Source organism: Brevibacillus brevis (genome assembly GCF_031583145.1).
Lineage (GTDB): Bacteria > Bacillota > Bacilli > Brevibacillales > Brevibacillaceae > Brevibacillus > Brevibacillus brevis_E.
Genome location: NZ_CP134050.1, coordinates 1,020,001 through 1,131,781 on the forward strand (window position 1 = coordinate 1,020,001; position 111,781 = coordinate 1,131,781).

The following is a 111,781-nucleotide window of genomic DNA, read 5'->3' on the forward strand; positions in this document are numbered from 1 at the left end:
TGGACAACAGGTTGATATTCCTGTACCACCTCTGTTCCGCTTGAGCAATGGCGTGACGCAGGAGGATAGGGTGAGCGGCCTACTGGATGGCCGTCCAAGCAGTGAGCCTGGTGTGTAGGCAAATCCGCACATCGTAAGGGCAAGCTGTGATGGCGAGGGAAATTTTAGTACCGAAGTCCCTGATTTCACACTGCCAAGAAAAGCGTCTAGCGAGGAACAAGGTGCCCGTACCGCAAACCGACACAGGTAGGCGAGGAGAGAATCCTAAGGTGCGCGGGATAACTCTTGCTAAGGAACTCGGCAAAATGGCCCCGTAACTTCGGGAGAAGGGGCGCCCCGGTAGGGTTTATAGCCCGAGGGGGCCGCAGTGAAAAGGCCCAAGCGACTGTTTAGCAAAAACACAGGTCTCTGCGAAGCCGCAAGGCGAAGTATAGGGGCTGACGCCTGCCCGGTGCTGGAAGGTTAAGGGGATGAGTTAGCGCAAGCGAAGCTTTGAACCGAAGCCCCAGTAAACGGCGGCCGTAACTATAACGGTCCTAAGGTAGCGAAATTCCTTGTCGGGTAAGTTCCGACCCGCACGAAAGGCGTAACGACTTGGGCGCTGTCTCGGCAAGAGACCCGGTGAAATCATAATACCTGTGAAGATGCAGGTTACCCGCGACAAGACGGAAAGACCCCATGGAGCTTTACTGTAGCCTGGTATTGGAACTTTGTGCATCATGTACAGGATAGGTGGGAAGCTGAGAAGCAGGGGCGCCAGCCTCTGTGGAGCTGTCGGTGGGATACCACCCTTGATGTACGGAGTTTCTAACTCGTCGCCCTGATCGGGCGAGAGGACCATGCCAGGTGGGCAGTTTGACTGGGGCGGTCGCCTCCCAAAAGGTAACGGAGGCGCCCAAAGGTTCCCTCAGAATGGTCGGAAATCATTCGTAGAGTGTAAAGGCAGAAGGGAGCTTGACTGCGAGACCTACAAGTCGAGCAGGGACGAAAGTCGGGCTTAGTGATCCGGTGGTTCCGCATGGAAGGGCCATCGCTCAACGGATAAAAGCTACCCTGGGGATAACAGGCTTATCTCCCCCAAGAGTCCACATCGACGGGGAGGTTTGGCACCTCGATGTCGGCTCATCGCATCCTGGGGCTGAAGTAGGTCCCAAGGGTTGGGCTGTTCGCCCATTAAAGCGGTACGCGAGCTGGGTTCAGAACGTCGTGAGACAGTTCGGTCCCTATCTGTCGCGGGCGCAGGAAGTTTGAGGAGAGCTGTCCTTAGTACGAGAGGACCGGGATGGACGCACCGCTGGTGCACCAGTTGTCACGCCAGTGGCACAGCTGGGTAGCTATGTGCGGACGGGATAAGCGCTGAAAGCATCTAAGCGTGAAGCCCCCTCCAAGATGAGACTTCCCACAGCGTTAAGCTGGTAAGACCCCTCATAGACGATGAGGTTGATAGGTTCGGTGTGGAAGCGCGGCAACGCGTGGAGCTGACGAATACTAATCGGTCGAGGGCTTATCCACACAATCTTGGCAATCATGCAGATCCAGTTTTGAAGGTGCGAACGTAAAGCAAAAGGACCAGATGATACGATCATCTGGTCCTTTTGCTTATGCAAATATCGGGAGGAATACCCCTTATCCTCCTTTTTTGATTTCACCGACTTTTCACTGCTCCCTTGGGACATTTACTTCCGTTTGCAAATAAAAAAAACCTTGTCAAAACAAGGTTCTCCGGGTGTTCTTATGGTGATTCGGACTGGGTTCGAACCAGCGACCCCCGCCCTGTCAAGACGGTGCTCTCCCAGCTGAGCTACCGAATCACGATTGTCTTTTTACTATAACCCGAAACAGTGGACAAGTCAATTGGTTTGTGCTAAAAACACAGAATTTGTTTAGAGTCACTGAAAATAGAGACGTCGAAGGGGCAGGATGGCTACCTGCATGGTTTCTGCAGGCGAAGAAGGGATGGAAGCGTGCAAAAGCGAGAAAAGTAATCCTATCCGAAAGTCACAACAGTGTTGAAGGAGAGGATGTAACTATGCTGCTTATTCATGCCCATCTGCAAGTAAAGCCTGATCAGGAACAGCCATTCCTGGAAGCGGCCAAGGTACTGGTCTCTGCGAGCCGCGCCGAGGCAGGCAATACAGGGTACACCCTGTTGAAAAGCACGGAGCAGGAGTATTCGTACACCATGGTGGAGGTGTGGAAAGATCAGGCTGCGATCGACGCGCACAATGCCAGCCCCCATTTCCAGGAGTTCGTCCGGCAAGCCGCTGCCTTCAGCGCAGCGCCGATGAAACTGGAGGTATTTGCGGGAGAGCCCGTTGAGCTTTAGTCCCCAAACCCAGGCATTGATCATCGACAGAAAAGGAAACCATCCAAAGGAATCCGAAAAGCAGAACCAGATAGCCGGTCAAAAGGGATGAGCAGCAAAGTATCCTTGACAATCCCCTAGATTCAAGCGATAATACCAATAACAAAGTAAACTACTCGGATTACTTAAAATAAATGGATGTGAGTTCAATGGAACGGAATTTACAAATTCCAAGCGGAAACAGTACGTTGGCGGCCACGCTGCATACGCCAGAGCAGACGGGTAGCCTTCACAACGAAGCATGTCCACTCCTCATCATCTGCCATGGTTTTATCGGCAGCCGAATCGGCGTCGACCGCTTGTTTGTCAAAGCCGCCAGAGATTTGACTGAAAGCGGCTTTGCCGTCTTGCGCTTCGACTACGGAGGATGCGGGGAAAGCGCCGGTGAATACGGCGAAGGCGGACTCGACGTCCTGTTGTCACAGACCCGCGATGTGATCGATTACGCCAGCGGACTGACGGGTATCGATCCAGCGCGGATCAGTCTCATCGGACACAGCCTTGGCGGGGCTGTCAGTATGCTCACCGCCAGTGCGGATGCACGCATCCAGTCGCTCGTTCTGTGGGCGGCGGTCGCCCGTCCCTATGATGACATCGTCCGCATCGTCGGCGAAGAGGAATACCAGGAAGCTCTGCTCACCGGAAAAACGGACCACCGGGGCTACTTGCTTTCGGACCGCTTTTTCCGATCCTTGAACAGTGCACTTCCTTTGCGCCAGGCCAAGCAATTTGAAGGAGACGTCCTCCTCCTGCATGGAAACAGAGACGACGTCATCTCCGTCGACTCCATGTTCCATTACGAACGCGAGCTTCGCTTGCGCAGGCGGGGACGCTGCGAGGCGGAAGTCATCGTCGGCGGCGACCACACCTTCTCGACGGCAGCGAGCTACCAGCGGCTGATCGGGAGCACCATTCACTGGCTCAAGGGTCAGTCAGCCAGGGAAGACGTAGCCGTATGAGAGTAAGCGGAAAAGCAAAAGGGATAGCCCGTCAAACGGCTATCCCTTTTTGGTTTGGATGTGCCTGAGAAGTCCTCTGCAGCCGTCCTCCACGAGGTCGTAGACATAGCTGAAACGTCCGGTGTAGTAAGGGTCCTCCACATTCTGCTCGCTTGTAAGGGAGGCGAAGTCAAGCAGGCGGTGCACCTTTTTGCCGGGGGGAGCCATCCGCTCCAGGGCAGACAGGTTTTCTTCATCCATGCAGACAATGTAATCGTAATCGGCAAAATCGTCAGGGGTGATCTGACGGGCGCGCAAAGTGTCGTGGGCGATGCCCTTTTCGTTCAACACCTTTTGCGTTCCGGCATGTGGGCGTTCTCCCGCATGCCAGCCGCCGATTCCCGCCGAATCGATGGCGATCTCGCCGGACAAGCCCTCCTCTGCGACCAGATGACGGAACACCGCCTCCGCCATCGGCGAACGGCAAATGTTTCCGAGACAAACAAACAGGACATGGGTCATGGGAATACTCCTTTTCCTTAGGCAAAATAAGCCGGTCTTGTATGATAGAATAACACAAGAGAGGGTAAGGAAGGGCGAGGAATGCACATTGAAAGCGTACATCTACCGAATACGTCTGATCGCCTCCGTGGTGGCTGTGACCATCCTGCCGATTCTGATCACGGGAATGGTTCTTCTGAATGCCGCCGAGCAGGCATTACTGGAGGAAAAAAAGCAGAAGCTGCTCGCCATCACGCAGCAGCTCGATTTCGCCCTGTCCAAAAATTACGACGAGCTCATCGGCGAAATCGGGGCACAAAAGGCGACCCGCCAGCAAAAAATCGCATACTTAAACCGGCTGTTGCAACCGCTTACAGACCGTATAGCCGCCGAGCATCCCGGCATCGGGGTCGGGTATTATGCGGCGGATCTGGATGCCATCGTGACGTACGGGCCAAGTACGGAGATGAAATGGCATGTGGGGGAATCGATTTCTCCCTCGCATCTCGGACGTCTCGTCATGGAAACGGGCAAGCCTCAGATTGCCATCGGGGAGCAGGTCAGGGGCAATATTATGAACGCGATGTACCCGCTTGAGCGGGACGGCCGGATGATTGGCTATACGTGGGCGAACGAATTGATGAGCAGCATCGATGTGCAGCTGGCAGGGATGCGCGGAAGCATTATCGCCATTTCCGGTATCGGCTGCCTGATAGCGGCGGCAGCCAGCGGCTTGATGGTGCACAGGCTGGAGGCCGTCCTGGAAGAGATCAAGGCCGGACTGAAAAGGCTTAGCTTCGATCTGTCGTTCCGCATGCGGCGGCTGGCCGGGGAACCAGGAGAAATCTCGGAGGCGATCAACAAAATGGCGGACGACCTCCAAGCCAGCCGGACCCATACAGAGACGATCATGCAGAGCATGGACAGCGGTGTCATTGCGCTGGACGGAAACGGCATCATCACATCATGGAACGAGGCGGCGGCCAGGATCACGGGCCGGTGCGCAGACCAGGTGATGGGGAAAAGCTACACCGACGTGTTCGCCGAAAGTGAAGCGTTCGTGGAGCTGTTGGCACAGACGTTGGAACAGGGCAGTACGATCCGGGATGCGGAGTGGGAATACGAGCATCCGGAGTGGGGGCACCGGTACGTGAAGGTGGCGACATCCACATGGGTCAGTCCGACCGAGCAAACGCTGGGCATGATCGTCGTTCTGGATGAACGCACGCAATGGAAGCAGATGGAGATGCGGCTGGCGCAGGCAGAGCGATTGGCAGTGATCGGGGAATGGGCGGCCAGCATTGCCCACGAGGTGAGGAACCCGCTCACCTCCATCAAGGCATTTGCCCAAATCATCGAGGAGGATTTGCCGAAGGAACACGTCAGCCGGGAGTACACGGGTATCATTGTGGAAGAAGTGGAGAGGCTGAATCGTTTTGCCGACGAGCTGCTGCTCTTTACCCGCCCGGATGAAGAAGCCAACGTCCCTACCCGCGTGGAGGATGTGCTTGGACAAACCGTGCTGTTGATTGAGCGGAGCGCTGCAAGCAAGGGCGTTCGGGTGGAAAAGCGGTTCGGGCAGGACGTGCCGCTGGTTCTGGCTTCTCCCGATTTATTGAAGCAGGTATTCCTGAATATTTTGATCAATGCGCTGCAAGCGATGCCGGGCGGGGGAGTCGTACAGATCCTGACGGAAAAGGCGGGCGGGCAGGCCTGCATTCATGTCACCAACGAAGGCCAGCCCATCGCCGAAGAGCACTTGCTTTCGGTATTCGAGCCGTTCTATACGACCAAGCCGTCCGGAACCGGCTTGGGGCTGGCGATCTCCCAACGAATCGTCCACGCGTATGGCGGGCATATCACGGCGCAAAACGTCCCGGGCGGTGTACGCTTCACGGTCATGCTGCCCGGCAGCGGAGAGGAGGCAGAAGGATGAAACGAAAAATATTGCTGGTCGATGATGAAGCTAATGTGAGAAAAGCGTTGTCCACGAGCCTGCAAAAGGCGGGGTACGATACAAAGGAGGCGGCGAGCGGTGCGGAAGCGCTGGAGCGGCTGGACGAATACCAGCCGGAAGTCATGCTCTTGGATCTGCGCATGCCAAAGCTGGATGGCATGGAGACGCTGCGCCGCTTGAAGCAAAGGAGAGGACATATGCCGAACGTCGTCATGATGACCGCGTACGGTTCCGCCAATGACGTCATGGAGGCGATGCGGCTGGGGGCATTCGACTACGTGCAAAAGCCCTTCGACCTCGCGCAGGTGAAGCAGGTCGTGGCCAAAGCGCTGAAGCAGCCGGAAGCCGAGGACGATGCGGGAAGCATGCGCCCGTCACCGGAAGAGCGCGCAGACGTACCAGGGCTTCTGATCGGTTTGAGCCCTGCGATGCAGGAGGTGTACAAGCTAGTCGGAAAGGTGAGCATGTCCCGGGCGACCGTCTTGATTCAGGGGGAAAGCGGCACGGGCAAGGAGCTGATCGCAAAGGCGATTCACGCGAACAGCCCGCGGGCGGACAAGCCGCTGATCTCGGTCAACTGCGGAGCCATCCCGGAAAAACTGCTGGAGAGCGAGCTGTTCGGCTACGAACGGGGGGCGTTTACAGGAGCGGTCGGAAGAAAACAGGGGCTGTTTGAGGTTGCGGACGGAGGCACGCTCTTCCTGGACGAAGTGGGAGAGCTCACGCTGCCTCTGCAGGTAAAGCTGCTGCGAGTCCTGCAGGAAAGAACGCTGGTCCGACTGGGAGGAGTAGAGTCCATTCCTGTGGATGTCCGGATCATCGCCGCCACCAACCGCGATCTGCGGGAGAGAATGCAGAAGGAGCTGTTCCGCGAAGATTTGTACTACCGATTGAATGTCGTCCCGATCAAGATGCCGCCGCTGCGGGAGCGGAAGGAGGACATTCCCTTGTTGATTCGCCACTTCCTGGCCAAGTTCAGCCGCGAGACAGGCAAGGAGGGCTGCTATTTGTCGCCGGCTGCCGTGGAATTGCTGCATGCGTATGACTGGCCGGGAAACGTGCGGCAGCTGGAGAATACGATCGAGCGGGCCGTCGTCCTTGCGAGCGGTCCTGCTATCCTCCCCGAGCATGTTCAGGTGCATATGGAGGAGAGCAGCCAGACGATCGAGTCTCCGTCCGAGAAACAAGGGATCCGCTACGACGACCGGCCTATGAAAGACATCATTCAGGAAGTGGAGAAGGAAGCAATCACGCGCGCCCTTCATCGGGAAAAGGGAAACAGGCTGCGGACCGCCAAGCGGCTCGGGATATCCCGCAGTGCGCTGCTGTACAAAATGGAGATGTACGGAATCGACGTCTCCGAAGAATGAGGGAAGAGGAAACGAAGTGTGCAAAAAGTAAGCAGAACGGTTTACTTTTTGCACACTTTTTATGCTTGGGGCTCCCACCTGTGGTCGAAACATGCTGATTTTTGGCAAATCATCGGTTGGTATGATTCTTGTAAGAGAAGGAGGAAGACACAGAAAAGCAAGGAGGACATTCATGAAAGCGTTGTCACGTTTCTTTTCGACATTGGTGCAAAAGTTTTTGCCCGATCCATTTGTATTTGCCCTTATTCTCACGATCATCCTGTTCGCCTCCGGCCTGATTTTTACGGATCACGGTCCGCTCCAGATGGTGCAGTTCTGGGGCAACGGCTTCTGGAATCTGCTCGCCTTTGCCATGCAGATGAGTCTGGTGCTGGTCACAGGACATGCGCTGGCCAGCTCTCCGCTCGTCAGCCGCAGCCTGACCCGTATGGCGGGAGTGGCCAAGACGCCGACGCAAGGCGTCATTCTGGTCACGCTCGGCTCGGCCATCGCCTGTCTGCTTAACTGGGGCTTCGGGCTGATCGTCGGAGCGCTGTTTGCCAAAGAAGTGGCGAAGCGCGTGCCTGGATCGGACTATCGCTTCCTGATCGCCTGTGCGTACATCGGGTTCTTGACATGGCACGGCGGGCTCTCGGGTTCTGTTCCGCTGACGGCGGCGACTCCTGGCAACCCGATGGAAAAAACAGCGGGTCTGATCCCACTGACGGATACGATTTTCACGGGCTACAACCTGTTCATTACCATCGCCCTGCTCGTCGCGTTGCCGATCATGACGCGCCTGATGATGCCGACCGGCAAAGAAGTGGTGGAGATCGACCCGCAGCTGCTGGCGAAGGAAGAAGTAGCTGCCGCGACAGAGGTGGCCGCTCCTGGCGAAAAAACATTCGCAACCGTGATGGAAAACAGCCGCATCCTGACCTTCATCATTGGAGCGCTGGGCCTCGCTTATCTGGTTTATTACTTCGCAAACAAAGGGTTCAAAGTGGACATCAACACGGTCAACCTGCTCTTTTTCATCTTGGGATTGCTGCTGCACGGCACACCGCTCTCGTATATGAAAGCCGTGGGAAATGCGGCGAAAGGGACAGCCGGGATTCTCATCCAGTTTCCGTTTTATGCAGGGATCCAGGGGATGATGGAGCAGTCGGGATTGGGCGGCTTGATGACAAATGCCTTCATCTCCATTTCCACACCGGAGACGTTCCCTCTCCTCGCGTTCCTCAGCTCCGGATTTGTGAACTTCTTCGTGCCGTCCGGCGGCGGACACTGGGTCGTCCAAGGGCCGTTCATCATGCCGGCAGCCCAGCAGCTCGGGGTGGACGGAGGCATCGCGGCGATGGCGATCGCTTACGGAGAAGCGTGGATGAACATGGCGCAGCCTTTCTGGGCCTTGCCTGCCCTCGCGATTGCGGGTCTCGGCGTGCGCGACATCATGGGGTACTGCGTCACCACCTTGCTGGTTTCCGGCGTGATCTTCGCCGTCGGATTGTCCTTTTTCTAGGAGGACGCCTGCCGCCCAGCACGATCCATTGCGGAATTGACCCAAGTGTGATACAGTAAGTGGAACACAAAAACGTATCGACCCAACTTTATATGCAGAGTTTTCTAGGGTTCCGCGGATGGCAAATCGTCCGGTCTGGTCCGAGAGAAAACCCACGGCGCAGCCGTGTACACGGAGGGACAAAAGCCCGGGAGAATATCGCACAGGTATTCGACCGCGGCTTTTTTTGCGTGAGAAAAACATCGCCGCAGCCCCCGGTGCAAAGAAGATGGGAAAGATACGAAGGAGAAGAGAGGAGAGTATGTCGCCATGGGAAAGAACTGGCTTCTTGTCGTGATCGCTGCCGTGTTTGAAGTCGTATGGGTGGCAGGGCTGAAGCATGCCGACAGCGTGCTGACGTGGGCCATTACTGCCGTCGCCATCCTGATCAGTTTTGGGGTGTTGATCTACTCCGGGAAGAGGCTGCCCACAAGTACCGTATATGCGGTGTTTGTCGGGCTCGGGACGGCAGGGACTGTCATCTGTGAAATGGTGCTGTTTGGCGAGCCGTTCAGCTGGGCCAAGGTCGTCTTGATCGCTGTGCTGCTGGCGGGCATCATCGGTCTCAAGCTGGTGACGCACGAGCATGAAGATCCGCGGAAGGAAGGGGAAGCCGCATGACATGGATCGCTTTGATACTTGCGGGATGCTTTGAAGTCGTAGGCGTCATGGGAATTACACAGGTCAACCAAAAGCCGTCGCTGCGCTCCTATCTGGTGTTGATTGGCGGTTTTGCCCTCAGCTTTATTCTGCTTTCCGTCGCGATGAAAGATATCGCGATGGGGACGGCATACGCGGTCTGGACCGGGATCGGCACGGTCGGCAGCGCGCTGGTGGGCATGCTGGTGTACGGCGAGCCGAGAGACAAGCTGCGTATTTTCTGCATCGCGCTTGTCATCGTCTCGGTAGCCGGGCTTAAGCTGATTGCATAAGGTGAGGATCGAAGGGGACAGGCGTGGCAGACGGCCTGTCTCCTTTCAATTTTTTACCGTTTATGTAAAAAGGACCATCCGCAAGCGCAGAGGGAATAGTATAATAAAACGTGCATAACCTTACAAGTCGAGGAGGATACATACCGGGATGGGCTCACTTTGGGCAATGTTGAAAAAGGGCAACACGTCTTCGGCTACGGCCGCATTGGGAAACGCAGGGCTCGCGATCGTGAAGGGTCTGGCTGCGGCGTACAGCGGCAGCGGCGCTATGTTTGCTTCTGCCATGCACTCGGTCGCAGACGCGGTAAACCAGGGCTTCGTCTTTTTAGGCAGCGTTCTCGCTGAAAAAGAGCCGACGCGAAGGTTCCCGACAGGATTTGGCCGCGTCATCAACCTCTTTTGCATGATCGCCGTGATCGTCGTCACCGTGATGGCGTACGAGACGATCAGGGAAGGTCTGCACCTGATCAAGGAGCCAGCTCATTCCAGCCATTTCTGGGTCAACTTCATCATTCTGTTCCTCGCGATTGCGGTGGACGGGTACGTACTGGTGAAAGCCATGAAGGAAATCGTCCACGAGACCCGCGCCGAGGCGACTGGCTGGGGCATTATCCCGGCTGCCTTTCGCAATGTAGGGCGCGCCGCACCGCCCACACGCCTCGTCTTCTACGAGGATATCGTCGCGACGACAGGAGCGCTTCTGGCGTTGATCGCCGTGACAGTGACCCAATTCACGACGTTTGCCCTGCTGGACGGAATCGCGACCGTGATGATCGGCGTGCTGATGATCGGAGTGGCCTTCAAGGTCGGCTACGACAACATGGTCGGGTTGATCGGAGTCGCTGCGCCCAAAGAGGTGGAGGAGCGCGTCGTTCGGAGCATTTTTGCCGATCCCGATGTGACGGATATCAACCGGCTTCGGATCGTACAGGAAGGGCGCTTCTACCATGTCGAGTGCTACGTGGAGCTGCGTCCGGGCTTGACGCTGGCCGTAGCGGACGACATCAAATACCGGATTCGCGACAGTGTGCTCACCGATCCGGACATCAGCGATGTGACGATGGGGATCCTCGAGGACAACGGCGTCTCGGATTGGGAAGCGAGAAATGTGGTAGAAGGTACGTAAATAAACGCAAAAACGCCCCGTTCCATGCCATCTTGACTGGAACGGGGCGTTGCCGTTTGGACGTGATCAGGGTGATCAGGAAACGGTTTGCAACTCTTCGGAAGCTTCGGCCTCTTTCGGCGGCAATTCCGTGATCAGGACGCGCGTCACGCGGTGATTATCCATTTGTTTGACGGTAAACAGGTGATTCTCCCACTCGACGGAAGCGCCGACGGCAATATCCTCTTCCAGCTGGCTGTAGAGCCAGCCGCCGATCGTATCCACATCCTCGGATTCCAGCTCGAACGGGATATGGTCGTTCAGATCCGCGAGGGTGAGCATACCCGAGACGGAAAGGCCGTTTTCCACTTTCTCGATTTCCGGATGTTCCTCGTCGAATTCGTCCTGAATGTCGCCGACGATTTCCTCCAGGATGTCTTCCATCGTCACCAGACCGGCAGTGCCGCCGTATTCGTCGATGACGATCGCCATCTGCGAGCGCTTTTTCTGCATCAACCGCAGGACCGTGCTGATCTCCATCGTCTCCGGCACCGTCAGTACCGGGCGGAGCAGCTGGCCGAGATCGGCGTATCCGTCCTGCAGGGCGGACAGGTAGAAATCGGTGGCGTGGACGAAGCCGATGATGTTGTCCTTGTCGTCATCCGCTACAGGGAAACGGGTGTGGCGCTGCGAGCGGATGATCTCCAGGTTTTCTTCAAACGTATTCGAGGTATATAAGCAAACCATGTCGATACGGGGGATCATCGTCTCCCGCGCCAAGGTTTCGGAAAAATCAAAAACGTGTTCCACCAGCGCCAATTCCGTTTGGTCGATATGGCCGCTTTGGTGGCTTTGGTTCACCAGAATGCGAATCTCTTCTTCCGTATGCGCGGCTTCGTGTTCGGAGACGGGCTCCAATCCCGCTCGTTTCAGAAGCGCGTTGGCAGTTCCGTTCAAAAACCAGATTGCCGGATAGAACAATTTATAGAAGAACATTAATGGCGCAGCAACCCACAGCGAAGTCGCTTCCGCTTTCTGAATAGCCAGTGATTTCGGAGCCAGCTCACCCAGCACAATGTGGAGGAACGTGATGATCGCAAAGGCTACGGAAACCGAGATGGCAGTGATCACATAATCAGGAAGTCCTGACGAGCCCAAGAGCGGTTCTACGATCATGTGGGCGATTGCGGGTTCCCCGACCCACCCCAAACCAAGTGAAGACAGCGTAATCCCTACCTGACAAGCAGACATGTAGCCATCCAGCTTTTGGGTTACTTTTTGGGCAAAGGCAGCACGCTTGTTTCCTTCGTTGACCATCTGCATCAGCCTAGTTTGCCGTACTTTGACGAGAGCAAACTCCGCGGCTACGAAAAAGCCGTTCAGAAAGACAAGAAACAGGACAAGCAGCAGGTTGAGCACTATCGGAACGCTATCCAAGTAAATAGTCATCCTCTCTGGAATTTTTTACGTGTTGGCACTTTCATTCCTCGCTGCCCATATACGGGAAACGATGGACATTTTCAGATGAAAGTACACTTTCTATTTTACAGGGTTTGTAAGGGGCCGACAAAACCGATATACCCCCGTGTTGGGCCCTGCGGACCCGTTGCCTCAGAAGAGCGTCGGTCAGATTACCGAATCGCACGTTTTTGCCTTCTTAGAAGGTCATAGATGGTCAAACCGCCGCTTGAAAAAATGAGGCGGTTGCCTCCCGCCCATTTAACGGCCCAGCAAATGCTGGCTGTACAAGAAAAAGGCGGACAGGACGGCAGCCAGGGCGAGATATGCCGCCAGAACCTTCCATTTGGTGGACGCCGCGGCCACGTAGTAGGTGGTCAGGCGGTGCAGCTGCTCATCCACTTCGGCCAGCCGGTGCCGCGCTGCATGCTCGGCCTCCTGCAATACGGCCGAAGGCGCAGGTTGAAAGGGGTTGCTGTCCACGAACAGGACAGGCTCCCGCTCCCATTGCTTGAACAAGTCCCACTTCCGGTGCATGTATACTTTGTCCAGCCGCAGCCGGTCGCGCTTGAACCGCTTTTCGTCCTGCAAGAACGGAACGAGAAAGCCTTTCGGGGGCTCGGCCCGATCGAGGAAGGCCACTTCTTCACTCAGCTCGACGCGTTTGTTCCATGACGACTCCAGCTGGGGCCACACCGCGACCTCCTGCAGGAAGTCCTGCAATTTGTCTCTTTCGTACGCCAGCACCTGATGCTGATAACTCTCCCGCAGTCTGCTCCACCAGGTAAGCAGCCCGATGATGAAGATGAAGACCATGAGTGGTCCCGGCGATGCGAACAGCATGATCCCCAGGCCGACCAGTCCGACGAACCAGATCTTGGTGGACAGGACGGATACGATCCGGCCTCCGTCCAGCGGCGAGATCGGCATCAGGTTGAACAGGTTGAGCAAGGCGCCGAGATAGATGACCAAAGCCCAAAACGGCTCGTGCGTCCACCAGTAAAGGGGCAGAGCCGGCAAAAAGGCGATCGTTCCGGCGAGCGGTCCGCCATAGGCGAGGTAGGCTTCGGTCCCGGCGTCCCTCGGGGTGTCCTTCATGGAGATGAAGGCACCGGCGAACGGAATGAAAACAGCGGGCGATGTGGCGATTCCTTTCTGTTTGGCTGCGATCACATGGCCCATCTCATGGACGAAGATCAAGTAGACGAGGGCGGCAGCGAATTTCCACCCGTAAAAGGCCGCGTAAGCCCCCAGGCTGATGATCATCGACAGCAGAGTCGTACCGAATTTGGAAAACTTCAGAATGCTAAGCAGCCACTTGAGGTTGGTAAGCAAAAAGGCACCGATGGCCAAGAGGACCGAACGGCTTTTTTTCATTATCGTTCCTCCCATACGACATGGCAGTCATCAATCTATACGAATATCCCTTCGATAAGTTTCGAATTGGTCAATCTTCCAGACGCGGGTTGGAATAGAAAAAGCCGTATTCTCCATAGGCGGCTTCATAGCGAAGATGTCCGCCGTCAAAGTACCAGAAGTCGGTCGGACGAACGACGAAGCGAAGCCCTTCCACTTCAAAAACCGCATCGTCGCGCATCACTTCATCTTTTTCAATCGCATAAAACAAGCCCCCTGTGCCAGGGCCGCTCGTCCGGACGTACAAGCGCAGGATGTCGCCTGGCTCGAAACCGGCGTAGCGCATGTAGGCCTGAGCAAAAGCGGGCTCGATTTTTAGTGTGATTCCCATAGGTAAATCTCCTCTCGTCTCATTACCGCCATTTTACCACAAATGGAAACAGCCCATCCGGCAGTCCAGCAGGCCGAATGGGCTGTAATGGCTGGAGAGAGTCAGTCTTTGCTCTTGCTGACGTCGAGAGTGGGATGCATGAAGCGTGCCCCGTCGTATCCCTCTTGGTTGTCCTCCAGCAGTTCTCTATTTTCAACCGTATTCCAGCCGATGTCATTGGTTGGGTGTACCCACTGATCCCCCGACATGATGGAAGGATCGGTCTCGGTGCTCCAGCTGTTGATGGGGGAATCCCCGGAATTGTACAGACTGTCTCCGATGACGACGCCAAATTCGTTGACGAACGGCTTCTGGATGGAGCGCGAGGAGTTTTTGAAATCAGGCGCGCTGATTTGATGCGGCAGCGTTCCGTCGATTGCGATATTCTCCAATTCCTTTTTTTTCTGTTTGTCGTTGTCCATCAGTTGGACCTCCTTTGTAGGAAGGCTTCTTACTTAAGATGCGTCAAGTGGCATTCGCTTATACCTTTGCGCCCAGCCCACCTGCAGCCTTTTGGCATACACTATAAAAAGGGGGAGAGATCCGATGCTTGCCAGTGTCGTCATTCCGGTCAGAGACGCAGCCGATCAGCTCCTGTACACGTTGTTTAGCCTGAATCTTCAGCTCGCCTCGTTCGAGGATTTCGAGGTGATCGTGCTGGACAATGCTTCCAGCGACGGAATCGGAGAGAGGCTGGAGCGATTTTCGGCCCACTATCCGCTGCAGGTCATCCGGTTTCGCAAACGCGTGCCGTTTCACCGCCTGCTCGGAACAGGGCTGGCGCAAGCCGGAGGAGAGCTGATCGTACTGCTTTCCTGCAACATGATCGTGCCGCGGGAATTCATCGGCGTCCATCAGCAGGCCCACGAGCATACGAAGGATCTGGTACTGCTCGGGCTGGGAACGAGGCGCATCTACTCCGTCTACGACCCCGCTTTCAGTCCCATCCAACAGCTGGAGTGCAGGGAATGGCTGGAGCAATATCCGCATATCAAGCGGCCGCACACGCACCATCAGACAGTCCCGCTGCTCGAGGAGGGCCAGATCGTCAGCGGATTGCCATTCCGGATCGGTATGCCATGCCCGGAGGCTGAAAAGCGCATGGCCATCCGGCAAAAATACGGCCCAAGGCTGGAGGGCCACCGCGCTCCATGGACGCTGTTTACTACCCAGCACGTATCGCTGCCGAGAGACACCCTTGTCGGGATCGGCGGATGGAGGCAATTGCCTCGGCTGGAAATGGAGCGGGATATGGGAAAAAGACTGTGGAGGAAAGGCTGCCGCTTCCAGTTTGCCGACAAGCTCACGCTGATCAAGCAGGAGAGGTCGATACGGAAGAGCAGACAGCAAAACCTTCTGAGAAAAAACCGCCGAGTCCAGTAGGATCGGCGGTTTTAAGCTGTTCCGAGCGGGTCAACGGTTTTCTTTTAGACGCTCTTGTGGTTCACTATTAATGGAGCCGTCAGATCGGACAGCTTCGGATTGGGCTTTTGGCCCGCGAATTTCGGCGGTCTTGCCGAAGTCTTTCGCTTTGTTTCGCACCATGCTGCTCCCTCCTCCTTCCTGTCGGATCACAGATAGTATGACCCGCAGGGAAGCATTGAATGAGGGCATTATCGTATAGAAAAGGGGTTGGAATCCGATGGCAAAAAAACAGCAACGCAAGCAGCAGAGATCTTCGCATGAGACGCAAACGGCGGCAGAAACCAAAAATGGACTGAACCTGAAAGAAATGCTGAATGCCGATGCGCTTGGAAAGCTGAAGCAATTGGAAAAAGAGATGAAGGCGGAAAGCGAGCGGCAGGCACAGGAGGCAGCCGAGAGAAAACGGCGCGAGCAGGAAGAGCGGGAAAAGAACAAGAGCTTTGCCGAGCTGCTCGACGAATACGACAAAAAAGGCAAAGGGAAGTATAGCTGATGGGTGAGGAACGGCAGAAGGGTCGGCCGGACACGTCGAAAAACGGCATGATGAAAAAGCGCGAGCTCGCCTTGAAAGACGAGTCGATCAGGCAAAGGGGACGAGCTGTCCTCAGCCGGCTGGGAAAAAAGGATGTGCCAAAGGAGTGATTTTTTTTCCCTCCTTCCCATATAGCTAGGAGAGGGAAAGGAGGGAGATCATGGGGACAATCTTGCTCCTGATCAGTCTCCTCTGTGTGGCCGTGGGCACCTGGAAGCTGATCGGCATCTACAAAACCGGCAAAGCGGACAATAAACCGCTTTGGTGGACGGTAGCGGCTGCAGGAATTGCGCTGTTCTTTCTTTTGAAACTGATGACGGATACGTTTCCGACATAAACATGCACCTGCAAGCGGATAGCCGGCAGGTGCATGTTTTTGCGTTCTATTCGTAACGCAGCGCCTCGATCGGATCGAGCTTGGCGGCTTTGTTCGCCGGATAGAGGCCGAAGAAGATGCCAATCGCGCTGGAGAAGGCAAAGGCGATGATCACGCTGTTCCAGGAGAGGAGCGGCGGCAAGTTCGCAAAGTGCGAGATGAGCGCGGCGATCCCCAGTCCGAGCAGGACGCCGATCAGACCGCCGATCAGGCAAACGATGACCGATTCGATCAGAAACTGGATCAGGATGTCGTGTCTTCGCGCGCCCAATGCCTTGCGTATCCCGATTTCCCGAGTCCGCTCGGTGACGGAGACGAGCATGATGTTCATGACGCCCACGCCGCCGACGACGAGCGAGATGCCCGCGATGACGCTGAAAATCATCGTCAGGGTACCCGTCAGCTGGTTGAATTGATCCATGTTGTCCTGCATGCTGTTGGCCCGGTAGTGGTCCTGCTTTTGGTGCTTGCGTGCCAGATACTGCGTCGTCTGCTGCATGGCCGGCTTGATGGACTCCTTGTCCTTCGCCTTGCCCATAAACATTTGCACAGCCGGCTCTTCCATCAGGCTCAGCTGATAGCGAATGGGCGTAAAAGCGCCGAAGGACTGCGCGCCCATGTCAAACTTGAACTTTTCTTCCGTATACGTCCCGATGACCACCAGGGAGTTGTTCCCCCAGCGGACGCGCTGACCGATCGGGTTCATTTGCCCGAACAGCTTTTCGCCCAGCGCCTCTTCAAGCACGATGACGGCACGCTGTTCCTTGTCGTCCGTTTCATTGAAAAAGCGCCCTTTGGCCAGCTTGATCGTCTTCTGCATGGCGAAGTAGTCGGAGGTGGTGGCCGTCAGATTGACCCGTTCTTCCTTTTTGGGGCCCTTCATGACATCCGTGATGTAATTGTAAGGCACGATGTAATCGATGGCCGGGCTGATTTTGCCGAGCACCTCTGCATCTTCGACCGTCAGATCGTCCGGGTAGTACTCCTCCTTGCTCTCCCAGTTGGTATAGACGTTGAAGGTGAATTGTCCGAACTTCTCCATTTCCTGGTTGATCGCCTTCTGGCCGCCTTCCCCGAGAGTGGTTACGGCAATCACCGAGGTGATCCCGATGATGATGCCCAGCATCGTCAGGCCGGAGCGCATCTTGTTCGCCCAGATGCCTTCGATCGCAGTGGTAAAGCTCTCCAGTAAGTTCACGTCACGATCACCTCGGCTGAGGAAGTGGCGAACAGCCGGTCCTCTACGGGTTCGTCACGGATGATGACGCCGTCTTTAAAGGTGACGATCCGTTGGGCGTGCTGGGCGATGTCCAGTTCGTGCGTGACCAGGATGATCGTGACCCCTTGCCCGTGCAATTCTTGAAACATCGCCATGATTTCCGTGCCGGACCGGCTGTCGAGGTTTCCGGTCGGTTCGTCGGCCAGCAGGATGGCTGGTCGGTTCACCAGTGCTCGGGCGATGGCGACCCGCTGCTTCTGGCCGCCGGAGAGCTGTGTCGGCTTGTGGTGCATGCGCTCCGCCAGACCGACCCGCTTCAGCGCCTCTACCGCCCTGCTCCGGCGCTCCGTCCGGCTGAGGCCGGCATACATCATCGGCAGCTCCACGTTGTGCAGGGAAGTGGAGCGCGCCAGCAAATTGAAGGACTGGAAGACAAAGCCTATCTTTTGGTTGCGCACATGCGCCAGCTGCTTGTCCTTCAGACTGCTGATTTCGATGCCGTCCAGCGTATACGTGCCGCTGTCGGGACGGTCAAGGCAGCCGAGCATGTTCATGAAAGTCGACTTTCCCGAGCCGGATGGCCCCATGATCGCGACAAACTCTCCTTGTTCCACCAGCAAGGAGACGCCTTTTAGGATCGGCAGCGTCGAATCTCCCGTCTTGTATGATTTCGTCAAGCCTTCCACGTGCAGCATGGTAGGAGACCTCCTTTTCTTGCAAAGTGGCTAGATGCCCATCGCCGCCGAGCCGGACATCGGCATGACAGGAGTTCCTTCGGCCAGTCCTTCGACAGGATTCAGGATCAGCTGCTCATCGCCTTGCAGTCCGCTGCGGATTTGGGTAAACAGTTCGTTTTCCACTCCGGTCTCCACTTTTTGCTTTTTGGCGATCCCGTTTGCGGCTATCCAGACGAACGTGCTTCCGTCCGCATCTTGCTGGATCGATTCGATCGGCACCTGCAAGGCGTTGTCGATTTTGTCCACCGTGATGTTGATGTCGACGTGAAAGCCCGGCTTCAAGGCAGCGATTTCACGGGAAGAAGGCTCCAGCGTCACCTTGACGCGGGTCTTCTCCCCTTGGCCGGAGCTGCTCTGTGTGGTTACGGCGATCGGAGCGATCCGGGACACCTTGGCGCTCAGCTTTTGCTTGCCCAGGGAGGTCCCTTCGATGACGGCGTTTTGACCGAGGCTCAGCTTCGTGACGTCCGACTCGTTGATATCCGCTTCGATCAGCAGGCGATCCAGATCGGCAATCGTCAAGAGCTCGGTTCCTTTGTTCACGTATTGGCCATTGTCGGCTGCCCGGGCGATGACCGTGCCGTTTGCAGGCGCGATCACAACGCTCTGGACGCGCTCCTTGTCCAGCTGTCCTTTTTCAACCAGCAGCTTGTTGATTTGCGCCTGCTGGGATGCGATCTCTTCCTTGCGCGGCCCTTTTTGCTTGAGCGAGAGCTGCTGCTTCGCCACATTCAGGGTCGACAGGGCGGTGTCTACGGTCGACTTGGCCTTGTCCAGCTCTTGCTGGGTAGAGGCGCCCGAGGCGTACAGCTGGCTGATCCGGTCGTACTCCCGCTTGGCGGTATCGTATTCGCGCTGGGCTTGCGCCAGGCGTTCACGCTCCTGCTCGACCTCCTCCGGTTCGCTGCCTGCCTGCACCTTGGCGAGGTTGGCCTTGGCCAGCTCCAGCTGTGCCTCCAGCTCCAGGATGCGGCTTTCGACGTCGGACGTATCGATCTTCCCGATGATTTGTCCTTTTTTCACCTTGTCGCCTTCTTTGACGGAAAATTCGCGCAGTGTGCCGGTTACACCCGAAAACAGCTTTTGCTTGTCCTCCACAGTCACGACACCGGAGGTCAAAATTTTGCTTTCCAGCGCTGATTTGGTCGCTGCTCCGATACTGACCGGCATGCCCATCGCCTGTTTGGAGCCCAGCATGCTAAACGAGGCTACCCCCACGACCAGCAAGGCCGCGACGGAACCAATGATCCACCAGCGTTTTTTCATGATCATTCTCCTTGGATGTTTTTCAGCTTCTGTTATTTCGATACCCGATGGTTTTACGGCGGAGGTGGAAAAAGGTAACAATCATGGCGAATCGTTCACCTTTTGGTCACATTTTGTACGATTTTGACGGAAAGTACTTTCTGCCGTTTTGGCGTGATAAGATGAAGAGTAAGAGTAGATGACGTTCCTGGGAGGGGAGCCATGAACCAAGCGATTCGTTTCGACTACTCCAACGCTCTTGCTTTTGTCAGACCACATGAATGGGAGCTGCTCGCTCCAGCGATTGGACAAGCGCATGAGATGCTGCACAAAAAAACGGGACCAGGCAAAGAATATCTCGGGTGGGTGGATTTGCCCGAAAAGTACGACCGCGCCGAATACCAGCGGATTCGGGAAGCGGCGGCACGCATACAGTCTGATTCAGATGTGCTTTTGGTGATTGGAATCGGTGGTTCTTATCTGGGGGCAAAGGCCGTGCTGGACATTTTGGGGCACAGCTTTTACAACCTGCTGCCCAAGTCAAAGCGGCGGGCTCCGGAAATATATTTTGTAGGCAACAACATCAGCCCTGTCTACATCTCTCACTTGATGGACGTCTTGGACGGAAAAGAAGTCTCGATCAACGTCATTTCCAAATCAGGCACGACGACGGAGCCGGCGATTGCGTTTCGCCTGCTGCGCGACTGGCTGATCGGAAAGTACGGCCGGGACGGGGCGAAGAAGCGGATCTACATCACGACGGACAAAGCGCGAGGGGCATTGAAAAAGCTGGCGGACGAAGAAGGGTACGAGAGCTTTGTCATTCCCGACGACATCGGCGGCAGATTCTCCGTGCTGACGGCAGTCGGGCTTTTGCCGATCGGGGTGAGCGGGGCCGACTTGGATGCGCTCATGCAGGGGGCAGCCGATGCGAGGGAGCGGTACATGGCCCAGGATTTGCTGGAAAATCCGTGCTATCAATATGCGGCTATCCGCAACGCCCTGTATCGAAAAGGCAAGACCGTAGAGCTGTTGGTCAGCTACGAGCCGCAATTTCGCTATTTCTCCGAATGGTGGAAACAGCTTTTTGGAGAATCGGAGGGCAAGGACGGAAAAGGAATTTTCCCTGCCTCCGCCGAATTTTCTACTGATTTGCATTCGATGGGACAGTACATACAGGATGGCATGCGGCAACTGTTCGAGACTGTCATATCGGTGACGACACCCTCCGTCGATGTGACCGTGCAGGAGGATCCCCTGGATGTAGACGGGTTGAACTTTCTGTCGGGCAAGCGGATGGGGTATGTCAATAAAAAGGCTTTCGAAGGGACGGTATTGGCCCATGTGGATGGGGGCGTGCCGAATCTGTTGGTGGAAATACCGGCGGCGACGGCCTACCATCTGGGCGGACTGATCTACTTTTTTGAAAAGGCATGCGGGATCAGCGGCTATTTGCTGGGCGTCAATCCGTTTGATCAGCCGGGGGTGGAGGCGTACAAAGCCAATATGTTCGCTTTGTTGGGCAAGCCTGGCTACGAACGGCAGAAAGCGGAATTGGAGGCTAGATTGAAAGAGAACAAGACGTATTTGACCGTTGCCGAGACCGCGGAGTATCTGGATCTTCCCGTGACGTTCATCCTGGAGAAAATCAAGGAAGGCCGGATTCGGGCGGTTCATGACGGCAACGAGTACTTGATCAACAAAGATCAGTTCAAGCATCATCTGGAGGAGATGCGCAGGCTGAGGGAGTGGGAAGAGGCCGCTCGCCACGAGCCGATCCCGGAGAGCTACGATGTGAAGGACGAAGATTGAACTGCTTCGTCACGGAACGATGGGAGCGCAAATCATCCGGCGGTCTGAATTTTACTTGTCAGATCACTTGCCGGAGGACTATACTGGTCAATGAAAATGACATAACGAACAAGCAACTTGGGGAGTCCTTCACGCAGGGCTGAGAGGATGGCAGCAACGACCATCGACCCATTGCACCTGATCCGGATCATGCCGGCGCAGGGATACGGTTGCGAGCGAACAGCGCTTTGTTTCTTCATATGCGTATGAGCCCACCTTTTCCTGCACAGGATCGGTGGGCTTTTTGTTTTGGCCGGGCAGACGAGAGAAGGAGTGGAGACGATGAGTGATTGTCTGGTAGTAGGCGGAGGAATCATTGGACTGAGTGTGGCATATGAACTGTCGCGGCGGGGCTTGGCTGTCACGCTGGTGGAGCAGGGGGAGTGGGGAGGCCAGGCTTCATCGGCCGCAGCAGGCATGCTCGCCCCGTTAAAGGAATTCGCTTCACCGGGGCCGATGCTGGAGCTCGGGATGGATTCGCTGCGCTTGTATCCCCAGTGGGCGCAGGAGCTGGAGGAGTGGACAGCGGGAGACGTCCAGCTCAGTCTGGAGGGGCTCGTCACCGTGGCCCTGTCCGACGAGGAGAGCGAACAGCTCCATGCCAAATACCTCTGGCAAAAGGAAGCCGGTCACGATGTGCACTGGCTGAACGGCCAGGAGCTGCGGGATGTGGAGCCGCTCCTGACCGACAGGGCGATCGCGGGGATATACTCCCCGGGGGAAGGCCACATCAACAATCGGCTCTTGCTGCGATCGCTCGTCACCGCCTGCAGCATCCAGGGCGTGAAGCTGCTCTCGGGCTGCGTAGTCAGCGGGATCGCGGTGAAATCAGGCAGGGTGATCGGGGTCGAGACTTCTACCGGACCGATCCGGGCGGAGCATACGGTGATCGCGTCCGGGGCATGGGCAGGCATCATGATGCAAATGCTTGATTTGGCAATTCCGGTGCGTCCTGTGCGGGGACAGATCGCGGCTGTCTCCTCTGTCGGCATTCCGCTGCGCACCGTTATTTTCGGCACGTCCGGCTACATCACCCCGAAAAAGGACGGCAAGATCGTGATTGGAGCGACAGAAGACGAGAGCGGATTCCAACGGGAAGTCACCCTGGCTGGACTTGCGAGCGTATTGAACGGCGTGATGCCGTATGTGCCGGCTCTGCACGCCGCAGCATTTCTGGAAGCGTGGGGAGGTCTGCGCCCGGCTACCGCAGACGGAAAACCTCTGCTGGGCCCTGTTCCCGGCTGGACAGGGCTGTCGCTCGCGGGCGGACACTTCCGCAACGGCATTCTTTTGTCACCGGTCACAGCCAAACGGATGGCGGATTATCTCACAAGCGGACAGCCCGATCGGTTGGAGGCGTTTTTGCCTGCCCGCTTCCTGCCTTGATCTTTCGCCGGGGAAATTGGGCTGGTCCCGCCCCCAAAACGGTACACCTCCCTATGGGCTCTTGTATATGGTAGTAAAGAAACACCAGAAGGGGAGGAGTTTCCATGCAGTCTGAGGAAGACAAAAACCTTTATCAGGTCGACTATCAGACGGTCACCCTGATCAAGGATATACGCCATAATGTTCAAAGCATAGTCAAGGAGCATCTGGAAAAGAAAGTGCGTATCGAAGCAATTGACGGCCAGGTCGTGGAAGGCGTCATTGTGGATTACGACGACCAGAACGTCTACATCGAAGTGGACGATCCCGACTACGATCCATCCGCAGATGAGATAGATGACTATCAAGTGGAACAGGTCGCCAGCAGGCAGCCGTACGGCGGAGGCATGGGGGGCTATCCCTGGAGCCCGTACGGCGGCGGCTTCAATCCCTACCAAGGATTCGGATCGTTCGGCGGCAGCACGGGCTACCCCTATGGTCAGATGAATCCGTACGGGCAGTTCGGTCCATACGGCAGCAGCAGCAATCCGTACGGGCAGATGGGGCCGTTCGGAGGCAGCAGCAGCTACCCGGGATACCCCATGAATCCATACAACGAAAACGCGCCGTTCAGCCAGGTCAGTCCGTACCATACGGAAAACGCACCGTTCAGCCAGGTCAGCCCGTATTATACGGAAAACGCACCATTCAGCCAGGTCAGCCCGTATCAGACAGAAAACGCACCGTTCAGCCAGGTCAGCCCGTATCAGACAGAAAACGCACCGTTCAGCCAGGTCAGTCCGTATCAGACGGAAAACGCACCGTTCAGCCAGGTCAGTCCGTACTCCACGGGAAAAAGCAACCCGAACCTAGTCAGCCCCTACCATGCACCAAACCCTTATCTCTCGCCGTTTCCGCCTTTTTCACCGTTCCCGCCGCCCATGCCCTGCATTCCGTTCATGCCGCCGCCCCCACCACCGCCGCCTCCGCGTCCGATCGGACCTCAGGCAGCCGTCGTCATTCCCAACCGGAGAAGAAGGCGCCGTTGCCGCAGCGGCCGCAAAGTCATTCCGTTGGCCCTGTTCACGCTGCTCACGATCGCGCTTCTCTGACGGCGCGACAGCCGACAAGTCTCTGCCAAACTCGTTTTTGGCCCGGGGGCTTGTTGTTTTTTTTCGAAGGATGCCGTTCGGGTGAGTACAACCCATCGCTTTGTCGCACACTACAATCAGAATTTGGAAAGGCAGGGATTGGCGATGAAGACGATACAGAGCAGCTTGCCGGGAACCAGGGGGACGTTCGGCTATTTTCGCGAGATGCTGCAACCACATTTTACCCTGGCGAATTGGGACTATGAGCAAGGATTCTTTGATCGGGCACTGGACGAGCAAAATACCGTGTATCTTCGTCTGCCGATCAAGGTGCTCCAGGGAGAGCTGGACAGCGCGGATGCCTGGATCGAATTGGGCACGCCGTATGTGCTGAGGCATTTGTATCGGACCGGGATGGAAGAGGACGTCGGGTACGTGATGCCGGTGGCTTCTGCGATGATGAACCAATTTCAGGAGCCGATTGACAAAGACGCCGATGTGGATGCCAGGTGGATGAGAAAGGCCGAGGCGATCGTCAAAGAAATGGAGAATCGCCTGGCGTAGCCGACGGGCCTGAATAGGGGCCCGTCTTTTCTAATTCGCCTATGCAGGCTTGCAGGAAATCTTTTCTTTCCGTGGAAATGGTAGCCTCGTGGCTGCTTGAGGGGAATTCCGCGAGACGGAGGAGGCGATGACATGGCATGGTACCATAAGCTGCAGCGATGGTATTGGAAAGTGATGAAGCCTGTTACCCTCGGCGTCAGAGTGATTGTGACGGATGAAAAAAGAGGCGTGCTGCTGATCCGGCACACCTATGTAAAAGGCTGGTACCTTCCGGGCGGAGGCGTGGAGAAGGGGGAGTCGTTTTTCGACGCCGCCCGCAGGGAATTGCTTGAGGAGTGCGGACTGGTAGCGGAAGACATCAGGCTGTGCCATCTGTTTTACAGCGAGCGGGAAGGCAAACGGGACCATATCGCGCTCTTTCACGTCGCCAACGGCCATGAGCACGAGGAACGGGCGAAGGACGACGGAGAAGTGGCGGAAATGCGCTTTTTCCCGTGGGATCAGCTCCCGGATGACTTGTCCCCGGCTACCTCCAGACGTCTGGATGAGTTTCGCAGCGGGTCGTTCCGCGAAGACCGTTGGTAACGGCCGGGAACGGGACTTTCCATGCAGGCGCCGCTTCCCTTGTGGTATAGTGAGAAAAAAACAAAGCGATAACGAATGGCGCTTGTAAGGAGTAAAGTGAGGGCAGATCAGCATGAAGATTGCGACTGTACTGCGAAATGACGACTATACGAGGGAAGTGGAGCACTCCCTGAAAGATAAGCTGGAGGCGGCGGGGAGCCGGTTTTGTTTCGTGGACGGTCCGGATGATCGACCGGACATGGTGCTCTCGATAGGGGGCGACGGAACGCTGCTGGAAGCGGTGCATCAGTACGGCATCGAGCCGGCCTACGTGGGGATCCATACCGGTCATCTGGGCTTTTACGCGGATTGGCGTCCCGACGAGCTCGACGAATTTGTGGAAAGGCTCGTGCAGCAGACAGAGCCGGCGATCGTAGAGTATCCGACGGTGGATTGCCGCATCGCAATGCGCGACGGACAGGTTTTTCACAAGTGGGCGTTGAATGAGCTGGTCCTGCGCAACGCCTCGCTGTCTACCCTGGTGGCCTGCGTCTACATCAACGGCGACGAGCTCGAGACCTTTCGCGGCGACGGACTGATCGTGTCATCGCCATCCGGAAGCACGGCCTACAACAAAGCGGTAGACGGCGCGATCGTCCATCCTTCCATCGAGGCGATCCAGCTCTCCGAGATCGCTTCGATCAACAACCAGGCGTACCGAACGATCAACAGCTCACTGGTGCTTCCGAAGCATCACGAGGTGGAGCTCATCGTCATGAATCCGGAGATCATGATCGGTCTGGACCGCGAGCAAGGCATCTGGAAAAACGTGCGCTCCATTTCTTGCCGGGTAGGCAGATCCAAAGTGAAATTCGCCCGCTACAAACGGCTGACATTTTGGAGCCGCGTGCGCAATTCGTTTATAAAAGGCTAGAGAGAAAACAAGAGAGGCTGGGGAGGGATTTTCGGTGAAGCAGGTAGGAAAATTGGGCAGCGTCTTTCGCCATCCGGTGAAGGCGATGCGCGGCGAGAAGCTCGCTTCCTGTCGGGTGGACGCCTTCGGACTGTACGGGGACCGCGCCTATTACTTTTTGGATGAATCCCGGGACGGCAAATACCTCAGCGCAGATGTCGTGCCATCTCTTCTCGGATATTCGGCCAGCATGGCGGATGAATCCGCCGGGGACTCCTATCCGGAAGTCCGCATAACAGCGCAGGACGGGAGCGTACACACGTGGGGCGATTCGCTGTTTGCCCATGTGGAGGAGACGGCGAAGCGGCCGATCCGGCCCATGCGGAGCACTCCGGCGGAAGGCGGCAAGAATTGGGAGGATCACGTCCTGCTTGTGACGGATGCGTCCCTGCGTGAGGTCGCCCGATTGATCGGCTGGGAAACGATCGATCCGAGGCGCTTCCGGGGAAACCTCGTCGTCGCCTTGGAGGAAGACGTGCCGTTTGTGGAAGATAGCTGGATCGGCAAACAGATCAGGATCGGCGAAGTCGTTCTGCAGGTGAACCGCCATTGCGAGCGGTGCATGTACGTCAATATCGATCCGGATACGCTGCAGCTGCATCCGGCTGTCTTGAAGACGTGCGTGCGCGTGCATGACAATCACTTCGGCGTGTACGCCTCAGTCGTGACCCCAGGAGAGATTGCGGAAGGTGACGCCGTATTTGTTTCTGAGTAAGTGTGTGTCCGAGTAGTGCCGGAGCGTCGTAAAGGGGCGCTCCGGCTTTTCGGATAGAAAAAAGACGGGAGGTTTGCTGCCGATGAATAGTCCAATGGAGAGAGTCATGCATCACGTCAAACAATTCGAACCTGCGCTTGAGCCGCTGCTTTTTGCGGAACCCTTGAAGACTTCGGAGCAGGCTGCGGAGGCGCTGGGAGCTGAGGTCGGGCAGATCGCCAAGTCGATTCTGTTTCGTGCGGGAGAGCAATACGCTCTGTTTGTAGCAGCCGGCGACGTCCGCATCCATCCCAAGCAGGTAAAGGCGGCGCTGGGCAGCGGGAAGGCGAAGATGGCTTCGCCGCAGGAGGTAGAGGCCGTGACGGGGTTTCAGGTCGGTGCGGTCTGTCCGTTTGGCCTGGCAGAACAGGTCCCGATCTTTGTGGACTCCTCCTTGCAGCGCTTTGCCCATGTGTATACAGCCGCGGGAATCGCGGAGTCCTTGTTGCCTGTATCCTGGGAGCAGCTGCTGAAAATGACGGGCGGCCAGGTGATCGACGCCGCTTCGTCGCCGGAGTGATCCCCCAAAACGTGCAAAAATCCGTCCTGCGAAAGTGAGGACGGATTTTTTTCATTTCACCATCCACTGATAGTAGTGGACGTCGTGCCACTCCCCGAACTTGAAGCCCACCTCGCTCAGCTTTCCGACCTGGCGGAAGCCGAACTTTTCATGGAGCCGAAAGCTGGCTTCGTTCCCGCCCGTAATTCCACTGATGACGGTGTGATAGCCAAGCTTCCGGGCCCGCTCGAGGATTTCTGCCATCAGGACGCTTCCGACATGCTTGCCTCGCTGCTGCTCGTCGATGTAGATAGACAGCTCGGTTGTGTTTCCGTAAGCAGGCTTTTCGCGGAAGGCGGACAGGCACGCGTAGCCGATGACGGCTCCGGCGGCGTCTTCCGCGACGATGAGCGGATAGCGGTCGCCGTGCTTGTGAAACCAGACGGTTCGCTGCTCCAGGCTTTGCTCTTCCAGGTCGAAGGTAGCGACCAGCGTGTTGACTGCATGATTGTATATTGCCAGCATGGCTGGCAAATCGTTCAGATGGGCGTCACGGATGTGCACCATAGCATTTCCCTCTTCTGCAAATGAAATTTTCCTTTCGCCAGCTACCGCAAAGCTTCGTAGACCTGACGAAGGTTCGTATAGCCTGCGGCCTGGGCCTTGAGCAAGTATTTGCCCCAAAGCGTCCCCGCCGCCACGGCATCGCAATAGGCGTGGTGACGGCGGGAAATGGGGATGTCGTGCAGCTCGCAGAGGGCATCCAGCGAACCGTTGCCGATCGGCTTGGACAACAGGCGGATCAGCAGCATGGTATCCAGCATCCGGTGCGTCAAGGGACGACGGCTCGTCTTCCACAGGCCGGCGCGGAAAAATTCGCGTTCGTGCCGGGAGTGGTGGGCGACAAGCGGACGGTCGCCGACAAATCGAAAAAATCGGGACATGGCCAAGAGGAGGTCGGGTGCAGTGGCGACCATGTCGTCCGAGATTCCTGTCAGGGACTTGACGTGGGGAGGGATCGAACGCCCAGGGTTGACCAGCGTGTAAAAGGAATCGCCCAATAGCAGCTTGTCGCCTTTCATGGCTACCGCCCCGATGGAGATAATGGCATCGCCGTGATCCGGGTAAAAACCGGTGGTCTCGATATCCACGACGACGACCTCCAGATTTTCAAGCGGCAGATCCGCCCCTGAATCGGCCTGTTTGCGCTCCTTGTTCAGCGAGCGGAGGTAGGCGAGGTGGTGCTTGTCAACGCTGTCTTTCCCGATGTTCCAATCTCCCTGCACAACTGCGGCGTCGCGGCTCCGATGCCATAAGCGTCCGAAAAGATCCCATTTTGCCAATGTGTTCCCTCCTACCCTTCAAAACCGGACGGGAGCTTTGCTGTCATCCGTTGCAGACGTATGGCGAGCTTCATCGCTGTACGTGCCATGACGGTCGTGTCGGCTGACAGTTCCCCTAATTTGATGTAGCTGTTGCTGGTGTACTGGCCGTCTTCCCAATGCAGCGGGGCGACCAGGCGCAGCCCGAGAAGCTGGCGGAAATGGCTTTCTACCTCATCGCAAAAGCTTTTGGGCCAAATGCCTTTTTCACGCAGCAGGACCAGTCGCTCGAGCGTCGAGCTGCAGAAGATCCCGTTTGCAAGGGCGAAGTGGCGGACACAATTGACGATTGGCAGGTAGACGCCGTATTTCAAATTGACGGCCCCCCGGAAACGGCCTTGGACCTCGGGCAGAATACGTCCGAACAATCCGAGCGGCACCCGGTAATGCAAGGTGTTGCTGACAAGACGGCTCATTAAAAAATGATTGTTGGCAAGCAACCGGCGAAAGTGGTCGAGGACCGGCCCGAAAATGGCCGTTTCTCCCCAGAGGACGCGGGCGTCGCTCGCGAGCAGCAGGTAACGGGCATTTTCCCAGATGGGGTGAGAGGCCCAGCTATCGATTCGTTCGATCCACTGTTCCACGCTTCCCCGCCATTTTGGGGAGACGCAGGTGACATTTCCTTGGCATGGAGGGTAGCCGGCTTCTTCCAGGCCTTGTACGATCGTCGCCCCCAAGAGGTGAAAGTAATGGTGCACCTTTTCTGTGTCAGCCGCATCGAGATGCGGGGGAAGTAGGTAGACCAGCCCGTTGTCCTGGTCGCTGATGAGCGCCTGTTCGTGTCTCCCGCCGCTGCCGAACTGGAGAAAGGCGAAAGGGACGGGCGGTGTTCCCCCGCCCCTTTTTGCCAGCTCTCTGACAGCGAGAAGAACGCTATGCCGGATGATGCTGTCGTGGATCAGGTTGACGACGACGGCAAATGGCGCCAGCTCGCCCGCGCGTTTTAACGTATGCAGGGGAGCTGCATCCAGGAGCTCTTGCCGAAGGAGAGACAGCTCGCGGAAAGTCTCGGTCCGGCTGATCCTCTCCAGTTGATCAGGTGAGAGTGTGAGAGGTGCTGGCTTTGGTGGTTCCAGTGGGCTGAAGGCGTTCAGGCTGGAGAAGTTCGGGATAGCCGTATCCCCCGTGTTCGCTAAGGTCAAGACCGACCACCTCTTCTTCCTCGGTCACGCGAAGACCGATCGTTGCTTTCAATACGGACAAGACGATGTAAGAAATGACGAAGACGTAAACCATGGAGCCCGCCAGACCGAGGGCTTGCACTCCCAGCTGATGGAAGCCGCCGCCGTAGAACAGCCCCGCTCCGCCCACGCCGACCTTTTCCGCCAGCTCGGGAGTCGCAAACAGGCCGGTGGACAAGGTGCCCCAAATCCCCGCGACGCCGTGCACGGAGAAGGCGAAGATCGGGTCGTCGATGCCGATGCGGTCAAACCAGATGGACGTGTAGAATGTTAGAATTCCTGACACCGCTCCGATCAAGACAGCTGCCCAGGGATCTACGAATGCGCAAGAGGCGGTGATGGCGACGAGCGCGGCCAGCACACCGTTCAGCATGCTCGGGATGTCCGCTTTGCCCATGACGATCCAGGAAATCGCCAGGGCTGCGACTGCCCCCGCCGCTGTGGCGAGGTTGGTCGTCATCGCCACGTAGCCGAAAAATCCGGAGGTGCTGCCAAGAGTGGAGCCTGCGTTGAAGCCGAACCAGCCGATCCACAGGAACAGCACACCGAGCACGGAGTACACCTGGTTGTGGCCGGGTATCAGGTTGGAGCTTCCGTCGCGATTGTATTTGCCGATCCGGGGCTTGAGGAGGATGGTGGCGACGAGGGCTACGATAGCGCCTTGCAGGTGGACGACCGTGGAACCGGCGAAGTCTTGCATGCCGAGCTGTGCCAGCCAGCCGCCGCCCCACACCCAGTGACCGACTACGGGATAAATGAGGACAGTAAACAATACGCTGAAAATGAAATAAATAGACAGCTTGGCGCGTTCTGCAAATCCGCCCCAGGCGATCGCGAGCGACACCGCGCAAAAAGCCAGCTGAAACAAAAAGAGGATGGAAATGGGGACGGTAGCTGCGGAAAAAGCAGAAAAAGATTCTGTAGAGGTGCCGTCAAAAAAGAATCCGGACAATCCGAGGAAAGAGTTCCCGTCCCCGAAAGTCAGGCCGAAGCCCAACGCCCAAAAAGCGATGGAGCAGATGCCGAACGTAAGCACAGTCTTGCCGGCGACGTGTCCGGCATTTTTCATGCGAGTCGATCCTGCTTCCAGCAAGGCGAAGCCAACTTGCATAAGGATGACCAGAATCGCAGAGACCATGACCCACGTGGCATCGATGGCGGAAGATAGTTGCGCTAGAGTCGGTTCCATTCAATCCACTCCTTTTTATGTCAGATAAACTGACACACAATTTATTTATGTCAGATTATATGACACAAAAATTAGGTTTGCAATGCCTTTTTTCAAATAAAAGGGAAAACACCAATCCTTCTGACTATGCATCGAAAGATTGGTGTTTTTCCGTTTGATTTCGTTTCTCGATTAGCAGCCCCACCGCAGAGAGGGCTGCCAAAAACAGCCCGCTGGTCAGGAACAGCTGCTCGACCGGCAGCTTTCCGAGCCAGACTGCCCCCAGGGTGCTCGAAAGCATCCCGAAGAAGGTAAACATCAGCATGTTGATGGCGTACACTTTCCCGATGTGAGCATCCTTGGCCTTGAGCTGGATCGCCGTCACGGTCGGAATGCCGATCAGCGGTCCGCCGACTCCGGCGATGGCAGCGCCGAGAAAAGCGATCCAGTGAAAGGTGCCGCCGGCCGTGAGCAGCAGGAACCCTCCCGCTTGCGCCACCCAGCCCATCAGAATGACAAACAGGTGTCGGGAGTAACTGGCGCGCGACATGTACAGGCTTCCCAGCAGATTGCCGACTCCGTAGAAGCCCATGAGCATGGCCAGGGTGCTACCGTTTCCTTGCTCCATTCGCTCTGCGAGGAAGGGGAACCCGACGTTGTACGTAACCAGCCACACGAGGTACCCCAGGTTGCTGAACAGGAGGATGGAAAGCAAGGAGCGGTTTTGCCTCAGCTCGTTGACGCCCGTCGCGATGTCTGCGCCGTACTGTCGGACGCTCAGCTTGGAGGCGGGGCCGCTATCGGTTCGCTTGGTCATGCCAATGGTGCATACGAAAAGGACAGAGAGCAGGTAGCTGCCTGCATTCACGAAGAACAGGGTGGAAAGCGGGACAGCGGATGCGACCAGCCCGATGGTCATCGGCGCGAGGATCCGTACGGTGCGAAAGGTCGTGTCCAGGATTCCGTTTGCCCGACTCAGCTGCTCCAGCGGGACGATGGACTTCAGTGCGACAGTCCGTGCCGGCTGAAACAAGCTGGAAAATACCCCGAGCATAAATTGCGCGGCCAAAAAGAAGGAAAACTGCCTGGCTCCGAAAACGGTCATGACACCGACGGCGAGGACGACCCCAATCCGTGCCACATCCGTACCTGCCATTAACAGACGGGGATTGCACCGGTCCGCGAGAACGCCGCCGATCAAGTAAAACAAGAGTCCCGCCACCATTTCCGGAACAGCGAGCAGGCTCAGTGCCGTGCCCGACTTGGTCGTCTGAAGCAAGTACCACAGCAAGGCAAAGCTGTAGCACTGATCGCCGATGTTGGCTGTCAGCTGCGCCAGCCAAAGCTTCAGGAAAGAGCTGTTTTTCCATAGTGATGTCCGCACGCCCAATCTCCTCTGCCCTAAAATTTTCAGCAAAATTATTTTGATTCAGACAATAGAGTAGCAAGGGCGCCAGGGAATGTAAAGAGCCTTACAGATTCACGCCAACCGGTTTGCTCTCGGGCTTGCGCAGGAACAGCAAGGAAGCAAAGAGGGTCCCGGCGATGGACAACATGGTCACGGCAAAAAAGCCAAAGGAGCTGTACAGTCCGCCGGCAAGAGCGGAGCCGGTCAAGGTGCCCGCGTACATGCAGGCGTTGGCCAGACTGGAGATCGTGCCACGGGAAGAAGCCGACAACGTCTGCAGCAGTCCCATCAGGATCGGGACAAGCATTCCAGAGAGGCAAAACATTCCGGTAAGAAGTACCTGTACAAAAGTGAGCCCGCTGACGTGAGGCAGGACGCTCAGCACAAGAGCGTTGGTCAGAAAACTGGCAGCCAGGGCGTTTTTTCTGCCCAACCGCTCGACCGCCCAGCCGCTGACAAGACTGCCTACCGTGTTTCCAAGCCCGATGAACACAGTCGTGACGCCGATTTGCGCAGTGGATTGGCCGAATTGATCGGACAGCCAGATTCCAAACAAGGAAAAGAACGCGTAGAAACCCGTCATAAGCAAATAGTAGGCAAAGAAATAGCGGGAAGCTCCAGGCACCGCCAAAAGGTCGCGGTAGCGAGTCCAGATTGAGCGGGCGCGGGCGGTTGCACCGCGCACGGATACAGCGGCCACGGGCGGCAGATCCGGCAAGCTGCGAGCGATGAATACGCACAAGAGCAAAGAGGCGGCACCCACAGCAAGAAATGGAAAGGAAATGTCCGCAGCGGCGAGGAAGCTGCCGAGCGGCACGCCGACAAACTGGGACGAAGTAAGACCGGTCATCACGATCCCCATGGCTTTGGCGATCTGAGCCGGAGAAAACAGGATGGGAACGGATGCCCAAACCTGCGGGCCGACAAAGGCGGAGCACACGCCAGCCAGGAAGCGGAAGGCAAACATCGCGGCATACTGATCGGCAAAACCGCAAGCGATGGTCGCGAAGGCGAAGCCCAGCATTCCGAATGTCATCACCCGCTTTCGGTTCCAGTTGTCCGACAGCGGTCCGGCCACAATGGCAAACAAGGCGTACCCGAGAGCGTAGGCCGCCACCAGCCAACCCGCTTCAGTCGTACTGGCGTGATACAGCTCCCGCAAGGCCGGCAGCAGCGGGCTGATGATAAAGGTGTCGGTGCCGATCAAAAACATCGTACAAAACAGGACAGTAAGCGAACGATAATTCATGTCTTCATCTCCAATGATCCTATAATTCTATTGTTTAATAGTTAAATGATTTTTGAACTAAAGACCAAAAAAGATGATACCGCGTTAGAGGGTATCCAAAAATCCGGGCAGGATTTGCTCGAATGTATCTGCGTGGATGCACATGTAACGAGTTTGCCCCTCCTTTCTTACTTTGATCAATCCTGCTTCCCTGAGCGTGCGAAAGTGGTAGGAGGCGTTGGATTTGGATGCCTCGCACCTGTCGCCCACTTCGGTGCAGTTCATTTCTCTGCCTGTCTGGTGCAGCAGTTTGATGATGGCAAGTCTGGTCTCGTCAGCCAGCGCTTTGAAAATTTTGACCCGCCATTCATTAAGGGATTGTTGGTTTTGTTGTTCAATAATCATGGAAGTATCTTACCAAGGTTTTCTATATGAGGCAAGAGGGGAATGTGCGCAAAAAAAAGAAGCCGAGCGACGGCTTCTTTTTTATTGCGCCGGCGGATGCTCCGGCAAAAAGCTAACGGTCTTATGGGGAAGGAGGGGAGGATTGACGGCTTCTTGGCTGCTGCGACGATCCCTGGTTGCTTTCCGTATGGGTATCGTCCGCTGCTGTGCTGCTGGTCAAGCCTGTGACTGCCAGGCCTTTCTGGTTCAGGTTTTTCGCACTTTTCCACTTGGACATGTCGGTCGCTCCTTTCCTTTGGTTTCTCTTTTACGATGCCAAACCATCCGCGGGGCTACTCATCCACATCTTGCCCTTGCCGCTTCCTTGCGTCATGGCTTGAGGGCCCTCGTAGGACCGGGTTGGGCCAGAGGGTGCTTCGAACGGAGACCGCAGGTATACTACAAGAAAGACCGTCTTGGAGAGGAGAAAATGGGAATGGCTGGTTGCGTCATCATCGTGGAAGGCAAAACGGACAAGGAGCGGCTCCTGCGGGTGCTTGCGGAGCCTGTCACCATTCTGTGCACATACGGGACGTACAGCCCGGAGAAGGGGGAGGAGCTCGCAGAGCAAACCATGGACGCAGACGAAGTGTATCTGTTTACGGACGAGGATGCCAGCGGCAAAAAGCTGCGGGCCTGTTTGCGGGAGGATTTCCCCCGTGCCAGCCACCTGCATACGCTGAGCATGTACGCGGAAGTGGCCAACACGCCGCTTGACGTCCTGGCGGAGCTCCTGGATCGGGCAGGATTTGCGGTAGATCCGTCGGTCCTCGGGCACGGCGGAGGCTAAGGGATAAAACGCCGGCTCATCGGCTATAACATAGGTAGAGGACCTATGGAGGTGCAAGCCGATTTGCGCAGTCTGATGACTTTTTTCAACCGCATGAATGTCCTGGCGTGGCTGGCGGGCATCTGGATCGCCCACGCTTTGCTGTATTTGGCGCTCGGAACGGCCACGTGGCTGGGGACGTCGATCCTGGCTACCGCGTTTTACGGGATTGTGATTCTGGTCGGGAAGCTCGTGGCGAGCCGTTATCCGGACAAGGAAGAAAGCAAATGAAAAGCCGGCTTGCGAGAGCCGGCTTTCTTTTTCGGGAGACTACCAGCCCAGCCATTGCAGGGCGAGAATGACGATGCCGAGAATCCATACGTAGATGGCAAATCCTTTCATGGAGCCTCTGCTGATAATCCCCAGCATCCAGCGTATGGCGATGTACCCGGCGATCGCCGAACAGATCGTCCCGACAGTCATCGGGATGAGCAGCGAGGTTTCCAGAGGGGCTTTGGCCACCTTTACGGCCTGCAGGGCGCATGCCCCCAGGATCGCGGGTAGCGACAGCAGAAAAGAGAAGCGGGCAGCGTCCGCCCGTTCGATCCCGCGCAGGAGAGAACCGGCGATGGTCAGTCCGGAGCGGGACAAGGCCGGCAGGATAGCGGCTCCCTGCAGCGTGCCGATGATCAGGGCGTCCGTGTAGCCGATCTCGTCAAAGGTGCGGCGCCCTCTGCGCATGGACTCCACGCCCCAGAGGATCGCCCCGGTGGCGAGAAACTCCCAGCCGATCGTGACCCCGGTCCGCGAGATTTCCTCGAAGTAGTCCTCGAAGGCAAGACCGATCACGGCGGTCGGGATCGTGCCGACGACGAGCAGCCGCGCGAGCTTGCTTAGCGGATGAGCGAGGATGTAGCGGATCTGCTCCCAAAAGACGATGCACACGGCAATGAGCGTCCCGAAGTGGAGCATCGTATCGAAGAGCAGGCCGGCTTCCTGCAGACCGAACAGCTTGCGGAACAAGACGAGATGGCCTGTGCTGGAAATAGGCAAAAATTCGGTCAAGCCTTGCACGATCCCCAGAAAGATGTGCTCGAGCAAGAGTAGCATGGGATGACTCACTCCTAACGTCACGAGGATGAAAAAAGGCATCTTTCAACGGCTTGCCATCTATTGTCATATGTATGTCCACTTGCGCGAGACTTTCCCGTTTTGCCCTTCTTTCCGTGCGGGGAATGGAAAAAAGTTGTGGTATTTCTCCCTGCCGGACGGGTATATTTAGTGTCAGGATCGACGAGAGTGAGGAATTGTAGCGATATGTACAAAGGAAAGAAACAAGTGCGAAAGAGCATAGCGACCAGCCGTTTGCAAGCCGGGCTGACGCTGAATATGACCGTGTCCCGCAAGAGTGAGATCGGTTATTTTTTGCAGGCGGGAGACGACGAGGTCTTCCTGCACAGAAACGAGGCCCGCGGACCTTTGGATGTGGGGGAAGAGGTCGAGGTGTTTTTGTACCACGACCATGAAAACCGCCTGGCAGCCACGATGGACCTGCCTTATGTGGGGTTGGGCGAGTACGGCTGGCTGGAAGTCGTGGATCTATCGGCTCGCATGGGCGTATTCTTGGACAACGGGACGAAGAAGGATCTGCTGTTGTTCCTCGATGACCTGCCCAAGCTGAGGGACGAGTGGCCCAGGCCGGGCGACCGCCTGCTGGTGACGCTCAAACGGGACAAGCTGGGACGGCTGCTTGCTCAGCTGGTGACCGAGGAGGAAGTGACGAAAATATCCGCCCCGGCGGATGAGCGGATGAAAAACAAAACGGTCGAAGGCACCGTGTACAAGGTCATCGCGGCAGGGGCCTTCCTCTTGACGGAAGACGAGCACATCCTCTTTATTCACCGCGACGAAATGACCGAACGGATGAGGCTGGGCCAGACTGTCCGCTGCCGGGTCAGCTACGTGCGAGAGGACGGCAGGCTGAACGGCTCGATGAAGGAGCGCAAGGAAGTCCAGTACGAGACCGACGCGGACAAGCTGCTGCGCTACCTGGTCAACCGCGACGGAGCCATGCCGTACACCGATCAGACGGAAGCAGACATCATCCGGGAAAAGTTTCAGATGAGCAAGTCCAGCTTCAAGCGGGCGCTAGGAAAGCTCATGAAGGAACGCAGGATCGAGCAGGTGGATGGCTGGACGAAGCTCATCCAACACGAAGAGGCGTAAGCAAAAAGAATCCCTCCCGTACGAGGTCCCGGTGGACAGCGTACAGGAGGGATTTTTGATTGGAGGAAGGAAACGTTATGCAGATGCTTGCAAGGCTCCTTTTTGTTTACGTGCCTTGTACAGGGACAAACCGAATACGAGTGCCAGCAAGACGATGCCAGCGATATCGCTTTCGATGCCAGGGATGACGGCGAGAATGCCGCCGGCGACTGCCAGGATGCGCTCCAGAGGGTTGAGCTTCGCCATCCAATAGCCGATCAAGCCTGCCCCTACCCCGATCATCCCCAGTGTGGACGTCAGCATGACCCAGATCGATTCAAAGAAAGTCGTATTGATCAGGAGCAACGCTGGTGAAACGACAAAGATGTACGGCGCCATGAACGCGGCGATCGATAATCGGGTCGACTCGATGCCCGTCCGGATCGGCTTTGATTTGGCGATACCGGCAGCGGCGAAGGCGGCCAGTGCGACCGGCGGCGTAATGTCCGCGACGATCCCGAAGTAGAACGTAAACATGTGAGCCGCGATCTCCGGCACGCCCAACTGGATCAAAGCCGGTGCCGCAATGGTAGACGTAATGATGTAGTTCGCCGTGGTAGGCGTACCCATCCCGAGGATCAGCGAAGCAATCATGGTAAAGAACAGTGTCAGGAAGAGCTGTCCGCCTGCCAGGTCAATCAGGCCGTTGGCGAGCTTCAGGCCGATCCCCGTCAAGGTGATGGTCCCGACGATGATTCCGGCGCAAGCGGTCGCGGCTACGACGCCGAGCGCCATTCTCGCACCAGAGGCCAGCGCTTCCAAAATGTCGGCGACAGACATGCGCGTCTCTTTGCGGAATGCGCCGACGACGATCGTGGCGACGATCCCGATAATCGCGGAGCGCTCTGCGGAAACGTTCATCATCAAAGCGGTGATGATGATAATAATCGGCAGCAGCAGGTACATTTTTTTCAAGACTTCTTTTTTGTCAGGCAGCTCTTCTTTGGTCAAGCCGCGCAGGCCGAGACGCTTCGCTTCGAAGTGCGTCATAATCCAGATCCCCACGAAGAACAGGATGGCCGGCAATGCCGCCGATTTCGCAATTTCCAGGTAAGGTACACCGATGAATTCAGCCATCAGGAAGGCGGCTGCGCCCATGACCGGAGGCATGATCTGTCCGCCGGTAGAGGAAGAGGCTTCGACCGCAGCTGCGAATTCGGAACGATAGCCCAGGCGTTTCATCATCGGGATGGTAAAGGCACCGGACGTCACCACGTTGGCGACGGAGCTTCCGCTGATGGTTCCCTGCAGGGCGCTCGAGAAGACCGCTACCTTTGCGGGTCCGCCGATGCGGCGCCCTGCGACTACCAGGGACAGGTCGTTAAAGTACTCGCCTACGCCGGTTTTCTCCAGGAAGGCGCCAAACAGGACGAACAAGAAAATGAAGGTAGAGGATACGGCCAGCGGCGTGCCGAGAATGCCCTCCAGCGTGTAGTAGCTGTGGCCGATGATCCTCTCGACATCGCTGCCGCGGTGCTCCAGAAAGCCTGGCATGTACGGACCGAAGTACGTGTACAGCAGGAACAGGGCTGCAATGGTGGTGATTGGGATGCCTACGACGCGGCGCGCTGCTTCCAGTACCAGCAGGATGGCGATGCCCCCTACCACCATGTCCAGGGTGGTGTAGTTACCCGTCCGCGTCACCAGCCCTTCATAATCGAAAACCCAATAAAGACAGACGCTTACGCCCAGCAAGGCGAGGATGATGTTGACGATGCCGACCTTGCCGTTGTTGCCTTTTTTGCTGCCGGCGTAAAGCAAGTAGACCAGCCCCAGGCCAAAAGCCAGGTGGATCGGGCGGTGAATTTGCGGCGGAAGGGTGAGGAACAGCGTGGCGCTCAATTGATAAACGGAAAACAGGACAAGCAGCCCGAAGGTAAGCCATTTCATGGGACCTTCGAATTGGCGGACAGCCGATTCCTTGTCGTACTGGGCAATCAGCTTATCCATCTCTTGCTGACTCATGGTTGATGCCGTGGTGGATGTTGTGCTCATCTAGTAGCCTCCTATCTCGCTCAAAATGGATCGCTTTTCAGCCTGGATGGTGATGGCTGCTCCCGGTTTGTCGATGGTGCCGAGAGGAATTTCCTTCCCGGAAAAGAGCAGCGTATGGTTAGCCCGTACCTGCCCGATGTACAGGTGGAGGGCGGGAAAGACGCGGTTCATGTGAAGGACGTGGAATGCCCCGTCCGAGATGACCAGCTCTTCGCCAGGGGCCAGCTCGTTTTCCATGCCGATACCGTAGTCATGGAAGGACATGTCCGTCAAAATGATCTGTCCGCCCTGGATGCGGTAGTGCTCTTCGACTAAAGAGCGATGAATGGAATGAGTCCAACGAATGCCGAAAGTGGTATGGTCATCGATGCGGCTGCTCCACATGAGCCTGTGGGACAGCGTGTCGCGAATGACCAGGGAGGGAAACAAGGGAATAGCGCAGAAGCCGACAATGGCCGCCAGAAGAATCAGTAAGGAGAAAAGGCGGAACGCGGTCCGCCCTTTCTGTGGTATTGCCGTCTTGCCGGAAAGCATGGGTTACCTACTTCACGCCTTTTTCATCGAAGTACTTTTTCGCACCCGGATGCACAGGCAGGCTCACGCCGGACAGCACGCTGTCCATTTTGATTTCTTTTGCCTTGGCGTGGCCGAGTTTGTCCGTGTTTTCAAAAATCGCTTTCGTCACTTTGTACACCAGGTCTTCGCTCAGGTCTGCGCGAATGACCAACATGGATTTCACGGATACGGTAGTGACTTCTTCAGGTACCGTTTGGTAGGTGTTCGCAGGAACCGTTGTTTTTACATAGAACGGATACTTGGCGATGATCGCATCGATCTTGTCCGCATCGATCGGGATGATTTTTACCCCGGTAGTTGCAGCCAGCTCTGTGATCGCAGCAGTTGGGGTTCCCGCTGTTTGGAAGGCGGCATCCAGCTGTCCGTCCTGAATCGCTTTCGACGAGTCAGCGAACGACAGGCGTTGCAGCTGCGTGTCTTCGAAGGTCAAGCCATACGCTTCCAAAATTTGCTTGGCGTTCATTTCGGTACCGCTGCCTGGCGCCCCGACGGAAACGCGCTTGCCTTTCAGATCGGCTACGCTCTTGATGTTGCTGTCTTTCGCCACCACGATCTGGATCGTCTCGTCGTAGAGAGCGCCCAAAGCCTGGAAGGATTCGATCTTGCCGTCCTGTTCGAACATGTTGGTGCCTTTGGACGCGTATTCAGCGATATCGTTTTGGGTGAAGGCAATATCCGCTTTCTTGTCGCGCAACAGACGGATGTTCTCTGCCGATGCGCCTGTCGCTTGGGCGGTAGCGGTAATACCGGCGTTTTTGGTGATTTGTTCGGCCATTCCGCCGCCGAGCGGGTAGTAGGTGCCGCCTGTACCGCCTGTGGCGATGATCAGTTGGGACGGGTCGTTGCTGCCGCCGCTGGCATTGCCGCCTTGGCCGCCTTGAGCGCTGCCGCCTCCGCCGCCACATGCCGTCACGAGCGACATGGTCAGCAGGAGGGTCAGAGAAAGGAGCAGACTGCGTTTTTTCATGGAAATTCCCCCTTATCTAAATATGTAATGGTTGCAGATAGCTGCCTACTCTGAATAACCAGAATAATCAGTAGCGTTTTCGGGAAGAAAGGCGCTATCTCATGGAAGTGTAAGCGCATACCTATAAAAAACTACAAAAAACTATAAAAGAATATAGTAAAATAGATGTCGAAACCTGTATGGGAAAATTTTGCTCCCCTGGGGCAGGAGGATTGTGAGCCACTACCGATGAGAGAGAACTTCTACATTCTATTAGTCATGCTGCTCACCGTCCCGATCGCGGGCGAACTCAAGTTTCATCCCTTCCAGGACGATTTTCGCATCAGTTTTGGGACGACGGCTTTTTTCTTTTTGCTTCTGTGGCTGAGGCCCTCCTTTATAGCGGGGCTTTTGACGGGGGCGACCGTCGTGCTGTTTCGCATCTTGCTGGACTGGATGTCGCTGGACGCCTTCGATTTTGTCCGTTCGTTTCACTCGCACTTGCCCGCCTTCTTCTTTTACGCCACGTTTGCCGGATTGTTTTCCCTCTTTCGGGTCAACCGGTTTCACCATTTGCCGCTTTGGGTAGGTCTACTCGGGACCGCCGCCGAGATCGGAGCCAACCTGGTCGAGCTCTCGTTTCGCTCGTCTTCGTGGGGAAGTGTGCTGCATCTCTCCGTCATCGGGCCGATCGCAGCCATCGCGCTGATTCGCAGCTTTTTTGTCCTCAGCTTTTTCAACATCATTCAACTGCGCCAGGCCAAATGGATGGAGAGTCAGCAGCGAAACCGCAACGAGCGCATCCTGATGCTGATTTCCAATCTGTACGAGGAATCGGTCCACCTGAAAAAGACGCTGCAGCAGGTCGAGGACATCACCCGGGATTGCTACGATCTCTACCGGAAAATAAAAGAACAGGTGCCGGACGGCTGGGGGGACGGCTTCTCCAAGCAGGCGTTGTCGATCGCCGGTCAGGTGCACGAGGTGAAAAAGGACAACCAGCGCATTTACGCAGGGCTCTCCAAGCTCATCTCCGATCAGAACGAACGTGACTATATGGCCATGGGCGAGCTGATTGCCGTGACCGTTCGCGCTCATGAAAAGTACGCCAGACTGCTGGGCAAGACCATCCGTTTCGAGGCGGAGGTGGCTGCTCCGTATTTGGCTTGCCACATTTACACGACCTTGTCGCTGCTCAACAACCTCGTGGCCAATGCTGTCGAAGCGATCCAGGACAAAGGAACGGTGTCGATTCGAGCATCCTTGTCGGAATCGCGGCAATGGATTCAATTTTCTGTGTCCGATGACGGACCGGGGATTCAGGTGAAGGATAGGGAGCTGCTATTCATGCCCGGCTTCACCACCAAGTACGATGTTTCGGGCAAACCGTCTACAGGCATCGGCCTCTGTTATGTAAAGGAAGTCATCGACAACCTGCAAGGACACATCGACATTTCGGACGAGCGGGAAGGGCGTGGCACCTGCTTTCTCCTGCGGCTGCCGATTGCCAGTCTTGTTCAGAAAGGGTGAAAACATGCGTTACTTCATTACCGATGACGATCCGGCCGTCCGCTCGATGCTGGCGCACATCATCGAGGACGCCGACCTGGGGGAAGTGTGCGGGGAGGCGGAGGATGGCTCCCAAATCGACCGGGACTTTCTGGAGTGGAAGCGGGCGGACATTCTCCTGATTGACCTCCTGATGCCAAACCGCGATGGGATCGAGACGGTGCGCCAGCTGCAGGATTACAGCGGGAAGATCGTGATGATCTCGCAGATCGAGTCCAAAGAGATGATCGCAGAAGCGTATTCGCTCGGCATCGAATACTACATCACCAAGCCGGTCAATCGGCTCGAGGTGATCAGCGTGTTGCAAAAAGTGCGGGAGCGAATTTTGCTGCAGCAGTCGATCGAAGGCATCCAAAGATCGCTCAGCGTCCTTTCCGGCCATGCCGCTGCGCCTAAAAAGGAACCGGTTTACAAGGAGCAAAGCATCGGGAGCTCGGCGCGTTTTTTGCTTACCGAACTGGGGGTGATCAGCGAAGCCGGCAGCAGAGATCTGCTCGATATGATGGAATATTTGCACCGTTGGGAAAAAGGAAAGGCTCCGGAGGATTCGTTTCCTTCGCTTAAGGAGATCTTTCAGCGAGTGGCCGCAAGCAAGCTGGGGACGGAGAACGCGGCCCTGGTGCAAAAAGAGGTAAAGGCTGCGGAGCAGAGGGTCAGGCGTGCCATTTACCAGGCGTTGACCCATTTGGCCTCCCTCGGGCTGACGGACTACTCGAACCCCAAATTCGAGACGTACGCCGCGACCTTCTTTGATTTTACCGAGGTCCGCAAGCGCATGCGCGAGCTGGAATCGCAGCAGGAGTCGGCTCTCTCGAATGCCAAGATCAACACGAAAAAATTCATGTTCGTCCTCTATATGGAGTCCAAGCGCAGACTCGGGTAAACCAATTGCTCTTTTGGTGCACAGCAGCAAATGTGGTAAGATATCACTATTGTTGTGTTGGGAGGGAAACAAGTGAGCGAACTGCGTAATCCATGGCAGCTACTATACCGAGTCTATCGCCATGTGCTACCTGTGCTGGAGCGGGAGTTTGCGGCTTGGTACCAGAGGGCGCAGGCCATTCCCAATCCCGAGTTGCGGAAACAGGCGCTGGATAGTATGAATACAAAGAAATTTCATTGCCAGGGCGGATCGGTGTACGCCGCCCAGGTCGTTCCGTTCGTGGAGACCGTCGTCCCTCTGATTGTGGCTTACCAGACGATCAGCGATTATTTGGACAACCTCTGCGACCGCAGTACCTCCCTGGATCCCGAAGACTTTCGGCAGCTGCACGTATCGATGCAGGATGCTCTGACCCCAGGAGCCCCGCTGCGGGACTACTATCAGTATCGAGAAGACAAGGATGACGGCGGCTACCTGGCTGCCTTGGTGGAGACCTGCCAGAAGCATGCGGCCCGGTTGCCGGGATACGCCAAGATTCAGGCGAAGGTCGTGGAGTTCTCCTGCCTGTACAGCGACCTCCAGGTGTACAAGCACATCGCCCCGCAATTGCGGGAGGGAGAGCTCTTGAGATGGTGGGGCAAATACCAGGAGCGGTACGACGAGCTGTACTGGCAGGAATTTGCGGCGGTGACAGGCTCGACGATCGGCATTTTTGCTCTGTTTTGCCTGGCAACGCAGCCGGATGTTCCGGATGAGCAGATTCGCCGGGTGAGCGAGGCGTATTTCCCTTGGATGTGCGGATTACATATCTTGCTCGACTATTTGATCGATCTGGAGGAAGACAGGCTGGGCGGGGATTTGAACTTCGTCAGCTACTATGAATCGGAGCGGGACGCGACGGAGCGGCTGCAATACTTCATGAAACAAGCAAAGGCAAGCGTCAGACGCTTGCCAAATCCTTCATTTCACCGTATGATCGTGGACGGGCTCATTGCATTCTACCTCGCGGATCGCAAGGTAAACCGTAGTCAGCCACGTATTTACACCATTGCAAAGCAGTTGTTAAAACAGGCGAAAGGCTTGCCGTCGATCCTGTTTTACGTGAATAGTTTGCTTGTGAGAAGGTAACGGAGAAGGGGTCAGCGCAAATGCTTGCGCTTGTACGAAAAGCCATATCCCATCAAAGAGAAGGCAACGATGATACAGCCAAGGATACCGAGGGGACTTTTCTCCCCGATGGCAATGCCCACTCCGATGAGACAGGCGGTTACGCAAATTGCCAGAGCTAATGTTACCATTTGATAACGATTCATCGGACTGTAACCTCCTATCTGTCAATGTTCCCATTATACCTTATTTTCCGCGAAATACATCCAGGTAAAGAATTTGCAAACCCGGTAAAATATTGTGCGAAGTGGTGGAGACCGCAGATGGAAAGCATTTTACAAATTAAAAGAGGCAATCGGATCTTGGAAGGAAACGTGACGTACGAGGAAGGGGATTTGATCGAGGCCGTCTTTCCCTGTCAGGTGGATGTGACGGTGGGCGATCAGCTCCCTTGCTTGCTGGCCACGGACTACGATACGATCAGCAATTTTGAAGCGGTAGTCGTAGCCAAGGAAAGCAATCGTCTCTTCCTGTTCCATTCGCCCACGATTGTCGAGTTTCGCGAGCAACGGCGCCGTTATCCGCGGTTTGACATGGATGTAAAAGGATGGATTCAGTATCCCACGCAAGAGCCGGACTCGCTTTTTTCCGTGTACAGCCAGATGGTTGATCTGGTCAATTTGAGTCTGGGAGGACTGGCGTTTCGCTCTGACAAGCCCGTCCCCGAGGAGCAGCCCATCCATTTTTCAGTCGAGTTGTACGGGCGCAACAGGCCGGATGGCGTGATCAAGACGGAGCTCAAGGTCATCCACGAGAGGACACAGGGCTCGCATTATTTGTTCGGATGTACGATTCAGGCGATCAACGCCAGACACTTCCACAACCTGCGCAAATACCTCTTGCAGCGGCAAATCGAGGAGCGCAGAAAAGTCAAAGTATAAAGAGACACATCCTGAGGAATTGGTTCGATGAGGGCCAATTTTTTTGTTTGCCAAAAACGCGAAAGGGTATAGCCAAAGTCACGCCAGGAAAATGCTGCCGGAGTCGCACCGGCAAAGCAGCAAGAAAGGAAGCCGTCCGACGGGCAGGAACGTGCGTCGCGACGCTTACTTGATTGGAAATGTTCTGTGATAATAAAATGGAAGCAACATGCAGCGTATCGTTAGAGTAATTAATCAGATCAAAAACAATTATGCTGCCCCTCTTCATATCGAAGAGTTAGCGCATTCCATTCATATGAGCCCTGCGTCGCTATTCCGCCATTTCAAAGCAGTGGCCGCAATGAGTCCTCTACAATATCAAAAGAAGATCCGGCTTCTGGAGGCAAGGCGTCTTTTATTATCAGAAACGATAGATGCAGCTGAAGCAGGATTTAGAGTTGGCTATGAGAGCCCGTCTCAGTTCAGTCGTGAATATAGAAGAATGTTTGGATTGCCTCCCGTCAGCGATATCAAACAATTACAGAGTTCCCTGCAAAAGTGAAAAAAATGAATCATACTTCACATACACCGATACCCTTCGCAATCACAGAATTCTGATAAACAACAAAGATCTGTTCATTCGCTATTACACTAACCACAGATATCAATGGGAACGCAAAAAGATGACTCCTGTGCAGACAGGAATCATCTTTTGTCAGCAGCCTAAACTTCAAGTCCCTTAATATAGGCTCTGTTAAACATACTTGTTGCGGGAGCGGCCAGGACTTTATCCGGCCTGCCTCGAAACGCCGTGTTCTTTGGCCCTCCGCGCTCCCCAGATAGCCCGTTGGAACAGCAGGGCAAAGGCGCCGATCGCCGCGATGGCGAAACCTACCGCCAGGAAGGCGGGGCTGGGACTCCATGCTGTCATCAGCCAGCCGCCCAGGAGCGGGGCCATGATAAACGTCGCGCTGGTCAGCGAGTCGATAATCCCGCGGACTCTCCCGAGTGCTTCCGGCGGGGTTTCCTTTTGCACGAGGTAATTGCTGCCGACCGTCGTCAGCCCGGTGCCGACCCCGCCGAACAAAGCGGCGACAAGCAGCCAATACCGGCTTTCCGCCGGCTCATACAGGGCGATCCACGCAAAGCAGACGCCGATCAGGAAGACGCCGCTGCCCAGTATCCAGCCGTACGAGCGCAGCTCGCGGAGACGGTGCAGCCACGTGATGGTGCACAAGGCGCCGAAGCCGATAACGCTGACCGTATAGCCGACCATTTCCGGATGGCGGGGGAGTTTTTCCCGAAAGATAACCGGCAACTGCGCGTCCGCCAGCTGGATCGCCATCATGGCGCACAGGGAAAAGATTGTACTGAGCAAAAGGATCCGGTTTTGCAAAAAGACTGCCCAGCCTTCCCGCCACGATTCATGAAGCGGGACGGCTTTTTGGCGGAGGCGTGCAGAAGCCTGGGCAGTCCGCCTGTCGGCATGCCGAATCGTCAGGAGCAGGACAGCGGAAAGCAAGAAGCTGCCGGCATTGATCATGAGGCAGACGGCAGGTGCATAAAACGCCGCGACGATGCCGCCGACCAAGGGGCCGATCAGCTTGCCCGCCTGCATGACGGCCCCGTTCAGGGAGGTCGCCTGCATGAGCTGCAGCTCTGGTACGACCTGCCGCGTCAACGTCTGCTGGGCAGGATCGTTGAACACCGAGGCGCATGAACGCAAGGCGATGACCAGCAAAAACGAGGCAGGATCGGGCATGGCAAGCAGAAGCAGGGTGGAGCCTGCCTGTACGACATCCATGACGATCATCAGCCTGACCTTGTCTACGCGGTCGGCCAGCACTCCCGCGACCTGCCCCAGGACGATCCCGGGCGCAGCGTAAGCGATCGGCAAAAGCGCCATCGTCATCGGATCAGCCTGCCAGACGAAGCCGAGCAAGATCGACACCGCAATAAAATCGAACCAGTCGCCGAGCGTAGACAGTCCGTAGGCAAAGAACAATATGCGAAAGGTTTTGTTTTCCCTGAGCATTTTGAATCCCTCCGTCGAAAGTTTCTCCTTCGATGATAAGAGGGATTTGTCAGAGGAATATCAAACGGCTCTTGCGACGAGGGAGAGGATCGATCTCTCGAGTTCCCCCAGCCGGTACTCGGCTTTCAGCTCTGACCACAGCTTATCGTATTTTCGCCGCCATTCTTCATCGCAGGCGAAGGTACGCAGGAAAAACTGGATGGTATGGATTCCGTAGATCAAATGAGGAACGAATTTCGTCGCACGAACGACTTCGATCCCTTCGTCAACCAGCTGCCGCGCCCTCGTGCGCTCTCCCCGCCGGTACAGGCAGATCCCCCGGTAGATGGTGAAGCTGCCCAGTTCACGCTGCATCGGGACCATTTGCAGCTTCTCGGCAGAAAGCCGGAGCAGCTCTTCCGCCTCGTCCAGCCGATCGGACAGGAGCGCGAGCAGAGCCTGTTGGGCTTGCAGGAAGAGGGTAAAGCTGTCGGAGCGGAGGTTCTCCACAATCGGTCGGGCCTTCGCCAACTGCGCTTCGGCTTCCTCGTGCAAACCGGCCATCGCGTACAATCCCACCGCAACGATTTGCATCTCATCGTGAAACAGAGAAGGCATCTGCGCAAAAAGAGGCTCGATCCGTTTAAACAAGCCGAGTGCCTGCAAGGGATCGGTCACCGCCATGTAGTATATATGGAACAGATAAAACAGCTTCTCCGGCATCGGGACGGACGAATTCTCCACAAACCAGGCAAAATTGCCGCGAATAAAATGCAGGTACTTGTCGTAATAAGGATCCAGGGAAAACCCGAGCACGTCCTGATTGGCGGCCAGCGTCTGCATGGCAGCGCCCATCCCCATGCCGTGATACGTCTCCAGCAGTCTGCGGAGGTGGTCAGAGAAGTCGCGATTGAGGTCTGACGGCTTGGGCGGCTGATACTGCTTCCACGTCAGCCGGTACCCCACTCCGCGCACGGTATCGATGGTAAACAGATGCGACCATTTGTGCAGCTTGCGGCGCAGCCGGTAGATGTGGTCGTCGACGGTCCGGTCTGTCGGGTCCTCGAGCGGCCACACCCGGTCCAGCAGTTCTTCCCGGGAAAACGTCCGGTTTCTCCAGGTGAACAAATAGTGGAGCAAGGCGTATTCCTTCGGCAACAAAGTAACGGTCTCATCGGCGTAATGGACCTGAAACGACTCGTCGGACCATGAGATCATCCCCATTTGAATGACTCCTCACGCAAATCGTATTTTTTCATCTTGTTGTACAACGTTCCGCGCGAGATGCCGAGCAGCTCGGCCGCCGCCTTTTTGTTGCCGTACGTGCGTGCCAGTGCGGCTGCGATGCGCTCTCGCTCCGATGCTGCCGGAGCAGGCGCGGGGAAGAAGGGCGCTCCCGCCTGCGGCCCAGAGGCATGGCTGGCGGACGGTGGCGCTGCTTGCAGTGGAAAGGCGGCCGATGGAAAGCCTCTGCCCGACTCTGCCGCGTGCTGCGAGCGGATGGCCGACGGAAGATGCTCCGGCTGAATCGCGCCGTTTTCCTGCAGGATGGACAATCGCTCGATGACGTTGCGCAGCTGGCGAATGTTGCCCGGCCAGCTGTAATCGAACAGCGCCTGCATGACCTCGGGAGCGATCCGGGGAACGGGCTGCTCATGGATCACGGAGTACTCCTGAATGAATATTTGCACGAGCTCCGGAAGGTCCTCCCGCCGTTCACGCAGCGGCGGAATTTCCAGGGAAAAGACGTTGAGCCGGTAGTAGAGATCTTCACGAAATCTTCCGTCTGCCACCATCTGCTCCAGCTGGCGGTTCGTGGCAGCGACGATCCGCGTGTTGACGGTGATCGGTTCCGTTCCGCCCACGCGGTAAAATTGCTTCTCCTGCAGAGCGCGCAGCAGCTTGACCTGCAGCTCCAGGGGAAGCTCCCCGATTTCATCGAGAAACAAGGTGCCGCCGTGCGCCAGCTCCAGCTTTCCGGGCTTTCCTTTCTTCTCGGCGCCGGTGAAGGCCCCTCCCTGGTAGCCGAACAGCTCGCTCTCAAACAAGGCCGCCGGGATGGCTCCGCAGTTGATGGCGATAAATGGCTTTTCCCGTCGCCGGCTCGCCTGATGGATCGCCTTGGCAAACAGCTCCTTGCCTACGCCGCTCTCCCCGTAGATCAGCACGGTCGCGTCGGTCTGTGCCACTTTTTGCGCGGACGAGATGGCCGACTGGATGGAGGCCGAATGCCCCTTGATCGCGTAGAACGGATCGTCCGCAGCCTGGAAGCGGCTCATTTCCTGCTGCAGCGTGTGCAGATGGGCGGTCGTGTGGGCCAGCTCCTCATTGAGTCTGACGAGCTCGGTGATGTCCTGCTCGATGGAAATCGCCCCGATGATATCGCCCTCGAGCAGAATCGGAGCGGCATTGATCAGCACGTGGCTGTCCGGTCGGGGAATGTGGTATACGCGATGGACGGACGTCCCTTGGCGCAGAGCGTCCAGCAGGCGGATCGATTCGCTGGCGAAGTGCTCGTCCAGCGCAGTCCCGAGCACCCCGGCACGATCGATCTCGTAGATCTTTTCCGCCGCCCGGTTCCAGTACTGGACGACATTGCGCGAGTCGACGATCGTCACGGCTTCGCTCATCGTATCCATCAGGGTCCCCAGCAGAACCGACTGGTTTTGCGTCAGGGCGAGAAACGCAGCAAGAAGCTGGCCGGGCGTGATGATGCCTGTCGGAGTGCCATCGTCGTCGACAGTCACGAGGGCGGGGATCTCCGCATCGTTCGCCGCAAGGGCCAGTTGCTTGCTGATCTCATCCAGTGTCGTGCGCTGATTCACTGCAATGGCCCTCACGCTCTGCGCCCCGTTTTGCCACACACCTTCCGTTTCGCCCGCGCGTATTGTGATAGCGTCAGGATTGACCGGAGCGGCCAGCGAGGACACTTCCCCCCCGAGAGAAAATAGCGGTTTCAAACAATCACTCCCCATCCAAACGAATTGTAGGACTCATCCCTGTCTGATCTTCAGTAGTTTCTAGTCAAAAGTGTACAAGAATAGACACAAGCTGTACATATGTGTTTAATCTCTTTTGCTGTTTTGGGCCCGCTTTCGAGAATGAACAGGCAACTTTCTGATACGAATGAGAAATGTCCAGTTTCTTTTGGAGAAAAATTATTTTGGCACGGATTGTGCTAGAAGAAGGGAGCAGAGTACGTTGAGGAGGAGACAGTCAACGATGGAACAAGCGATGAAGGATTTCTTTTTATTCTTATCCAAAAACAAAACGCTGAACGCGGCCGCGAAAAAATGGGGATTGCGCTTTGGAGCGAGCCGTTTCGTATCGGGAGAAACCATTGCGGAGGCGATCAAGGCCGTCCGCGAGTTGAATCAGAAGGGCCTGGTCTGCACGCTGGACCATTTGGGCGAGTTCGTCTTCAGCGTAGAGGAAGCGAACGAATCGGCCGACTATTGCATCAAGACGCTGGAGGCGATCCACCAATCCGGCGTAGACTGCAACCTGTCGCTGAAAATGACTTCGCTCGGTCTCGACATCAGCCGCGATCTGTGCATGAGCAATATGCGGCGCATTCTGGATGCAGCAAAGAAAAACGGCAATATCTTCGTGCGGATCGACATGGAGGACTACGCGCACAATCACGTCACCATGGAGATTTTAAACGAGCTTTTGGAAGAGTACCAGAACGTCGGTACCGTAATTCAGGCGTACCTGTACAAGGCGTCCGATGACATCGAAAGCCTCAAGGACAAAAAGGTCAACTTCCGCCTCGTAAAGGGAGCGTACAAGGAGTCTCCGGAAGTCGCTTACCCGAACAAGCCGGACGTAGACGAAAACTACAAAAAAATCATCAAGCAGCACTTGCTCAATGGCGGATACGCGGCGGTCGCCACTCATGACGACGCCATCATCGAATACGTCAAAAAGCTGGCCGTCGAACACAATATCCCGCGCACCCAGTTCGAGTTCCAGATGCTGTTCGGCATCCGCACCCAGTCCCAGATCGATCTGGCTCGCGAAGGCTATAAAATGCGCGTCTACGTGCCTTACGGGAACGATTGGTACGGCTACTTCATGCGTCGCCTGGCCGAGAGCCCGGCCAATGTGAAATTTGTGCTGAAAGGCATGTTCACCAAGTAAAAAGGCAAGATTGCAAACACCTTCGGATGAGATTCGGGGGTGTTTTGTGTTACGATGGGAAAAAATCGAGGAAGGTGCGATGCTCTTGCATTCGACTGTCATTTCTCTCGTCCCCCCCTATTCGTTTGAACGGCTGCTGCGCCGTTTGGAGACCCACCCTGATCCTCAGCTGTTCGTTGATACAGAAGCGAGCACGCTGCGGCGCGCATTTCGCGTCGGGACTCGCCCCGTACTCGCGAGTCTGCAGTTTGCCGGATCGACGGAGGAGCCCGTAATTCGACTGAATACAGAGGCGACACTTTCGCCCGCGGAGCAGCAGCTTCTGGAGAAAACCGTCCGGCACATGTTCAGCGCCGATCAGGATCTGACGCCCGTTTATGAGCATATGCGCCAAAGCCCGGAGATGGCGGTGCTGACGGAGCGGTTCCGCGGGCTGCGCTTTTTTCTGGATTCCGACCTGTTTCAATCGATGGTCAAGACCATCATCGGCCAGCAAATCAACCTGGCGTTTGCCGCTTCGCTTACTCAGCGCCTGCTGGAGCTCGCGGGCGATATGATGGAAGACACGGATGGCCGCACCTTTATGGCGTTCCCCACGGAGGAAGCCGTCGCCAGGCTGGAGCCGGACGATTTGCGACCGCTGCAATTCAGCCAGCGCAAAGCGGAATACATCATCGACTACGCGCGTGCCATCGTCAACGGCACGATCGATCTGGACCGGCTGTGGCAGATGGAGGACGAAGAGATCGTCGCGTATTTGACGTCGCTCAGAGGGATCGGCAGATGGACCGTCGAGTGCCTCATGATGTTCGGCATGGGCCGTCCGGATCTGCTTCCGGCAGCAGACATCGGTCTGCGAAACGGACTGCAGCTGGTCTTCGGCCTCGCGGACAAGCCGGACGAAAAGGAGATTCGTCGTATCGGCGCTGCGTGGACGCCGTGGCGAAGCTTGTATTCGCTGTACATTTGGGAAGCGGTGGGAGCTGTCAGAAGAAAAGAGGTATGGGAGTAGTGCTTGGCGTTTCCTGAACCACCACTCGATCGTTTAGAAAAAAAAGAAAGTTGTTGTTTGAGGGGAGATTCGTCTATAATAAATAAAAATTTATGATTATTAAAAACATGAAAGGAATCAACATGAGAGAATTATCAACGAGAGAAACCATTACTGTCGGACTCATGCTGTTTGCGCTGTTCTTCGGAGCGGGCAATATGATTTTTCCACCGGCTTTGGGACAAGCCGCGGGCACTGATGTGTGGACCGCGATGCTCGGTTTTATTATAACGGGAGTGGGCTTGCCGCTGATGGGAGTCATTGCGGTAGGACTCGGCGGAGGAAACTTGCAGACGCTGGCGGGGAGAGTACACCCTGTTTTCGCTGGAATTTTCACATTTATCGTATATTTGGCCATCGGGCCTTTCATGGCAATCCCACGGACCGGCACTGTTACCTTTGAAATGGGCGTCGCGCCGTTTTTGCCAGAGTCGGCAAAGGGTAGCTGGTTGCCGCTGTTCCTTACGACCATTGTCTATTTTGCGCTCACCTACTGGCTTTGCCTGAATCCGTCCAAGCTGGTCGATCGGATCGGGAAGGTTTTGACTCCGGCGCTGCTGATCATCATCGGGGTGATGTTCGTCGGCACCTTGCTGAACCCGATCGGCGACATGGGGCAGCCGACGGGAGCCTATCAATCAACTCCGTTCATCAAGGGCTTCCTGGAAGGGTATTTGACGCTCGACGCGCTGGCGGCGATGGTATTCGGAATCGTCGTGACCGCTTCGGTGCAGGCGGTAGGAGTGACGGACCGCAAGAAAATCACGATCTCGACAATCAAGGCGGCAGTGATCGCGGCTGCGGGTCTGGGGCTTGTGTACCTCGCTCTCAGCTATATGGGAGCGACCAGCATCTCCCTGGGGCAGTCCGAGAACGGGGGGCAGATCTTGAACGGAGTCGTCCAGCATTTGTTCGGGCCACTCGGGTCCATGCTGCTCGGCTTGGCCGTGACGCTGGCGTGCCTGACGACGTCGGTCGGCCTGGTAACCGCATGCGGCCGTTTCTTCTCGGATCTTTTCCCAGCCATTTCATACCGGACGATGGCGGCCATTCTCAGCGTGTTCAGTGCGGCTGTGGCAAACGTCGGGCTGACCCAGCTGATCGCGTTTTCCGTACCGGTGCTGATGGCGATTTATCCGATCGCGATCGTGCTGATGCTGCTGTCGTTTTTCCACAAGCTGTTCAAAGGGTACTCCTCGGTATACATCGGGGCGATCGTCGTGACTGCCGCGATCAGCCTGGTAGACGGAGCGTCGATGATGGGACTGCCGGTTTCGGCCATCACGGATGTATACGGGCATCTGCCGTTGTATAAGGAAGGAATCGGTTGGCTCCTGCCTTCCATCGCAGGGGCGCTGCTCGGATTTTTGTGGGGAAGCCTGCGGCCCAAGCGCCAAGGGAACCAAGAAACCTATCGCGAGAAGCCGAGCAATACGTAAAAATAGAATGAAACAGGTAAAAGTCGGGGAGTGTTCCCCGGCTTTTTCTTTTAGAGGCAGAAGCTACGTCCGGTTTCCACGCATGCTTTCATCCAACGGTTCTCCATGGAAAAGAAGCTGATGATGGAGGGAATGCACGGGCCGCCTTCCTTTTAGTTCCAGCTAGCTAGGACTTCCATCCGTCCACAATCACACGCATCTGTGGTACCATAGGAAAAAGCCTGTGTTCTGGACGGCAACATGCAGAGGAAACGGCCTGCAATGACTCTGGCAGCAGGAGGTTCCTGGATCAGAACGGATTGGCCGCGTCGCCATCCGCTGATTTGCGCATGTGTTTTTTTATACAGATAGGAATTTACAAATTCCTATCCAGTATGAGGGCAACCGCGGCTCTGCCAAAAGGCATGGCGTAGCCGGGTTCTCTAATTCGCTTACGGATGTGGCGATCAGCCAAGCTTTTCGAAAAAGGAGGTTGTCGGCTTTGGCACCTACAAAGGTTTTGGTAGCAGATGACGATCCGAATGTACGCGAAATTATTCGCCTGTATTTTTCCAAGCAGCAAATCGACCTGGTCGTCGCGAGCGACGGTCAAGAGGCTATAGACATGATGGAAAAGGAAACGCCGGACATGGTGATCCTCGATGTGATGATGCCGCAAATGGATGGCTTCGAGGCTTGTCGGGAAATCCGCAAGAAGTGGGATACGCCCATCATCATGCTGACGGCGAAAGATGAAGAAATAGACCGCGTGCTCGGGCTGGAGCTCGGCGCGGATGACTACGTGACCAAGCCGTTCAGTCCACGCGAGCTGGTGGCGCGGATTCGGGCCATCCTCCGGCGCATGCAGCCGAAAGGAAAGGCTCCGGAAGAAGTGTCCAAACCGCTCGACTTTGACCAGCTGACCATCGATGTGGACAAACGCGAAGTAGTGGCGGCAGGGGAGAAGATCAGCTTCCGGCCCAAGGAGTTTGACCTCCTGGTGCAGCTGGCCAAGTCGCCGGGCAGCGTGTTCTCGCGGGAGCAGCTGCTGGAACAGGTATGGGGTTTTGACTATTTCGGCGACGTGCGCACCGTCGATGTGCACATCAAAAAGATCCGGCAGCGGCTGGAGAAGCTGCCGTACGACTGCATTCATACGGTATGGGGGATCGGCTACAAGTTTGGGGTGGAAAACTGATGCTGGGGACGTCGAAAAGCATCTTCCGCCGCCTGCTGTTCAGCTTTCTGGCCACCGTACTGCTCGGGCTGGGCATCTCCGGCCTGCTCATCGCCTTTTTTGCACGGGAGTACATTTACGATTCCAAGGAAGAAGAAATGCTCAGGATGGCCAAAAAAGTGAACGTCGCCATCCACGACAGCAATAAGGTCAATAAGGCGCTGCTCGACAAGCTGGCGATGCTGGACGAAGCGTTCGATACGCGGATCTGGCTGTTCAACGAGCAGGGCAAAATCGTGGCGACCTCGATGAAGGACGAAGTGTTTACCGGCAAGTCGGTAGCGGTCTCGATTGCGGACAACGTGCTGAAAGGCAAAAACGCCGTCACCGAGCTGCAGATCGAAGGATTGGAAGACCCGATGCTGTCCGTCTCCGTGCCGTGGGGAGAGGGCGAGAAGGTGTACGGCGGTATCATTTTGCATGCCCCTATCGAAGGGATCGAGCGCACATTTGCACAGATGCGCGAGACGATTCTCTGGGCGACGCTGTTTGGTGTGCTCCTTTCCACGGCGATGGTCTCCTATTTGTCCTGGTCGATCTCCAGGCCGCTCCGGACCATCGAGCGAACGGCGGCGGAGATCGGGCGGGGCAACTACACCGAGCGCGTCCGCGTCGATACCTCGGATGAGATCAGCGATTTGGCGCAGACGATCAACACGATGGCGGAAAAGCTCGAGAAGGTCGAGCAGGAGCGGTACCATCTGGAGCAGGTGCGAAGCGATTTCCTCGCCAATGTCTCGCATGAGCTGCGCACGCCCTTGACGGCCATGCAAGGCTTTCTGGAGGCCCTCCAGGACGGCTTGGTCGAGGACGAGGAGGCGCGGCAAAAGTATTATGCCGTGATGTACACGGAGACGATGCAGGTCAATCGCCTGGTCGACGATTTGATGGACCTGATGAAGCTGGAAAACAACGAAGTCAACTTGGCGAAGTTTCCGGTGGACGTGGCGGACGTGATGAACAAAGTCGCGTTCTCATTCCGCGCGGAGGCCGAGGAAAAAGGGCTGACGATCAAGGTCGAGACGGAAGACGGCCTTCCGAAAATTTATGCGGACCGCGATCGGGTGGCCCAAATTTTGAAAAATTTCGTAAAAAATGCCGTGAAGTTTACCGAGCATGGAGAAATTCGCTTGACGGCCGCAGCGGAGGAGCCGTACGTGCGGATTCAGGTGAGCGATACGGGCATCGGCATTTCCCAGGACGACTTGAATCGCATCTGGGAGCGGTTTTTCAAAGTAGACCGGGGACGTTCCAAAAACAACAAGGGGACTGGCCTGGGGCTGGCCATCGTCAAAGAGCTGGTAGAGCTGCACGATGGAAAGTGGAGCGTCGAGAGCGAGCTGGGCCAGGGAAGCACATTTACCGTCTGGCTGCCCACTGTTGGCGCGTACCGGCAATCCGGTTAGGCTGGGATGGTCATACTTTTTTCATACTTTGCTCATGGTTTTTTCCCATTTCCCTCACAGAATGGTTATCTTTGACCGTTACCATGTAGTTGTGACCGAAGAGAGAGTCACAAAGCACTCGGAAAGAAAGGGGAATGAACATGAAGAAGAGATGGGTTTCCATCGCAGCTGTCGCCTTGCTCTTGTCCGGCAGTCTGGTCGCTTGCTCCAGCAATACGGGCAGCACTCCAGAGCCGGCAACACAACAAGACGGAGGCAGCGCAACCACACCGGAGAGCTCCACCAACACCAATAGCCAATCGACCGACAGTTCGGTTTCCAAAGATCAATCTTCACCTGATGCTGCTACAGGCAGCTCCGACTCGACAGGCGGCTCTGACGCGACCTCGGGTTCGTCTGACAGCTCCAGCTCCTCGTCGACTGGATCTTCCACATCCAGTGACAGCGGAAGCAGTACGGACAGCAATGCCAAAGCTGGCTCGTCTGATTCCACGGGAGCTTCCAGTGCAGACAGCGGCAGCACTTCCAGCCAGTCTGGCACGACTGATACGACCAAGCAGTAACCGTGAAGGAACGACAAGCAGCCAACTTGTTCGTTTGAATCCTCTACTTCCCTCCCCGGGTTTACCATATAAGGCGGCTGATGCCGCCTCTTTTTGTGCACACAGAAATCTACTCCCTGTACAGCAGCGCCTGGGCGATTCCGATAAAATATTCCGATTCGCGGCGGATGTGGTTCAAAACCGTAATGGCCGTCGGATTATGCTTCAATGCTTCACTTTCGGTCCCCAACTGATTCAGCAGCACAATAAATTGCTCGCTTTCCTCCAAGGCAAACTGCACGAGCTTCAGCACGTCCTTGTAGAACTCCGGCCGAAGATACTCTCCGCCTCGTACGGCTGTTTCGATATATTGGACAAACGTGGCTTGCGTGCGCGACAAAGCCTGTTCCCATTCTTTCAACGCCTGCACAAACGGGGGCTCAAGATTGGGAACGAGCGCCCGGATCACCTCCGTATGCTCTGCCTCCTGATGCTTCCAAAACTCGCCTTCGTCCAAAATCCGCAGCGGCATTTGTTCACCGTAATAAAATCGCATGCCTATTCCCCTTTGCACGAAATTCGATTTTCACGGTAGCCTATGCACAGGTGCCCAGGGAGGTTACGCAAAACAAAACAGACCGCGCCAGCTCCGTTTGGCACAGTCTGTTTTTTTGCACGATGTCATTGCCTACCGATGCGTTTCTACGGGTTGGCTGCTTTCAAGCTTTCCTCGCGAATCAGCTCAAGCAGCTCCCGCTTCAAGGCCAGGAATTCTGCGCTGTCCTTGTTGTGGTAATCCCGTGGACGAGGCAGCGGCACCTTGATGTTCTTCTTGAGGCGTCCCGGCCTTGCCGTCATGACGTAGATGGAATCGCCCAGGAAGATGGACTCCTCGACATCATGGGTGATGAACAGGATCGTTTTCTTCGACTCTTCCCATACTTTGAGCAGGATCTCCTGCATGATCGTGCGCGTCTGCGCATCCAGCGCCCCGAACGGCTCGTCCATGAGGAGGATTTCGGGATCGTTGGCCAGGGCTCTGGCAATCGCCACGCGCTGCTTCATCCCGCCGGACAGCTGAATCGGATAATGCTTGTCAAAGCCTTGCAGGCCGATCAGGTCCAGATAGTGGTACGCGACCTCATCCTGTTGTTTTTTGGGAAAGCCTTTGAGATCCAGTCCAAACGTGATGTTGTCCTTTACCGTCAGCCACGGATAGAGCGTGTACGACTGAAAGACCATTCCCCGGTCCGGGCCAGGGCCGCTGATCTCCTTTCCATCCAGGTAGACGTGCCCCGAGGAGGGCTCCTCCAAGCCCGCGACGACGCGGAGGATGGTGGATTTCCCGCACCCGGAAGGCCCCAGGATGGTGACGAACTCCCCTTCGGCCACGGAAAACGATGTCTGGTCCAGGGCGACCACCTGGCCGCTTTTGGTCGAAAATACTTTCCCTACATTGTCTATGACTAGTTTTGGCGTTGTTGTCATCTCAGGATCCTTCCTTTCTCATCCAGGAGAAAGATGCGCGATAGACTGCTTTGAAAATCAAATCCATGATCAATCCCAATATCCCGATGATCAAAATTCCCACGATGATTTTGTCAGGCTTCAGGAAGCGAGAAGCCTGCATAATCATGTACCCGAGACCGTCCGAGGCGCCGACGAGCTCGGCGACCACCAGATACGTCCAGGCCCAGCCGAACGTGATGCGCAGCGTATCGACGATCCCCGGCAGAGAGGCGGGGAGGATGACCCGTTTGAAGAGCTGGAGCTTTTTGGCCCCCAAGGTATAGGAGACTTCGATCAGCTCGTTTTGGATGTTTTTCGTGACGTCCATCACCATGAGCGTCAGCTGGAAGAAGGTCCCGAAGAAGATCACGGCCATTTTTTCCCCTTCCCCGAGGCCGATCCACAAAATGAACAAGGGAATGAAGGCAGAGGCGGGCATGTAGCGGATAAAGCCGATAATCGGTTCAAAGGCTCCTTCCATGATGCGCAAGGTCCCCATGAGCATTCCCAGCGGTACGCCGATCAGGGCAGCGATGACGAAGCCGAGTGCGACCCGGCTAAAGCTGATACCGATGTCTGCCCAGATCTCACCGCCTTGAAACATGGAGATGGCCGTTTTGATGATCTTGTCCGGCGCAGGGAGGAACAGCGGGTTGACGAGTCCTCCGTAGCTCAAGATGGACCAGACTGCGATCAGAATGAGAAAGGTAGCGATTCCAGCCCCGGAATAAAGAGGTTTGGCGATATCCTTATTCGGGGTAAAGACATTTTTCCACATCGTCATCCCTCATTTTTGCTTGAAGTAGAAAGTGCTTATCCGCGTTTGCGGGGGTGTGAACGAGAAAAGGAGGCCCGAGGCGGGCACTCCCTTAAAGTCCTCCAACAAATGTCGAGTTCAAGACGTCTTCTGGCTTAGGAGCGGTATCGATCAGTTTTTGTTCCATATAGAAGTCGATGGCGTTTTTGGCGGAGGTGTAAATCTCGCCTTTTCCATCGCCAAAGAGCTGTTTGTTTTCGTCCTTGTGCAGGAATTTCAGCCCGGACACCGTGCCGGTGAATTCGGACAGATCAATTTTCAGGCCTTTTGCCATGATTTCGTTGGATTCATCCGTGTGCTCTTTCCAGTAGTCCATGGCTTCGGCCATCGCTGCGACGAACGCTTTGATGTCGTCAGGACGCTGTTCGATCACGTCTTTCTTGAAGCCGACGGTATCGACGATGATTCCGGACAGCTCTTTCGTGGAGAGGAGCACTTTCCCGTTGGCCTGGGAAGCCTTGCTCAGCCATGGCTCCCATGTCACGGCTGCGTCCACTTTGCCCGCTACGAAAGCGGCGCCGGCGTCACCGGCAGACATTTGCACCATTTCGACGTCCTTGTCCGTCAGGTTGGCTTGCTTCAATGCGGTGAGGATCAGCATGTGGCTGGTGGAGCCTTGTTCAAACGCGACTTTCTTGCCTTTCAGGTCGGCCACGCTCTTGATGTCGTTTTTGGCGATGATCCCGTCGCCGCCATACGAGTCGTCGAGCAGCCATACGACTTGCATCGGTACGCCTGCAGCGGCAAGCGTCACTTGCACGTCGAGGGCAGTGGCCATACCGTCCACTTGTCCGCCGGCGAGGGCTTGCTTGCGCTCGGCCAAGCCTTCAATGGTCGACAGCTCGACATCGAGGCCGTGTTTTTCAAAGAGGCCTTTTTCTTTCGCAAGGAACAGAGGGCCGTACCCTGTCCACGTCGGCAGTGTGATTTTCAACGGCGTTTTGGCGGCAGATGCGGAACTGTTTCCCCCTTCGGCAGGCTTCGCTTGCTCGGCCTGATTGGAGGAGCCGCAACCGGCGGCAGCAAGGGCGACGATGACTGACAGCAGCAAAAACAGAAACTTTTTCAATGTAACTTCCCCTTATGCGTTAGTTTTGGATGTCTGAATGATTTCTTTGAAGGCAAGGGCGAATGCTTCCATTTCTTCCGGAAGCCCGATAGAGACGCGCAGGTGGCTCGTCAGCCCGTAGCCGTTCAGGGTGCGGACGATGATGCCGCGCTCGGCCAGGCGGTCGAATACTTCGCTGCCTTCCAGCCCTGTATCGACGCAGACGAAGTTCGCCTGGCTTTTCAGGTAGGACAGCCCGAGCTCGTCAAAGGTGCGATGCAAAAGCTGTTTGCCTCTCCGGTTGTTTTCCCGGGAGGAGGCGACGTGCTCCGCATCGTCGAGACTGGCCAGGGCGCCCGCTTGCGCAATGCTGTTCACATTGAACGGGGGACGGACGTGGTTCACCGCATCGACGAGCTCGGCCTGACCGATCCCGTAGCCGATCCGGGCTGCAGCCAGCGAATAGATTTTGGAGAACGTCCGGATGACGAATACGTTGGCGAATTCTTTTGTCAATTCCACGGAAGAGGCATAGCCGTCGCCCTCCGCAAACTCGTGGTACGCTTCGTCGATGACCACGAGCACGTTTTCCGGGACGCGCTGGAGAAACGTCTTCATCTCATCAGCGGGTATGACCGTACCTGTCGGGTTGTTGGGATTGCAGAGGAAGACGACCTTCGTTTTCGCCGTGATCTTTTGCAGGACGTCTTCGAGGTCGATGGACAGGTCGTCCTTCATCCGCGAAAACACCGGCTTCGCTCCCATCACGTGCGTGGAAGCGAGGTACTGGACAAAGCAGACTTGCGGGATAATCGCTTCGTCCTGCGGCTCCAGGAACGTCTGGGCGACGAGGATGATCATCTCGTCTGCGCCGTTGGACAGGATGACATTCTCCGGGTGGACGCCTTCCTTTTCCGCGATCTTGGCCTGCACGGCATCGCCGCTGGAGCTCGGATACAGATTCAGCTGCGCGAGCGACTGCTGCATGGCCGCGATCGCCTTGGGAGACGGCCCGAGCGGATTCTCGTTAAAGGACAGCTTGTACACGCGCTCCTTGCCCAGCGCCTTTTTCATTTCCTCGATCGGCAGATCCGCGAGTGCGCACGTGTACGGCATCAGGTTGGGGTAGACGCTGCGAACCATTTGCTCCAGCTTCATTGGTATTTCACCTTTCTTCCGATCTGGTCTGCTCCCTGAATCGCTTGGACGACCATCTCAGGGGTTACCTCAAACGGCATGTTGTCCATGTCTTCGATGCCGACGGTGACTACGCCCAAGCGGTCCCAGTCTTCCTGGCTAAGCTCGGTGATCGCCATGTCTTCGAGCGTGTACGGCAATTCCACCTTTTGATAAAAGGAGATCAGCTCGCGGATGGTTTCTTCGCTTTTCCCTTCCAGGACGAGCTGGGACAGGATCCCGAAAGCGACGATTTCGCCGTGGTACGTGTCGTGCACCTCGGGGAAGATGGTCAGGCCGGAGTAAATCGCATGAGCTGCGGCGGTCCTGCAGTCGTCGCCGCCGTAACCGCTCACGCTGCCGCTGATCAGGATGATGCTGTCGATGACGTCGTTTACCGCTTGATCGACGTTTCCGTGCTTGATCGTTTCTATCGCAGAAGGACCTTTTTCCAGAAGAAGCCGGTAGAGCCCCTCCGCCAAACGGACGGCACTTTGATTGAGCGCAGTCGGCTTGCTCTTTTGCACCGATACGGAAGATTCGAACCACTTGGCCAGCGTGTCGCCGATTCCTGCCGCCAAAAAGCGGTAAGGGGCAGCAGCGATCACGTTTGTGTCGACGAGGACGACATTGGGGGCCTTGGAGCGATGGCTGATCTCGATGAAGGTGCCTTCGTCGTCGTACATGATGGCGATCGGAGTAGCGGGTGCGCAGGTCGCCGCGATAGTAGGGATGGCCAGCAGGGGCAGATTTTCTGCGAAAGCGACCGCTTTTACCGTGTCAATTGCCTTGCCGCCGCCAACCGCGACCAGCACCTCCGGCTTTTTCTCCTGGACGATGCTGCGCAGCTCGGCTACCTTTGACCACGAGCATTCTCCGCCGTACCAGACGAATCCCAGATTCTCGATGCCTTCTTTGTCCAAGCTGGCATTCACAGAGGCTTGTACGACAGACAAGGCCGTCTGCCCGCCGATCATCAGCGCGCTCCTACCGAATCCGCGGACGTATGTGCCGACTTCGTTTAACAGTGCTTCTTCTCGTACGTATTTCCCAGGTCCTGGAATGGTGAACATAGTGACAACTCCTGTTGTTTTATTCATGTAGATGTATGAATATACAAGTGAATATTTTATGATTTTACCAATAGTTTGTCAACTTGTATCAATCTTTTATTTTTGTTTATTTTAATTTATATTTCAGTGTTTGAAAACAGAAATTTCTTGCAAATCCCGCGCCATTTTCAGTAAAAAAACGGCTGCTGCCCCAAGAGGATCAGGGCAACAGCCGCTTTCGTTTGCAGGGAATGTCCGGATTACACCTCGTGCTTTTCTTTCTGGTCTTTGGCTTGCTGCAGATTGGACAGCGCTACGCCTGCAAAGATAAACGCCGCACCGGCGAAAAAGTACAGACCCAGATGCTCGTGCAGGAGCAGCCAACCCAGGAACGCGCCGACGATCGGCTGGACGAAGAAGAAGCCTGCGCCGCTGCCCGCGTGCATCAGCTCAAACCCTTTGTTCCACAAATAGAAGGCTCCGGCGGTGGAGATGATCCCGATGTACAGGATGCCCGCCCAGATTTCCCAGCCGAAATGCCAGGATACGGGGGTGACCGCCAGCTCCCAGACCATGACCGGACTCGTAAAAATCAGGCCGAACAAGGCGACGTACGTGGTGACGGCGAGCGACGAGTAGGTCTGTGTGGCCCGCTTGCTGAGTACCGTATAGAGCCCCCAGCTGACGGCAGCGACGAGCAGGATCAGGTTGCCGGTCAGTGACGATTGAGCGTCCGTCTGATCGGGCACTCCGATGACGATGAGGACCCCGACGGTCGCGAGCAAAATGCCGGCGAGCTGCTTTGCGCCGATGCGCTCCTCCAAGAGCCACACGGCAAAGATGGCGATGAATGCCGGCGACGCCGAAGTGATCAAGGCGCCCATGTGGGCAGTTGACAGCTTGGTCCCGAGAAACTGGGCGGCAATAGACACGGTGACGCCCACAAAAGCGATGAGCATGACCTGCGGGTAGTCTTTTTTGGCGATGAACTCCTTGCGCGCTACGACAAAGGCGCCGAGAACCACCAAAGCGATGGCGAAGCGCATGATCAGCAGCGTAAATGGCGGAACGGCCTCCAGCACGACCTTGCTGACGACGTAGACGCCGCCCCAAATCGCCGCAGCGAGCGTCAGGCATACGGCTCCAAACAATTGCGTTTTCCAGTGTGATTGCATGCAGTACCCCTCCCGGAATGTTCGTGAAAAAGGCGAGATTCCGTAGCCGAGGGGAGTGTACTACGCATTCCCTCCCGACTAGGAGCGGAGTGCGGGTACGTCGCGTTCGAACAGGCGAGTGGCCATTGTGTCACCTCCTAGGAGAAAGGTTGCAGCCATTTGGCTACGAGTAATACAGGCTGCATGAGCCGGCCGACCGGCGCATGAACCTGGCGATACTGTTCGTACCCGAGCTTGCCCCAGAAGAGCAGAGCCGGTTCGTTCAAGGCCATCACCCCGTGGTGGACGTGCAGGCCCCCAGCCTGTGCGAAGTAGGCTTCGGCGAGGCGGACCGCTTCCCTTCCGTAGCCTTTGCGTTGAAAGTCCGCATGCAGAAGCAGCACGCTGATCCAGCTTTTTCGGTCTGCGGGGTTGGACACGATGATGTGCATGACGCCGATAATCCGGTCGCCTGCCGCCACGGTGAGCCAATGACCGGTGGGAATGTCCAGGGTGGAGTCGTATTCGGCAGCGACCTCTGTCAATGTGACTGCATCGGAGCCGTGTCGCAACCGATTGTAGCCCGGATTGCTGTTGTATACGTCAAGCAGGGCGGAGAGCTCGCTTCGCTGCGTTTCGCGAAGCTCGATTGACTCTCCGGACAACAAGAGGCTCATTCTCTGCCCCCGTATTTGCGGATCAGGCCGATTTGCCCTGCGTGGTAGCCGTTGTGGTAGATCAGGCGTCCCAAGGCTTGCCGGGGAGTAATCGTGGCAATCGGCGCCTCGCAAGGCACGTCCCACGCTTCTTTTGGCAAAGCGGCGAGCGATTCGAGCAAATGGGCAAACGACTCTTCGCGAAACGCGAGCAGGGCGGCCAGGTCTGTAAAGTTCCCTTCGTCTTTGACCTGTCCGATGGTAGTGAGCCGCACACCGTCAGGCAAAGGACGTTGAAAAAACATCACGCAGAAACGGTATTCCACTTCCGCAATGTGGCGGATCAAAAAGCCGACCGAATTGGAGCCGGGGGCCAGCTTCCAACTGAGTTCCTTTTCCTCCAGATTTGCCAGCACGTCCGAATAGCGGGAGCGGGCCGTCTGCAGGGCAGGGAGCAACGTTTGTTCAAACATCACGATTCATCCTTCCTGGTCGCTTCGATGGTATAGCCTATCCTTATTATAGGAGAAAAAAGGAAAGGAAGCAGCCTGATCATTTGGAATTTTGCGAATGAATATTCACTCAGTTCCCAGCTACCGCTATACTGGAGGAAAGAAAAGGAGTGATGGAGATGCCGCATCAAATCGAATTTACCGTGCGTTCCACGGATCTTGACTTCATCGGCCACGTCAACAATGCGAAATACCTGGATTACATGGAGTGGGCGCGCTTTGACTGGATCTGGCAGACCGGACTCACGCTCGACGAGTTGCAGCGCAGAGCCATCATGCCCGTAGTCGTCAACATCAACATCAACTACCGAAAGGAACTGCGCATTCGCGAGCAGGTCACCGCGCGGACGACAGCCGTGAAGGTAGGGGGAAAAAGCTTCGTCATCAAGCACGAGCTGTTCAATCAGGCGCAGCAGCTGGCGGCAGATGCGGATGTCACCATGGTGATGATTGATGTCCATACTCGGCAGTCGACGGCCATTCCCGTAGAGCTGAGAGAAGCGCTGGAGGCAGAGCTGGCTTTTCCGTGACGATCTTCCTTCTGGCGGTCTTGTTCGGGGGTGTTGAAGCCGCAGGTTTCCATCCCCGAATTGCCGGCTTTTCCGCTACAATAGTGGAGAGAGCACGCTCGAAGCGACGGAGCGGCCGTCAGAGGCAATCCGCAGAGGAGTGAACCAAAATGCCAGCTTTTACGACAATTCTGTTTGACTTGGATGATACGCTGTTCGACTTCTCGGCTTGCTGGGAAAAAGGGATGCAGCAGACAGTCGCGACCCATCCCCTGACGAGCGATTTGGACGGTGCCGCGATGTTGGAAGCGCTGCGGCGGCACGGGGACGATCTGTGGGTCGACGTTATCGCACGGCGATACGACTTCACCCAGTACCGACAGCTGCGGCTGCAGCGCGCGTTGGCCGAGTTTGGCCGCCAGATTAGTGTGGAGGAGGTCGACGACTTTCAGCAGGCGTATGCGGCCGCGTGCATGGAAGCCGTCGAGCCGGATCCGGCCGTGCAAAAGCTGATCGCGCATTTGGCGGGCCGCTATACCCTGGGGATCGTCACCAATGGCCCGGTGGACATGGCTTTTACGAAGCTCGGTCGCCTCGGACTGTCCGACTGCTTTCCGAGGGAGCGGGTGTTTATTTCCGAACTGATCGGATACCACAAGCCGGATCCGCGCATCTTTGCGGCAGTCCTGGACGAGCTGGGGGTGGAGGGCTCCCAGGTATTGTTCGTGGGGGATACGTGGGAGGCGGATGTCGCAGGTGCGATGGATGCCGGAATGTCCGCGGTCTGGATCAATCCGCGGGGCAAACAGCCCGGATCGGCTCACGAGCCTTTGGCGACCATTGAGCGGCTGGACCAGCTGCTAGGGATAGTATAGGAGATAGACACGGCAGATTCACTCATGGAGAACGGGCGCCATTTCCGTGGCGTATCCAGAAAAAAAGCCGATTCCCCGCCATTCAGAGGGGAGATCGGCTTTTTTGTACAAGGAATGGATAAAACTCCTATCGAGTATAAGGGCAACATAGCGAGACTTCGAACACAGTGAGAGAGCGAGACTTGTGCCCTTTGGGTACCGCGGCTCCGCCAAAAGGCATGGCGAAGCCAGGGTTTCTAAGCACTTATTTCGTCTTCTTATGAGAAGTAATCCATACTCATTGCATCGCGTACCTCTTGCATGGTTTCTTTTGCGACTTGTCGTACCTTTTCTGTTCCGGCCATCAAGATTTCATCGATCTTTTTCCTGTCATGCTGATACTTGCTTCTCCTGTCCCTCATCGGTTCCAGCAAATCATTGATGCTTTGCGCAATTTTCCCCTTGCATTCCCTGCATCCGATCTGTCCCTTCCTGCAGCTTTCCTGGATCTCCGCGGAGCCTTCTTTGCGAAAAGCTTGATGATAGGCGTAGATGGGACAAATCTCAGGATGGCCGGGATCGGTTCGGTGAATGCGTGCAGGATCAGTGGTCGCTTTTTGGATCTTCTCCTGGACTTCTTCCCGGGTGGAATCCAAGTAAATGGCGTTTCCGAGGCTTTTGCTCATTTTCTGGCTGCCGTCCAAGCCGACCAGCCGCGGTACCTCTCCTACGAGCGCTTTTGGTTCCAGCAGCACGGGTTTGTACAGCTGGTTGAAGCGGCGGACGATTTTCCTGGTCTGCTCAATGTGTGGCAGCTGGTCTTCTCCTACGGGAACCAGCGTCGCCTTGCAAAACGTAATATCCGCCGTCTGGCTCACAGGGTAGCCGAGAAATCCGTAATACATATCGGAAAAGCCGCGTTCCTTGGCTTCCGCTTTGATGGTCGGGTTGTGGCGCAGGGAATTCACGGTCACAAACATGGAAAAATACGTGGTCAATTCTGCGATCTCCGGGATCAGCGATTGCACAAAAATGGTTGCCTGATCGGGGTCAATCCCTGCGGCTAAGTAGTCCAAGGCCACCTGGCGCAAGTTTTGCTTGATCGATTCAGGGTGTTCGAAGTGAGTCGTCAGCGCCTGCACGTCTGCCAGAATCAGGTACGTTTCATATTCGTTTTGCAAAGACACCCGGTTTTGCAAGCTTCCGACGTAATGTCCAAGATGCAGCTTTCCCGTGATGCGATCGCCTGTCAATATACGTTCTTTCAAGTAGGATCCCCCTCCAAATTTGGCTTGCGACGAGACTGAAGCTTGAGAACCACCAACCATCCTCCATGGACATCACCCCTTTCAAAGCATGCAAAAAAACCTCGCCCGGTAAAGGACGAGGTCATCGTGGTGCCACCTTTTTTAATCGCCATGTGCGATTCACTCTAAAGTACGGCAAGAAACAAAAGCTCTTGCGATACTCCTCTCTTGGTAACGGCGAGAGAATCCCGGCAACGCCTACTCGAGGTTCAGCGCAGCGACTCAGAAGCCCATTCGGTACCAGGTGAGGATCGGTTCGCAGCGACCACCGACTCTCTGAGCCTCAAGCTCTGATACGTACTTGCTCTTCTTCCACGTCATTTTATGGATCCGTTCGATTTTCATTTCCCATTATCATAAGCGGAAACGACCCGGGAATCAAGAGGCAAGCCGCAGCGTAGAAGAGGTGTATGGACGGTTCTTTCACTGTCCTGCCTCCGCCAAACGTCACCCGGCAAAGGAGGCACCATGGGGAGGCGTCGGGAAATTTGCGAGAAAAATATGTCACAAGATGAAGGAATATGTAACTCTTTCGAGAATCGCTTATATGCTGAATATTTTTCCAGCAGTCCGAATAGGGAGGAGCGAGACTTTTGCTCTTACGCATATATCCGATTTTCCTTGCGATTTGTTTTGTGTTTTTGATGATGCCGCAGTCGATTGCGCTGGCGGCGACCCATGTCGAAGTGTCGGTTGATCAGCTGAATGTACGTACAACACCGGATCCGACCAGCCAGATCGTCGGGACCGTCACCAAAGCGACTCGGTTGCCGATCCTCACCCAGAAAAACGGCTGGGCGCAGGTGAAGCTGGCGAACGGAAAAACGGGGTGGCTGGTCAGCAAGTACGTCAAAATGATCGATATCCCCCGCACTGTCTATGTAAAGAGCACCGTAGACATGCTCAATGTGCGGGCAGAGCCCAATGCGACTTCCCAAATCCTGCAGATTATCGACAAAAATGGCGTGTTCCTGCAGGTGAAAAAGCAAGGGGAGTGGGCGCAGATCAAGCTATCCAACAATGCAAACGGCTGGGTCAATGCCCGTTACTTGGCGGAGACGGCAGCGCCCGCTCCGACCCCAGCACCAGCCCCGACCCCAGCGCCTGTGGTCACGCCGCCGATCACGACTGTTCCGGTGCCTGCGCCGGATATACCGCCGGCCACGAGTATTCCGGCACCGGTACCGGAAGTACCGCCAACGGCATCGACCGGTTCCGGCGGTGGACAAGCAATCGGCACGCTCGTACTGACGGAAGGCTATGAAGTGTACGCTCAGCCGGACATTTTGGGAGCAGTCATCGGCCAGCTCGGCAGCGGCACAGTCGTTGATTATTACGCATGGGCCAGCGGCTGGTACACGATCAGCTACAACGGTACGTACGCCTATATCTTCAAGCCGGATCTGGATGTGAGTGCGGTGCCTGCCCCGGCGCCGACCGTCGAGCAGCCAGCGGCCACCATTCCCGGTACGGGAGCTGCGGAGCCGATGATTCGTGTGAAAAACGCCGATACCAATGTGCGCAGCGGCCCCGGAACCAACTATCCGGTCGTTGGCAACGTGCAGCCCGGTCAAACGTTGCCGATCGTGCAAACCGTGGGGGATTGGTATCTGGTCCGGCTCGCGGACAGTTCCACTGCATACATCGCCGGTTGGATCGTGGAGCGGGTACAGCCGGCAGGTAGCCAGCCGGCCGGTGGAACCGACACTACGGGAGTCGGGTACAATCCGGGGATGGTCGGCAACGAGACGGTCTACATTTACCACACGCACAATCGTGAATCATGGCGCAATGTCGCGAGAAACACGCAGGGCACTTCCGTGGATGACCCTGAGATCAACATTACCCTGGTCGGGAAGCGATTGGGTGAGCTCCTGCAAGGAAAAGGGATCCCCGCAGCGGTGAGCCAGGACGACTTCGCCCAGAAGCTGGCGGAGCAAAAGAAAAGCTTCGCGATGTCGTACACAGAATCGTACAAGGCAGTCGCAGCGGCGACAGCCGTCAATCCCAATCTCAAGTACATTTTCGATATCCACAGGGACAGCGACGAACCGCGCAGCCAGGTAGCCATTACGCTGAACGGAAAGACGTACTCCCGCATCCTGTTCGTGATCGGGACGGCCAATCCGACGTATCTGGAAAACAAAAAGCTGGCTGAAAATCTCCACGCCCGCCTGGAAGCCGCCTATCCGGGTTTGTCCCGAGGAATTATTTTAAAAGGGAAGAACGAAGGAAACGGCGTGTACAACCAGAATGTTTCCGATGGGAGCCTCCTGCTGGAATTCGGCGGAACAAACAATACCCTGGAGGAGTGCTACAACACGGCGGAAGCGTTTGCGGATGTGTTTACCAACTACATGCTGGAATCGCAAATCGCGTTCAAGTAGACCGGGTGGAAGCAAAGGGAACCAGCCGAAAATAGAACAACAACCAAACAGTGCAGGCACAATAAAGCGCCATCCCGATGGAACGGGTGGCGCTTTCGCATTTTTCGTGATCGTTAGTGAATGGCTTTCTTTTTAAACTGTCCGCCGCGTACGTCGTGAATGTTGCCCACTGCCAAAAAGGCGCTCGGGTCGATATCCTCGACGATCAGCTTCAGCTTTGCTTCTTCCAGACGGGTAATGATGCAAAAGACCACTTTTTTCTCATCGCCTGTATAGCCCCCTTCACCCCGCAGATAGGTGACGCCGCGGCCCAGACGAGCTACGATGGCATCCCCGACCTCTTTGTGGTTGTCGCTAATAATCCAAACCGACTTGGATTCCTGGAAGCCTTCGATGGTCAGATCGATCATTTTGAATGCAATGTAATAGGCGATCAGCGAGTACATCGCGCGATCCCAACCGAATACGAATCCGGCACTGCCCAAAATGAATAGATTGAAAAACATGACGATCTCACCAACGGAGAAAGGGGTTTTCTTATTCAGCAGGACGGCGACAATTTCTGTACCATCCAAAGATCCTCCATAGCGAAGGACGAGCCCAACGCCAACTCCCAGGATGATTCCCCCGAACACGGCAGCGAGCAGCGGGTCATCCGTCAGCCCCGGAACCGGATGCAGCAGGGTGGTTCCGATGGACATGATTGTAACTCCAAATAGCGTAGATATGGCAAAGGTCTTTCCAATCTGCCTGTAGCCTACAATCAGGAATGGCAAGTTGAGTAAAAATAGGAAAATGCCAAGAGTCCATCTCGTCAAATGAGACAAAATAATCGAAATGCCTACAATCCCGCCGTCAATAATCTGATTGGGAACCAAGAAGATTTCCAGACCTACGGAGACGAGTGAAGCACCGATGAGGATGAAGAAGATTCTTTTCAGCAATTTTCCTAGCGGCAATCTTTGGTGAGTTGATTTGGATATTGGTTGTTCCATCTTTCCCCTCCCAAATATTGATTATTTACATTTTTCATTATAACACTCATTCCAACACGATTCCGGTTGCAAAGTGCAATCTCGACAAAAAAAACCATTCAGATCGACTTTTGCGCATTAATGCGCTTACATTTGGTATTGACTGGAAGCAGGGAGATTGCTATTTTCAAACTATTGAAATAGGAAAGGGGAAGGTTTCGGTGAGTGCCTTTCAAGTAGAGACAGAGATCCTGTCGACATTGGAGCAAGTCTGGTGGGCATGGACGAGGAGCGACCGGATTGTCCAGTGGTTCGCGCCAGAAGCGCATATTGAACCGCGCCTCGGAGGGGCTTTCGAGCTGTTTTTCAACCCTGCCAATCGCGAACAGATGGGAACCAAGGGCTGCCTGATTACCCATTTCGAGCCCCAGGAACGGCTGGGCTTCACATGGAAGGGTCCCGATGATTTCGCGGCCCTGATGAATCACGACGAAGCATTGACGTACGTGCTGGTGTCGATGGCGGAAAGCGAAGGAAAGACCCGGGTCGTCGTCGAGCATTACGGCTGGATGGAAGGCGAGGAGTGGGAGAAAGCCCGCGCCTGGCATCAAATGGCGTGGACGCATGCTCTCGCAAGTTTGAAGAGCGCGATCGAAGAAGGGAAAGGCGACCTTTGCTGCGTCCCCCAGGAAAACGCCGTATAGCGGTCAGCACATGACCAAATACGGACATTCTCCCGCGCCCAAGATGATATCGAGGTCCATTTCTACGGTGGAGCCTTCCCGGGTGATCACGAAAAATTGCTTTCCCAGCTGGTGACGGTAGGAGCGCAGGAGCAGCACAAAGTCATCCCAGTCATCTTGAAGCATGGCGCGATTCACTTCGAATATGACGACTTTGGCCCGTTTTACCATTCGCTCCATCCCGAGGAATGCCTGGTATTCGCCGCCTTCCACGTCCATTTTCAGAAAATCGATGCTTTCCAGTTCGCATAGGTGGTGATCCAGAACGACCGTATCCACGGAAATCGTCTGGATCTCATCAACGTAATGCCGGAAGTAGGACTCGGCATGCGGATGGATAGAGCTGTTGCCCCAAAAGCGCTTGCTCGCATGAAACGTGAGGGTCGTCTCCCGGGAGTAGACGGCTCGCTGGAAGGCACAGACTCTGTCATGGAGATAATTGATTGACAGATTGTCCATCAGGAAGGCATAGGCATGCGGATTGGGTTCATACGCAAACAGTTTCCCGGATGGCCCGATAAGGTGGCCGAGCAGTACGGAAAAATAGCCGATATGGGCGCCGACATCGACGATGGTTTGGCCGGGTTTGACGTTTTGCAGGAAGTATTGGGTAAGGGGATTCTCAAATGTGCCGTTCGCTGCTAGCTCAAGGGAGACGCTGAGATCGTCGGATGGACAGAGGAGCTTGCTCCCGTAAGAAGTCGTTAGCAAAAGCCGGTTGTTCCCCAGATAGACAGATTGATTCACCTTGTTCGACACTCCTTGCTCCCACTCGAAAAATATACTACAAGTTATGTAAGACGAGTCGTTTTCAGACGCGTTTTCCTGATAGATGATCCGTGGCGGGAGTGAGAGAGAAATGATGGTGACAATCGGGCTGTTTCTATTGGCCGGCCTCGCTGAAATCGGTGGCGGCTACTTGATCTGGCTGTGGCTGAGAGAGGCCAAACCGGCAGGATACGGTATTGTGGGCGCAATCGTCCTGGTTTTGTACGGAGTGATTCCGACGTGGCAGAGCTTTCCTTCCTTCGGGCGGGTGTACGCAGCATACGGCGGAGTGTTCATCATCCTGGCCGTTCTGTGGGGCTGGCTGGTTGACAAAAAAACGCCCGACTTGTACGACTGGCTGGGGGCGATCATCTGCTTGATCGGCGTCAGTGTCATGCTGTGGGCGCCGCGGCAGTGAGCGGCCAAACGAAAAGGAGCATCCCTTTTAACGGACGCTCCTTTTTTGTTTGGGCTTATTCGTTTGCAGCCGCTGCTTCTTTGGCGGCAGCCACTTCTTTTGCGATAGCCTGCGGCTGCTTTTCATCCAGATACTCATCCGGCCCGATGATCCCGGCGGCGCGGTCTTGCTTTTCCAGCTCGAGAGCCTTCGGTACGGACAGCCAGTACGAAAGCGCGATGGCAATCACGCCGGCTCCCAGCTTGCCCAGCATCACCGGCAAAATGATGTTCGGCTGGAAGTTGGCCGAGAAGGACAGATGGTCGCCCAGCAGGAATGCGGAACAAACGGCGAAGGAAATGTTGATGACCTTGTCTTTCGGCGGCATCGAACGAACAAGACGGAACATGGCGAGAATGTTGGCGATGGTAGCCAGCAGTCCGGCACTTCCGGTGGAGCTCAGCCCCAGCTTGTTGCCCAGCGCTTCCAGAGGCTTGGCCGCGTAGTTGCGCAGCAAGTAGACCATCGGGAAAGCGCCGGCAAGCATGATTCCGATGTAACCGGCTGTCTCCAGTGCGCGGTATTGGTCTTTCGGATCGGCGATGATCGGATCGAATCCCCAGGCGCCGAACAGGGTAGAGAAGAGCCCAGTGAAGTGCTCCACGATGGAGAAGACGAGCACGAGCTTGATTCCGGCATCCATCACCTTCCCGAAGATCATGAACCCGCGGATCATCAGGTCAGGCAAAAAGCGCAGCCCGGCTGCGATGACCAGGACGAAGATCAAGATCGGCGACAGGTTCAGCAGTACTTGCCCGATGCCGATGGCAAACGCGTATGTGGAATCCGCGTTGGTAGAAATCTCGGCCCGCACCTGCGCATTGGTCAGCGAAAGAATCGCGCTGGTGATAAATGCGCCGATCGGTACCGTCAAGATGCCGGACATGACGCCGAGCGCCATGTACTTGTGGTCGCGCTTGTCGAGCATGGCCAGCCCCATCGGAATGGAGAACACGATCGTTGCCCCGGCCATGAGCCCGACGACCATCGCCATGACCCAGCCCTCGGTCGAGCTCTTCAGGATGTTGGCCAGCTGGTAACCGCCCATGTCAGACGCCAGAATCGCGGTAGCGGCCAGAGCCGGATCCGCCCCGATGGCATGGAAAATGGGAGACACCGCCTTTTCGACGAACCAGGAAATATAGGGAAGGGAGGCCATGATACCGGCTGCAGGCACGAAGATATACCCGGTCGAGTGCAAGCCTTCCATGAATTCCTTTCCAAGCCCCTCGTCGCTGTTGCGGATCGCAGCGACAGCGCCTATGACGGCACACAGCATAATAATGTAAATGATGACACTACCAATGTGTTCCATAGACAACCCCACCTCTTCAAGGATGTAAACAATAAAAGCGCTTAGGTCCCCGCTGAGCGGGGTTATCCTAAGCGCCTTTGCTTATTGGTATGGACTTGTGTGTACTTGCGAAAACAGGGTGGAACCGCTTACAATCTCGTGTAAAAAAGAAAAGTCGGAGAGTCCTACTGAGAATTTCCTATAGTCGGACAATTTATGCCAGAAAGCGCCGTTGCTTTACTCTGCATTCTATCGTGATTATATGGGTAGGACGCGAGAATGTCAACCGCCTGTTTTAGGAAGAAAGTATGAGACAGCCCATGCTGGCAGTACGTGAAAAAACCGCCCCTCCATTCAGAAGGGCGGTTTTTGATAGGCTGATTACAGTTTTACAACGTTCTCAGCTTGTGGTCCACGGTTGCCTTCTACTACGTTGAATTCAACGCGTTGGCCTTCTTCGAGGGTTTTGAAACCTTCGCCTGTGATTGCGCTGAAGTGAACGAATACATCGTTTCCGCCTTCAACTGCGATGAAGCCGTAGCCTTTTTCAGCGTTGAACCATTTTACAGTACCTGTTTGCATGGGTGTTACCTCCAAAAAATAAAATAATATGCAACTTTTATTTGTGGGTAAAATAAAAATTCACACATTGGAAAAGGTTCAAACACATGTAAACCCTTTACAATATGTGAACGCTTTAAAAATCTTTGGTTTAATCACATAGTATCACAGTCGGCAGCGGAAAGCAATCAAAATACAATCGGGAATTGTTCTGCGTAAGGACGTGGAAGCGGCGATGCGACAGGGCTCGGTCGGGGGAAGGATGGAAGAGATCGGCGCATCTTCTCAATCCCTTGCCCGCCTGCGGAAGAGCTGCAAGAGAGTCTTGCCCGGACTGCAACCAAATAAGGGAGAGGTGCCTGTGGAAGGGCAGCTTTTTCTTCGTGCGAAAGATGAACCAAAGCAGGACGCTTCTCATTTTGGGCTCGTGACGTTTCCCTAATTTCGGCAAACTGCGCAAACAGCTTTACATCCGGAGAAAGTAGCGATAACGTTGAGAGTGGAATGAAAGGCAAGAGATAGCAAGAAAGCTAGGGAAGGAGGCATTGCCGAAAATGGATGCGGCAAACAAACAAATGCGCGTGCTGGTCGTGACCTCGGTCGAGGCGGAGCGGGACGCGGTTTTGCGCGGGCTCGGCGAAGACAGCCGGTTTACGGTCGGCATCGGAGGAGTAGGGCCGATGGCGGCGGCAGCCCGGACAGCGAGAATGCTGGCGACTTCGGAACCGTACGATCTGGTGGTTTGCGCCGGAATCAGCGGCGGCTTCGTCGGTCAGGCGGAGGTCGGTTCGCTGGTCGTGTCCGGCGAGATTGTGTGCGCGGATCTCGGTGCGGAGACCCCGGAAGGCTTCTGCAGCCTGGACGAGCTGGGCTTCGGATCTGCTACGGTACCCGTGGATCGCGAGCTGGCCGCGCGTGTAACCGATGCTCTGCGGGCAGCGGGGCTGCCCGTGAAAATGGGAACAGTGCTCACTCTATCGACAGTGACCGGCACCGCCCAGACGGCGGAAGAACTTGCCAGACGGATGCCGGGGGCGTTGGCGGAAGCGATGGAAGGGTATGGCGTCGCTGTGGCGGCACAGGAATTCGGGGTGCCCGTTTTGGAACTGCGAGCGGTATCGAATGCGATTGGGCCGCGCGACAAGTCCGCTTGGCGGATTAAGGAGGCACTGGCTGCCTTGGAGGCTGCCAGCTCCGTATTACGGGAGGGATTACGATGAAAATAGCATTTTCTCCATGTCCAAATGACACATTTGTATTCCACGCCTGGGTGCACGGACTGATTCCGGGTGCACCCGAGCTGGATGTGATGTACGCGGACATCGACATTACGAACCATTTGGCCATCAACACGGAAGGCCCGGAAGTGATGAAAATCTCCTACGCGGCTCTGCCGTGGGTGCTGAATGACTACGCCCTTATTCCGTGCGGAGGAGCTTTGGGCAGAGGGTGCGGGCCACTCGTTCTGACGCAGGACAGCAATGATCCGTCCAAGCTGTCGGGCAAACGGGTAGCTGTTCCTAGCGAACGCTCTACCGCTTACTTGCTGTTCCGCCTCTGGGCAGCGCAAAACGTGCCGGGCGGTGTGGGCGAGATCGTGGTCATGCCTTTCCACGAAATCATGCCGGCTGTGCGCGACGGGAAAATCGACGCCGGACTGGTCATTCACGAGGCCCGTTTTACCTATCAAAACTACGGCTTGACGCTGATGCAGGATCTGGGAAGCTGGTGGGAGTCCGATACGGGGCTGCCGATTCCGCTGGGGGCGATCATCGCTCGCCGCTCCATGGATCTCGAGGCCCTCGCCAAATGGACCCGGGCTTCCGTGGAATACGCATGGGCTCATCCGGAGGCTTCCAAGGACTACGTCGCGAGCCACGCGCAAGAGATGGCGCCAGAGGTGACGCAAGCGCACATCGATTTGTACGTAAACGAGTTCACGAGAGATTTGGGCGAAGACGGGTATGCTGCGATCGAGGCTCTGCTCTCCCGCGCGGCAGACGAGGGGCTCGTCCCGAAATTCGACCTGGCTCTTCTGCGCTCCTAAGTCAAGTCATGTGATCACGAAGGATACTCTGTAACACCTGCCAGGCAGATGTTACAGAGTATTTTTTTGTACAGACAGGAATTTCCAAAATTTCTGTCCGGTATAAGGGTAACCGCGGCTTCGCCAAAAGGCATGGCGTAGCCAGGTTTTCTAACGCATCGGCACGACAGCTTCCTAACCCGCCTGAATGACGCCGCAAGCCAGCCGCTTGCCGGAGTTGCCGGACGGTTGAGAGCGGAAGTCGTCCGGGTTTTGGTGGATGATGACGGATTTGCCGATGACGTCAGCCGCGCGGAATTTGTTCGTGAAAAAGGTCATGCGGGCATAGCCGTCATTGGAAAAAAGGACGGGGAAGTCTCCGGCGTGATTGCCGTGGGGCTGATGGGTCGGGTTCCAGTGGGAACCGGCCGATGTGAAAGGGTCAGCGGGGTCGCCGATGATGCACGCCCCTTTGTCATGTACATGAAAGCCGAAAGGACCGATCGGTTGATGCTCGCGGCTTGCGGGCTGATAGGCAGGAAGGCCGCTGACTTCGACGAACACCTCCGTGCCGTAGGGAACATCCGTAAAGACGACATATCCTTGGAGATCGGGCGCGAGCGGCCCGCCGTGAATTTCGGCATACGATTGGCTGGGAGAGTAGGTCTGCTGGGAAGAAACATACTGCGGGTAGTACCCGTATGGTTGGTACCAATTCATGGAAAACGCCTTCCTTCTATAACGGATTTTCTCGTGTAGCATATGTAATGGGCGGGCGCTGGGTTCCAAACCCTGGAAGAGAACAGGGAAAGGCCCCGAACCGCCGTATACCGGGCGGCGCGAGGCCGTATGCAAAAAGGGAGGATACTCAGGAATCCTGGGCGGATTGCTCGTCGGAGCCGGACTTCGGGACGGCAATCGGAAGCAATCTCGCTTTTCCGAGAAAGAAAGTGGCCAGCAAGCTGATACATACGAAGACAAAACCGAGCAAAAAGACCATCTGCAACGAATGGCCGAGCGCCTGACGGAGTGCGATCAAGACATCCGGAGGCAGGGAAGCACGAGCGGCTGCGTCCAGAAGGGTCTGGGCTCCTGCGAAGTGCTGCATTTGCTCAGCATGCAGAGCATCTGTGACGTTGCCTGCTTCTGCGGACAGCTTCCGGGCTAGGAGACTGCCAGTCACGCTGACACCGATCGTTCCGCCAATCGAGCGGAAAAACTGCGAGGACGAGGTGGCCACTCCCCGGTTCACGGGCTCCACGGCACGTACCGCAGCCGTTCCCAGCGTCGGATAGACAGCTCCCATACCGAGGCCAATGACGATCAGCACGAGAATCAGCAGGAAGAGGGACGAATCGGCTGGGATCCAGGACAAGAGGAGGAATCCGACGGCCATTGTCGCCAGGCTCGGCATCAGGATCGCCCGGTACGACACCTTGCTCATCAAATGTCCGCCCAGATTCGACGTCACCACGGTTGCGAGCATAAGCGGAGTGAGCAGATAGCCGGAGGCCGATGGGCTTGCTCCGATCACGCCTTGCGCGTACAAAGGAATGTAGGCGATGGCGGAAAACAGGCCGGCGCTCACAAAAAAGCCGGCGAGGTTGCCGAAAGCGATAACGGGAAGCTTGAACAGGCCGAGAGGAAGTATCGGTTCCTGGGCCTTGGTCTCAATCCACAAAAACAGAGCGAAAAAGACGACGCTGGCCGCCAGCAGCCATGGAGTACCGGACGTGAGCCCATTCTGGCCAGCAGCAGTCTCTTGCCCATCCCCGATGGACACCATGCCCGTGAGCAGGGAGAGGATGGCGGCGCATAGCGTGACGGCTCCAGCCCAGTCGATAGAGCGTCGGGATGTCCCTTTGGCTTCCTTCAAAGAATACGCGACGAGCAAGAACGCCGGAATGCCGATGGGAAGGTTGATGAAAAACACCCATCCCCAATCCAGCTCCTGGACAATCAGTCCTCCGATGGCTGGCCCGAGCACGCTCGATACGGCGAATACGGCGCTGAACAACCCTTGAAACTTCCCGATACGCTCAGGAGGGTAGACGTCTGCAATGATCGTGAAAGCGATCGGCATGAGAGCCCCGGCGCCCAGACCTTGGACGGCCCGAAAGGCGATCAGCTCAGTCATATCTCGAGCCAATCCGCATAAGAGAGAGCCTGCCAAAAACAATAACAAGCCCAGCAAGTACATTTTTTTGCGGCCAAACAAGTCGGCCATTTTTCCGTAGAGGGGCATGGAGGTGGTAGACGCCAGCATGTAGACGGAGAATACCCAGCTGTACATCCCGAGCCCTCCCAGCTCCTTGGTGACGCTAGGCATCGCAGTAGACACGATGGTCTGGTCGATGGATGCCAGGATCAATCCCAGCAGGAGCCCGCCAGTAATGAAGCGGATGGTTCTTTTGTCATACGTCATGAATTCGAAGCTTCCTTTCCATTCGGTGTTTCCACCTTATTTTGCTGGCCCGCGGAAGCAGCAGATAAAATATAACGAGAAAATGAAAAAAAGAGTAGACTTTTTTCTGCTCCTGAAGTTATCATATAGATAGAGAGCGCCCCGAACGGGGTGTTCTCTTTTTTTGTTTCTACAGATAGGAACGTATGAAGGATACCGCGTTCCACGTGCCCGCCTCTTTTTTGGGGACAACAAGGGCTGGGGATTTGGCGTCTGCGTACCAGGCCTTCGAGGATTACGTCGTAAGTGCCGTCGTCTGCTCCAGCGGCTGTGAAGCCCTCGCACCGGAGCATACTGGTTCCTGCGACAAGGGCAAAGCCGTAAGAAGGACTTCTCATCCGCCGACTTCGGCAGCATCCCAGCCCGTTTTCTGTGCTAGGAAAAAATGTTGACTCATAAACTGATACCTAGCGAGAAAAAGGAGGGAGCACCGATGTTTGCGCGCATGGTCTTTTTCAAGCTGGAGCCTGGCAGCAGACGGCTGGCAGAGCAGGTCGTCCAGGAGCTGAATCTCATCTCGCGGCAGCAGAAGGGCTTTCGCGGCAACGCCTACTTCTTCGAGGATGGAAAGGGAGAATACGCCGCCCTTAACTATTGGGAGTCGAAAAAAGACGCGGAGTCGGCGAACGCGATCATGTTCCCGTATTTTCAAGCGGCCGTCCGGGACGTGGTGAAAGAGGAGCCTGCTTTGCGCATCTTTGAAGTCTACGATCCGCTGGAAAAGCTGCCGCTCGATACGACCGCCAGCCTTTACGATTATTAAGCGTCATCCTTGCCCGCCTGTCTGGCATTCCGCTGAGAATGTCTGCCTGTCTTCCAAAGTGAATATGGCAACCGGACAGCTCCGGTGGTACAATGAATGGATAAATTAGGAAAGCGGGAGCGTAAAAACACGGTCCGGTTGGTAGTCCGGGCGCACGGAACCGCTTTATCTCCGTGTCAGTAACCTTCCCCCCTCGGGATGTCCGTCGCTCTCGTCATGTTGCAGAGGGGGAATCTTCATGAAGCTGACTGTGTACCATGACGGTCAATTTTGGGTAGGTGTTGTGGAAGAGTATGGAAAAGGAAAGGTCATGGCGGGCAGATACGTATTTGGTGCAGAGCCCAACGATCAGGAAATTCTGGCGTTCGTCTTGCAACAGATCGACGCGGTGACGAGCAGGCTGTCGCAAGCCGTGGAACAGGGCCGAGCCGCTGGCGAGCGCAGGGTGAATCCGAAGCGGCTGGCGAGGCAGGTCGCGCGCGAAATGGAGTGCAAAGGCGTCTCCTCCTATGCGCAGGAGGCCATCCAGCGAGAGTATGAGCAGAGGAAAAAGGAGAGGCAGACCAGCACTCGCCAGCAAAAGGAAATGCACAAGGAGCGGCTGCGGGAAATCAAGCGCCAAAAGGCCAAGGCGAAGCACCGCGGCAAATAGACAGAGCCCCATCATCCATGCACGTGGAGATGGGGCTGTTTGCATTTCAAAAACGAGAATTATTGGAAGGGGTATGTCCAGAAGCGCTCGGTGCCGAACCGGTCCTGGATTTCCTTGGTGATTTGCTCGTCGTAGTTCAACAGCTCGGCTACCTGGAACTGCGAGCGGTGGGCCAGGATCGACTTGATCTTTTGCGGCAAGAAGTCTTTTACATCGTGAAACACGTCGGGGCGGCCGATTCCTTGCTCCAAATTTTTGGCAAAGGCCAGGCAGTAGACCGGCGGCCTTTCCGCTTTGGGGATTCTCGCTACGGTGCGCACGACGGCAGCTCCGCACGCATCGTGATCCGGATGCACGCTGTACCCTGGATAGAATGTGAAGATCATCGTCGGATGAATTTCCTGGATGATGGCATCGATCTTTCCGTCCAGCAGCTCCTGGTCCTCGAATTCGATCGTCTTGTCATGAAAGCCGAGCAGGCGCAGATCCTGGATTCCGATAGCGCGGCAGGATTCCTCCAGCTCCTTCTTGCGGATGGAAGGAAGCGTCACTCGTGTAGCAAAAGGGGGATTTCCCATGTTTCGCCCCATTTCACCCAGCGTCAGGCAGGCGTAGGTGACGTGAGCGCCGTTTTTGATATGCTTCGCTAGCGTACCCGATAATCCAAATGCCTCGTCATCCGGATGAGGCAGCACAACAAGAATGCGTTCCATGAAAAAGTTCATCTCCTCTTCCGTTAAAAGGGCTGTCTGCTCAGCTGCAAGGATACGATCAGCTTGCCCTGACTGTCATGCCCTGCCATTATCAGTCTTTCCGTTTCGGTTTCCTCATAATGAGTCAACCCTTCGGAGTACACCCATCCTTGCCCCATTTTCAACCCGACCCGATACGGACCGTTTCCTGAGATGGATCCATGAGAGAATCGTATGACGGCATTGGTGATGAAGTTCGCAGCCGGGTGCTTCGAACTGTCAAAATGGGCAGCGTATGCCCCCGTGGTCATTTCCAGGTGAATATATACCTCTTGATCCTTCAGGTTGTCGATTCTGCGTTGGACATCCTCTTGATTGATAAGCTGCATCAAAGTGCCCCCTATCGGAACGTCATTGATTCCGTCATTGTTTAAATAGCTACCTTGCTTGATCTAACATTAGAAAACCTCCACATAGATGTCAAGAAGCCAGTCTGCAAAAATGAGCTCCAGGTGCACTTGGGGCATGGGCAAGACGAAAAAGGCTGAACGCCCACACTATCCGAAACACGGATGGGCTCCAGCCGGTACCTTCTTTTCTTTCGGGCGGTCCATGTACGCATGCCGATACGGCGCGCTGCGGATTGTCAAAGAATGGCCTTGCCTGCTGGAACAGTCTGGTCGGACTGTCGTCTCAGCAGCACGATCCCCGGCGCAAGCGAAATCAGAAGCGACACGAATGCGAGAACCGGAAGAACGGACCATTCAAGAACCGGGTGTCCGAGGTAGGTTTGCCAGCCAACGGCTACTAGGCTAACCAAGTATGCGGTCCCCGCCAGATGGATAAATGCTTTGCGCGCGGAATGAGTGAGTGCCGTGCGTTCAGACAGCCAGGCGATAAACGGTACGACCTGAAGCGCGTGGAAACCGAGGCCATGCAGCCAGATGATGCTGCCGTGCAGGCCGACGAGGCGGCCGTTGTTGAAGGAAATCCAGACGCCTGCTGCAAACGACAGCAAGACTGCCAGCATGGCATAGCGAATCCCGACGATCAGCTCCGGACGAAGCCGATAAGCCTTCGGACGAAAATATTGAACCGCTACGAACAAATAAAACAGGATCAATAGAAGAGCGACAAACGTAAAGATGGAGCCTACCCAGACGTCAAAAGGCATGCCGCCCTTCACGAATCTCGGGTCTACGCCGCGAAAGTTTTGCACGGTTTCTGCAGCGTACGAATAGAGCGCAAGCACGATGTACGACCATCGAAAGAGAGCTCTGCTTTTGTTCCCCAACGCGGTAAAGGGGAGGATCGCCGCTGTCGACAACAGAAAGACACCCAGTGCGGCATTGAAGGAGAATGCTTTCAGAACATCTCCCTTGGGAAAGACCGGTCCCCCGTACAGGATGACCCAGACCCCGCATATTGCAGCCAAAAGAAAGCCGAGCAATCCCGTCAAAACCAGCCATTTTTCTCCTGTAAAAAAGGAGGGTGAGGCCTTTCTTTCTTGCCCTTTTCCATTTCTCATTTTTGTTCCTCCAACACTCGAAATTGTTACTCTCACAGTACCCGAAGGAGGAGGGGGAACGTAATTGGCTGAGGATGGAAAGAAGGCTTTGTCTCTTGGATGATTTTACCTCCGTCTAAAGTCCGAGCGTCCTTGTCCGCTTTGGGGAGAAATGGCTTTCCGGCAAAGAAAAAAGGGGGATTGCCTCCCCCTTGCATGAACGGCCTTTCTCGATTCCTTTACCCTTGGCTCTGCCGATACGCATCCCGCACCCGCTGGATCTGGGCGAGGTGATCCCGGACATGCTGGACGCGGAATTCCAGCAGCTGTAAAAAGGTAAAACGTTCCGCATCAGGATACACCCCTACCCGCTCGGCTTGTTCGTCCGTCAGTTGGTCCAGAATCGGCCGCATGCTGGCGCGCAGCATGTGAAACAGGAGCAGGTGCTGTTCCCGGTCCAGGGAATCATAGTCCAGCTGCTTCACCCATGCGTTTTGGTCAAACGAAATCAGGAGGGGTTCGTCCTCCGCCAAGACTTTTTTCAATCGGTGGGTAGACAAAATCTCGGAATCCGTCACATGGATGAGAATTTGATGGATGCTCCATTTGTCTGGTGCGGGCTTGAAACGGAGCTCCTCTTCACTCAATCCCTGTATGGCTTCCCGCAGCATCGTGTATCCGCGGTGGTACTCCTCACGTAACGCTTCCATGTTCCCCCTCCTCATTTTTCAGCCCATTTTCGGTTATTGTAGCACCAAGGAAGGAACTGGAAAATGATTTCTTTTGTCTATCTCTGCTCAATCGGCAGATGATGTCGACGAACTTCTTTACCGCGGGTGAAGCCTCTTCGAAGGAACGGGAAATAATCCCGATATCCCGGGTGATTTTTGGATGAGTGTCCTTGACCAATAAATCGTGAGCAACAGAAGAAAGGGTAAAATTCGAAATGATGCCGATGCCCAGATTTTTTGCCACCAGCTGGAGCAGCGTGTCGGCAGTCTGGACAGTCAGGTTGTCGCTGAGGGCAATCTGATTTTTCAGCAGTACCGCGGAAAGGGCGGTTTCGTGACCGCCTTTGCAATAGATGATTTCATCCCGATATGCTTCGATGTCGATTTTGTTTTCACGCTGTAACGGATGATGCTTCGGAATGACCGCGACCATGTGATCCTGGATGATCGCTTCAAAATCAAAGCCATCGAAAGGGGAGGCGACGATCCCCACGTCTACCGTGCGATGATCCACCCATTCCTTGATTTGACTGGAGGTCCCTTCCGCAAGCTCGATACGGACCAATGGGTAACTGGATCGGAACAAGGCGATGGCATCCGGGAGCAGATTAGTTGACGCGGCAGGAAACGAGCCGATTTTTACTTTTCCTCGCAGCAGGTTGTTTTCCTGATCGGCAATTTGGACGATCTTGTCCTCGAGGGCCAGCATCTGTCTGGCCAGCGCCAAAATTTCCTTGCCGGTCTCCGTCAGGACAAGCCCGTGATGCTTATCCCGCAAAAACAAGCGGACATTCAAAGAGGTTTCCAGGTTTTTGACCGCCTTGCTGACAGCCGGCTGGGAAATAAACAGCTCTTTGGAAGCCTCAGTGATATTCAGTTTGTCCGCGACGATTGCAAAGATCCTGAGATTGTTCATGTTCATCTTTATGCACCCGCTATAACGAAATGGTTATGTTAAGTTTCCGATATCTGTATTTCAGTTATGTAATCAGATCATCTACGATGAAAGAGCAAAAGTCAACGACGAAACCAAAAAAGGTGACGTCGGTTCAGTCACACGCTTTTTTCAGAAAGGGGAATGGTGGATAGATGAATGGCTGTCAGGAAATCAGCATGTCAAAGAGTGTCAAAAGACGTGCCGGGGATTCATGGAGGATATGGACAACGGCTTGGATGGTTACAGCGGTCTTTACTTTGTCGAACTCCGCCACGCCGCTTTATGTCCATTGGCAGCGGGAGATCGGTTTTTCCAACGGCACGTTAACACTGGTCTTCGCTGCTTATATCGCGGGTCTGCTCGCGACTCTGCTGTTCGCGGGCCAGCTGTCGGACCGGTTCGGCCGCAAGCCGGTGCTTTTTCCTGGACTGGCTGCCGCTGTTTTTTCATGCGTTCTGTTTTCTTTTGCGTCTTCAGTGGCTGTTCTTCTGATCGCTCGGTTTCTGACGGGAGTGGCTGTAGGGGCGATTGTATCGGCAGGAATGGCAGCAGTAGTGGATGCAGGCGGTTCTTGCCATAGGCAGTCGGCTTCCTTGGCGGCATCTGTCGCGATGGTGTCTGGAGCGGGATTGGGCCCCTTGCTTGCGGGGATCTTGGCAGAGGGGCTGGCTCAACCGATTGTGCCTATCTACTCCATTCAGCTAGTCATGATAGGCAGTGCTTTTTGGGTGGCTGCCGCCCTTCCGGTGAAAGGCAGAGCCGGTCTTCATCAGGAACGCTTTCGTTTCCGCCTGCCGGGCATACCTGCTGCCAATCGTCTTCACCTCGCATGCGGAATCTCCGTTTTTGCACCTGGCATTACGGCTACTTCGTTTTTGTTGTCGCTTGGCCCCTCGCTTTTTGCAAAGCTTCTCCATGTGGCGAGCCCTCTTGTGGCGGGAGGAACAGCGTGCGTGATGTTCATCTCGGCAACAGGAGTCCAGTTCGCCATGAAAATGTTGCCGATCCGCACCATTTTCCGGAACGGCGCAGCTGCCACCATCCTGTCCATGTGCTTCACTACGGTTGCTGTAACCGCATCGTCTGCCTGGGCACTCGTGCTTGCCGCGATCCTGGCCGGAGCTGGTCAAGGTCTCGGTCAGCTCGGCGGCCTGACGCTGATCGGCCTGCACGTGCCGGTGGAGCGGAGAGCGGAGGCGAATGCCGTCCTCCATATCGGCGGTTACATTCCGGCTGCGCTCTTGCCGGTGTGCTCCGGTTATCTCATCGATGTGACGGGACTGGCAACCGGGGCGACGATCTTTGCAGTCATCTTGTCCGTGGCGGCGATGACTGCGGCGATTTTTACCCGTGCACGCTTGAAGGCGAACGCCACATAATTCCGGTGGAGCGAGGGGAGAAAAGGGAGGGGTGCCAGTCCGTCTCCCTCATCCTTGTTCCAGCAGATGGCTGTTTTCATAAAGGTGGTACATGGAAAATTCGTTCCCCATGGACAGGGCGGCCTGATACGCTTCTTCCGTGCTTTTCCCGTTTTGGATGATTTCGTAGAAAAGCCGCAGGACAAAGAGAAGCGCTGCATTTCCATCCGGATAGTCGTTCGGTCCGATATACAGCCGGCAGCCACGGTCCAGAAAAGCTTGCGCCAAAACCGGATCGCCGAGAGTGCATCCGTTGCCGATGACGACTTTTCCCTCCAGCTTCGCAAAGCGAAGAATTTCATCCGAACCAAAATCGCCTGCAGGTTCCCCCGGCTCGTACACGTCTTCGCCCAATTCCGGCATGAGGAGCTTTCCTTCATCACCGTGGAAGCAAAGGACGATCATATCGGTGTCCGGATAAATGTCTTCGCCGGACAAGACGGAAATGAAATCGTTCGGCCTGCCGATCCAGTAGGGAAAGACTCTGGCCCCGAAATATTCAAGTGAGGCACGCAGCGCCTGTGTCTCCATGTCGCAGTCCGGCCCGCATACCAGAGCGACGTTCATCACGGGTTTGCTCATTTTCAATTCCTCCATCCAAGCTCATACTTGCGTTCTCTTCCATTTACGAATGAGGGCAAGGAATGTTCCGTGATTTCCAAATGCGGATGGCAAGAAGGCAGCGGCAGTCTCGGACGTGAACGAAAAGTCCGGACCACCGCTGCCTTTTGTGCGAAATCGGCGTTCCTTACTTCGCTGGAACGGTCCGGTTTTGCAGGCTTCTCGGATTAACCTGTTGTTTCTCAACCAGTGCAAGAGGGAGGTGTTTCGCGATCTTCTCCCAAGCGACTACCTTGAAGTTTTGATTTTGGGCCTGTCCCCTCGGGTCTACGTTTGCGCCGTCCTGGGCAATAAAGAGGCCGTGCGGATATTTTTGCCCCAGCCCGAATCCGATGACATCGATGCCGTCCGTATCACTGGTTCCGTCGATCGTCTTGCTGTCGCCGATAGCGAAGCTGCCGATATACCTGTTGTTGCCCTGACGATCATAGATGGCGTAGGTGTTATTTCCCTGGCTGGAAGCGATCAGGTATCCTTTGCCGTCCGCCGCGTAATAAATGGTCAGTCCCTCAATGTCTTCGGTCAGGTGCTCGCCATTCACGACATCGACAATCTTGCCTTTGTTTTCCGCATCAGGCTCGGCATTCAATCTCCACAGCGCTACATCCTCTTCGCCGATATAGAGATACCCGTACTCATCATCGGCCACCATGCCTTCTGTCTGGCTAAGCAATTTGAATTCCCGTACCTTTTTCCCCTGAACCTGACCTTTTCCGTTATCGATCAGTTCATACTGCTCAAACTCACCATCTTTTCCTGTCAGCATGGCGTAGAACTTTCCTGTCTTTTGGCTGTGGTAAAAGCTGAAGCCGTAAACCTCGCTTACGGCCGATTTGATGGGCTGCTCTGGATCTACGATATTTTCAAGCGTACCTGTCTCCCCGTCAAAAGCGTAGATCTCAATGCTGTTTTTTCCTTCCGAACGATCCGTTGCACCCACCAAATCGATAGACTTGTTGCCCAGCTTGAAACCGTAGCGCAAGTCTACATTGTTCAAATTCCCGAATGGATACGATTTGATTTCCTTGCCGTCCAGATCGTAGACGATGAGACCTGATTTTTTGTTGGTCGTGATGAACTTGCTTTTCGCTGGATTGGACGGATGTACCCAAATGGCAGGATCGTCGGCAGCGTCGTCAGTGGTTTGCACCGGTTGAGTTTCCATGTCAGCTGTTACAGGGAAAGTCTTGGACTCCGCATAGGAGACTTCTGCTGGCAAGGTGGAGAAGAGACCTGCGGCCAAAGCGAATGCCACCCATGCTTTTTTCGTTTTCATTCAAGATACCTCCATATTCGACACGAATGATAATGACATCACCTTTTACTGTATCAATTGGATGTGAATCTTGAATCGATTCAATGTAAATTCTTTGTAATTTTGTACGAGCTTAGGAAAGGGAAGGGGGAGTATAGCAGCGAGGAGCCATGAATGGATGGGGAAGATGTTGGAGGGACGAAGCCGCTTGGATCGGCTCGCCCCCCGTATTCATCAATCGAGGATCTTGTAATAAATGCCCACGAGGAAGTGGTGCTACCACTCTATCCGTTTTCGTTCTCGAAAGAAGCCGCCAGTCGGACCATCTTCACCCAGTGTCGCCAACCAGACTGCCGTATCTGCTCCTTCCGCTACCGTCAGCGGAGCATCTGCGCCGCCCATATCCGTTTGCACCCTGCCAGGACAGACCGCATTCACTTTGATCCCCATTTCCGACACCTCTTGCGCAGCCAGGCATGTCAAGGCATTCAGCATGGTTTTGGAGATGCGATAGGCGGAGGAGGACCCTTTGAGGCCCAGAAATCCTTGCAAAATCTCAAAAGCTCCAAGCCCCGATGAGATATTGACGATACGGCCGTACCGATGGGCTTTCATCAGAGGAACGGATGCCTGAATCATCCGCAGGGCACCAAAGTAATTGGTCTCGAAGGTCTCCTTCATGACGGATTCTTCCACGTCCAGCACCGAGACGCCTCTGTCCATAATAATGCCTGCATTGTTCACCAGCACGTCAAGACGGCCAAAATCATGTTCTACTCGGCGGATCATGTCCTGGATGCTTTTCCGATCATGTACGTCGACGACCTGGAATTCAACCGATAGACCCTCCTGGCGCATTTCCTCCACGGCTTTTCGCCCTTTGTCTTCATCCCGACAAGTGATGATGACTTGCAATCCTTTTTCAGCCAACTGGCGTGAAATTTCCTTCCCAATACCGCGGTTCCCTCCAGTGACGATCGCAAGCCGTTGATTTGCCGTTTTCAATATCGGATTCATTTTTTTCCCTCTCCTTTATGCAAGATTTCTTTCCAGCCGCTTATACAATCTGCCAAATGCGATTCGGCTTTGCGCAAGGTCTCGATTTGTTTGCGGATTTCCTCGAGCTTTTTTTCACCCACCTGTATGGCATTGGGCAGACATTGAAATTGCAGATCCTCGCTCCATGCACAATGAAAAAAATCGTGAATTTCCTTCACAGTCAGACCGAGACTGAAATAGAGCTGAATGATTCTGACTCGCTCGATGTCGGATTCCGTATAATCCCGATAGCCGTTTTCCAGGCGAATCGGGTTCAGCAGCGCTTTTTCTTCGTAGTATCGAAGGGAACGCAGACTGACTCCGGTCTTCCGAGACAATTCGCCGATGTTCATAAAAAATCGCCCCTAGCGGTTTGTTATCACACATTCTAAACCATCACATCGTGTGAGGGTCAAGGGAAGGATCACACAAAAAAATAGAGCATCAGAGGCGTACTCTGATAAACTCTATCCTTTTCTCGCGATTTGGTTTCGCGGACAAACCCGCAAGACTGTCTCCCGCATTCTTTTCCTTATTGTTCGTTTTGTTCCTCGAGCCTCTTATAGTAGTCGATTTTCTCTTCGACTTCTCTCAAGCTTTCCTTCAGATCCTGGATTTGGGCCAGAACGTTTTTGTGATGGTTTTCTAGCAATTCGCGGCGGTTTGCAACGGTAGCATTCCCTTGACTGCGCAGATCGGAAAACAGCTTCATGTCACTGACCGGCATACCTGTGGAGCGCAAACGGAGCAGAAAATGAATCCACGCCAGGTCGGCCTCCGAATATTGTCTGTAACCGTGCTCGTTGCGCTCCACGCCGTTTAGCAGCCCGATTTTTTCATAGTAGCGCAACGTGTGCACCGATAGACCCGTCATTTTTGCCATTTGTTGAATCGTCAATTGGTTATCCATGCCGTTTATTGTAGCACAGCAAAAGGGGTATTGCTTTAGAGTTCACTCTAATGTGTAGCATGATGCTTAGGAATTTACCCTGATTCAACGAGGAGGATCACAAATGAGTTCGGAACGTTACTTGCGCGGTTGGGAAAAGCTGATGGAGGTCGACGGGGAGGGGGGAGAACGCGTTATGGAATCGCTCAAAGACATTGCCCCGGATTTGGGAAGGTATGTGGTTGAGTTTGCTTTTGGCGATATTTACAGCAGAGAGGGCTTGGATCTAAAACAAAGACAGCTTGTCACCATCGCTTCCCTGACAACCCAAGGCGGATGCGAGCCTCAGCTCACCGTTCATATTCATGCAGCTCTCAATGTGGGGCTGTCTCCGCAGGAAATTGTAGAAGCCATCATCCATTGCAGTCCTTACACCGGCTTTCCACGCGTATTGAATGCCGTCTTTACGGCAAAACGTATTTTTGAAGAGCGCAATGTGCAAGGGCAATCTGTCCTATAGAAAGCATAGCTGCCTATCGAAACGAGCAAGCAAACGGGGAGTGGTTCGCGCTTTTTGGCTAACGAATCCCGAACGTACTACAAACACAAGAAGAGGCTGCTGGTGTTCAGACCGGCAGCCTTTGCCTGCGAATGGGCAGCTGGCCAAGCAGTGTGATCTTAGCCGAAAATCGCCATTTCGCGATGATGAATATCCAACACCTCAACCTTTACCGTACCACCAAGATGACGGGACACCAGAGCGGACAGATCTTTAAGCGCCAGTTCAAACTCGTCGTTTCTTGTCTCGTCTATTAATTCCATACAGAGGAACGCATTTTTCGTATGCTCCGTCAGCATCGTCCTCTGAGCTTCCCGCCAATTCCAGCATCTGCATATGGCACCGTCATCATCTTTATAAACGATTTCTCCTTCATACGGCGAAGCATTTTCTTCACTTCCCAACGGGAGAAACGGTTCGTTCCCGTTTGCCTGCGTGAGCCGAATATCGCCTGCGAAAGTGTCGATATCCTCTCCGCCGCACGGAAAGCCGTAACGCAAGGAAATGGAATTATAGATGTCCACAAGCGGGTTGATTGTCCCGATATGGTTGCCATTCTTCACTCTTTTTAATAAAGCTTCAATGGAACACCTTGCGCCTTTTTTTGTTTTGAATTTCTGAAAAGCTTCCCGCCAAACGAATATGACGGGATTCCTGCTGAAATCCTCCAGACTTAAAAATTTATGCGCTTCCTTCTCGGCCTCTTGCAGCAGCTTCTCGTAGATTTCTACGTCCCGAATGGAATTATCAATCCCCTGGCAAATCACGGTGCCGATTTTTGCATGCGGGAATAACGACCAAAAATCATCTTCAATGATAAAGCGAGACATCCAAGATCTCTCCATTCCTTTTGCTTATGGTTTTGGTAGAATCGCGGCTGGCTGTGTCACGACGCGGTGACGTCGCGTAGACACTCTTATGTTTTGGAGGGGCTCGCAAAGGCAGAGAATACCCCGAGAACAATATATAAATACCCCGTGATCCGATTCTGCAGCTTTGAACTGACTTTCATCCGCTTTCTGATACTCGCTGCAAGAATGGCATACAGACCATCGCTAATAAAAGCAAGAATAATAAAGATCGCCCCTAAAAGCAAAAATTGCAGGGGGACTGATCCGCCCGACGGTGATATGAATTGCGGAAAGAAGGCGAGAAAAAACAGAGCTGTCTTCGGATTCATGACTTCGACGAGCGCCGACTCGTAAAATATTTTTGCCAATTTTTTGCGAGGGGCCTGCGGAACATCGGAAGCCGTTTGATCCGATCTGGAAAATAAGGTCCGGCAGCCCAGATAGATCAGATAAGCTGCCCCCAAGTACTTCACGATCGAAAAGGCAGTAGCTGATGTCATCAGGATCGCAGAAACGCCAATGGCCCCCGCTAAAACATGAACAGAACCGCCGAGCGATACGCCCAGAACGGATACCAGACCCGCCTTTTTTCCTTGATCAATACTTCTTGCCATAATATAAAACACAGCCGGTCCAGGTATGATTAACAATGTAGCGGCAGCTATTACAAATAACCAAATCGTTGAAAACTCCATAATAGGCAACTCCTTGTTGTATTTGTGCACATGACGGGCTTCTCTTGGATGGGCGAAAAAAAGGTTATCCTTTGTTTGGAAGGTTTGCTTTCATCCAGGAGGCGATTTGCTGCTCGTTTGGCGAGGGGATCTGTTCCAAATGCTTGATAACGAGCTCTTGTCTGTGCAAGGGATGGTTTTGACTGACTTTTGCCTTTCCTTCCAGCCTGTCGATTTTCATTTTGAATCCTTGAACGCCTTTGTTCATGCCAGCGAGAAAATCAGCATCGATATCCTGCAATCGATACGAACTGTCGGGCGCTTCATACTTCTGTACCAGATCATTCAAGGAGCTCATTAACTCGTGCTCGTCTTCGATGAATTCCACTTCTCCGTAAACATGGACGGTCACGTAATTCCACGTCGGCACTGCTTTGTTGGTCTCATACCAAGAGGGTGAGATATAGCAATGAGGACCATGGAAAACAGCAAGAACCGTCTGATTCTGAATATCCTTCCACTGCGGATTCGGACGGGCAAAATGGCCGTACAAATGGGTTTTTTCCTGATTCAGCAACAGAGGCAAATGTGTAGCGAAGGGCATTCCGTTATGAATGGAAAACAATGTTGCAAAGCTGTTCTCCTGGATGACTTTGTAGGCAGCAGTTGCTTCTTTCATTGTAAAATGCTCCGGAATATACATCGGCAAGCACCCCATCCTATTTTTTACATACAGCAGATTCCCTTACATGGTTATGATATAATGCAATCTGACATGTAAAAAGGTACAAAATCGAACATATGAATATGTCAGTTGGGGAAAAGGAAGATTTCGGTGCCAGTCCGGTTCATGGAAATAACCCTTTGCGTTGCTCTCGCATCCACTGGGCAACCTGAATATCCCCTTGTTCATCTGATTTTTCAAGCTCTCCAACAATCGATTTGTAATCCGTGTTGTTGCGATTCTGGCTCATTTTGGCTGCGGCTTGAATCGAGGTGATTTCAATTTCAAAGCCAACGATTCCTTTCATTTCGCGCTCCAGCAACTCAGGCTGAAACGTATCCCAGAGCCGACCGTTTTCCCGGTGAGATTCATAGCGTTCGAGCATCGCAGCCAAAGCCGATTTCAGCTCATCCGAAGTGAGTACACGCGCCGTTCCATACGCATGGACAGCGAGATAATCCCATGTGGGAACTTCCTCGTTTTCATACCAACTCGACGAAATGTAAGCGTGCGGCCCTTGAAAAACAAGCAGCACATCACGATTTTGATCCAGCGTTTTCTTCTGCATGTTTCCGTAGGCAATGTGCCCGGTCGCATAGATTTTCCCTTCATCTTCACGAATTTCCAACGGAATGTGCGTCGCCAACGGACGCTGTTCATCAACCGTTATCAATAAGGCAAACGGGTTTGACTTCATCATCTGAACGGCTTCATCACGATCCATGCGATATTGCTTAGGAATGTACACTATCATCATCCTTTCAGCTTGTCATCCACTTACAAAAGACAATAGGACACAAGGTGACACAAAAAAAGATACAATTTCTAAGAAATATACATGTCAGAGGAGATGAAAATGAAAAATACCATCTTTACCTTCCATGACGACTCTCCGAAATACAAGCAAATCTACGAGAAATTCAAGACATTTATTGAGCAAGGCGATATAAAGGCGGATGAGCCGTTGCCCTCCATTCGTCAGCTTGCGGATTCCTTGCATGTAAGCCGAAACACAACCTTAATGGCCTATGAACAACTTGTTGCGGAAGGGTATATTCGCGGAGAGGGCCGAAAAGGCTATTTTGCAAATGAGGTGGAGCCTCTCCTATATCAAGAGGCTCGCCCCTCTTCTACTCGCAAGCCAACAGAGCAAATGCCGCCGCCTGTTCAGATTGATTTTCGCGCAGATGTCGTCGATCAAGCGCATTTTCCTTTAAAAGCGTGGAGGAGGATCTCGAATCAAGTATTGACGGAAAAGGACAGCTTTCGGTACGGGGAACCTTTTGGAGAATTGTGCCTGCGCGAACAAATCGCAGCCTATCTGCTCCAGTCTCGCGGGGTGAGAACCGATCCAAACGCAATCATTATCGGAAGCAGTACCCAGCAAATGCTTGTGTATCTCGGGCATGTCCTGAAACAGGATTTTTCAAGCGTGATTGTAGAGGATCCTGGCTATGACGGAGCTCGGGAAGCTTTTCAGTTAAATGGTTTTGCGCTTGAAACTATGCCCGTGTACGAGACAGGTGCTGATTTTTCACAATTGGAACACAGGAAGTCGCGAGTCATTTACGTAGCGCCGTCCCATCACAGTCCATACGGGGTGAGCATGCCGATTCAACAAAGGCATGCCCTTATTCATTGGGCAAACAAGGTACAAGGATATATTATCGAGGACGATTACGATAGCGAATTTCGCTATACCCAACAACCATTTCCGGCTCTTGCTTCCATCGATTCAACGAGAGTGATTTATCTCGGAAATTTCTCGAAGTGCTTTCTTCCAGGCATTCGTTTGAGCTATATGGTGTTGCCGCAGCCACTTATCCATCGGTATCAAAAACAATTCGCATATTTCGAGAGCACCACTTCCCTGCTGAGCCAATTCGCCATGGCGAAATTTATGGAAGAAGGGGAATGGAATCGCCATATTAAACGCATGCGGCTTGTGTATAAACGAAAAATGCAGCACCTCGTTTCTGAGTTGCGCAATCATTTCAAGCATACTATTTCCATCATTGGCGAGCAGTCGGGTCTGTACGTATTAGTCAAAGTCCACGTGGAGCGTTCAGAGGAATGGCTCATTCAGCAAGCCTCCATGCAGGGGGTGAAAGTCTATCCTACTTCACTCTTTTTCATTAAAAACAAAAGCGATAAACCAATGGTAAAACTGGGTTTCAACAATTTAACTCCCGATGAAATCCAGATGGGAGTGGAGCTATTAAAAAAGGCTTGGGTACCAGGCAGCGAACGGGTTTGACCGTTTCATCATCCAAACAGCGGCGAGTCTATGATCCTATTGAGATCTTGGCTTGCCGCTGTTTCCATTGCCGGTGTGATTCCGCGTTTGATAGTTTCCCCGGGAACACATCACTTCCATCATCCTACGAACAATGCTTGAAAAGAGGAAGGACATAGAATTGGAGAACATTCATCTTTACTGACCGTAGTTGTCAGTGAAGTTGGTGTATGATTCATTTATCCAAAACATAGTAGGGAGGAATCACTCTTGAAGGAAGTGCTGATTTTTATCACGGATGGTTTTGCTGATTGGGAGGCCAGTTACGTCAGCTCGGAGCTAAACAAGCCAGAAACAGGCTATCGTGTAAAGACAATCGCGATTGATCGGGAGCCGAAGGTTTCGATGGGGGGATTAACGGTCCTTCCGGATTATAGCGTAGAGGAATTCCATCCGGATGTCGATATCGCCATGGTCATCATACCTGGGGGTACGGGATGGAGAGAAGCCAAGAATCAGCAAGCAAAAGCACTGGTTGACTATTGTGTGAGCAAGGAAATTCCTGTTGCAGCGATCTGCGACGCTACCACATTCTTGGGATGCCACGGCTATTTGGATCATCATAAACATACAGGCAATACGTTACCCTATTTGAAGCAAGGAGCTCCGAATTACAGGGGAGATCAACATTATGTAGACGCTCAGTCTGTCCGTGACGGGAATCTGATCACGGCGAATGGAAGCGGGGCGTTGGAGTTTTCACGCCATATCCTGGAGAGATTGGGCGTATTGGAAGGCGATGAGTTGAACGAATGGTACGACATATTTAAAAAGGGCTATTTTCCTTCCTAATATGCGAGTCTGATAGGAAAGCACGAAAGCATGGCGCTTAGGTGCTTTCCTATTGATTTAGACAGTCAGATTGGCTCAGATCAAGTCAGGGAGGAGAAGCTTATTTTTTTGCATCCATGATAAATAAGGATGCATCTTGATTCATGAATAGTTTACTGCCATTATAAATGGTTTTGGATGTAATTTCCCGGAATCCAATTGTAGCCATCAGCTCAGCAAGGTTTCCCTGATCAAATCCATTATGAACCTTATCTGTTGTAACTTTTTCATTTTTATCAAAATCGACAATCAGCAAATGTCCTCCTGGATTCAGTACTTCATACAATCGTGATAAAACTAGCTCGACATCTTTGATGTGAAGCAAAACTTGAACCATAAAAACATAATCGGCATGGATATCAGATCGAAATCCCGTTTCAAAATCAAAGCATACTGTATCTGCATTCCGGATATTGGCGTCCGCTATTTTTTGCTTGATCTGCTCAAGCATTTTTGGTGAGGTATCCAAAAAAACCAGATCACGGAATTCATGAAGCAAATTCAGCCCAACAAGTCCCGTTCCACAGCCGAAATCGATAGCACTTTTATCTTTGCCGTTTTCTATAAATTCACGAATAGCGTTTGCCGTGATCTTTGCGATTTCTATTCTTTCAGAAGTGTCATATCCACTTGCCATTGCTTCAAAAATATCAGTATTCCCCATTACCATACCTCCCATCTGACTTCTTCGTTTGTGTATGTTTGGCCCATGGCTTATCAGAAGAACTCGGATACTGTCTTATTTTGAAAGGAACATTCTACGTTAAAGTGTAGCTTTGGGGAAGCAATTTTTCAAATGTCACTGCACCCTCACCAGCAACACACGGCACTCTACATGGCTAACGGCCACACCTCCTGCCTACTTAACCATTTTTCCTTCCGCCAACGGAGAAGCATGGCAGGGAATGTACTGGCAACTCTAAGAGGACGTAGGTGGGTGTCATGCTGGCAATGCTCGTCAAATCGTGCAACTCCGACTACTTTCGAAATCGTCTGAAGAAGATCCGCAAGTCTTGAACCATCAGGTCGGGAACCTCCATAGCAGCGAAATGGCCTCCATGGTCAAATTCGGTCCAGTGCACGACGGTGTGTTCACACTCCGCAAGAGAACGCACAGGCAGCGCCAAGTCGTAAGGAAGCACCGCCACGCCCATGGGGACAGGACACGGTCCCAAAGCTCCTTTCGATTTGAAATTCTCGTAATACAGACGGGCGGACGATCCCGCGGTGCCCGTCAACCAATACAGCATCACATTGGTTAGAATCCGATCGTCATCCACCCGGCATGCCGGATCGGTCCATTCCCAGAATTTTTCTGCGATCCATGCCAGTTGGCCGACCGGAGAATCGGTGAGCGCATAGGACAACGTCTGCGGCCGGGTCGCCTGCAGTCTCGCGTACCCTGCAGGAGCGGAACGATAGCGCTGAGACCGCTCCAGCCTGTCTCGGTCCTCCTGGGATAGTTCTTTCGGATCGAAGTCGTCGGCTGGAACGGTATGCAAATAGTTTACATGCACTCCGCACATATGCGCGCGGTCAACTTCCGCCAATGCTCGGGAAATGGCTGCCCCCCAATCGCCACCCTGAGCGCCGTATCGGTGATAACCCAGCCTTCTCATCAGTTCCGCCCAAGCCCTGGCGACCCTTTTGACGTTCCAACCCGACTCCCGGGTAGGACCTGAAAAACCGAAGCCGGGGATCGACGGGATAACCAAATGAAAGGCGTCGGCTGGGTCGCCCCCATGAGACCCCGGGTCAACAAGCGGTCCGACCATGTCGAGGAACTCGACGATTGAGCCCGGCCAGCCGTGGGTGAGAATAAGCGGCATCGCATCCTGCTCCGGAGAACGAACGTGCAGGAAATGAATGTTCGCCCCATCAATCGTTACAGTATACTGCGGAAAGCTGTTTAGCCAAGCTTCGTGTTTGCGCCAATCATAGGAGATGCACCAATAGTCCGCCAGCCTCCGGAGATAGTCTAGCGGCACTCCGTAATTCCAGCCTTCCTCTGCCAATTCGTCCGGCCAACGGGTCCGGGCTAGCCGGTCCCTAAGGTCGTCGAGCTCACTTTGCGGAATCTCGATAGAAAACGGCCTGATTTCCTCCTCGTATAATTCTGGATCATTCTTTCCTTTATAAAAATCCATACGATCAGCCTCCACTTCCATTTTCAATTTTTTGGGAGTTCTCCTCGTCATTTCAGCCAGCTTCCGAATCGTCCACGATACATCATCAATACTCCCAAAACGGCGACAGATTTGCCGTACACGGCGGTACCGACCGCGTAAAAAGCGAATCGATTGCCGATACCCAGCTCTCATGCGAGTAGGAAAGCCGGAACTTTTTCATGGAATGTCACCCTTTCCATTTGTTACGCCTTATTTTACAATCGAAAATAGATAAAGAATAATATATAGTTCTTTGTCTTTTCATTACATCAAGTGTATGGATATGGAGTGATTCCAATGGAGCTGCTGCAACTGAAATATTTCCGCACGGTTGCCAAATTGGAGCATATGACCAAGGCGGCAGAACAACTTCATATTGCACAGCCTGCTCTCAGCAGGACGATATCCAGACTGGAGGAGGACCTGAGCGTCCCCCTGTTTGATCGTTCGAACCGACAAGTTCGTCTTAACGCATACGGCAAAGTCTTTCTCGCCAAAGTCGAAGCTGCTTTATCTTCTTTGGAAGAAGGAAAGAAAGAAGTAATGGATATGGCAGGATTGGAACGGGGGATGATCAGCATCGCTACGAACGCGTTAAATCGTCTCTCGCCCGCTGTAACAGCTTTTCGCGAGCGGTTCCCGGATGTCCGCTTCCGTATCAAGCAGATTGCGCCTTCCGAGACATACAGCATTGCAGAGCTTTTGGAGCAGGGCATGGCAGATCTCGGGTTTGGACCGGTGGCTTTTCACAAGCCAGGTATTCGTGAATTTCCTGTGCTGCAGACAGAGGTCCACCTGGCCCTACCCCACGGCCACAGGCTGGAGCATCAGAGCAGCATTAGATTGGAGCAGGTAGCAGACGATCCTTTTATCGAATACAAGGTCGGACATCCGTTTCGCCAAGTCAATGACGAGATCAGTCGCAGAGCGGGAATCGAGCGGACCATCATCTGTGAGGTGGAGGAGCCCGCCGCTTTGGGCAGCTTGGTACAGGCAGGGCTAGGGGTCGCATTCGTCCCGAGATGCAAAGGGGATAACGTAACGCCGTATACCTTGCTGCCCATCGAAGGGCCGGATAACAAACGTTCCTTTTTCGTCGCATGGAATGAAGCGCGATATTTATCTAAAGCGGCGCGTGAATTTCAACATTTCCTTGTCGAGTATTATGAAGATAAGCAGGGGTGAACTTCCGTCATTCTTGGATCATCGGCATTCGTCAAATGGAATTGGGAGAACTCTGGTAGTTTGATGGTATAGAAGGCCAAGAAATTGAAAAAACTCAAGCGGCGATGCGCTTGAGTTTTTTCAAATCGGTAAAAGCGGCTATACATCACTGCGTGCTCGGAAACTGACATATTGCCTCTACATGTGTGGGTTGCGTAAAATGGACAATCCCTGATGTGGCAGTAATCGCTTAAGAATATCTTTTATTGTCTTTCGAGCCATCTGTGGGAAACATATCCACGACATTACTATTGGTAGGCGGGAGCATATCTACTAAATCGCACAAAAGCAAGGGCATTCTTTAACTCATATGGAACAAAGGTATCATCCTAACAACTCACGTATCCTTTCCGTGAGTATTATTTTTCTTGCATCATAAAATTTTTCAAAGTCTACTATTTCAAGTGAAACTTCCTGCGGAATCAAAGCCTGTTTACAAAATTTCGTCTTTTGCTCATCGTTCATATCATTGTAATAATCCACGAGACGCATATCACTTTTGCTACCATTACTTCTACCTTCAAGCAGATGTAGATTTGGTAGTCGATTTCTCATTCCATGCCATCTTTTCCAATCCTCTACAGCAACAGATACAGGTTTGCTTTCGCTAAATCTGCTATCCGGATGAAGATGGTCTTGTTCATATTTAAAGTTTTTATTTGTCCATTCAAGATTCAAGTAGTATAAAACTTCACCGGCAACTCTGCTGCCTTTTTCGGAGTTGAGTACATCTTCAATTTTACCATCTGTGACTCTCAAGTCATTCATCTGTTCGAGCATTTCAACAGTAATTTCATAATCAAAGCTATTAATATTACTCTTCATCTGTTGTAGCTTACTTGTAGTACCTGATTGGAAATAAGTGAAGAATATCGCCCTAAGCAAATAAGCACGAACACCCTTGATGTTTTTATCGTAATCAGGATTATAGTAAATATAATAGATTATCGGTAAGAGAACGTTCCAACTACTTGAAAAACGGCTTACATCAATTTTCATTTCCTTTAGCAGGCTTTCCAAATTTGTCAGTGCTTTTTTGAAACCACTCCAATCGTTTTTCAAATCCTCTGCAATCTTTTTGTTAATGTTGGATTTTACAACATCACCATACAGCATCAAAGCCGAACGGATAATAAAGTCCGTACCAAAGCCTGCATACGAGTCAACTAGAATTTTCCCAAACTCCGTTTTTGCACTTGGCCAGTATGCCTCAAGAATCGACATCGTTATTTCAGATTTACGTAGTGCTTTTCCACCACTATTGAACCTTACAAACATCTCAAGAGCATCATCTTGTTTCATGTCAATAATTTCTGTATATCTAACCAGCTTTTCAACAAAAACCTTAATATACAACTTTTGCAGAATGTTTCGTGCGTAATCCTTGCTGTCTGCCGGAACATTAGCAATGGCTTCTTCAATTGCTTTTTCTCTTGTAGTTTCATCCTGGAATTTCTTATCAAGAATATTTTTTATCTCAAATTGGGTTGGACTCAATCTTCCAATCTTTTCACTAAACTTAATATCGAATTTCTTACTGTTATACTCTTCCTCATCAACAGATATCTTATTCTTGTTAAGTTCTATCAGAAGTTTAGATACAATCTTATCCCCGGTCTTCTTTCTGGCATAATTTGGACGTATGTATGCTCCCCCGAACAATGATAGAAACAGTGATGTTAGCCTTTGCTGTCCATCCAATACCGCCGTATTGGTATTCTTAACGTTTATGCTTGTCAACTCATAATTAACACTATCAGCTTGTTTTTTGCTATCAAATGTAACCTCTGATAAAAAACTGCAAAAATAGGTATCCCATGTTACATTGGAGTCATCAACGTGCCAAAATAGAAACGTGGCAATAGGGTAATCCAACAAAATAGAGTCCCATAGTTTTTCAATCTGCTCCATACCCCAAACAAATTGCCTTTGAAACGCAGGCATTACATATTTTCCGTCCTTAATGTTTTGTAAAGCCTCATATATCGTTATACTGTTATCTATTAATTTGCTCATATTCGTACCTCTCAATCCTTAAATAACAAAAACTCGATTCGGCTTTAAAGTTCGGCATATTTCTTCAATCCCCTTCCATTTCCTGAATATCTTCACTTTTGTCTCTATAGTATCTGCACATAAGGAAAGCCTAAGCGCTGCTCTGAAATACTACCTTCTTTCAAGCCACACACAAAACTCCACATGTGTAGTGTGGGTAATTAGGACAATCGAGATGCACTACCAACAAATCAATATTGTCGGAATACCCCTCCAGCATCGAACTTCATCACATCATCGTAGAAGAACTCTATTCCATCATTTTCCCCTCGAGCTCTTCCAAAGCGGCTTGCTCCCCCATAGGGATTTTCTTTCTCTCCACCAATGCGTCAAGGGTTCGCTTCGCCTTACGCCCTTGACTCTATTGGCTTCGAAAAAGACGTCTCAATTAGGGGATGAAACCTTTTCATATATCGGTTGATTGAGTTTAGACTTAATCATTAGCCCCTCTTAATTTAAGTAACACTGTACACTCCACATGACTCGTCTGCGGAAACATATCTACCGGCTGCACGCTGACCAGCTCGTACTTCTTCAGCAATTGGGAGACATCCTTAGCCAGCGTGGACGGATTGCAGGACACGTACACGATCTTCTTCGGCTTCACGTCCAGCAGCGAGCGGATCAGCGCATCGTCGAGGCCGGTGCGCGGCGGATCGACCACGACGACGTCGGGGCGAACGCCCTGCTTGGCCCATTTGGGCATCAGCTGTTCCGCACGGCCGACGTGGAAGCTGGCGTTGGCGATGCCATTGTGCTCGGCGTTGCGGCGGGCGTCCTCCACGGCTTCGGGAATCAGCTCGATGCCGCGAACCTCGCGGGCATGGGGAGCCAGCCACAATCCGATCGTGCCGGTCCCGCAGTACAAGTCCAGCACCAGCTCGCTCCCGGTGAGTCCCGCCGCTTTCTTCACCTGATCATACAGCTTTTTCGTCTGCTCCGGATTGAGCTGGAAAAAGGCGCGGGCCGACAAGGCAAAGGACAGGTCGCCCAGTTTTTCCGCGATCGTCGGCTTGCCCCACAGCACCGTGGTTTTGTCGCCGAAGACGAGCGATGTCTTCTGGGTGTTCACGTTTTGCGTGATCCCCACGAGCTGCGGGAGACGAGTGCGAAGCTCAAGAATCAGCTCCTTTACGCGGGGAATGTCCGGTGTCGCAGTGACGAGCGTCAGCTGCGTCTCCCCCGTACCAAATGCGACCCGGGCCACGATCGTCCGGATGACGCCTGTCCGTTTGCGCTCGTCGTAGACGGGGATACCCAGCTCCCCGAGGATCTGCTTCGCCGTTTGCACGATCTCGCTGGTCGCTTCGTGCTGGACTCTGCAGCTATCCAGATCCACCAGCTTGTGGCTGCCTGTCTGATACAGGCCCGCGATGAGCTTGCCGTCCTGCTTGCCGACCTGAAACTGGGCTTTGTTGCGATACGACCACGGATTGTCCATGCCGATCGTCTCTGCGACAGGAGGATGGTCCAGCCGTGCGTATTTGCGCAGCGATTCGATGACGATTTCCCGCTTGCTTGCCAGCTGTGCCTGGTAATCCATGTGCTGCAAGCTGCAGCCGCCGCACTCCTCGTACACCGGACAGGGCGGGACGGTCCGGGACTTGGATTTTTCCACGACCCGTAGCAGGCGGGCGACCGCGTATTTCTCCTTGACCTGGGTCACTTCCGCATGTACGACTTCGCCTGGCAGCGCTTTGTCGACGAAGACGATTTTCCGTTTGAAATAGCCGATCCCTTCGCCGTTGATACCCAGGCTTTTGATGGTCAGGGTCATTTGTTGGCCGACGCGGATACTCGCTTCTTGTTGGTGGTTCATTCTGCTCCGTTCTCCTTCATAGAAATGCTCTTCCTATTATAGAGGATATTGCGGGGGCTTGCATGCGCGGCTTCGGCCAGCCAGGGCGCTCACAGATAATGGCAACTTCCTCCCTTGCCGCGTTTTTGTTATAATAATGCGGAGAATTCAAGAGGGAGTTGTGACGCAAGATGCAAGAGCTATTTGACAAGATGAAAGAATACCTCAACATGGATACCGAGATTTCCTTTGAAGAGTTTGACGGATACTATAAAAAGGTGGTTGCGTTCCTGAACGACAGCTGGACAAGCTTGAACGAAGACGACACGATGCACATGCTGTTCGTCCTCGACAACCTCAAGTCCAACGGGGAAGACCGCGCCAAGCGCAAGACGAAGGAAGCGAAAAAGTACGCGAAGATGGCTCAGCGCACCGAGATCTGGGCAAACGCTCTCATCAACCGTCTGCGTGAGAACGGCTTGAGCGACGAAGAGATCGGCAAGCGTTACGAAGCGATTTACGAAGCTGTATAAGAATGGTCGGATCAGCGGGCAGCCGCTGCGTAGTGGAGAAAAATAAGTTGTATACTGAATGCGAATAATGGAAGCAGCGGCGGCCTAAGACCTGAAAATAAAGTCTTGGATTCGCCGCTGTTTTCATTCGATGACGACCGTGTGTTCAATGGCAAGGTTGAACGAAAAAGCAATGGTTCTGTTCAGCCGCCGTGCTCTTCCTTCCGGTTAGCAGAATCATCACTTGCGGGAGGCCGTGAAGGCTCGTCGAAGGAGATGGACTCCAAGGGTGTCGAAGGTAGCCAGGCGGCGAGTTCCTTCTTCTCGGTCCAAGCGTGCCGTGCGAGCTTGGGGCTGGTATTTAGGGTGCGTGTGATGGCGAACTCCGGTGCAGGTGTGGTCATGTTTTTGGTTCCTCCTTTTTGGTCATGGACCTGTGGCCGGGTTAAACTGACGGGCAGTCATACTGAAAATTTGAAACTTGGGATAAATTAATACAATACCTATTGGGTGATTATATTGGCTGAAAAAATAGTGATGTTTATATTATGTATTCCTTTATATGCTGTACTAATATGGACCTACTTTGACCCAAAGGAAAGTTTATTATGGGGAAAAAGGTGGATGTATAAAGAAGAGCCAGAAATATCTGAAGGAGCCATTCGCTATGCTAAAGCAGCTTCCGTAATTAGTATGATTGTACTTACTGCAATCTTCATATTTAGCTAACGGGTTCGTTAGCGTAATAAATCAGCGGCGAGTCTAAGGCTTTCTCTTCAAGTCTTAGGCCGCCGCTGTTTCCTTGATTCGCGTTCAGTCTAAAACTAGTTTTTCAGAGGCTGGAGATATTAAGCCAAGAACTTCCTGGGGAACACTTTGCATCCGCTGAAGTTGGTAGGATAAGGAATGGAATTTCTTGCACTCAACCGTTTGCAAAAAAATAAGAAGGAACCGAACCTTTTTCCGATAGCGAGACAATATAGTGTGTAAGCTGCTTACTCAGGAGGGCCCTCTGCATGCAAAGTGAATATATGTACCAATTACTCTTAAAAATGAAGGATGGTGATCAACAGGCGTTTCATACGATATATGATGCGACCTATCAGGACATATACCGGACAGTCTCTTTTCTGGTGGATCATCAGCAGGATCGGGAAGATGTCATGAATGAGATCTATATGCAAATGTGGACCTCGCTCGCTAACTACGATACGAACCGCCCTTTCCACTTCTGGCTCCACGGCTTGGTAATCCGCCAAGTGCAGAGGTTTCGGGTGAAGAGCTGGCGGAGATTCCGAATTTTTGAACGCATCCGTGCCTTCTCTCGGGAAGAGTCTCATTGGGATAAACCTGGTGTATTGACAGATGGGACGAACCAAATGATAGCGAAGGCAATCCAAAAACTGACCGACAAGCAGCGAGTGGTGATTATCCTCCGTTTTTTTCACGACTATGCGCTAGAGGAAATCGCGACATTGCTTGATATTCCGCTGGGTACAGTCAAGTCCAGATATCATGCTGGCCTCCAGGCGCTTCGAAAAAACTTATGGAATCTCCCCCCCGAAAGGATGGAAAAGGACAATGACTACTGAACGTAAAATCCGCGAACTTCTGAACAAAGAGGCAGAAACTATGGAGTGCCCTCCGGCCATTTCCAAACGAATAGAACAATCCTATTTTCAATATTTGCAACGGAAAAGGAGCGAAAGAACCATGAAAAAACGATTAATTGGTGGAATCGTTGCTGCTGTGATTTTGATTCCAACCGCAGCATTTGCCGCCCCTCCCCTGATTGAAATGCTTACTAGAACACCAATGACTGCTGAACAAGTCAAGGTGGATGAGGTTGGCAAAGCAACACTTGAGAAGCTGTATAGCGCATTTCCCGAAACAAAATCGTTTGAGATTATCGATGCAAGCAACCTTGGAGGAGACCCCGCTACATCAACCAAAAGGAAGGCGATTCAAACAAGCATTGTACTGCAGGAAAAGGGAGGAACCGGCAAAAAGATTACCCTTCATACAAATGGGATTACAGGTGAGATTGAACACGTGATTCAAGAGAATTGGGAGCCAAAGGAGAAGCCACTCATTGCTTTACCCGATCAGGAAATCAAGGCGAAGGTAGATTATCTGATTGATAAAATGTATGGCAGCATCGAAGAGTACGAGTTTGCTATGGAGCAAATGGAGAACCCAAATCAAAAAACGTATATCTTGAATTACACCAAAAAGGGATCAGAAGAACTGATCTACCAGGTATTTGTTCAGGGCAATAGAATAGATGTTACTCTGTACGGAGGTGAGCCTACACCTTCAAACCTTATTAAAGTAGAAGGTTTTTTCAATAGAGATGGGAAGCCCGATACTTTTGCTGATTCCTTTTTAAATGATGAAAAACTGTTTGCTTTACTACAAATAAGCCCAACAGAATTAAAACAAGAATTATCGAAAGGGAAATCTGTTGTGGAGGTTGCAGCCTCTAAAAATGTCTCTAGACAACAATTGATTGATGTCATTGCAAAAACTCAGGTTGATCGGGAACTTGAAGGTGCTGTTATTTCCGAGCAACAATTGTCACAAATGTTAAAAGGTATTGAACCTAAAGTAATATATGTTATTGAACACAAATCTGAAACACCATTGAAGAAGTAACAAGTCAAATCGGATGAGGGTGGCCGGTATCCTAGTTTACAGGAAACCGGCCAGTTTTATGGGCTTAGCGTACAAAGGCGGTTGGCGGTACCCCGACTGCCTTTCAACTGCCAGTCCGAAAGAGAGCTGACTATGCGCTCAGCACAATCTCTTTGACAATGCGTCCTTTCTCTCGATATAATGTGAAAAAATTTAAATCATTCGTTCGACTTTGCGTTGAAAAGGAAGAGTAGGAGCAGTGAGCCGCGTACAGAGAGCCGCCCCACGTGCTGAAAGGATGGTCGCCCAGCCTGCTGCCGAAAATCACCTTGGAGCGGTGTCCTGGAAAAGGAGCGGCTGTATTGTAGCGCTTCCCGAGTAGAGGACAACGGATTCGTCCCCGTTACCGGACGGGAGTTCCTCCATGAACTTCACTTGAGTCTGTTTTTCGTGAGGAAAGCAGAAACAGCTGAGTGGTACCGCGATGCTCTCGCCTCAGCCAGCCATGCGTGAAAAGCGCTGCTGGCGGGGCGGGAGCTTTTTTGCGTGAGCACGGAACGGAAGAATCGGGCCGAAGGATACAGGCAAAACAGGGAGAGAGGAGCATCACCCATATGCAAACAGTCAAAGTGGAAGACATCGTGGTGGCGAACCACGCGCTGAAGGACGTCATCGAAAAGACGCCGCTGCAAAAAAATAAGCTACTCTCGGAGAGGTACGGCTGCAACGTCTATCTGAAGCGGGAGGATTTGCAGGTCGTGCGGTCGTTCAAGATTCGCGGCGCGTACCATTTCATCCGTAGCCTGCCTGCGGAGGAGCGGGAGAGGGGCGTCGTCTGCGCCAGCGCGGGCAACCACGCGCAGGGAGTGGCATTTTCCTGCCAGCATCTGCAAATCAAAGGGACGATCTTCATGCCGACGACGACGCCGCGGCAGAAAGTGTCCCAGGTCAAGCTGTTCGGCGGATCCTTCGTGGAAGTGGTGCTCGTCGGAGACACGTTTGACGATTCGTTTGCGGAGGCAATGAAATACTGCATCCAGGAAGAGCGCACCTTTGTTCATCCGTTCGACGATCCGTTGGTCGTGGCGGGACAAGGCACCGTCGGCCTGGAGATCCTGAACGACATGGAGGAGCCGGCCGATTTCGTATTCGCGAGCATTGGGGGAGGCGGCCTTGTCGCCGGTATCGGGTCGTATGTAAAAGGCGTCAGCCCGGACACGCGGGTCATTGGCGTAGAGCCGGCCGGCGCGCCTTCGATGAAAGCGGCTTTGGAGCAGGGCGATGTCGTGACGCTGGACGAGATCGACAAATTCGTGGACGGAGCGGCGGTCAAACAGGTCGGACAGCTCACCATGACCATCTGCAAGGACGTGCTGGATGACATCGTGCTCGTGCCGGAGGGAAAAGTGTGCACGACCATCCTGGAGCTGTACAACAGCAGTGCGATCGTGGTTGAGCCCGCCGGCGCGCTGTCGATTGCGGCGCTCGATCTGTACCGCGAGAAAATCGCTGGCAAAAACGTGGTGTGCGTCATCAGCGGCGGCAACAACGACATCGATCGGATGCAGGAAATCAAGGAGCGGTCCTTGTTGCATGAAGGGCTGAAGCACTACTTCATCATTAATTTTCCGCAGCGCGCGGGGGCTTTGCGCGAATTTATGGAAAAGGTGCTCGGTCCGCATGACGACATCACCCGTTTCGAATACACGAAGAAGAACAACAAGGAAAACGGCCCTGCGCTCGTAGGCGTCGAGTTGAAATGCACGGAAGACTATGCGCCGCTCATCGCTCGAATGAAGCAGCACGGTATCCGCTACGTGGAGATCACTCACGATCCGTTTCTGTTCAACCTGTTGATTTGAACAGAGTGTGTTACAACAGATTGCGAATTTGCAAAAATGTATGAATACAGCGAAAAAGGGAGCAAATGGCCGTAAACGGGAGCGAGGAAACGATAATGCGGCGTAATGTATTATAACAAACTTTTATAAAACAGATCCTGTTGTAATACAATACAGATAACAACACAACAGGGGGTTTTATCGATGACGCCAATCACGACTTTCTTCCGCAACCTGGAAGCCAAATGCTGCGCGGCTTGCGGCCAAACGATCCACGAGCAGGCAGAATCGTACGCGAATGAATGCTCCGACTGCCAGGAAAAGATGAGCTACGACGCCTACAAGTATTATCATTTGAAAAAATGATGAGGCGAGATCATACGTGAGGTGTACCCGATGAACAGAGGGGTGCGCCTTTTTTGTTTGCAGGGAAAGGCGTCCACTCGGCTGCTGCTCGGCTGTGGGGCAGATATCAACGGGCGGCGGGAGGATCGGGAGGGCAAACGCAAAAGCCGCTGAGGATCAGTCCGCAGCGGCTTTTGCGCTCCTCGTCAGCGTTGTCTGGAGGAGCCGGAAGGGGCATAGGCTTGTTTTTTGACGTAGTCGATCAGGCCGAGCTGAAATCCTTCCTGGGTCAGAAGGCGCTGGGCCTCGTACGTCCCCGAATAGAACGCTTGCACGTTCGGGTCGTTTTCCAGCACGTGCCTGCAGGCTTCGTCTGCGGACAGCTCCCTGTACCAGTCGGACTGCTTGATTTGGGAGACGAGATCGTCATAGGCAGGCTCGGGCTTTTTCCACGGGTTCAGCCGATGGATGATTTCCCCGAAGATCGCGACTACGATTAAAATTCCGATGAGAAACATGGCTGTCACCTCGAAGGTTGGTTCCTCCTCATGTTACCACTTGGCTGCCGGGCTCTGCCACGGGGAAATAAGGGAGGCTTGCAAAACAGCGGGAAAGCGGGCATTCTAGGGAGGAACAGGAAGGCGGGGAAAGAAGACGCAGGTAAGAGGAGGGAGAGCATGTTTCATCCCCTGGTGTTTGACAATATTCGGGTCGTTCTGGAAGGGGCGGTGTACGACCGTGACTTCGAAGGCGCGATCCTCATTACGGGACGCTCCGATGTCATGGATATGGCGACGTTTCAGCGCCTGTTTCAGATCGAGTTCAAACCGGCCGACGCTGTGGACCGGGATCCGGCAGTGCTGGCGCAAATACAGCTGCGCACCCAGCTGGCAGACATCGCTTCCGAACAGCTGGAACAATCATTGACGGATCACATCGGCTGCACGATTTGCATCCATTTCCACCTGCCTCTGACGGATTGCGGCAAGATTCCGGATGAGGCGAAGGCAATTACGGAAATGCTCAATGATATTTGGGGGCATCGCCCCTACATTACCCACACCGTACGGGCACGAATGGAGGAGAAGCGGTTCGAGTGGCCGCCCCAGCGGATCGAGAATCAGGTGACCCTCGACTTTCATCGCAAAATCGACGAAGGCAACATCGATGATCTGAGAGGGCTGATCGACCACACTGTCCAATCGCTGCTCACCTTGCAAGCGTACGTGGAAAAGCAATCGAAATAACGTAGAATCAGGCATTTACATTTCCACCAGACCGTATTATTATTTTGTTAACCTTATTATATTTTCAGTTAACAAAATGGAGGCTAGCACGCATGAGAAACGAACGTTTGAGATGGTTGCTCTTATCTGCTATTTTTGCTGCGATTACGGCGGTATTGTCCCAGCTGACCATCCCGCTCCCGTTCATTCCGATCACTGGACAGACGCTGGCAGTCGGACTGACCGCTACGATCCTGGGAAGCCGCTACGGCACCTTGGCTCTGGTCATTTACACCCTGCTCGGGGCTGTCGGGCTGCCTGTTTTTACAGAGGCAAGCGGCGGGCTGCAAATCCTGGCGGGCAAAACAGGCGGCTACATCTTTGGGTTTATTTTGACGGCTTTCGCGACGGGGCTGATCTTGGAAAAGGCGGGTTTTACGTTGAAAAACGCCATCCTCGCAAATATCGTCGGCATGTTCATCACGCTGGCCTGCGGTTCGGTGCAATTGAAGTACGTCCTCGACATCCCGTGGGACAAGGCGTTTGCCTTTGGCGCGACTCCGTTCCTGGTCGTGGGTGTCGTCAAGGCGGTGCTGGCGGCCCTCATCGGCATCAAGGTGCGGGAGCGTCTGATCTCAAGCCGGCTGCTGCGCCTGAAAGAGACGTCCGTTCACTCCTGAATACGAAATCCGTGTCTGCCATCCCGATTCGGGGTGGCTTTTTCTTTTGAATAAACCCCCTTTGGTGCCAGATACTATCGGGAGAAAGCCATGCATACCAGGAGGACACGATGACCCAAACGATTACCGGCCCAAAAGGCCTGCCGATTTCCGGCAATCTACTGTCATTTCGAAGGGATCCACTGCAGTTCCTTCGCACGTCGGCGAAGGCGTACGGCGAAATTGCACACTTGCGCTTCGGTCCCAAGCGGCATGTCTACCTCCTCACCAACCCGGACCACATCAAAGAAGTGCTCGTCAGCAAGCAGGCCCACTTTCGCAAAGGAAAAGGACTTCAAGTAGCCCGCGCCGTCGTTGGCGATGGAATTCTCACCAGCGAGGGCGAAAAGCATATGAGGCAGCGCAGGTTGATGCAGCCGGCTTTTCACCGGGAGCGCATCGCCGCTTATGGCGGCGCCATGGTCCGGCAGGGAGTCGAGCTCATGAGAGAGTGGAAGGACGGGGAAGTGCGCGACATCCATCACGACATGATGAAGGTCACCCTGGCGATCATCACGGAGACGATGTTCGGGAGAAGCGTCAAGGAAGGAGCGGATGAAATCGGACACGCGATCGACATCGGGCTCAGGTACGTTGCCAACAAAGCGTCCTCCTTCATCGACGTTCCGCTCTCGGTGCCGACCCGCAGCAACCGGGAATTCCTCGAATCGAACGAGACGCTGGACAAAACGATTTACGCATTGATCGAAGAGCGGCGCAGCAGCGGCCAAACCGGAAACGACTTGCTCGGCATGCTTCTGGCAGCGCGAGATGAGGACGACGGGAAAGGAATGACCGACGAGCAGGTGCGCGACGAGGTCATGACGATTTTTGTGGCTGGCCACGAGACGACCGCGAATACGATGTCATGGATTTTTTACCTGCTTGCGACCCATCCGGAAGCGGAGCAAAAGCTGCATGACGAGCTGTTCAGCGTCCTTGGCGACAATTTGCCGACGGTAGAAGACATTCCGCAGCTTACGTACACCAACTTGATCGTTCAGGAAACGCTGCGGCTCTATCCGGCTGCTTGGACGATCAACCGGGAAGTGGTGGAGCCAGTCGAAATCGGGGGGCATATGTATCAGCCGGGCGATACGCTGATGATGAGCCAGTACGTGATGCACCGCGACGCCCGCTTTTATGAAGAGCCGGATTCGTTTCGGCCGGAGCGTTTTGCCGGCGATTTGCTGAAACGGATTCCTGCCTACGCTTACTTCCCGTTTGGCGGCGGTCCGCGTATTTGTATCGGAAACAACTTTGCGTTGATGGAGGCGGCTTTGCTGCTGGCTACGATCGCCCAGCGCTACCGGATGAGGCTGACCTCACCGGATCAGGTCGTGGAGCCGGAGCCGCTGGTGACGCTGCGTCCGAAAAACGGACTCCCCATGCGGCTGGAGAAGCGGACGTAGGAGGATGAAAGGGAGCAAAAGGCCAAAAAAAAAGGCATCTTTTCACGAACGGAATGTGCCGCTGTGTGTCAGATACCGAACTGGGGGTTATTTATCACTGAAAGCAACATGCTTACGAGAAGTACTATATCAAACAAAAATAAAGAGTATGTTAACTGGATATAAATCAAAATAAACTAGTTATGGTAGAAGGGGATGGTGAAGGAGAAACTGCTTCCTATCCCCAATTCGCTGATGACGCTCATCTCCCCGCCGTGACGGCGCACGATGCTCTGGCAGATCGTAAGGCCGAGGCCCGTTCCGCCGCTGTTGCGGTTGCGCGATTTTTCCGCCCGATAAAAC

General features: G+C 54.2%; 119 protein-coding genes, 1 tRNA gene, 1 rRNA gene, 3 pseudogenes, 2 riboswitches and 1 other annotated feature (2 of these 127 running past the window's edge). Of the genes and pseudogenes, 58 read left to right on the plus strand and 66 right to left on the minus strand.

Going from position 1 to position 111,781, the window contains the following annotated elements; all coding sequences use genetic code 11:
* Positions 1-1,512, plus strand: a 23S ribosomal RNA gene (locus RGB73_RS05155); it begins 1,416 nt to the left of the window's first position.
* Between the two features lie 223 nt (positions 1,513-1,735).
* Here RGB73_RS05155 and RGB73_RS05160 read toward each other — a convergent pair.
* A tRNA-Val gene (locus RGB73_RS05160) sits at positions 1,736-1,811 on the minus strand.
* A gap of 218 nt (positions 1,812-2,029) precedes the next feature.
* On the opposite strand from RGB73_RS05160, the gene RGB73_RS05165 reads away from it, so the two are divergent.
* Together RGB73_RS05165 and RGB73_RS05170 are read left to right on the plus strand one after the other, a co-directional pair.
* Positions 2,030-2,326: a putative quinol monooxygenase gene (locus RGB73_RS05165; RefSeq protein ID WP_310769759.1), complete on the plus strand. Its 297-nt coding sequence runs from the start codon at positions 2,030-2,032 to the stop codon at positions 2,324-2,326.
* Positions 2,327-2,514: 188 nt separating this feature from the next.
* Positions 2,515-3,324: an alpha/beta hydrolase gene (locus tag RGB73_RS05170; RefSeq protein ID WP_310769761.1), complete on the plus strand. Its 810-nt coding sequence runs from the start codon at positions 2,515-2,517 to the stop codon at positions 3,322-3,324.
* 39 nt (positions 3,325-3,363) lie between these two features.
* Here the strand turns inward: RGB73_RS05170 and RGB73_RS05175 are convergent, their stop codons facing one another.
* Positions 3,364-3,825 (minus strand): low molecular weight protein-tyrosine-phosphatase, encoded by a 462-nt coding sequence (locus RGB73_RS05175; RefSeq protein ID WP_310769763.1) that lies wholly within the window; start codon positions 3,823-3,825, stop codon positions 3,364-3,366.
* Between the two features lie 88 nt (positions 3,826-3,913).
* Here RGB73_RS05175 and atoS point away from each other — a divergent pair, with 88 nt between their 5' ends.
* From atoS to RGB73_RS05205, 6 genes are all read left to right on the plus strand, one after another.
* The gene (gene atoS, locus RGB73_RS05180) at positions 3,914-5,740 is read left to right on the plus strand and encodes a two-component system sensor histidine kinase AtoS (RefSeq protein ID WP_310769764.1); all 1,827 of its coding nucleotides are present in this window, start codon (positions 3,914-3,916) and stop codon (positions 5,738-5,740) included.
* Positions 5,737-7,131, plus strand: coding sequence for a sigma-54-dependent transcriptional regulator (locus RGB73_RS05185; RefSeq protein ID WP_310769766.1), 1,395 nt, complete (start codon positions 5,737-5,739; stop codon positions 7,129-7,131). Before atoS ends, RGB73_RS05185 begins: the two co-directional genes overlap by 4 nt.
* Positions 7,132-7,303: 172 nt before the next feature.
* On the plus strand, positions 7,304-8,632 hold the full coding sequence (locus tag RGB73_RS05190) for a TIGR00366 family protein (protein ID WP_310769768.1): 1,329 nt from the start codon (positions 7,304-7,306) through the stop codon (positions 8,630-8,632).
* 93 nt (positions 8,633-8,725) lie between these two features.
* Positions 8,726-8,828: riboswitch (guanidine-I (ykkC/yxkD leader) on the plus strand.
* Between the two features lie 113 nt (positions 8,829-8,941).
* The gene (locus tag RGB73_RS05195; protein ID WP_310769771.1) at positions 8,942-9,292 is read left to right on the plus strand and encodes a DMT family transporter; all 351 of its coding nucleotides are present in this window, start codon (positions 8,942-8,944) and stop codon (positions 9,290-9,292) included.
* The gene (locus RGB73_RS05200) at positions 9,289-9,603 is read left to right on the plus strand and encodes a DMT family transporter (protein ID WP_310769773.1); all 315 of its coding nucleotides are present in this window, start codon (positions 9,289-9,291) and stop codon (positions 9,601-9,603) included. The genes RGB73_RS05195 and RGB73_RS05200 overlap by 4 nt, the downstream gene beginning before the upstream one ends.
* 148 nt (positions 9,604-9,751) lie before the next feature.
* On the plus strand, positions 9,752-10,729 hold the full coding sequence (locus RGB73_RS05205) for a cation diffusion facilitator family transporter (protein WP_310769775.1): 978 nt from the start codon (positions 9,752-9,754) through the stop codon (positions 10,727-10,729).
* A 75-nt stretch (positions 10,730-10,804) separates the two neighbouring features.
* On the opposite strand, the gene RGB73_RS05210 is transcribed toward RGB73_RS05205, so the two are convergent.
* The 4 genes from RGB73_RS05210 to RGB73_RS05225 all read right to left on the minus strand — a co-directional run bounded on the left by RGB73_RS05210 (position 10,805) and on the right by RGB73_RS05225 (position 14,374).
* Positions 10,805-12,145, minus strand: a complete 1,341-nt coding sequence (locus RGB73_RS05210) for a hemolysin family protein (RefSeq protein ID WP_310769776.1) — start codon at positions 12,143-12,145, stop codon at positions 10,805-10,807.
* A 282-nt stretch (positions 12,146-12,427) separates the two neighbouring features.
* Positions 12,428-13,543, minus strand: coding sequence for a site-2 protease family protein (locus RGB73_RS05215; RefSeq protein WP_310769777.1), 1,116 nt, complete (start codon positions 13,541-13,543; stop codon positions 12,428-12,430).
* 70 nt (positions 13,544-13,613) lie between these two features.
* Positions 13,614-13,913, minus strand: coding sequence for a (Fe-S)-binding protein (locus RGB73_RS05220; RefSeq protein ID WP_310769778.1), 300 nt, complete (start codon positions 13,911-13,913; stop codon positions 13,614-13,616).
* 101 nt (positions 13,914-14,014) lie between these two features.
* Complete coding sequence (locus tag RGB73_RS05225) at positions 14,015-14,374, minus strand: DUF3905 domain-containing protein (protein WP_310769780.1); 360 nt, start codon at positions 14,372-14,374, stop codon at positions 14,015-14,017.
* Between the two features lie 124 nt (positions 14,375-14,498).
* Here RGB73_RS05225 and RGB73_RS05230 point away from each other — a divergent pair, with 124 nt between their 5' ends.
* Positions 14,499-15,335 (plus strand): glycosyltransferase family 2 protein, encoded by an 837-nt coding sequence (locus RGB73_RS05230; protein ID WP_310769782.1) that lies wholly within the window; start codon positions 14,499-14,501, stop codon positions 15,333-15,335.
* Between the two features lie 30 nt (positions 15,336-15,365).
* Here the strand turns inward: RGB73_RS05230 and sspK are convergent, their stop codons facing one another.
* Positions 15,366-15,497, minus strand: a complete 132-nt coding sequence (sspK, locus tag RGB73_RS05235; RefSeq protein WP_003391014.1) for a small acid-soluble spore protein K — start codon at positions 15,495-15,497, stop codon at positions 15,366-15,368.
* A gap of 97 nt (positions 15,498-15,594) precedes the next feature.
* Here sspK and RGB73_RS05240 point away from each other — a divergent pair, with 97 nt between their 5' ends.
* The 3 genes from RGB73_RS05240 to RGB73_RS05250 are packed head-to-tail and all read left to right on the plus strand — an operon-like array spanning position 15,595 to position 16,246.
* Positions 15,595-15,870, plus strand: coding sequence for a DUF3886 domain-containing protein (locus tag RGB73_RS05240; RefSeq protein WP_310769788.1), 276 nt, complete (start codon positions 15,595-15,597; stop codon positions 15,868-15,870).
* A complete protein-coding gene (locus tag RGB73_RS05245) occupies positions 15,870-16,019 on the plus strand; it encodes a hypothetical protein (protein WP_310769790.1) in 150 nt (49 codons plus the stop codon). Before RGB73_RS05240 ends, RGB73_RS05245 begins: the two co-directional genes overlap by 1 nt.
* 50 nt (positions 16,020-16,069) lie before the next feature.
* The gene (locus RGB73_RS05250; RefSeq protein ID WP_310769792.1) at positions 16,070-16,246 is read left to right on the plus strand and encodes a hypothetical protein; all 177 of its coding nucleotides are present in this window, start codon (positions 16,070-16,072) and stop codon (positions 16,244-16,246) included.
* A 46-nt stretch (positions 16,247-16,292) separates the two neighbouring features.
* On the opposite strand, the gene RGB73_RS05255 is transcribed toward RGB73_RS05250, so the two are convergent.
* From RGB73_RS05255 to RGB73_RS05265, 3 genes are read right to left on the minus strand one after another with little or no spacing between them, the layout of a single operon-like run.
* A complete protein-coding gene (locus RGB73_RS05255) occupies positions 16,293-17,483 on the minus strand; it encodes an ABC transporter permease (RefSeq protein ID WP_310769794.1) in 1,191 nt (396 codons plus the stop codon).
* Positions 17,480-18,199 carry an ABC transporter ATP-binding protein gene (locus tag RGB73_RS05260; protein ID WP_310769796.1) on the minus strand — a complete coding sequence of 240 codons (720 nt, stop codon included), beginning with the start codon at positions 18,197-18,199 and terminating at the stop codon, positions 17,480-17,482. Before RGB73_RS05260 ends, RGB73_RS05255 begins: the two co-directional genes overlap by 4 nt.
* Positions 18,200-18,229: 30 nt before the next feature.
* Positions 18,230-19,507 (minus strand): efflux RND transporter periplasmic adaptor subunit, encoded by a 1,278-nt coding sequence (locus RGB73_RS05265; protein WP_310769798.1) that lies wholly within the window; start codon positions 19,505-19,507, stop codon positions 18,230-18,232.
* 201 nt (positions 19,508-19,708) lie between these two features.
* Between RGB73_RS05265 and RGB73_RS05270 the strand changes: the two are divergent.
* From RGB73_RS05270 to RGB73_RS05310, 9 genes and pseudogenes are all read left to right on the plus strand, one after another.
* Positions 19,709-21,058, plus strand: a pseudogene (locus RGB73_RS05270) (glucose-6-phosphate isomerase); the annotation flags it as partial.
* Between the two features lie 54 nt (positions 21,059-21,112).
* A complete protein-coding gene (locus RGB73_RS05275) occupies positions 21,113-21,298 on the plus strand; it encodes an excisionase family DNA-binding protein (protein WP_310774147.1) in 186 nt (61 codons plus the stop codon).
* 108 nt (positions 21,299-21,406) lie between these two features.
* Positions 21,407-21,522, plus strand: a riboswitch (TPP riboswitch).
* Positions 21,523-21,619: 97 nt separating this feature from the next.
* Complete coding sequence (gene thiO / locus RGB73_RS05280) at positions 21,620-22,723, plus strand: glycine oxidase ThiO (protein WP_310769800.1); 1,104 nt, start codon at positions 21,620-21,622, stop codon at positions 22,721-22,723.
* 104 nt (positions 22,724-22,827) lie between these two features.
* Positions 22,828-23,814, plus strand: coding sequence for an LSm family protein (locus RGB73_RS05285; RefSeq protein ID WP_310769802.1), 987 nt, complete (start codon positions 22,828-22,830; stop codon positions 23,812-23,814).
* A gap of 81 nt (positions 23,815-23,895) precedes the next feature.
* Positions 23,896-24,357 carry a YugN family protein gene (locus RGB73_RS05290; protein ID WP_463675649.1) on the plus strand — a complete coding sequence of 154 codons (462 nt, stop codon included), beginning with the start codon at positions 23,896-23,898 and terminating at the stop codon, positions 24,355-24,357.
* A 132-nt stretch (positions 24,358-24,489) separates the two neighbouring features.
* Positions 24,490-24,942: an NUDIX domain-containing protein gene (locus RGB73_RS05295; RefSeq protein WP_310769804.1), complete on the plus strand. Its 453-nt coding sequence runs from the start codon at positions 24,490-24,492 to the stop codon at positions 24,940-24,942.
* Positions 24,943-25,054: 112 nt separating this feature from the next.
* On the plus strand, positions 25,055-25,855 hold the full coding sequence (locus RGB73_RS05300) for an NAD kinase (RefSeq protein WP_310769806.1): 801 nt from the start codon (positions 25,055-25,057) through the stop codon (positions 25,853-25,855).
* A gap of 34 nt (positions 25,856-25,889) precedes the next feature.
* Positions 25,890-26,609, plus strand: coding sequence for an MOSC domain-containing protein (locus RGB73_RS05305; protein WP_310769808.1), 720 nt, complete (start codon positions 25,890-25,892; stop codon positions 26,607-26,609).
* Positions 26,610-26,691: 82 nt separating this feature from the next.
* Positions 26,692-27,168 (plus strand): YbaK/EbsC family protein, encoded by a 477-nt coding sequence (locus RGB73_RS05310; RefSeq protein WP_310769809.1) that lies wholly within the window; start codon positions 26,692-26,694, stop codon positions 27,166-27,168.
* A 51-nt stretch (positions 27,169-27,219) separates the two neighbouring features.
* Here the strand turns inward: RGB73_RS05310 and RGB73_RS05315 are convergent, their stop codons facing one another.
* From RGB73_RS05315 to RGB73_RS05350, 8 genes are all read right to left on the minus strand, one after another.
* A complete protein-coding gene (locus tag RGB73_RS05315; protein ID WP_310769811.1) occupies positions 27,220-27,714 on the minus strand; it encodes a GNAT family N-acetyltransferase in 495 nt (164 codons plus the stop codon).
* Positions 27,715-27,755: 41 nt separating this feature from the next.
* Positions 27,756-28,490, minus strand: coding sequence for an exonuclease domain-containing protein (locus RGB73_RS05320; RefSeq protein ID WP_310769813.1), 735 nt, complete (start codon positions 28,488-28,490; stop codon positions 27,756-27,758).
* A gap of 11 nt (positions 28,491-28,501) precedes the next feature.
* Positions 28,502-29,671 carry a DUF294 nucleotidyltransferase-like domain-containing protein gene (locus RGB73_RS05325; protein WP_310769815.1) on the minus strand — a complete coding sequence of 390 codons (1,170 nt, stop codon included), beginning with the start codon at positions 29,669-29,671 and terminating at the stop codon, positions 28,502-28,504.
* Complete coding sequence (locus RGB73_RS05330; protein WP_310769817.1) at positions 29,565-30,899, minus strand: ammonium transporter; 1,335 nt, start codon at positions 30,897-30,899, stop codon at positions 29,565-29,567. The genes RGB73_RS05325 and RGB73_RS05330 overlap by 107 nt, the downstream gene beginning before the upstream one ends.
* 124 nt (positions 30,900-31,023) lie before the next feature.
* The gene (locus tag RGB73_RS05335) at positions 31,024-32,268 is read right to left on the minus strand and encodes an MFS transporter (RefSeq protein ID WP_396136172.1); all 1,245 of its coding nucleotides are present in this window, start codon (positions 32,266-32,268) and stop codon (positions 31,024-31,026) included.
* Positions 32,269-32,350: 82 nt separating this feature from the next.
* Positions 32,351-33,535: an MFS transporter gene (locus RGB73_RS05340; RefSeq protein WP_310769821.1), complete on the minus strand. Its 1,185-nt coding sequence runs from the start codon at positions 33,533-33,535 to the stop codon at positions 32,351-32,353.
* Between the two features lie 84 nt (positions 33,536-33,619).
* Complete coding sequence (locus RGB73_RS05345; protein ID WP_310769823.1) at positions 33,620-33,919, minus strand: ArsR/SmtB family transcription factor; 300 nt, start codon at positions 33,917-33,919, stop codon at positions 33,620-33,622.
* Between the two features lie 121 nt (positions 33,920-34,040).
* The gene (locus tag RGB73_RS05350; RefSeq protein WP_310769825.1) at positions 34,041-34,196 is read right to left on the minus strand and encodes a hypothetical protein; all 156 of its coding nucleotides are present in this window, start codon (positions 34,194-34,196) and stop codon (positions 34,041-34,043) included.
* A 198-nt stretch (positions 34,197-34,394) separates the two neighbouring features.
* Here RGB73_RS05350 and RGB73_RS05355 point away from each other — a divergent pair, with 198 nt between their 5' ends.
* A complete protein-coding gene (locus RGB73_RS05355; RefSeq protein ID WP_310769827.1) occupies positions 34,395-34,748 on the plus strand; it encodes a toprim domain-containing protein in 354 nt (117 codons plus the stop codon).
* Positions 34,749-34,793: 45 nt separating this feature from the next.
* Positions 34,794-35,018 carry a hypothetical protein gene (locus tag RGB73_RS05360; RefSeq protein WP_310769829.1) on the plus strand — a complete coding sequence of 75 codons (225 nt, stop codon included), beginning with the start codon at positions 34,794-34,796 and terminating at the stop codon, positions 35,016-35,018.
* A gap of 39 nt (positions 35,019-35,057) precedes the next feature.
* Here the strand turns inward: RGB73_RS05360 and RGB73_RS05365 are convergent, their stop codons facing one another.
* Positions 35,058-35,837 (minus strand): undecaprenyl-diphosphate phosphatase, encoded by a 780-nt coding sequence (locus RGB73_RS05365; RefSeq protein ID WP_310769831.1) that lies wholly within the window; start codon positions 35,835-35,837, stop codon positions 35,058-35,060.
* A 207-nt stretch (positions 35,838-36,044) separates the two neighbouring features.
* Here RGB73_RS05365 and RGB73_RS05370 point away from each other — a divergent pair, with 207 nt between their 5' ends.
* Positions 36,045-36,953, plus strand: coding sequence for a CvfB family protein (locus tag RGB73_RS05370; protein ID WP_310769832.1), 909 nt, complete (start codon positions 36,045-36,047; stop codon positions 36,951-36,953).
* Positions 36,954-37,028: 75 nt separating this feature from the next.
* Here RGB73_RS05370 and RGB73_RS05375 read toward each other — a convergent pair whose 3' ends face one another.
* The 3 genes from RGB73_RS05375 to RGB73_RS05385 are packed head-to-tail and all read right to left on the minus strand — an operon-like array spanning position 37,029 to position 40,530.
* Positions 37,029-38,987, minus strand: a complete 1,959-nt coding sequence (locus RGB73_RS05375) for a TRAP transporter permease (protein WP_310769834.1) — start codon at positions 38,985-38,987, stop codon at positions 37,029-37,031.
* Entirely contained in the window at positions 38,988-39,521 is a 534-nt protein-coding gene (locus RGB73_RS05380; protein WP_310769836.1) for a DUF1850 domain-containing protein, read from the minus strand. It abuts the gene before it with no gap.
* A gap of 7 nt (positions 39,522-39,528) precedes the next feature.
* On the minus strand, positions 39,529-40,530 hold the full coding sequence (locus RGB73_RS05385; RefSeq protein WP_310769838.1) for a TAXI family TRAP transporter solute-binding subunit: 1,002 nt from the start codon (positions 40,528-40,530) through the stop codon (positions 39,529-39,531).
* 228 nt (positions 40,531-40,758) lie between these two features.
* Here RGB73_RS05385 and RGB73_RS05390 point away from each other — a divergent pair, with 228 nt between their 5' ends.
* From RGB73_RS05390 to RGB73_RS05400, 3 genes are all read left to right on the plus strand, one after another.
* Entirely contained in the window at positions 40,759-42,039 is a 1,281-nt protein-coding gene (locus RGB73_RS05390) for an ATP-binding protein (protein WP_310769840.1), read from the plus strand.
* A gap of 4 nt (positions 42,040-42,043) precedes the next feature.
* Complete coding sequence (locus RGB73_RS05395; RefSeq protein WP_310769842.1) at positions 42,044-42,961, plus strand: response regulator; 918 nt, start codon at positions 42,044-42,046, stop codon at positions 42,959-42,961.
* A gap of 72 nt (positions 42,962-43,033) precedes the next feature.
* The gene (locus tag RGB73_RS05400; protein WP_310769844.1) at positions 43,034-44,089 is read left to right on the plus strand and encodes a tetraprenyl-beta-curcumene synthase family protein; all 1,056 of its coding nucleotides are present in this window, start codon (positions 43,034-43,036) and stop codon (positions 44,087-44,089) included.
* 11 nt (positions 44,090-44,100) lie between these two features.
* Here the strand turns inward: RGB73_RS05400 and RGB73_RS05405 are convergent, their stop codons facing one another.
* On the minus strand, positions 44,101-44,274 hold the full coding sequence (locus tag RGB73_RS05405) for a DUF5325 family protein (protein ID WP_310769846.1): 174 nt from the start codon (positions 44,272-44,274) through the stop codon (positions 44,101-44,103).
* 117 nt (positions 44,275-44,391) lie between these two features.
* Between RGB73_RS05405 and RGB73_RS05410 the strand changes: the two genes are divergently transcribed.
* The 3 genes and pseudogenes from RGB73_RS05410 to RGB73_RS30580 form a co-directional block, all read left to right on the plus strand.
* Complete coding sequence (locus RGB73_RS05410) at positions 44,392-45,009, plus strand: PilZ domain-containing protein (RefSeq protein ID WP_310769848.1); 618 nt, start codon at positions 44,392-44,394, stop codon at positions 45,007-45,009.
* A 199-nt stretch (positions 45,010-45,208) separates the two neighbouring features.
* Positions 45,209-45,550 (plus strand): annotated as a pseudogene (locus RGB73_RS05415) (helix-turn-helix domain-containing protein); the annotation flags it as partial.
* An 82-nt stretch (positions 45,551-45,632) separates the two neighbouring features.
* Positions 45,633-45,715 (plus strand): annotated as a pseudogene (locus RGB73_RS30580) (IS3 family transposase); the annotation flags it as partial.
* Between the two features lie 60 nt (positions 45,716-45,775).
* Here the strand turns inward: RGB73_RS30580 and RGB73_RS05420 are convergent.
* Genes RGB73_RS05420 through RGB73_RS05430 form a run of 3 tightly spaced genes read right to left on the minus strand, consistent with a single transcriptional unit; the run spans position 45,776 to position 49,962 of the window.
* On the minus strand, positions 45,776-47,023 hold the full coding sequence (locus RGB73_RS05420) for an MFS transporter (RefSeq protein ID WP_310769849.1): 1,248 nt from the start codon (positions 47,021-47,023) through the stop codon (positions 45,776-45,778).
* A 60-nt stretch (positions 47,024-47,083) separates the two neighbouring features.
* A complete protein-coding gene (locus RGB73_RS05425; RefSeq protein ID WP_310769851.1) occupies positions 47,084-48,226 on the minus strand; it encodes a winged helix-turn-helix domain-containing protein in 1,143 nt (380 codons plus the stop codon).
* Positions 48,217-49,962 (minus strand): sigma-54 interaction domain-containing protein, encoded by a 1,746-nt coding sequence (locus RGB73_RS05430; protein WP_310769853.1) that lies wholly within the window; start codon positions 49,960-49,962, stop codon positions 48,217-48,219. Before RGB73_RS05430 ends, RGB73_RS05425 begins: the two co-directional genes overlap by 10 nt.
* 262 nt (positions 49,963-50,224) lie before the next feature.
* On the opposite strand from RGB73_RS05430, the gene RGB73_RS05435 reads away from it, so the two are divergent.
* From RGB73_RS05435 to RGB73_RS05455, 5 genes are all read left to right on the plus strand, one after another.
* Positions 50,225-51,145: a proline dehydrogenase family protein gene (locus tag RGB73_RS05435; protein ID WP_310769855.1), complete on the plus strand. Its 921-nt coding sequence runs from the start codon at positions 50,225-50,227 to the stop codon at positions 51,143-51,145.
* A 46-nt stretch (positions 51,146-51,191) separates the two neighbouring features.
* Positions 51,192-52,157 carry a DNA-3-methyladenine glycosylase family protein gene (locus tag RGB73_RS05440; RefSeq protein WP_310769857.1) on the plus strand — a complete coding sequence of 322 codons (966 nt, stop codon included), beginning with the start codon at positions 51,192-51,194 and terminating at the stop codon, positions 52,155-52,157.
* A 122-nt stretch (positions 52,158-52,279) separates the two neighbouring features.
* A complete protein-coding gene (gene brnQ / locus RGB73_RS05445) occupies positions 52,280-53,635 on the plus strand; it encodes a branched-chain amino acid transport system II carrier protein (protein ID WP_310769859.1) in 1,356 nt (451 codons plus the stop codon).
* Between the two features lie 481 nt (positions 53,636-54,116).
* Positions 54,117-54,812 carry a response regulator transcription factor gene (locus tag RGB73_RS05450; protein ID WP_310769861.1) on the plus strand — a complete coding sequence of 232 codons (696 nt, stop codon included), beginning with the start codon at positions 54,117-54,119 and terminating at the stop codon, positions 54,810-54,812.
* On the plus strand, positions 54,812-56,257 hold the full coding sequence (locus RGB73_RS05455) for a sensor histidine kinase (protein WP_310769862.1): 1,446 nt from the start codon (positions 54,812-54,814) through the stop codon (positions 56,255-56,257). Before RGB73_RS05450 ends, RGB73_RS05455 begins: the two co-directional genes overlap by 1 nt.
* A gap of 10 nt (positions 56,258-56,267) precedes the next feature.
* On the opposite strand, the gene RGB73_RS05460 is transcribed toward RGB73_RS05455, so the two are convergent.
* The 11 genes from RGB73_RS05460 to RGB73_RS05510 all read right to left on the minus strand — a co-directional run bounded on the left by RGB73_RS05460 (position 56,268) and on the right by RGB73_RS05510 (position 64,684).
* Positions 56,268-56,579 carry a hypothetical protein gene (locus RGB73_RS05460; protein ID WP_310769863.1) on the minus strand — a complete coding sequence of 104 codons (312 nt, stop codon included), beginning with the start codon at positions 56,577-56,579 and terminating at the stop codon, positions 56,268-56,270.
* 3 nt (positions 56,580-56,582) lie between these two features.
* A complete protein-coding gene (locus RGB73_RS05465; RefSeq protein WP_310769864.1) occupies positions 56,583-56,921 on the minus strand; it encodes a hypothetical protein in 339 nt (112 codons plus the stop codon).
* A gap of 8 nt (positions 56,922-56,929) precedes the next feature.
* On the minus strand, positions 56,930-57,355 hold the full coding sequence (locus tag RGB73_RS05470; protein WP_310769866.1) for a DUF2935 domain-containing protein: 426 nt from the start codon (positions 57,353-57,355) through the stop codon (positions 56,930-56,932).
* Between the two features lie 146 nt (positions 57,356-57,501).
* Positions 57,502-58,287, minus strand: a complete 786-nt coding sequence (locus RGB73_RS05475) for an ABC transporter ATP-binding protein (RefSeq protein ID WP_310769868.1) — start codon at positions 58,285-58,287, stop codon at positions 57,502-57,504.
* Between the two features lies 1 nt (position 58,288).
* Positions 58,289-59,086, minus strand: a complete 798-nt coding sequence (locus RGB73_RS05480) for an ABC transporter permease (protein WP_310769870.1) — start codon at positions 59,084-59,086, stop codon at positions 58,289-58,291.
* Between the two features lie 91 nt (positions 59,087-59,177).
* The gene (locus tag RGB73_RS05485) at positions 59,178-60,194 is read right to left on the minus strand and encodes an ABC transporter substrate-binding protein (RefSeq protein WP_310769872.1); all 1,017 of its coding nucleotides are present in this window, start codon (positions 60,192-60,194) and stop codon (positions 59,178-59,180) included.
* A 12-nt stretch (positions 60,195-60,206) separates the two neighbouring features.
* The gene (hisC, locus tag RGB73_RS05490) at positions 60,207-61,331 is read right to left on the minus strand and encodes a histidinol-phosphate transaminase (RefSeq protein WP_310769874.1); all 1,125 of its coding nucleotides are present in this window, start codon (positions 61,329-61,331) and stop codon (positions 60,207-60,209) included.
* Entirely contained in the window at positions 61,328-62,422 is a 1,095-nt protein-coding gene (locus tag RGB73_RS05495; RefSeq protein ID WP_310769876.1) for an iron-containing alcohol dehydrogenase family protein, read from the minus strand. The genes hisC and RGB73_RS05495 overlap by 4 nt, the downstream gene beginning before the upstream one ends.
* Before the next feature lie 239 nt (positions 62,423-62,661).
* Positions 62,662-63,576 (minus strand): DMT family transporter, encoded by a 915-nt coding sequence (locus RGB73_RS05500; RefSeq protein ID WP_310769878.1) that lies wholly within the window; start codon positions 63,574-63,576, stop codon positions 62,662-62,664.
* A 137-nt stretch (positions 63,577-63,713) separates the two neighbouring features.
* Positions 63,714-64,232 (minus strand): GNAT family N-acetyltransferase, encoded by a 519-nt coding sequence (locus RGB73_RS05505; protein WP_310769879.1) that lies wholly within the window; start codon positions 64,230-64,232, stop codon positions 63,714-63,716.
* Positions 64,229-64,684: a DinB family protein gene (locus RGB73_RS05510; protein ID WP_310769881.1), complete on the minus strand. Its 456-nt coding sequence runs from the start codon at positions 64,682-64,684 to the stop codon at positions 64,229-64,231. The genes RGB73_RS05505 and RGB73_RS05510 overlap by 4 nt, the downstream gene beginning before the upstream one ends.
* A gap of 158 nt (positions 64,685-64,842) precedes the next feature.
* Here RGB73_RS05510 and RGB73_RS05515 point away from each other — a divergent pair, with 158 nt between their 5' ends.
* On the plus strand, positions 64,843-65,253 hold the full coding sequence (locus tag RGB73_RS05515; RefSeq protein ID WP_310769883.1) for an acyl-CoA thioesterase: 411 nt from the start codon (positions 64,843-64,845) through the stop codon (positions 65,251-65,253).
* A gap of 149 nt (positions 65,254-65,402) precedes the next feature.
* Entirely contained in the window at positions 65,403-66,107 is a 705-nt protein-coding gene (locus RGB73_RS05520) for an HAD family hydrolase (protein ID WP_310769885.1), read from the plus strand.
* 257 nt (positions 66,108-66,364) lie between these two features.
* Here RGB73_RS05520 and trpS read toward each other — a convergent pair whose 3' ends face one another.
* A complete protein-coding gene (trpS, locus tag RGB73_RS05525; protein WP_310769887.1) occupies positions 66,365-67,354 on the minus strand; it encodes a tryptophan--tRNA ligase in 990 nt (329 codons plus the stop codon).
* Between the two features lie 108 nt (positions 67,355-67,462).
* Positions 67,463-67,717 (minus strand) — a binding site (T-box leader).
* A gap of 269 nt (positions 67,718-67,986) precedes the next feature.
* On the opposite strand from trpS, the gene spoIIP reads away from it, so the two are divergent.
* The gene (gene spoIIP / locus RGB73_RS05530; protein ID WP_310769889.1) at positions 67,987-69,780 is read left to right on the plus strand and encodes a stage II sporulation protein P; all 1,794 of its coding nucleotides are present in this window, start codon (positions 67,987-67,989) and stop codon (positions 69,778-69,780) included.
* A 113-nt stretch (positions 69,781-69,893) separates the two neighbouring features.
* Here spoIIP and RGB73_RS05535 read toward each other — a convergent pair whose 3' ends face one another.
* Positions 69,894-70,775: a YitT family protein gene (locus RGB73_RS05535; protein ID WP_310769891.1), complete on the minus strand. Its 882-nt coding sequence runs from the start codon at positions 70,773-70,775 to the stop codon at positions 69,894-69,896.
* Between the two features lie 200 nt (positions 70,776-70,975).
* Between RGB73_RS05535 and RGB73_RS05540 the strand changes: the two genes are divergently transcribed.
* The gene (locus tag RGB73_RS05540) at positions 70,976-71,458 is read left to right on the plus strand and encodes an SRPBCC family protein (RefSeq protein ID WP_310769892.1); all 483 of its coding nucleotides are present in this window, start codon (positions 70,976-70,978) and stop codon (positions 71,456-71,458) included.
* Positions 71,459-71,461: 3 nt separating this feature from the next.
* Here the strand turns inward: RGB73_RS05540 and RGB73_RS05545 are convergent, their stop codons facing one another.
* Positions 71,462-72,244, minus strand: coding sequence for an FkbM family methyltransferase (locus tag RGB73_RS05545; protein WP_310769893.1), 783 nt, complete (start codon positions 72,242-72,244; stop codon positions 71,462-71,464).
* Positions 72,245-72,356: 112 nt separating this feature from the next.
* Between RGB73_RS05545 and RGB73_RS05550 the strand changes: the two genes are divergently transcribed.
* A complete protein-coding gene (locus tag RGB73_RS05550; protein ID WP_310769895.1) occupies positions 72,357-72,683 on the plus strand; it encodes a YnfA family protein in 327 nt (108 codons plus the stop codon).
* Positions 72,684-72,738: 55 nt separating this feature from the next.
* On the opposite strand, the gene eutH is transcribed toward RGB73_RS05550, so the two are convergent.
* On the minus strand, positions 72,739-74,037 hold the full coding sequence (eutH, locus tag RGB73_RS05555) for an ethanolamine utilization protein EutH (protein ID WP_310769897.1): 1,299 nt from the start codon (positions 74,035-74,037) through the stop codon (positions 72,739-72,741).
* A gap of 360 nt (positions 74,038-74,397) precedes the next feature.
* Complete coding sequence (locus RGB73_RS05560; RefSeq protein ID WP_005830059.1) at positions 74,398-74,598, minus strand: cold-shock protein; 201 nt, start codon at positions 74,596-74,598, stop codon at positions 74,398-74,400.
* 533 nt (positions 74,599-75,131) lie between these two features.
* Between RGB73_RS05560 and RGB73_RS05565 the strand changes: the two genes are divergently transcribed.
* Positions 75,132-75,797 carry a futalosine hydrolase gene (locus tag RGB73_RS05565; RefSeq protein ID WP_310769901.1) on the plus strand — a complete coding sequence of 222 codons (666 nt, stop codon included), beginning with the start codon at positions 75,132-75,134 and terminating at the stop codon, positions 75,795-75,797.
* Positions 75,794-76,624, plus strand: a complete 831-nt coding sequence (locus RGB73_RS05570; protein ID WP_310769902.1) for a 1,4-dihydroxy-6-naphtoate synthase — start codon at positions 75,794-75,796, stop codon at positions 76,622-76,624. Before RGB73_RS05565 ends, RGB73_RS05570 begins: the two co-directional genes overlap by 4 nt.
* 174 nt (positions 76,625-76,798) lie before the next feature.
* Here the strand turns inward: RGB73_RS05570 and RGB73_RS05575 are convergent, their stop codons facing one another.
* From RGB73_RS05575 to RGB73_RS05585, 3 genes are all read right to left on the minus strand, one after another.
* Positions 76,799-77,323 (minus strand): superoxide dismutase family protein, encoded by a 525-nt coding sequence (locus RGB73_RS05575; RefSeq protein WP_310769904.1) that lies wholly within the window; start codon positions 77,321-77,323, stop codon positions 76,799-76,801.
* A 148-nt stretch (positions 77,324-77,471) separates the two neighbouring features.
* Complete coding sequence (locus RGB73_RS05580) at positions 77,472-79,028, minus strand: MDR family MFS transporter (RefSeq protein ID WP_310769906.1); 1,557 nt, start codon at positions 79,026-79,028, stop codon at positions 77,472-77,474.
* Positions 79,025-79,234, minus strand: a complete 210-nt coding sequence (locus RGB73_RS05585) for a hypothetical protein (protein WP_310769908.1) — start codon at positions 79,232-79,234, stop codon at positions 79,025-79,027. Before RGB73_RS05585 ends, RGB73_RS05580 begins: the two co-directional genes overlap by 4 nt.
* A 266-nt stretch (positions 79,235-79,500) precedes the next feature.
* On the opposite strand from RGB73_RS05585, the gene RGB73_RS05590 reads away from it, so the two are divergent.
* Entirely contained in the window at positions 79,501-79,830 is a 330-nt protein-coding gene (locus RGB73_RS05590) for an antibiotic biosynthesis monooxygenase (RefSeq protein WP_310769909.1), read from the plus strand.
* 238 nt (positions 79,831-80,068) lie between these two features.
* Positions 80,069-80,482 carry a YjdF family protein gene (locus tag RGB73_RS05595; protein WP_310769910.1) on the plus strand — a complete coding sequence of 138 codons (414 nt, stop codon included), beginning with the start codon at positions 80,069-80,071 and terminating at the stop codon, positions 80,480-80,482.
* Between the two features lie 59 nt (positions 80,483-80,541).
* Here the strand turns inward: RGB73_RS05595 and bshB2 are convergent, their stop codons facing one another.
* The 5 genes from bshB2 to RGB73_RS05620 all read right to left on the minus strand — a co-directional run bounded on the left by bshB2 (position 80,542) and on the right by RGB73_RS05620 (position 84,340).
* Positions 80,542-81,195 carry a bacillithiol biosynthesis deacetylase BshB2 gene (gene bshB2 / locus RGB73_RS05600; protein WP_310769912.1) on the minus strand — a complete coding sequence of 218 codons (654 nt, stop codon included), beginning with the start codon at positions 81,193-81,195 and terminating at the stop codon, positions 80,542-80,544.
* A gap of 23 nt (positions 81,196-81,218) precedes the next feature.
* On the minus strand, positions 81,219-81,563 hold the full coding sequence (locus RGB73_RS05605; protein ID WP_310769913.1) for a YojF family protein: 345 nt from the start codon (positions 81,561-81,563) through the stop codon (positions 81,219-81,221).
* A gap of 257 nt (positions 81,564-81,820) precedes the next feature.
* On the minus strand, positions 81,821-82,702 hold the full coding sequence (locus RGB73_RS05610; protein ID WP_310769914.1) for a hypothetical protein: 882 nt from the start codon (positions 82,700-82,702) through the stop codon (positions 81,821-81,823).
* Between the two features lie 218 nt (positions 82,703-82,920).
* Positions 82,921-83,391: a DinB family protein gene (locus RGB73_RS05615; protein ID WP_310769915.1), complete on the minus strand. Its 471-nt coding sequence runs from the start codon at positions 83,389-83,391 to the stop codon at positions 82,921-82,923.
* Positions 83,375-84,340: a LysR family transcriptional regulator gene (locus RGB73_RS05620; RefSeq protein ID WP_310774150.1), complete on the minus strand. Its 966-nt coding sequence runs from the start codon at positions 84,338-84,340 to the stop codon at positions 83,375-83,377. Before RGB73_RS05620 ends, RGB73_RS05615 begins: the two co-directional genes overlap by 17 nt.
* A gap of 245 nt (positions 84,341-84,585) precedes the next feature.
* Between RGB73_RS05620 and RGB73_RS05625 the strand changes: the two genes are divergently transcribed.
* The gene (locus tag RGB73_RS05625; RefSeq protein WP_310769916.1) at positions 84,586-85,728 is read left to right on the plus strand and encodes an MFS transporter; all 1,143 of its coding nucleotides are present in this window, start codon (positions 84,586-84,588) and stop codon (positions 85,726-85,728) included.
* Positions 85,729-85,776: 48 nt separating this feature from the next.
* On the opposite strand, the gene RGB73_RS05630 is transcribed toward RGB73_RS05625, so the two are convergent.
* From RGB73_RS05630 to RGB73_RS05650, 5 genes are all read right to left on the minus strand, one after another.
* Positions 85,777-86,349, minus strand: coding sequence for a delta-aminolevulinic acid dehydratase (locus RGB73_RS05630; RefSeq protein ID WP_310769918.1), 573 nt, complete (start codon positions 86,347-86,349; stop codon positions 85,777-85,779).
* A gap of 166 nt (positions 86,350-86,515) precedes the next feature.
* Positions 86,516-87,664 carry a phytase gene (locus tag RGB73_RS05635; RefSeq protein WP_310769920.1) on the minus strand — a complete coding sequence of 383 codons (1,149 nt, stop codon included), beginning with the start codon at positions 87,662-87,664 and terminating at the stop codon, positions 86,516-86,518.
* Between the two features lie 255 nt (positions 87,665-87,919).
* Positions 87,920-88,660 (minus strand): SDR family oxidoreductase, encoded by a 741-nt coding sequence (locus tag RGB73_RS05640; protein WP_310769921.1) that lies wholly within the window; start codon positions 88,658-88,660, stop codon positions 87,920-87,922.
* Positions 88,657-89,034, minus strand: coding sequence for a MerR family transcriptional regulator (locus RGB73_RS05645; RefSeq protein WP_310769922.1), 378 nt, complete (start codon positions 89,032-89,034; stop codon positions 88,657-88,659). Before RGB73_RS05645 ends, RGB73_RS05640 begins: the two co-directional genes overlap by 4 nt.
* Before the next feature lie 179 nt (positions 89,035-89,213).
* Positions 89,214-89,579 (minus strand): MerR family transcriptional regulator, encoded by a 366-nt coding sequence (locus tag RGB73_RS05650; RefSeq protein ID WP_310769924.1) that lies wholly within the window; start codon positions 89,577-89,579, stop codon positions 89,214-89,216.
* 115 nt (positions 89,580-89,694) lie between these two features.
* Between RGB73_RS05650 and RGB73_RS05655 the strand changes: the two genes are divergently transcribed.
* Positions 89,695-90,090, plus strand: a complete 396-nt coding sequence (locus tag RGB73_RS05655) for a carboxymuconolactone decarboxylase family protein (RefSeq protein ID WP_310769925.1) — start codon at positions 89,695-89,697, stop codon at positions 90,088-90,090.
* A gap of 158 nt (positions 90,091-90,248) precedes the next feature.
* Here RGB73_RS05655 and RGB73_RS05660 read toward each other — a convergent pair whose 3' ends face one another.
* From RGB73_RS05660 to RGB73_RS05675, 4 genes are all read right to left on the minus strand, one after another.
* A complete protein-coding gene (locus tag RGB73_RS05660) occupies positions 90,249-90,959 on the minus strand; it encodes a B3/B4 domain-containing protein (RefSeq protein WP_310769927.1) in 711 nt (236 codons plus the stop codon).
* Between the two features lie 86 nt (positions 90,960-91,045).
* Entirely contained in the window at positions 91,046-91,675 is a 630-nt protein-coding gene (locus RGB73_RS05665) for a LysE family translocator (protein ID WP_310769929.1), read from the minus strand.
* Between the two features lie 64 nt (positions 91,676-91,739).
* A complete protein-coding gene (locus RGB73_RS05670) occupies positions 91,740-92,357 on the minus strand; it encodes an FMN-binding negative transcriptional regulator (protein ID WP_310774153.1) in 618 nt (205 codons plus the stop codon).
* A gap of 145 nt (positions 92,358-92,502) precedes the next feature.
* Positions 92,503-93,126: an FMN-binding negative transcriptional regulator gene (locus RGB73_RS05675; protein ID WP_310769931.1), complete on the minus strand. Its 624-nt coding sequence runs from the start codon at positions 93,124-93,126 to the stop codon at positions 92,503-92,505.
* 108 nt (positions 93,127-93,234) lie between these two features.
* On the opposite strand from RGB73_RS05675, the gene pdxR reads away from it, so the two are divergent.
* Together pdxR and RGB73_RS05685 are read left to right on the plus strand one after the other, a co-directional pair.
* On the plus strand, positions 93,235-94,635 hold the full coding sequence (gene pdxR, locus RGB73_RS05680; RefSeq protein ID WP_310769933.1) for a MocR-like pyridoxine biosynthesis transcription factor PdxR: 1,401 nt from the start codon (positions 93,235-93,237) through the stop codon (positions 94,633-94,635).
* Between the two features lie 249 nt (positions 94,636-94,884).
* Positions 94,885-95,466 (plus strand): type 1 glutamine amidotransferase family protein, encoded by a 582-nt coding sequence (locus RGB73_RS05685; RefSeq protein WP_310769934.1) that lies wholly within the window; start codon positions 94,885-94,887, stop codon positions 95,464-95,466.
* 100 nt (positions 95,467-95,566) lie between these two features.
* On the opposite strand, the gene RGB73_RS05690 is transcribed toward RGB73_RS05685, so the two are convergent.
* On the minus strand, positions 95,567-96,169 hold the full coding sequence (locus RGB73_RS05690) for a class I SAM-dependent methyltransferase (RefSeq protein WP_310769936.1): 603 nt from the start codon (positions 96,167-96,169) through the stop codon (positions 95,567-95,569).
* Between the two features lie 313 nt (positions 96,170-96,482).
* Positions 96,483-97,652 carry an epoxide hydrolase family protein gene (locus RGB73_RS05695; RefSeq protein WP_310769938.1) on the minus strand — a complete coding sequence of 390 codons (1,170 nt, stop codon included), beginning with the start codon at positions 97,650-97,652 and terminating at the stop codon, positions 96,483-96,485.
* A gap of 318 nt (positions 97,653-97,970) precedes the next feature.
* Between RGB73_RS05695 and RGB73_RS05700 the strand changes: the two genes are divergently transcribed.
* Positions 97,971-98,858: a LysR family transcriptional regulator gene (locus RGB73_RS05700; RefSeq protein ID WP_310769940.1), complete on the plus strand. Its 888-nt coding sequence runs from the start codon at positions 97,971-97,973 to the stop codon at positions 98,856-98,858.
* Between the two features lie 363 nt (positions 98,859-99,221).
* On the opposite strand, the gene RGB73_RS05705 is transcribed toward RGB73_RS05700, so the two are convergent.
* Positions 99,222-100,913 (minus strand): DUF262 domain-containing protein, encoded by a 1,692-nt coding sequence (locus RGB73_RS05705; RefSeq protein ID WP_310769942.1) that lies wholly within the window; start codon positions 100,911-100,913, stop codon positions 99,222-99,224.
* A 472-nt stretch (positions 100,914-101,385) separates the two neighbouring features.
* A complete protein-coding gene (rlmD, locus tag RGB73_RS05710) occupies positions 101,386-102,771 on the minus strand; it encodes a 23S rRNA (uracil(1939)-C(5))-methyltransferase RlmD (RefSeq protein WP_310769944.1) in 1,386 nt (461 codons plus the stop codon).
* 170 nt (positions 102,772-102,941) lie between these two features.
* Here rlmD and RGB73_RS05715 point away from each other — a divergent pair, with 170 nt between their 5' ends.
* On the plus strand, positions 102,942-103,283 hold the full coding sequence (locus tag RGB73_RS05715; protein ID WP_310769946.1) for a hypothetical protein: 342 nt from the start codon (positions 102,942-102,944) through the stop codon (positions 103,281-103,283).
* A gap of 182 nt (positions 103,284-103,465) precedes the next feature.
* Here RGB73_RS05715 and RGB73_RS05720 read toward each other — a convergent pair whose 3' ends face one another.
* Complete coding sequence (locus RGB73_RS05720) at positions 103,466-103,666, minus strand: hypothetical protein (RefSeq protein ID WP_310769948.1); 201 nt, start codon at positions 103,664-103,666, stop codon at positions 103,466-103,468.
* Between the two features lie 612 nt (positions 103,667-104,278).
* Here RGB73_RS05720 and RGB73_RS05725 point away from each other — a divergent pair.
* The 4 genes from RGB73_RS05725 (at position 104,279) to yhfH (ending at position 108,103) form a co-directional block, all read left to right on the plus strand.
* Complete coding sequence (locus tag RGB73_RS05725) at positions 104,279-104,854, plus strand: sigma-70 family RNA polymerase sigma factor (RefSeq protein WP_310769950.1); 576 nt, start codon at positions 104,279-104,281, stop codon at positions 104,852-104,854.
* Positions 104,844-105,917: a hypothetical protein gene (locus tag RGB73_RS05730; RefSeq protein WP_310769952.1), complete on the plus strand. Its 1,074-nt coding sequence runs from the start codon at positions 104,844-104,846 to the stop codon at positions 105,915-105,917. The genes RGB73_RS05725 and RGB73_RS05730 overlap by 11 nt, the downstream gene beginning before the upstream one ends.
* Positions 105,918-106,510: 593 nt before the next feature.
* Positions 106,511-107,758 carry a threonine ammonia-lyase IlvA gene (gene ilvA / locus RGB73_RS05735; RefSeq protein WP_310769953.1) on the plus strand — a complete coding sequence of 416 codons (1,248 nt, stop codon included), beginning with the start codon at positions 106,511-106,513 and terminating at the stop codon, positions 107,756-107,758.
* A gap of 183 nt (positions 107,759-107,941) precedes the next feature.
* Entirely contained in the window at positions 107,942-108,103 is a 162-nt protein-coding gene (gene yhfH, locus RGB73_RS05740; protein ID WP_310769955.1) for a protein YhfH, read from the plus strand.
* 185 nt (positions 108,104-108,288) lie between these two features.
* Here the strand turns inward: yhfH and RGB73_RS05745 are convergent, their stop codons facing one another.
* Positions 108,289-108,600, minus strand: a complete 312-nt coding sequence (locus RGB73_RS05745; RefSeq protein ID WP_310774154.1) for a hypothetical protein — start codon at positions 108,598-108,600, stop codon at positions 108,289-108,291.
* Positions 108,601-108,759: 159 nt separating this feature from the next.
* Between RGB73_RS05745 and RGB73_RS05750 the strand changes: the two genes are divergently transcribed.
* The 3 genes from RGB73_RS05750 to RGB73_RS05760 all read left to right on the plus strand — a co-directional run bounded on the left by RGB73_RS05750 (position 108,760) and on the right by RGB73_RS05760 (position 111,439).
* A complete protein-coding gene (locus RGB73_RS05750; protein ID WP_310769957.1) occupies positions 108,760-109,329 on the plus strand; it encodes a hypothetical protein in 570 nt (189 codons plus the stop codon).
* Between the two features lie 92 nt (positions 109,330-109,421).
* Positions 109,422-109,988: a biotin transporter BioY gene (locus tag RGB73_RS05755; protein ID WP_310769959.1), complete on the plus strand. Its 567-nt coding sequence runs from the start codon at positions 109,422-109,424 to the stop codon at positions 109,986-109,988.
* 110 nt (positions 109,989-110,098) lie between these two features.
* The gene (locus RGB73_RS05760; protein WP_310769961.1) at positions 110,099-111,439 is read left to right on the plus strand and encodes a cytochrome P450; all 1,341 of its coding nucleotides are present in this window, start codon (positions 110,099-110,101) and stop codon (positions 111,437-111,439) included.
* 176 nt (positions 111,440-111,615) lie between these two features.
* Here RGB73_RS05760 and RGB73_RS05765 read toward each other — a convergent pair whose 3' ends face one another.
* A protein-coding gene (locus RGB73_RS05765; RefSeq protein WP_310769963.1) for a sensor histidine kinase crosses the window boundary here: on the minus strand, positions 111,616-111,781 show its end. It continues 1,214 nt past the right edge of the window; only the last 166 of its 1,380 coding nucleotides appear in the window; its start codon lies beyond the right edge, outside the window — the gene reads right to left on this strand; the stop codon is at positions 111,616-111,618.

Excerpts from the sequence above, each read along its gene's own strand:
- RGB73_RS05730 (WP_310769952.1), top strand. The coding sequence starts at position 104,844 with ATGACTACTGAACGTAAAATCCGCGAACTTCTGAACAAAGAGGCAGAA.
- RGB73_RS05705 (WP_310769942.1), bottom strand. The coding sequence starts at position 100,913 with ATGAGCAAATTAATAGATAACAGTATAACGATATATGAGGCTTTACAA.
- RGB73_RS05355 (WP_310769827.1), top strand. The coding sequence starts at position 34,395 with ATGGCTGGTTGCGTCATCATCGTGGAAGGCAAAACGGACAAGGAGCGG.
- RGB73_RS05260 (WP_310769796.1), bottom strand. The coding sequence starts at position 18,199 with ATGCTGCACGTGGAAGGCTTGACGAAATCATACAAGACGGGAGATTCG.
- RGB73_RS05195 (WP_310769771.1), top strand. The coding sequence starts at position 8,942 with ATGGGAAAGAACTGGCTTCTTGTCGTGATCGCTGCCGTGTTTGAAGTC.
- RGB73_RS05205 (WP_310769775.1), top strand. The coding sequence starts at position 9,752 with ATGGGCTCACTTTGGGCAATGTTGAAAAAGGGCAACACGTCTTCGGCT.
- RGB73_RS05345 (WP_310769823.1), bottom strand. The coding sequence starts at position 33,919 with ATGATTATTGAACAACAAAACCAACAATCCCTTAATGAATGGCGGGTC.
- RGB73_RS05635 (WP_310769920.1), bottom strand. The coding sequence starts at position 87,664 with ATGAAAACGAAAAAAGCATGGGTGGCATTCGCTTTGGCCGCAGGTCTC.
- RGB73_RS05565 (WP_310769901.1), top strand. The coding sequence starts at position 75,132 with ATGGATGCGGCAAACAAACAAATGCGCGTGCTGGTCGTGACCTCGGTC.
- RGB73_RS05285 (WP_310769802.1), top strand. The coding sequence starts at position 22,828 with ATGCAGTCTGAGGAAGACAAAAACCTTTATCAGGTCGACTATCAGACG.
- RGB73_RS05365 (WP_310769831.1), bottom strand. The coding sequence starts at position 35,837 with ATGCTACTCTTGCTCGAGCACATCTTTCTGGGGATCGTGCAAGGCTTG.
- RGB73_RS05720 (WP_310769948.1), bottom strand. The coding sequence starts at position 103,666 with ATGACCACACCTGCACCGGAGTTCGCCATCACACGCACCCTAAATACC.
- brnQ (WP_310769859.1), top strand. The coding sequence starts at position 52,280 with ATGAGAGAATTATCAACGAGAGAAACCATTACTGTCGGACTCATGCTG.
- RGB73_RS05750 (WP_310769957.1), top strand. The coding sequence starts at position 108,760 with ATGTTTCATCCCCTGGTGTTTGACAATATTCGGGTCGTTCTGGAAGGG.
- RGB73_RS05510 (WP_310769881.1), bottom strand. The coding sequence starts at position 64,684 with ATGTTTGAACAAACGTTGCTCCCTGCCCTGCAGACGGCCCGCTCCCGC.
- RGB73_RS05350 (WP_310769825.1), bottom strand. The coding sequence starts at position 34,196 with ATGTCCAAGTGGAAAAGTGCGAAAAACCTGAACCAGAAAGGCCTGGCA.
- RGB73_RS05535 (WP_310769891.1), bottom strand. The coding sequence starts at position 70,775 with ATGGAACAACCAATATCCAAATCAACTCACCAAAGATTGCCGCTAGGA.
- RGB73_RS05405 (WP_310769846.1), bottom strand. The coding sequence starts at position 44,274 with ATGAATCGTTATCAAATGGTAACATTAGCTCTGGCAATTTGCGTAACC.
- hisC (WP_310769874.1), bottom strand. The coding sequence starts at position 61,331 with ATGAAGCTGGAGCAAATGGTTCGCAGCGTCTACCCCAACCTGATGCCG.
- RGB73_RS05640 (WP_310769921.1), bottom strand. The coding sequence starts at position 88,660 with ATGAATCCGATATTGAAAACGGCAAATCAACGGCTTGCGATCGTCACT.
- RGB73_RS05170 (WP_310769761.1), top strand. The coding sequence starts at position 2,515 with ATGGAACGGAATTTACAAATTCCAAGCGGAAACAGTACGTTGGCGGCC.
- RGB73_RS05700 (WP_310769940.1), top strand. The coding sequence starts at position 97,971 with ATGGAGCTGCTGCAACTGAAATATTTCCGCACGGTTGCCAAATTGGAG.
- RGB73_RS05630 (WP_310769918.1), bottom strand. The coding sequence starts at position 86,349 with ATGAGCAAACCCGTGATGAACGTCGCTCTGGTATGCGGGCCGGACTGC.
- RGB73_RS05175 (WP_310769763.1), bottom strand. The coding sequence starts at position 3,825 with ATGACCCATGTCCTGTTTGTTTGTCTCGGAAACATTTGCCGTTCGCCG.
- RGB73_RS05725 (WP_310769950.1), top strand. The coding sequence starts at position 104,279 with ATGCAAAGTGAATATATGTACCAATTACTCTTAAAAATGAAGGATGGT.
- RGB73_RS05500 (WP_310769878.1), bottom strand. The coding sequence starts at position 63,576 with ATGCAATCACACTGGAAAACGCAATTGTTTGGAGCCGTATGCCTGACG.
- RGB73_RS05370 (WP_310769832.1), top strand. The coding sequence starts at position 36,045 with ATGTACAAAGGAAAGAAACAAGTGCGAAAGAGCATAGCGACCAGCCGT.
- RGB73_RS05360 (WP_310769829.1), top strand. The coding sequence starts at position 34,794 with ATGGAGGTGCAAGCCGATTTGCGCAGTCTGATGACTTTTTTCAACCGC.
- RGB73_RS05390 (WP_310769840.1), top strand. The coding sequence starts at position 40,759 with ATGAGAGAGAACTTCTACATTCTATTAGTCATGCTGCTCACCGTCCCG.
- RGB73_RS05375 (WP_310769834.1), bottom strand. The coding sequence starts at position 38,987 with ATGAGCACAACATCCACCACGGCATCAACCATGAGTCAGCAAGAGATG.
- RGB73_RS05690 (WP_310769936.1), bottom strand. The coding sequence starts at position 96,169 with ATGGGGAATACTGATATTTTTGAAGCAATGGCAAGTGGATATGACACT.
- RGB73_RS05300 (WP_310769806.1), top strand. The coding sequence starts at position 25,055 with ATGAAGATTGCGACTGTACTGCGAAATGACGACTATACGAGGGAAGTG.
- RGB73_RS05245 (WP_310769790.1), top strand. The coding sequence starts at position 15,870 with ATGGGTGAGGAACGGCAGAAGGGTCGGCCGGACACGTCGAAAAACGGC.
- RGB73_RS05330 (WP_310769817.1), bottom strand. The coding sequence starts at position 30,899 with ATGGAACCGACTCTAGCGCAACTATCTTCCGCCATCGATGCCACGTGG.
- RGB73_RS05220 (WP_310769778.1), bottom strand. The coding sequence starts at position 13,913 with ATGGGAATCACACTAAAAATCGAGCCCGCTTTTGCTCAGGCCTACATG.
- RGB73_RS05310 (WP_310769809.1), top strand. The coding sequence starts at position 26,692 with ATGAATAGTCCAATGGAGAGAGTCATGCATCACGTCAAACAATTCGAA.
- RGB73_RS05625 (WP_310769916.1), top strand. The coding sequence starts at position 84,586 with ATGGTTACAGCGGTCTTTACTTTGTCGAACTCCGCCACGCCGCTTTAT.
- RGB73_RS05240 (WP_310769788.1), top strand. The coding sequence starts at position 15,595 with ATGGCAAAAAAACAGCAACGCAAGCAGCAGAGATCTTCGCATGAGACG.
- RGB73_RS05470 (WP_310769866.1), bottom strand. The coding sequence starts at position 57,355 with ATGCGATTTTATTACGGTGAACAAATGCCGCTGCGGATTTTGGACGAA.
- RGB73_RS05715 (WP_310769946.1), top strand. The coding sequence starts at position 102,942 with ATGCAAGAGCTATTTGACAAGATGAAAGAATACCTCAACATGGATACC.
- RGB73_RS05225 (WP_310769780.1), bottom strand. The coding sequence starts at position 14,374 with ATGGACAACGACAAACAGAAAAAAAAGGAATTGGAGAATATCGCAATC.
- RGB73_RS05695 (WP_310769938.1), bottom strand. The coding sequence starts at position 97,652 with ATGGATTTTTATAAAGGAAAGAATGATCCAGAATTATACGAGGAGGAA.
- RGB73_RS05655 (WP_310769925.1), top strand. The coding sequence starts at position 89,695 with ATGAGTTCGGAACGTTACTTGCGCGGTTGGGAAAAGCTGATGGAGGTC.
- RGB73_RS05455 (WP_310769862.1), top strand. The coding sequence starts at position 54,812 with ATGCTGGGGACGTCGAAAAGCATCTTCCGCCGCCTGCTGTTCAGCTTT.
- RGB73_RS05745 (WP_310774154.1), bottom strand. The coding sequence starts at position 108,600 with ATGTTTCTCATCGGAATTTTAATCGTAGTCGCGATCTTCGGGGAAATC.
- RGB73_RS05580 (WP_310769906.1), bottom strand. The coding sequence starts at position 79,028 with ATGACGTATGACAAAAGAACCATCCGCTTCATTACTGGCGGGCTCCTG.
- RGB73_RS05425 (WP_310769851.1), bottom strand. The coding sequence starts at position 48,226 with ATGGGGATGATCTCATGGTCCGACGAGTCGTTTCAGGTCCATTACGCC.
- pdxR (WP_310769933.1), top strand. The coding sequence starts at position 93,235 with ATGAAAAATACCATCTTTACCTTCCATGACGACTCTCCGAAATACAAG.
- RGB73_RS05495 (WP_310769876.1), bottom strand. The coding sequence starts at position 62,422 with ATGTTCACCATTCCAGGACCTGGGAAATACGTACGAGAAGAAGCACTG.
- RGB73_RS05380 (WP_310769836.1), bottom strand. The coding sequence starts at position 39,521 with ATGCTTTCCGGCAAGACGGCAATACCACAGAAAGGGCGGACCGCGTTC.
- RGB73_RS05265 (WP_310769798.1), bottom strand. The coding sequence starts at position 19,507 with ATGAAAAAACGCTGGTGGATCATTGGTTCCGTCGCGGCCTTGCTGGTC.
- RGB73_RS05550 (WP_310769895.1), top strand. The coding sequence starts at position 72,357 with ATGATGGTGACAATCGGGCTGTTTCTATTGGCCGGCCTCGCTGAAATC.
- RGB73_RS05505 (WP_310769879.1), bottom strand. The coding sequence starts at position 64,232 with ATGAGCCTCTTGTTGTCCGGAGAGTCAATCGAGCTTCGCGAAACGCAG.
- RGB73_RS05295 (WP_310769804.1), top strand. The coding sequence starts at position 24,490 with ATGGCATGGTACCATAAGCTGCAGCGATGGTATTGGAAAGTGATGAAG.
- eutH (WP_310769897.1), bottom strand. The coding sequence starts at position 74,037 with ATGGAACACATTGGTAGTGTCATCATTTACATTATTATGCTGTGTGCC.
- RGB73_RS05200 (WP_310769773.1), top strand. The coding sequence starts at position 9,289 with ATGACATGGATCGCTTTGATACTTGCGGGATGCTTTGAAGTCGTAGGC.
- RGB73_RS05760 (WP_310769961.1), top strand. The coding sequence starts at position 110,099 with ATGACCCAAACGATTACCGGCCCAAAAGGCCTGCCGATTTCCGGCAAT.
- RGB73_RS05165 (WP_310769759.1), top strand. The coding sequence starts at position 2,030 with ATGCTGCTTATTCATGCCCATCTGCAAGTAAAGCCTGATCAGGAACAG.
- RGB73_RS05480 (WP_310769870.1), bottom strand. The coding sequence starts at position 59,086 with ATGTGGAAAAATGTCTTTACCCCGAATAAGGATATCGCCAAACCTCTT.
- RGB73_RS05410 (WP_310769848.1), top strand. The coding sequence starts at position 44,392 with ATGGAAAGCATTTTACAAATTAAAAGAGGCAATCGGATCTTGGAAGGA.
- RGB73_RS05340 (WP_310769821.1), bottom strand. The coding sequence starts at position 33,535 with ATGAATTATCGTTCGCTTACTGTCCTGTTTTGTACGATGTTTTTGATC.
- RGB73_RS05475 (WP_310769868.1), bottom strand. The coding sequence starts at position 58,287 with ATGACAACAACGCCAAAACTAGTCATAGACAATGTAGGGAAAGTATTT.
- RGB73_RS05420 (WP_310769849.1), bottom strand. The coding sequence starts at position 47,023 with ATGCTCAGGGAAAACAAAACCTTTCGCATATTGTTCTTTGCCTACGGA.
- RGB73_RS05670 (WP_310774153.1), bottom strand. The coding sequence starts at position 92,357 with ATGTATATTCCGGAGCATTTTACAATGAAAGAAGCAACTGCTGCCTAC.
- RGB73_RS05250 (WP_310769792.1), top strand. The coding sequence starts at position 16,070 with ATGGGGACAATCTTGCTCCTGATCAGTCTCCTCTGTGTGGCCGTGGGC.
- rlmD (WP_310769944.1), bottom strand. The coding sequence starts at position 102,771 with ATGAACCACCAACAAGAAGCGAGTATCCGCGTCGGCCAACAAATGACC.
- RGB73_RS05385 (WP_310769838.1), bottom strand. The coding sequence starts at position 40,530 with ATGAAAAAACGCAGTCTGCTCCTTTCTCTGACCCTCCTGCTGACCATG.
- RGB73_RS05615 (WP_310769915.1), bottom strand. The coding sequence starts at position 83,391 with ATGGAAGCGTTACGTGAGGAGTACCACCGCGGATACACGATGCTGCGG.
- RGB73_RS05570 (WP_310769902.1), top strand. The coding sequence starts at position 75,794 with ATGAAAATAGCATTTTCTCCATGTCCAAATGACACATTTGTATTCCAC.
- ilvA (WP_310769953.1), top strand. The coding sequence starts at position 106,511 with ATGCAAACAGTCAAAGTGGAAGACATCGTGGTGGCGAACCACGCGCTG.
- RGB73_RS05610 (WP_310769914.1), bottom strand. The coding sequence starts at position 82,702 with ATGAGAAATGGAAAAGGGCAAGAAAGAAAGGCCTCACCCTCCTTTTTT.
- RGB73_RS05230 (WP_310769782.1), top strand. The coding sequence starts at position 14,499 with ATGCTTGCCAGTGTCGTCATTCCGGTCAGAGACGCAGCCGATCAGCTC.
- yhfH (WP_310769955.1), top strand. The coding sequence starts at position 107,942 with ATGACGCCAATCACGACTTTCTTCCGCAACCTGGAAGCCAAATGCTGC.
- RGB73_RS05215 (WP_310769777.1), bottom strand. The coding sequence starts at position 13,543 with ATGAAAAAAAGCCGTTCGGTCCTCTTGGCCATCGGTGCCTTTTTGCTT.
- RGB73_RS05315 (WP_310769811.1), bottom strand. The coding sequence starts at position 27,714 with ATGGTGCACATCCGTGACGCCCATCTGAACGATTTGCCAGCCATGCTG.
- RGB73_RS05515 (WP_310769883.1), top strand. The coding sequence starts at position 64,843 with ATGCCGCATCAAATCGAATTTACCGTGCGTTCCACGGATCTTGACTTC.
- RGB73_RS05190 (WP_310769768.1), top strand. The coding sequence starts at position 7,304 with ATGAAAGCGTTGTCACGTTTCTTTTCGACATTGGTGCAAAAGTTTTTG.
- RGB73_RS05395 (WP_310769842.1), top strand. The coding sequence starts at position 42,044 with ATGCGTTACTTCATTACCGATGACGATCCGGCCGTCCGCTCGATGCTG.
- RGB73_RS05660 (WP_310769927.1), bottom strand. The coding sequence starts at position 90,959 with ATGTCTCGCTTTATCATTGAAGATGATTTTTGGTCGTTATTCCCGCAT.
- RGB73_RS05590 (WP_310769909.1), top strand. The coding sequence starts at position 79,501 with ATGTTTGCGCGCATGGTCTTTTTCAAGCTGGAGCCTGGCAGCAGACGG.
- RGB73_RS05755 (WP_310769959.1), top strand. The coding sequence starts at position 109,422 with ATGAGAAACGAACGTTTGAGATGGTTGCTCTTATCTGCTATTTTTGCT.
- RGB73_RS05185 (WP_310769766.1), top strand. The coding sequence starts at position 5,737 with ATGAAACGAAAAATATTGCTGGTCGATGATGAAGCTAATGTGAGAAAA.
- RGB73_RS05595 (WP_310769910.1), top strand. The coding sequence starts at position 80,069 with ATGAAGCTGACTGTGTACCATGACGGTCAATTTTGGGTAGGTGTTGTG.
- RGB73_RS05575 (WP_310769904.1), bottom strand. The coding sequence starts at position 77,323 with ATGAATTGGTACCAACCATACGGGTACTACCCGCAGTATGTTTCTTCC.
- thiO (WP_310769800.1), top strand. The coding sequence starts at position 21,620 with ATGAGTGATTGTCTGGTAGTAGGCGGAGGAATCATTGGACTGAGTGTG.
- RGB73_RS05665 (WP_310769929.1), bottom strand. The coding sequence starts at position 91,675 with ATGGAGTTTTCAACGATTTGGTTATTTGTAATAGCTGCCGCTACATTG.
- RGB73_RS05435 (WP_310769855.1), top strand. The coding sequence starts at position 50,225 with ATGGAACAAGCGATGAAGGATTTCTTTTTATTCTTATCCAAAAACAAA.
- RGB73_RS05645 (WP_310769922.1), bottom strand. The coding sequence starts at position 89,034 with ATGAACATCGGCGAATTGTCTCGGAAGACCGGAGTCAGTCTGCGTTCC.
- bshB2 (WP_310769912.1), bottom strand. The coding sequence starts at position 81,195 with ATGGAACGCATTCTTGTTGTGCTGCCTCATCCGGATGACGAGGCATTT.
- RGB73_RS05520 (WP_310769885.1), top strand. The coding sequence starts at position 65,403 with ATGCCAGCTTTTACGACAATTCTGTTTGACTTGGATGATACGCTGTTC.
- sspK (WP_003391014.1), bottom strand. The coding sequence starts at position 15,497 with ATGGTGCGAAACAAAGCGAAAGACTTCGGCAAGACCGCCGAAATTCGC.
- RGB73_RS05560 (WP_005830059.1), bottom strand. The coding sequence starts at position 74,598 with ATGCAAACAGGTACTGTAAAATGGTTCAACGCTGAAAAAGGCTACGGC.
- RGB73_RS05605 (WP_310769913.1), bottom strand. The coding sequence starts at position 81,563 with ATGCAGCTTATCAATCAAGAGGATGTCCAACGCAGAATCGACAACCTG.